This window comes from Micromonospora sp. NPDC005291 (assembly GCF_040607415.1).
Taxonomy (GTDB): domain Bacteria; phylum Actinomycetota; class Actinomycetes; order Mycobacteriales; family Micromonosporaceae; genus Micromonospora.
Window position 1 is genome coordinate 1 of the sequence record NZ_JBEXGR010000020.1, and the last position, 115,343, is coordinate 115,343.

At 69.2% G+C, this 115,343-nt stretch carries 101 protein-coding genes, 1 tRNA gene, 1 rRNA gene and 10 pseudogenes; 62 read left to right on the forward strand and 51 right to left on the reverse strand.

What is annotated here, in order from left to right:
- The 4 genes from rrf to ABZT18_RS23870 form a co-directional block, all read left to right on the forward strand.
- Window positions 1-92, forward strand: a 5S ribosomal RNA gene (gene rrf, locus ABZT18_RS23855); the annotation flags it as partial.
- 318 nt (window positions 93-410) lie between these two features.
- Window positions 411-2,228: a hypothetical protein gene (locus ABZT18_RS23860; protein WP_355252513.1), complete on the forward strand. Its 1,818-nt coding sequence runs from the start codon at window positions 411-413 to the stop codon at window positions 2,226-2,228.
- A gap of 20 nt (window positions 2,229-2,248) precedes the next feature.
- Entirely contained in the window at window positions 2,249-3,283 is a 1,035-nt protein-coding gene (locus tag ABZT18_RS23865; RefSeq protein ID WP_354997692.1) for a hypothetical protein, read from the forward strand.
- Window positions 3,280-4,311 carry an HAD-IIA family hydrolase gene (locus ABZT18_RS23870; protein WP_354997657.1) on the forward strand — a complete coding sequence of 344 codons (1,032 nt, stop codon included), beginning with the start codon at window positions 3,280-3,282 and terminating at the stop codon, window positions 4,309-4,311. The genes ABZT18_RS23865 and ABZT18_RS23870 overlap by 4 nt, the downstream gene beginning before the upstream one ends.
- Window positions 4,312-4,335: 24 nt before the next feature.
- Here ABZT18_RS23870 and ABZT18_RS23875 read toward each other — a convergent pair whose 3' ends face one another.
- Window positions 4,336-4,674: an SCP2 sterol-binding domain-containing protein gene (locus ABZT18_RS23875; RefSeq protein ID WP_354997658.1), complete on the reverse strand. Its 339-nt coding sequence runs from the start codon at window positions 4,672-4,674 to the stop codon at window positions 4,336-4,338.
- Between the two features lie 111 nt (window positions 4,675-4,785).
- Here ABZT18_RS23875 and ABZT18_RS23880 point away from each other — a divergent pair, with 111 nt between their 5' ends.
- The 5 genes from ABZT18_RS23880 to ABZT18_RS23900 all read left to right on the forward strand — a co-directional run bounded on the left by ABZT18_RS23880 (window position 4,786) and on the right by ABZT18_RS23900 (window position 11,448).
- Entirely contained in the window at window positions 4,786-5,370 is a 585-nt protein-coding gene (locus ABZT18_RS23880) for a hypothetical protein (RefSeq protein WP_354997659.1), read from the forward strand.
- 28 nt (window positions 5,371-5,398) lie between these two features.
- The gene (locus ABZT18_RS23885; RefSeq protein WP_354997660.1) at window positions 5,399-5,671 is read left to right on the forward strand and encodes a hypothetical protein; all 273 of its coding nucleotides are present in this window, start codon (window positions 5,399-5,401) and stop codon (window positions 5,669-5,671) included.
- Window positions 5,672-5,709: 38 nt separating this feature from the next.
- On the forward strand, window positions 5,710-6,573 hold the full coding sequence (locus tag ABZT18_RS23890; RefSeq protein ID WP_354997661.1) for a TlyA family RNA methyltransferase: 864 nt from the start codon (window positions 5,710-5,712) through the stop codon (window positions 6,571-6,573).
- A gap of 109 nt (window positions 6,574-6,682) precedes the next feature.
- Window positions 6,683-7,567: an NAD kinase gene (locus ABZT18_RS23895; protein ID WP_354997662.1), complete on the forward strand. Its 885-nt coding sequence runs from the start codon at window positions 6,683-6,685 to the stop codon at window positions 7,565-7,567.
- Between the two features lie 158 nt (window positions 7,568-7,725).
- On the forward strand, window positions 7,726-11,448 hold the full coding sequence (locus ABZT18_RS23900) for a S8 family serine peptidase (RefSeq protein WP_354997663.1): 3,723 nt from the start codon (window positions 7,726-7,728) through the stop codon (window positions 11,446-11,448).
- A 79-nt stretch (window positions 11,449-11,527) separates the two neighbouring features.
- Here ABZT18_RS23900 and ABZT18_RS23905 read toward each other — a convergent pair whose 3' ends face one another.
- On the reverse strand, window positions 11,528-12,547 hold the full coding sequence (locus tag ABZT18_RS23905; RefSeq protein WP_354997664.1) for a helix-turn-helix domain-containing protein: 1,020 nt from the start codon (window positions 12,545-12,547) through the stop codon (window positions 11,528-11,530).
- Window positions 12,548-12,636: 89 nt separating this feature from the next.
- Here ABZT18_RS23905 and recN point away from each other — a divergent pair, with 89 nt between their 5' ends.
- The 9 genes from recN (at window position 12,637) to ABZT18_RS23950 (ending at window position 25,361) form a co-directional block, all read left to right on the forward strand.
- Complete coding sequence (recN, locus tag ABZT18_RS23910) at window positions 12,637-14,394, forward strand: DNA repair protein RecN (protein WP_354997665.1); 1,758 nt, start codon at window positions 12,637-12,639, stop codon at window positions 14,392-14,394.
- A 119-nt stretch (window positions 14,395-14,513) separates the two neighbouring features.
- Window positions 14,514-15,692, forward strand: a complete 1,179-nt coding sequence (gene steA, locus ABZT18_RS23915) for a putative cytokinetic ring protein SteA (protein ID WP_354997666.1) — start codon at window positions 14,514-14,516, stop codon at window positions 15,690-15,692.
- 27 nt (window positions 15,693-15,719) lie between these two features.
- Entirely contained in the window at window positions 15,720-16,664 is a 945-nt protein-coding gene (locus tag ABZT18_RS23920; RefSeq protein WP_354997667.1) for a copper transporter, read from the forward strand.
- 43 nt (window positions 16,665-16,707) lie between these two features.
- Window positions 16,708-17,574: a hypothetical protein gene (locus tag ABZT18_RS23925; RefSeq protein WP_354997668.1), complete on the forward strand. Its 867-nt coding sequence runs from the start codon at window positions 16,708-16,710 to the stop codon at window positions 17,572-17,574.
- Window position 17,575: 1 nt separating this feature from the next.
- Window positions 17,576-19,270, forward strand: coding sequence for a lipid II flippase MurJ (locus tag ABZT18_RS23930; protein WP_355252516.1), 1,695 nt, complete (start codon window positions 17,576-17,578; stop codon window positions 19,268-19,270).
- Window positions 19,267-20,433: a glycosyltransferase family 4 protein gene (locus tag ABZT18_RS23935; RefSeq protein WP_355252519.1), complete on the forward strand. Its 1,167-nt coding sequence runs from the start codon at window positions 19,267-19,269 to the stop codon at window positions 20,431-20,433. The genes ABZT18_RS23930 and ABZT18_RS23935 overlap by 4 nt, the downstream gene beginning before the upstream one ends.
- Window positions 20,433-22,844 carry a hypothetical protein gene (locus ABZT18_RS23940; RefSeq protein ID WP_355252536.1) on the forward strand — a complete coding sequence of 804 codons (2,412 nt, stop codon included), beginning with the start codon at window positions 20,433-20,435 and terminating at the stop codon, window positions 22,842-22,844. Before ABZT18_RS23935 ends, ABZT18_RS23940 begins: the two co-directional genes overlap by 1 nt.
- 163 nt (window positions 22,845-23,007) lie before the next feature.
- Window positions 23,008-24,759 (forward strand): CTP synthase, encoded by a 1,752-nt coding sequence (locus tag ABZT18_RS23945; RefSeq protein WP_354997672.1) that lies wholly within the window; start codon window positions 23,008-23,010, stop codon window positions 24,757-24,759.
- On the forward strand, window positions 24,756-25,361 hold the full coding sequence (locus tag ABZT18_RS23950) for an NUDIX hydrolase (protein ID WP_354997673.1): 606 nt from the start codon (window positions 24,756-24,758) through the stop codon (window positions 25,359-25,361). The genes ABZT18_RS23945 and ABZT18_RS23950 overlap by 4 nt, the downstream gene beginning before the upstream one ends.
- A gap of 80 nt (window positions 25,362-25,441) precedes the next feature.
- On the opposite strand, the gene ABZT18_RS23955 is transcribed toward ABZT18_RS23950, so the two are convergent.
- Window positions 25,442-25,699: a TM2 domain-containing protein gene (locus tag ABZT18_RS23955; protein ID WP_354997674.1), complete on the reverse strand. Its 258-nt coding sequence runs from the start codon at window positions 25,697-25,699 to the stop codon at window positions 25,442-25,444.
- A gap of 292 nt (window positions 25,700-25,991) precedes the next feature.
- On the opposite strand from ABZT18_RS23955, the gene ald reads away from it, so the two are divergent.
- The 10 genes and pseudogenes from ald (at window position 25,992) to ABZT18_RS24005 (ending at window position 35,645) form a co-directional block, all read left to right on the forward strand.
- The gene (gene ald / locus ABZT18_RS23960; RefSeq protein ID WP_355252522.1) at window positions 25,992-27,107 is read left to right on the forward strand and encodes an alanine dehydrogenase; all 1,116 of its coding nucleotides are present in this window, start codon (window positions 25,992-25,994) and stop codon (window positions 27,105-27,107) included.
- 38 nt (window positions 27,108-27,145) lie between these two features.
- Entirely contained in the window at window positions 27,146-28,111 is a 966-nt protein-coding gene (locus ABZT18_RS23965) for a site-specific tyrosine recombinase XerD (RefSeq protein ID WP_354997676.1), read from the forward strand.
- Window positions 28,112-28,290: 179 nt separating this feature from the next.
- The gene (locus tag ABZT18_RS23970; protein ID WP_354997677.1) at window positions 28,291-29,214 is read left to right on the forward strand and encodes a ParA family protein; all 924 of its coding nucleotides are present in this window, start codon (window positions 28,291-28,293) and stop codon (window positions 29,212-29,214) included.
- Between the two features lie 41 nt (window positions 29,215-29,255).
- The gene (locus tag ABZT18_RS23975) at window positions 29,256-30,194 is read left to right on the forward strand and encodes a segregation/condensation protein A (protein WP_354997678.1); all 939 of its coding nucleotides are present in this window, start codon (window positions 29,256-29,258) and stop codon (window positions 30,192-30,194) included.
- Window positions 30,187-31,080: an SMC-Scp complex subunit ScpB gene (scpB, locus tag ABZT18_RS23980; RefSeq protein ID WP_354997679.1), complete on the forward strand. Its 894-nt coding sequence runs from the start codon at window positions 30,187-30,189 to the stop codon at window positions 31,078-31,080. Before ABZT18_RS23975 ends, scpB begins: the two co-directional genes overlap by 8 nt.
- On the forward strand, window positions 31,067-31,837 hold the full coding sequence (locus ABZT18_RS23985; RefSeq protein WP_354997680.1) for a pseudouridine synthase: 771 nt from the start codon (window positions 31,067-31,069) through the stop codon (window positions 31,835-31,837). The genes scpB and ABZT18_RS23985 overlap by 14 nt, the downstream gene beginning before the upstream one ends.
- 195 nt (window positions 31,838-32,032) lie before the next feature.
- Window positions 32,033-32,713 carry a (d)CMP kinase gene (gene cmk, locus ABZT18_RS23990; protein WP_354997681.1) on the forward strand — a complete coding sequence of 227 codons (681 nt, stop codon included), beginning with the start codon at window positions 32,033-32,035 and terminating at the stop codon, window positions 32,711-32,713.
- Entirely contained in the window at window positions 32,710-34,116 is a 1,407-nt protein-coding gene (gene der / locus ABZT18_RS23995; RefSeq protein ID WP_354997682.1) for a ribosome biogenesis GTPase Der, read from the forward strand. The genes cmk and der overlap by 4 nt, the downstream gene beginning before the upstream one ends.
- Before the next feature lie 191 nt (window positions 34,117-34,307).
- Window positions 34,308-34,381 (forward strand) — tRNA-Pro (locus ABZT18_RS24000).
- 567 nt (window positions 34,382-34,948) lie between these two features.
- Window positions 34,949-35,645 (forward strand): annotated as a pseudogene (locus tag ABZT18_RS24005) (IS6 family transposase).
- On the opposite strand, the gene ABZT18_RS24010 reads toward ABZT18_RS24005, so the two are convergent.
- The 3 genes from ABZT18_RS24010 to ABZT18_RS24020 all read right to left on the reverse strand — a co-directional run bounded on the left by ABZT18_RS24010 (window position 35,620) and on the right by ABZT18_RS24020 (window position 39,232).
- Entirely contained in the window at window positions 35,620-35,928 is a 309-nt protein-coding gene (locus tag ABZT18_RS24010; protein WP_354997683.1) for a thioesterase domain-containing protein, read from the reverse strand. The pseudogene ABZT18_RS24005 and the gene ABZT18_RS24010 overlap by 26 nt on opposite strands.
- A 155-nt stretch (window positions 35,929-36,083) precedes the next feature.
- Complete coding sequence (locus ABZT18_RS24015; protein ID WP_355252539.1) at window positions 36,084-38,468, reverse strand: ABC transporter permease; 2,385 nt, start codon at window positions 38,466-38,468, stop codon at window positions 36,084-36,086.
- The gene (locus ABZT18_RS24020; protein WP_354997694.1) at window positions 38,468-39,232 is read right to left on the reverse strand and encodes an ABC transporter ATP-binding protein; all 765 of its coding nucleotides are present in this window, start codon (window positions 39,230-39,232) and stop codon (window positions 38,468-38,470) included. The genes ABZT18_RS24015 and ABZT18_RS24020 overlap by 1 nt, the downstream gene beginning before the upstream one ends.
- 110 nt (window positions 39,233-39,342) lie before the next feature.
- Here ABZT18_RS24020 and ABZT18_RS24025 point away from each other — a divergent pair, with 110 nt between their 5' ends.
- The gene (locus tag ABZT18_RS24025) at window positions 39,343-40,587 is read left to right on the forward strand and encodes a sensor domain-containing protein (RefSeq protein ID WP_354997684.1); all 1,245 of its coding nucleotides are present in this window, start codon (window positions 39,343-39,345) and stop codon (window positions 40,585-40,587) included.
- The gene (locus tag ABZT18_RS24030; RefSeq protein ID WP_354997695.1) at window positions 40,584-41,219 is read left to right on the forward strand and encodes a response regulator transcription factor; all 636 of its coding nucleotides are present in this window, start codon (window positions 40,584-40,586) and stop codon (window positions 41,217-41,219) included. The genes ABZT18_RS24025 and ABZT18_RS24030 overlap by 4 nt, the downstream gene beginning before the upstream one ends.
- Window positions 41,220-42,611: 1,392 nt before the next feature.
- On the opposite strand, the pseudogene ABZT18_RS24035 reads toward ABZT18_RS24030, so the two are convergent.
- Window positions 42,612-43,552 (reverse strand): annotated as a pseudogene (locus ABZT18_RS24035) (IS30 family transposase); the annotation flags it as partial.
- Between the two features lie 649 nt (window positions 43,553-44,201).
- On the opposite strand from ABZT18_RS24035, the gene ABZT18_RS24040 reads away from it, so the two are divergent.
- Window positions 44,202-44,405 (forward strand): hypothetical protein, encoded by a 204-nt coding sequence (locus ABZT18_RS24040; protein ID WP_354997685.1) that lies wholly within the window; start codon window positions 44,202-44,204, stop codon window positions 44,403-44,405.
- Window positions 44,406-44,497: 92 nt separating this feature from the next.
- Here the strand turns inward: ABZT18_RS24040 and ABZT18_RS24045 are convergent.
- Window positions 44,498-44,803 (reverse strand): annotated as a pseudogene (locus tag ABZT18_RS24045) (site-specific integrase); the annotation flags it as partial.
- Between the two features lie 41 nt (window positions 44,804-44,844).
- Complete coding sequence (locus tag ABZT18_RS24050) at window positions 44,845-45,888, reverse strand: BTAD domain-containing putative transcriptional regulator (protein WP_354997686.1); 1,044 nt, start codon at window positions 45,886-45,888, stop codon at window positions 44,845-44,847.
- Between the two features lie 181 nt (window positions 45,889-46,069).
- On the opposite strand from ABZT18_RS24050, the gene ABZT18_RS24055 reads away from it, so the two are divergent.
- A complete protein-coding gene (locus ABZT18_RS24055) occupies window positions 46,070-51,238 on the forward strand; it encodes a fibronectin type III domain-containing protein (protein WP_355252525.1) in 5,169 nt (1,722 codons plus the stop codon).
- Window positions 51,239-51,501: 263 nt separating this feature from the next.
- On the opposite strand, the gene ABZT18_RS24060 is transcribed toward ABZT18_RS24055, so the two are convergent.
- The 3 genes from ABZT18_RS24060 to ABZT18_RS24070 all read right to left on the reverse strand — a co-directional run bounded on the left by ABZT18_RS24060 (window position 51,502) and on the right by ABZT18_RS24070 (window position 53,376).
- A complete protein-coding gene (locus ABZT18_RS24060) occupies window positions 51,502-51,654 on the reverse strand; it encodes a hypothetical protein (protein ID WP_354997688.1) in 153 nt (50 codons plus the stop codon).
- Between the two features lie 234 nt (window positions 51,655-51,888).
- Window positions 51,889-53,136 (reverse strand): tyrosine-type recombinase/integrase, encoded by a 1,248-nt coding sequence (locus ABZT18_RS24065; RefSeq protein WP_354997696.1) that lies wholly within the window; start codon window positions 53,134-53,136, stop codon window positions 51,889-51,891.
- A 33-nt stretch (window positions 53,137-53,169) separates the two neighbouring features.
- Window positions 53,170-53,376, reverse strand: coding sequence for a helix-turn-helix domain-containing protein (locus ABZT18_RS24070; RefSeq protein ID WP_354997689.1), 207 nt, complete (start codon window positions 53,374-53,376; stop codon window positions 53,170-53,172).
- A gap of 134 nt (window positions 53,377-53,510) precedes the next feature.
- Between ABZT18_RS24070 and ABZT18_RS24075 the strand changes: the two genes are divergently transcribed.
- On the forward strand, window positions 53,511-53,852 hold the full coding sequence (locus ABZT18_RS24075; RefSeq protein ID WP_354997690.1) for a hypothetical protein: 342 nt from the start codon (window positions 53,511-53,513) through the stop codon (window positions 53,850-53,852).
- Window positions 53,853-53,930: 78 nt separating this feature from the next.
- Here the strand turns inward: ABZT18_RS24075 and ABZT18_RS24080 are convergent, their stop codons facing one another.
- Window positions 53,931-55,079, reverse strand: a complete 1,149-nt coding sequence (locus ABZT18_RS24080) for a replication initiator (protein ID WP_354997691.1) — start codon at window positions 55,077-55,079, stop codon at window positions 53,931-53,933.
- A 2-nt stretch (window positions 55,080-55,081) separates the two neighbouring features.
- Here ABZT18_RS24080 and ABZT18_RS24085 point away from each other — a divergent pair.
- Window positions 55,082-55,273, forward strand: a pseudogene (locus ABZT18_RS24085) (integrase core domain-containing protein); the annotation flags it as partial.
- Window positions 55,274-55,542: 269 nt separating this feature from the next.
- On the opposite strand, the gene ABZT18_RS24090 reads toward ABZT18_RS24085, so the two are convergent.
- The 5 genes and pseudogenes from ABZT18_RS24090 to ABZT18_RS24110 all read right to left on the reverse strand — a co-directional run bounded on the left by ABZT18_RS24090 (window position 55,543) and on the right by ABZT18_RS24110 (window position 60,285).
- Complete coding sequence (locus ABZT18_RS24090) at window positions 55,543-55,938, reverse strand: hypothetical protein (RefSeq protein WP_354997506.1); 396 nt, start codon at window positions 55,936-55,938, stop codon at window positions 55,543-55,545.
- Between the two features lie 31 nt (window positions 55,939-55,969).
- Window positions 55,970-57,979, reverse strand: a complete 2,010-nt coding sequence (locus tag ABZT18_RS24095; RefSeq protein ID WP_354997507.1) for a hypothetical protein — start codon at window positions 57,977-57,979, stop codon at window positions 55,970-55,972.
- A 415-nt stretch (window positions 57,980-58,394) separates the two neighbouring features.
- Window positions 58,395-58,676, reverse strand: a complete 282-nt coding sequence (locus ABZT18_RS24100) for a hypothetical protein (RefSeq protein WP_354997508.1) — start codon at window positions 58,674-58,676, stop codon at window positions 58,395-58,397.
- Window positions 58,677-59,173: 497 nt separating this feature from the next.
- Window positions 59,174-59,615: pseudogene (locus ABZT18_RS24105) on the reverse strand (transposase family protein); the annotation flags it as partial.
- A 211-nt stretch (window positions 59,616-59,826) separates the two neighbouring features.
- The gene (locus ABZT18_RS24110; protein ID WP_354997509.1) at window positions 59,827-60,285 is read right to left on the reverse strand and encodes a hypothetical protein; all 459 of its coding nucleotides are present in this window, start codon (window positions 60,283-60,285) and stop codon (window positions 59,827-59,829) included.
- 221 nt (window positions 60,286-60,506) lie between these two features.
- On the opposite strand from ABZT18_RS24110, the gene ABZT18_RS24115 reads away from it, so the two are divergent.
- Entirely contained in the window at window positions 60,507-61,136 is a 630-nt protein-coding gene (locus ABZT18_RS24115; RefSeq protein WP_354997510.1) for a VOC family protein, read from the forward strand.
- A gap of 43 nt (window positions 61,137-61,179) precedes the next feature.
- On the opposite strand, the gene ABZT18_RS24120 is transcribed toward ABZT18_RS24115, so the two are convergent.
- On the reverse strand, window positions 61,180-61,530 hold the full coding sequence (locus ABZT18_RS24120) for a hypothetical protein (RefSeq protein WP_354997511.1): 351 nt from the start codon (window positions 61,528-61,530) through the stop codon (window positions 61,180-61,182).
- A 374-nt stretch (window positions 61,531-61,904) separates the two neighbouring features.
- On the opposite strand from ABZT18_RS24120, the gene ABZT18_RS24125 reads away from it, so the two are divergent.
- Window positions 61,905-62,144, forward strand: coding sequence for a hypothetical protein (locus ABZT18_RS24125; RefSeq protein WP_354997512.1), 240 nt, complete (start codon window positions 61,905-61,907; stop codon window positions 62,142-62,144).
- A 219-nt stretch (window positions 62,145-62,363) separates the two neighbouring features.
- On the opposite strand, the gene ABZT18_RS24130 is transcribed toward ABZT18_RS24125, so the two are convergent.
- The 5 genes and pseudogenes from ABZT18_RS24130 to ABZT18_RS24150 form a co-directional block, all read right to left on the reverse strand.
- Window positions 62,364-62,750 (reverse strand): hypothetical protein, encoded by a 387-nt coding sequence (locus ABZT18_RS24130; RefSeq protein ID WP_354997513.1) that lies wholly within the window; start codon window positions 62,748-62,750, stop codon window positions 62,364-62,366.
- A gap of 75 nt (window positions 62,751-62,825) precedes the next feature.
- Window positions 62,826-63,107 (reverse strand): hypothetical protein, encoded by a 282-nt coding sequence (locus ABZT18_RS24135; RefSeq protein ID WP_354997514.1) that lies wholly within the window; start codon window positions 63,105-63,107, stop codon window positions 62,826-62,828.
- Between the two features lie 79 nt (window positions 63,108-63,186).
- Window positions 63,187-63,567, reverse strand: a pseudogene (locus ABZT18_RS24140) (alpha/beta hydrolase); the annotation flags it as partial.
- Window positions 63,568-63,660: 93 nt separating this feature from the next.
- Entirely contained in the window at window positions 63,661-64,317 is a 657-nt protein-coding gene (locus tag ABZT18_RS24145) for a response regulator transcription factor (protein ID WP_354997515.1), read from the reverse strand.
- Between the two features lie 4 nt (window positions 64,318-64,321).
- Window positions 64,322-65,341, reverse strand: coding sequence for a sensor histidine kinase (locus ABZT18_RS24150; RefSeq protein ID WP_354997516.1), 1,020 nt, complete (start codon window positions 65,339-65,341; stop codon window positions 64,322-64,324).
- 254 nt (window positions 65,342-65,595) lie between these two features.
- Between ABZT18_RS24150 and ABZT18_RS24155 the strand changes: the two genes are divergently transcribed.
- The 3 genes from ABZT18_RS24155 to ABZT18_RS24165 all read left to right on the forward strand — a co-directional run bounded on the left by ABZT18_RS24155 (window position 65,596) and on the right by ABZT18_RS24165 (window position 68,214).
- Entirely contained in the window at window positions 65,596-65,868 is a 273-nt protein-coding gene (locus tag ABZT18_RS24155; protein WP_354997517.1) for a hypothetical protein, read from the forward strand.
- 144 nt (window positions 65,869-66,012) lie between these two features.
- On the forward strand, window positions 66,013-66,471 hold the full coding sequence (locus ABZT18_RS24160) for a CBS domain-containing protein (RefSeq protein ID WP_354997518.1): 459 nt from the start codon (window positions 66,013-66,015) through the stop codon (window positions 66,469-66,471).
- Between the two features lie 456 nt (window positions 66,472-66,927).
- Window positions 66,928-68,214, forward strand: coding sequence for an ArsB/NhaD family transporter (locus tag ABZT18_RS24165; protein ID WP_354997519.1), 1,287 nt, complete (start codon window positions 66,928-66,930; stop codon window positions 68,212-68,214).
- A gap of 157 nt (window positions 68,215-68,371) precedes the next feature.
- Here the strand turns inward: ABZT18_RS24165 and ABZT18_RS24170 are convergent, their stop codons facing one another.
- Window positions 68,372-68,839 carry a DUF6745 domain-containing protein gene (locus tag ABZT18_RS24170; RefSeq protein ID WP_354997520.1) on the reverse strand — a complete coding sequence of 156 codons (468 nt, stop codon included), beginning with the start codon at window positions 68,837-68,839 and terminating at the stop codon, window positions 68,372-68,374.
- 305 nt (window positions 68,840-69,144) lie between these two features.
- Here ABZT18_RS24170 and ABZT18_RS24175 point away from each other — a divergent pair, with 305 nt between their 5' ends.
- From ABZT18_RS24175 to ABZT18_RS24185, 3 genes are all read left to right on the forward strand, one after another.
- Window positions 69,145-69,366 (forward strand): hypothetical protein, encoded by a 222-nt coding sequence (locus ABZT18_RS24175; protein ID WP_354997521.1) that lies wholly within the window; start codon window positions 69,145-69,147, stop codon window positions 69,364-69,366.
- Between the two features lie 43 nt (window positions 69,367-69,409).
- Complete coding sequence (locus ABZT18_RS24180; protein WP_354997522.1) at window positions 69,410-69,613, forward strand: cold-shock protein; 204 nt, start codon at window positions 69,410-69,412, stop codon at window positions 69,611-69,613.
- Between the two features lie 1,134 nt (window positions 69,614-70,747).
- Window positions 70,748-71,209, forward strand: a complete 462-nt coding sequence (locus ABZT18_RS24185) for an SMI1/KNR4 family protein (protein WP_354997577.1) — start codon at window positions 70,748-70,750, stop codon at window positions 71,207-71,209.
- A gap of 331 nt (window positions 71,210-71,540) precedes the next feature.
- Here the strand turns inward: ABZT18_RS24185 and ABZT18_RS24190 are convergent, their stop codons facing one another.
- Window positions 71,541-71,768 carry a hypothetical protein gene (locus ABZT18_RS24190; protein WP_354997523.1) on the reverse strand — a complete coding sequence of 76 codons (228 nt, stop codon included), beginning with the start codon at window positions 71,766-71,768 and terminating at the stop codon, window positions 71,541-71,543.
- 129 nt (window positions 71,769-71,897) lie between these two features.
- Between ABZT18_RS24190 and ABZT18_RS24195 the strand changes: the two genes are divergently transcribed.
- Both ABZT18_RS24195 and ABZT18_RS24200 read left to right on the forward strand, forming a co-directional pair.
- Window positions 71,898-73,091 carry a histidine kinase gene (locus tag ABZT18_RS24195; protein ID WP_354997524.1) on the forward strand — a complete coding sequence of 398 codons (1,194 nt, stop codon included), beginning with the start codon at window positions 71,898-71,900 and terminating at the stop codon, window positions 73,089-73,091.
- Window positions 73,079-73,738: a response regulator transcription factor gene (locus ABZT18_RS24200; RefSeq protein WP_354997525.1), complete on the forward strand. Its 660-nt coding sequence runs from the start codon at window positions 73,079-73,081 to the stop codon at window positions 73,736-73,738. Before ABZT18_RS24195 ends, ABZT18_RS24200 begins: the two co-directional genes overlap by 13 nt.
- A 104-nt stretch (window positions 73,739-73,842) precedes the next feature.
- Here ABZT18_RS24200 and ABZT18_RS24205 read toward each other — a convergent pair whose 3' ends face one another.
- From ABZT18_RS24205 to ABZT18_RS24215, 3 genes are all read right to left on the reverse strand, one after another.
- Complete coding sequence (locus tag ABZT18_RS24205) at window positions 73,843-76,413, reverse strand: FtsX-like permease family protein (protein ID WP_354997526.1); 2,571 nt, start codon at window positions 76,411-76,413, stop codon at window positions 73,843-73,845.
- Between the two features lie 35 nt (window positions 76,414-76,448).
- Entirely contained in the window at window positions 76,449-77,195 is a 747-nt protein-coding gene (locus tag ABZT18_RS24210; protein WP_354997527.1) for an ABC transporter ATP-binding protein, read from the reverse strand.
- Between the two features lie 368 nt (window positions 77,196-77,563).
- Window positions 77,564-77,779 (reverse strand): hypothetical protein, encoded by a 216-nt coding sequence (locus tag ABZT18_RS24215; RefSeq protein WP_354997528.1) that lies wholly within the window; start codon window positions 77,777-77,779, stop codon window positions 77,564-77,566.
- A gap of 16 nt (window positions 77,780-77,795) precedes the next feature.
- On the opposite strand from ABZT18_RS24215, the gene ABZT18_RS24220 reads away from it, so the two are divergent.
- Together ABZT18_RS24220 and ABZT18_RS24225 are read left to right on the forward strand one after the other, a co-directional pair.
- Window positions 77,796-77,996, forward strand: a complete 201-nt coding sequence (locus ABZT18_RS24220) for a hypothetical protein (protein WP_354997529.1) — start codon at window positions 77,796-77,798, stop codon at window positions 77,994-77,996.
- 750 nt (window positions 77,997-78,746) lie between these two features.
- Entirely contained in the window at window positions 78,747-79,151 is a 405-nt protein-coding gene (locus ABZT18_RS24225) for a DUF3224 domain-containing protein (protein ID WP_354997530.1), read from the forward strand.
- 61 nt (window positions 79,152-79,212) lie between these two features.
- Here ABZT18_RS24225 and ABZT18_RS24230 read toward each other — a convergent pair.
- Window positions 79,213-79,395, reverse strand: a pseudogene (locus ABZT18_RS24230) (IS5/IS1182 family transposase); the annotation flags it as partial.
- 365 nt (window positions 79,396-79,760) lie between these two features.
- On the opposite strand from ABZT18_RS24230, the gene ABZT18_RS24235 reads away from it, so the two are divergent.
- Window positions 79,761-80,645, forward strand: coding sequence for an aminoglycoside phosphotransferase family protein (locus tag ABZT18_RS24235; protein ID WP_354997531.1), 885 nt, complete (start codon window positions 79,761-79,763; stop codon window positions 80,643-80,645).
- A 36-nt stretch (window positions 80,646-80,681) separates the two neighbouring features.
- A pseudogene (locus ABZT18_RS24240) lies at window positions 80,682-80,833 on the forward strand (IS5/IS1182 family transposase); the annotation flags it as partial.
- A gap of 45 nt (window positions 80,834-80,878) precedes the next feature.
- Here the strand turns inward: ABZT18_RS24240 and ABZT18_RS24245 are convergent.
- Window positions 80,879-81,820 (reverse strand): LysR substrate-binding domain-containing protein, encoded by a 942-nt coding sequence (locus ABZT18_RS24245; protein WP_354997532.1) that lies wholly within the window; start codon window positions 81,818-81,820, stop codon window positions 80,879-80,881.
- Between the two features lie 219 nt (window positions 81,821-82,039).
- On the opposite strand from ABZT18_RS24245, the gene ABZT18_RS24250 reads away from it, so the two are divergent.
- A complete protein-coding gene (locus ABZT18_RS24250; protein WP_354997533.1) occupies window positions 82,040-83,254 on the forward strand; it encodes an MFS transporter in 1,215 nt (404 codons plus the stop codon).
- A 270-nt stretch (window positions 83,255-83,524) separates the two neighbouring features.
- Here ABZT18_RS24250 and ABZT18_RS24255 read toward each other — a convergent pair whose 3' ends face one another.
- The 6 genes from ABZT18_RS24255 to ABZT18_RS24280 all read right to left on the reverse strand — a co-directional run bounded on the left by ABZT18_RS24255 (window position 83,525) and on the right by ABZT18_RS24280 (window position 89,164).
- On the reverse strand, window positions 83,525-84,787 hold the full coding sequence (locus ABZT18_RS24255; protein ID WP_354997534.1) for an ABC transporter ATP-binding protein: 1,263 nt from the start codon (window positions 84,785-84,787) through the stop codon (window positions 83,525-83,527).
- Complete coding sequence (locus ABZT18_RS24260; RefSeq protein ID WP_354997535.1) at window positions 84,784-86,415, reverse strand: ABC transporter ATP-binding protein; 1,632 nt, start codon at window positions 86,413-86,415, stop codon at window positions 84,784-84,786. Before ABZT18_RS24260 ends, ABZT18_RS24255 begins: the two co-directional genes overlap by 4 nt.
- A 170-nt stretch (window positions 86,416-86,585) precedes the next feature.
- Window positions 86,586-87,215 (reverse strand): VC0807 family protein, encoded by a 630-nt coding sequence (locus ABZT18_RS24265; RefSeq protein ID WP_354997536.1) that lies wholly within the window; start codon window positions 87,213-87,215, stop codon window positions 86,586-86,588.
- The gene (locus ABZT18_RS24270; RefSeq protein WP_355252529.1) at window positions 87,212-87,748 is read right to left on the reverse strand and encodes a TetR/AcrR family transcriptional regulator; all 537 of its coding nucleotides are present in this window, start codon (window positions 87,746-87,748) and stop codon (window positions 87,212-87,214) included. The genes ABZT18_RS24265 and ABZT18_RS24270 overlap by 4 nt, the downstream gene beginning before the upstream one ends.
- Window positions 87,749-87,879: 131 nt before the next feature.
- Window positions 87,880-88,227, reverse strand: coding sequence for a DUF1330 domain-containing protein (locus tag ABZT18_RS24275; RefSeq protein WP_354997538.1), 348 nt, complete (start codon window positions 88,225-88,227; stop codon window positions 87,880-87,882).
- A 109-nt stretch (window positions 88,228-88,336) separates the two neighbouring features.
- Window positions 88,337-89,164, reverse strand: coding sequence for a dienelactone hydrolase family protein (locus tag ABZT18_RS24280; protein WP_354997539.1), 828 nt, complete (start codon window positions 89,162-89,164; stop codon window positions 88,337-88,339).
- Window positions 89,165-89,293: 129 nt separating this feature from the next.
- On the opposite strand from ABZT18_RS24280, the gene ABZT18_RS24285 reads away from it, so the two are divergent.
- A complete protein-coding gene (locus tag ABZT18_RS24285; protein ID WP_354997540.1) occupies window positions 89,294-90,232 on the forward strand; it encodes a helix-turn-helix domain-containing protein in 939 nt (312 codons plus the stop codon).
- 357 nt (window positions 90,233-90,589) lie between these two features.
- On the opposite strand, the gene ABZT18_RS24290 is transcribed toward ABZT18_RS24285, so the two are convergent.
- A complete protein-coding gene (locus tag ABZT18_RS24290; RefSeq protein ID WP_354997541.1) occupies window positions 90,590-90,934 on the reverse strand; it encodes a hypothetical protein in 345 nt (114 codons plus the stop codon).
- Between the two features lie 298 nt (window positions 90,935-91,232).
- Window positions 91,233-91,877 carry a TetR/AcrR family transcriptional regulator gene (locus ABZT18_RS24295; RefSeq protein ID WP_354997542.1) on the reverse strand — a complete coding sequence of 215 codons (645 nt, stop codon included), beginning with the start codon at window positions 91,875-91,877 and terminating at the stop codon, window positions 91,233-91,235.
- 56 nt (window positions 91,878-91,933) lie between these two features.
- Here ABZT18_RS24295 and ABZT18_RS24300 point away from each other — a divergent pair, with 56 nt between their 5' ends.
- The 3 genes from ABZT18_RS24300 to ABZT18_RS24310 are packed head-to-tail and all read left to right on the forward strand — an operon-like array spanning window position 91,934 to window position 93,563.
- On the forward strand, window positions 91,934-92,227 hold the full coding sequence (locus ABZT18_RS24300; RefSeq protein ID WP_354997543.1) for a hypothetical protein: 294 nt from the start codon (window positions 91,934-91,936) through the stop codon (window positions 92,225-92,227).
- Window positions 92,227-93,159: a methyltransferase domain-containing protein gene (locus tag ABZT18_RS24305; RefSeq protein WP_354997544.1), complete on the forward strand. Its 933-nt coding sequence runs from the start codon at window positions 92,227-92,229 to the stop codon at window positions 93,157-93,159. Before ABZT18_RS24300 ends, ABZT18_RS24305 begins: the two co-directional genes overlap by 1 nt.
- Before the next feature lie 14 nt (window positions 93,160-93,173).
- Window positions 93,174-93,563, forward strand: coding sequence for a hypothetical protein (locus ABZT18_RS24310; RefSeq protein WP_354997545.1), 390 nt, complete (start codon window positions 93,174-93,176; stop codon window positions 93,561-93,563).
- 98 nt (window positions 93,564-93,661) lie between these two features.
- On the opposite strand, the pseudogene ABZT18_RS24315 reads toward ABZT18_RS24310, so the two are convergent.
- Window positions 93,662-93,748, reverse strand: a pseudogene (locus ABZT18_RS24315) (repressor LexA); the annotation flags it as partial.
- A 232-nt stretch (window positions 93,749-93,980) separates the two neighbouring features.
- Between ABZT18_RS24315 and ABZT18_RS24320 the strand changes: the two are divergent.
- Window positions 93,981-94,847, forward strand: coding sequence for an IS110 family transposase (locus ABZT18_RS24320; RefSeq protein ID WP_354997578.1), 867 nt, complete (start codon window positions 93,981-93,983; stop codon window positions 94,845-94,847).
- Window positions 94,848-94,876: 29 nt separating this feature from the next.
- Here the strand turns inward: ABZT18_RS24320 and ABZT18_RS24325 are convergent, their stop codons facing one another.
- From ABZT18_RS24325 to ABZT18_RS24340, 4 genes are read right to left on the reverse strand one after another with little or no spacing between them, the layout of a single operon-like run.
- Window positions 94,877-95,458, reverse strand: a complete 582-nt coding sequence (locus tag ABZT18_RS24325) for a DinB family protein (RefSeq protein WP_354997546.1) — start codon at window positions 95,456-95,458, stop codon at window positions 94,877-94,879.
- On the reverse strand, window positions 95,455-96,417 hold the full coding sequence (locus ABZT18_RS24330; protein ID WP_354997547.1) for a hypothetical protein: 963 nt from the start codon (window positions 96,415-96,417) through the stop codon (window positions 95,455-95,457). The genes ABZT18_RS24325 and ABZT18_RS24330 overlap by 4 nt, the downstream gene beginning before the upstream one ends.
- Window positions 96,414-96,935: a rhodanese-like domain-containing protein gene (locus tag ABZT18_RS24335; RefSeq protein WP_355252532.1), complete on the reverse strand. Its 522-nt coding sequence runs from the start codon at window positions 96,933-96,935 to the stop codon at window positions 96,414-96,416. The genes ABZT18_RS24330 and ABZT18_RS24335 overlap by 4 nt, the downstream gene beginning before the upstream one ends.
- Complete coding sequence (locus tag ABZT18_RS24340) at window positions 96,910-97,035, reverse strand: hypothetical protein (RefSeq protein WP_354997549.1); 126 nt, start codon at window positions 97,033-97,035, stop codon at window positions 96,910-96,912. Before ABZT18_RS24340 ends, ABZT18_RS24335 begins: the two co-directional genes overlap by 26 nt.
- Before the next feature lie 16 nt (window positions 97,036-97,051).
- On the opposite strand from ABZT18_RS24340, the gene ABZT18_RS24345 reads away from it, so the two are divergent.
- Window positions 97,052-98,026: a helix-turn-helix domain-containing protein gene (locus ABZT18_RS24345; RefSeq protein WP_354997550.1), complete on the forward strand. Its 975-nt coding sequence runs from the start codon at window positions 97,052-97,054 to the stop codon at window positions 98,024-98,026.
- Window positions 98,027-98,186: 160 nt separating this feature from the next.
- A complete protein-coding gene (locus ABZT18_RS24350; protein WP_354997579.1) occupies window positions 98,187-98,339 on the forward strand; it encodes a DUF1348 family protein in 153 nt (50 codons plus the stop codon).
- 350 nt (window positions 98,340-98,689) lie between these two features.
- Here the strand turns inward: ABZT18_RS24350 and ABZT18_RS24355 are convergent, their stop codons facing one another.
- The 4 genes from ABZT18_RS24355 to ABZT18_RS24370 form a co-directional block, all read right to left on the reverse strand.
- Complete coding sequence (locus ABZT18_RS24355) at window positions 98,690-99,043, reverse strand: nuclear transport factor 2 family protein (protein WP_354997551.1); 354 nt, start codon at window positions 99,041-99,043, stop codon at window positions 98,690-98,692.
- An 803-nt stretch (window positions 99,044-99,846) separates the two neighbouring features.
- Entirely contained in the window at window positions 99,847-100,692 is an 846-nt protein-coding gene (locus ABZT18_RS24360) for an NAD(P)-binding domain-containing protein (protein ID WP_355252533.1), read from the reverse strand.
- 145 nt (window positions 100,693-100,837) lie between these two features.
- Entirely contained in the window at window positions 100,838-101,479 is a 642-nt protein-coding gene (gene wrbA, locus ABZT18_RS24365; protein ID WP_354997554.1) for an NAD(P)H:quinone oxidoreductase, read from the reverse strand.
- Between the two features lie 49 nt (window positions 101,480-101,528).
- Window positions 101,529-104,801 carry a BTAD domain-containing putative transcriptional regulator gene (locus ABZT18_RS24370; RefSeq protein WP_354997555.1) on the reverse strand — a complete coding sequence of 1,091 codons (3,273 nt, stop codon included), beginning with the start codon at window positions 104,799-104,801 and terminating at the stop codon, window positions 101,529-101,531.
- Between the two features lie 129 nt (window positions 104,802-104,930).
- On the opposite strand from ABZT18_RS24370, the gene ABZT18_RS24375 reads away from it, so the two are divergent.
- A complete protein-coding gene (locus ABZT18_RS24375) occupies window positions 104,931-106,184 on the forward strand; it encodes an MFS transporter (RefSeq protein WP_354997556.1) in 1,254 nt (417 codons plus the stop codon).
- 71 nt (window positions 106,185-106,255) lie between these two features.
- Here ABZT18_RS24375 and ABZT18_RS24380 read toward each other — a convergent pair whose 3' ends face one another.
- Entirely contained in the window at window positions 106,256-107,215 is a 960-nt protein-coding gene (locus tag ABZT18_RS24380; protein ID WP_354997557.1) for a helix-turn-helix domain-containing protein, read from the reverse strand.
- Window positions 107,216-107,286: 71 nt separating this feature from the next.
- On the opposite strand from ABZT18_RS24380, the gene ABZT18_RS24385 reads away from it, so the two are divergent.
- Window positions 107,287-107,610 (forward strand): cupin domain-containing protein, encoded by a 324-nt coding sequence (locus tag ABZT18_RS24385; protein ID WP_354997558.1) that lies wholly within the window; start codon window positions 107,287-107,289, stop codon window positions 107,608-107,610.
- Window positions 107,611-107,712: 102 nt separating this feature from the next.
- Window positions 107,713-110,673: a hypothetical protein gene (locus ABZT18_RS24390; RefSeq protein WP_354997559.1), complete on the forward strand. Its 2,961-nt coding sequence runs from the start codon at window positions 107,713-107,715 to the stop codon at window positions 110,671-110,673.
- A gap of 1,084 nt (window positions 110,674-111,757) precedes the next feature.
- Here the strand turns inward: ABZT18_RS24390 and ABZT18_RS24395 are convergent.
- Window positions 111,758-112,165: a carboxymuconolactone decarboxylase family protein gene (locus ABZT18_RS24395; RefSeq protein ID WP_354997560.1), complete on the reverse strand. Its 408-nt coding sequence runs from the start codon at window positions 112,163-112,165 to the stop codon at window positions 111,758-111,760.
- A gap of 92 nt (window positions 112,166-112,257) precedes the next feature.
- A pseudogene (locus ABZT18_RS24400) lies at window positions 112,258-112,404 on the reverse strand (ABC transporter ATP-binding protein); the annotation flags it as partial.
- 17 nt (window positions 112,405-112,421) lie between these two features.
- Between ABZT18_RS24400 and ABZT18_RS24405 the strand changes: the two are divergent.
- The 3 genes from ABZT18_RS24405 to ABZT18_RS24415 all read left to right on the forward strand — a co-directional run bounded on the left by ABZT18_RS24405 (window position 112,422) and on the right by ABZT18_RS24415 (window position 115,052).
- Window positions 112,422-112,790: a hypothetical protein gene (locus tag ABZT18_RS24405; protein WP_354997561.1), complete on the forward strand. Its 369-nt coding sequence runs from the start codon at window positions 112,422-112,424 to the stop codon at window positions 112,788-112,790.
- Window positions 112,791-113,256: 466 nt separating this feature from the next.
- Window positions 113,257-114,048: a hypothetical protein gene (locus ABZT18_RS24410; protein WP_354997562.1), complete on the forward strand. Its 792-nt coding sequence runs from the start codon at window positions 113,257-113,259 to the stop codon at window positions 114,046-114,048.
- 203 nt (window positions 114,049-114,251) lie between these two features.
- Complete coding sequence (locus ABZT18_RS24415) at window positions 114,252-115,052, forward strand: leucine-rich repeat domain-containing protein (RefSeq protein WP_354997563.1); 801 nt, start codon at window positions 114,252-114,254, stop codon at window positions 115,050-115,052.
- The last annotated feature ends 291 nt before the right edge of the window (window positions 115,053-115,343 follow it).

Sequence of the window (115,343 nt, forward strand, 5' to 3'; positions counted from 1 at the left end):
CGCCCGGTCACATTCCGAACCCGGAAGCTAAGCCCTCCAGCGCCGATGGTACTGCACTCGTGAGGGTGTGGGAGAGTAGGACACCGCCGGACAATCTTCCAGTCGAGGGCCGCCCATTTGGGTCGGCCCTCGACTGCGTAGCGCCATTGGTGGCGCAATCAGGAAGGATGTACCTGTGAGTTCAGGACCGCAGGACGGAGACCGTCCCCGTCGCAACGAAGACCGTACTGACGGCCCAAGTGGGCGCGACCGCGGCCCGCGTCGCGACGACCGCGACCGTCCCCCGTACCGGGGAGACCGGGACAGCGGTGGCGGCGCCCGAGGCGGATACGCCGGCGGCCGCGACTCTGGTTCCCGTGGTGGTGACCGGGACAGCTCGCGGTCCAGCGCTCCGCGCGAGGGTGGTTTCCGTGGCGGCGACCGTGATGGTTCGCGCTCGGGTGCCCCGCGTGAGGGCGGCTTCCGTGGCGGCGACCGCCGTGAGGGCGGCTTCCGCGGTGGCGACCGTGATGGTTCGCGCTCAGGTGCTCCGCGTGAAGGTGGTTTCCGCGGTGGCGACCGTGATGGTTCGCGCTCAGGTGCTCCGCGCGAGGGTGGTTTCCGTGGTGGTGACCGTGATGGTTCGCGCTCGGGTGCCCCGGGTGAGGGTGGCTTCCGCGGTGGCGACCGCGAGGGTGGTTTCCGTGGCGGGGATCGTCGTGAGGGCGGCTACCAGGGTGGCGACCGCACCCGCTCCGGCCCATCCCGCGAGGGCGGCTTCCGTGGCGGTGACCGCGAAGGCGGCTTCCGTGGCGGGGATCGTCGCGAGGGTGGTTTCCGCAGCAGCGACCGCGGTGACTCGCGTCCGGGTGCACCCCGCGAGGGTGGTTTCCGTGGTGGTGACCGTGATGGTTCGCGCTCGGGTGCCCCGCGTGAAGGTGGCTTCCGCGGTGGCGACCGCGAGGGTGGTTTCCGTGGTGGTGACCGCGAGGGTGGTTTCCGTGGTGGTGACCGCCGTGAGGGTGGTTTCCGTGGGGGCGACCGTGACGGCTCCCGGCCGAGTGGCCCGCGTGAGGGTGGTTTCCGTGGCGGTGACCGCGAGGGCGGTTTCCGTGGCGGCGATCGTCGTGAGGGCGGCGCGCCCCGTGAGGGTGGCTTCCGTGGCGGCGACCGTGATGGTTCGCGCTCGGGTCCTCCGCGCGAAGGTGGTTTCCGCGGTGGTGACCGCCGTGAGGGCGGTTTCCGTGGCGGTGACCGCGAGGGCGGCTTCCGTGGCGGGGACCGCCGTGAGGGTGGTGCGCCCCGTGAGGGCGGCTTCCGTGGCGGCGATCGTCGCGAGGGTGGTGCGCCTCGTGAGGGTGGCTTCCGTGGCGGTGACCGCCGTGAGGGTGGTTTCCGTGGGGGCGACCGTGACGGCTCCCGGCCGAGTGCCCCGCGTGAGGGTGGTTTCCGTGGCGGTGACCGCGAGGGCGGCTTCCGTGGCGGGGATCGTCGCGAGGGCGGCGCGCCCCGTGAGGGCGGTTTCCGTGGCGGCGATCGTCGTGAGGGTGGTTTCCGTGGGGGCGACCGTGACGGCTCCCGGCCGAGTGCCCCGCGTGAGGGTGGTTTCCGTGGCGGTGACCGCGAGGGCGGCTTCCGTGGTGGTGACCGCCGTGAGGGTGGTGCTCCCCGTGAAGGTGGCTTCCGTGGCGGCGACCGTCGCGAAGGTGGTTTCCGTGGGGGCGACCGTGACGGCTCCCGGCCGAGTGCCCCGCGTGAGGGTGGTTTCCGTGGCGGTGACCGCGAAGGTGGTTTCCGTGGCGGTGACCGTGAGGGTGGTTTCCGTGGCGGCGATCGTCGCGAGGGTGGTGCTCCCCGTGAGGGCGGCTTCCGTGGCGGTGACCGTGAGGGTGGTTTCCGTGGCGGCGATCGTCGCGAGGGTGGCGCGCCCCGTGAAGGCGGTTTCCGCGGTGGTGACCGTCGTGAGGGTGGTTTCCGTGGGGGCGACCGTGACAGCTCCCGGCCGAGTGGCCCGCGTGAGGGCGGCGGCTTCCGTGGCGGTGACCGCGAGGGCGGCTACCGCGGCGGTGACCGCGACGGTGGTTCCCGGGCCGACGAGCGGCCGCGTCGCGAGGGAGAGTTCCGCCGTGACGACCGCGCTGGCGGCTCCGAGTCGTTCGAGGGCGGGCGTAGCTCGGCCCCGGCGTTGCCGGACGACATCGTGGCGACCGACCTCGACAAGGACGTTCGCGCTGAGCTGCTCTCGCTGAACAAGCCGGTCGCCGAGACGGTGGCCCGGCACCTGGTTGCGACCGGTCAGCTGATCGACGAGGACCCGGCCGAGGCGTTGGCGCACGCGCTTGCCGCCCGGCGGCTCGCTTCGCGTATCTCCGCGGTGCGTGAGGCGGTCGGCCTGGCCGCGTACCACGCGGGGGAGTGGCAGACGGCGATCGCCGAGCTGCGCACGTACCACCGGATGAGCGGGCTGCAGAGCCACCTGGCCGTGCTCGCGGACTGTGAGCGGGCTCTGGGTCGGCCGGAGCGGGCCATCGACCTGTTCCGCGGCGCTGACCAGGAGAAGCTGAACCAGGCTGTGGCTATCGAGCTGCTGATCGTCGCCGCCGGCGCCCGGGGTGACCTCGGGCAGAAGGACGCCGCAGTGGCGATGCTCCAGGTCCCGGACCTGACCAGCGAGGCGACAGTGCCGTGGACGCCGCGGCTGCGTTACGCCTACGCCGACGCGCTGCTCGCCGTGGGCCGGCGCGAGGAGGCCCGCGAGTGGTTCTCCCGTGCTGCCGACGTGGACACCGAGGGCGAGACCGACGCCGCCGAGCGGCTGCTGGAACTCGACGGCGTGGTCATCGAGGGTGACGACGAGGACGAGGCCGCCGAGGAGATGGCCGCAGGTCCGGGTGCTCCCGGCGCGGTGCCGGCCCAACCTGACGCCGACCTGGTCAGCGACGACGACGATGAAGACGACGAAGACGAAGACGAAGACGAAGACGACGACGACGACGACGACGAAGACGACGACGATGAAGACGACGACGACGACGAAGACGACGACGATGAAGACGACGACGATGAAGACGACGACGACGATGAAGACCGCGAGGACTTCGACGACGACGAGGAGGGCGGCACTGCCGGCCGTCCTGCCGACGACGAAGGCTTCGACGCCGAGGACGAGGACAGTCACCCGGCCGAGGGCGGCAACACCGTCGCGGACACCGCTGCTGACAGCAGCGTGACGTCCGGCGACGCGGTGACCGCCGACGGGACCGCTCCGGCCCGGGACGACGAGTCGGGGTCGACGCAGCGGTGAGCGCGGGCGCGGGGGATCGGCTGGTCGACGGGTACACCCTGGTCGTCTTCGACCTGGACGGGGTGATCTACCTGATCGACCGACCGATCCCCGGCGCCGTCGAGGCGGTGGCCCGGCTGCACGCCGAGGGACGGGCGGTGGCGTACGCCACCAACAACGCGTCCCGCCGGTCCAGCGAGGTCGCCGACCTGCTGACCGGAATGGGCGTGCCGGCCCGGCCGGAGGAAGTGCTCACCTCCGCCGCCGCTTCGGCCGAGCTGCTCCGTGACCGACTGCCCGCCGGCGCGCCGGTGCTGGTGGTCGGCGCGGAGGCGCTGCGTGCTGAGCTGCGCGCGGTCGGCCTGACCCCGGTCACTCAAGCCGACGAGAAACCGGCCGCGGTGGTGCAGGGGTACGGCCCGCAGGTCGGCTGGGCCGAGCTGGCCGAAGCGTCGGTCGCGGTGCGGGCCGGTGCGCTCTGGATCGCCACGAACACCGACCGGACGCTGCCCAGTGGGCGGGGACCATTGCCGGGCAACGGTTCGCTGGTCGCTGTGCTGCGTACGGCGCTGGAGCGGGACCCCGACGTGGTGGTCGGCAAGCCGGAGTCGGCATTGTTCGAGACCGCCGCCCGGCGCAGTGGCGGTGGCCGGAGCCTGGTGGTCGGCGACCGGCTGGACACTGACATCGAGGGCGCCCGCCGTGCCGGGCTGGACAGCCTGCTCGTGCTCACGGGCGTCAGCGGCGTACCGGATCTGCTGGCCGCTGAGCCGCAACGGCGTCCCACGTATGTCGCGGGGGACCTGGCAGGGCTCTTCGACCCGGCTGCCGCCGTGCGGGTTCCGGGCCCGGTGGACGCTGGCGGCTGGTCCGTGACCGACCGCGACGGCACGTTGGAGCTGGCCGGGTCAGGTCGGCCGTTGGACGCGCTGGCCGCGTTGTGCGCGGCGGCCTGGTCGGCACCGGTGTCGGCGCTGCCGAAGATCCGTCCGATCGGCGCGGACGCGGCACACGCGTTGGAGAGCTTCGGTCTTTCCGCTGCGGCGTAACCCGGTTCAACTGACCGGCGCTCGTCAGAGCAGCTTGCGCAACTTCAGCAGGTCGAACGGGTTGGCCTTGATCGAGACCCGGCGGGAGGCCACCGCGCCGGTGACGTCCAGATCGCCGCGGACCAGGGCGAGCAGGTCGTCGCTGGACGTGCTCAGCGCGATCTTGGCCTGGGGGTCGTCGCCGTCGGTCAGCTCGACCAGACGGCCGCCGGTGATCCGGCCGTGGAACGCGGTGTCCAGGTCGGTGATTCGGCACGCCAGGGTCCGGTCCAGGTCGATTCGTTCGCGCACCGTCTCGGCGTTGCGATCCAGCCGGGCAGCCAGCTCCTGTAACGCCTGCCGGCACTCGTCCACGCTGGCCACGTCTCCCCCTCGTTGATCGCCACGCCGTCCTCGGCACCGTACCGCACGGGACAGTCCGGGGTGCCCGGTAGCGTGACACCTGCACACCCCGCCCCGTGGAAGGATTCAGGCATGCAGGACGCGTGGCGCGCCTACCTCGAGCTGGCCCTGGGCCTTGCGGAGGCGCCCCGGAAGAAGGCCCAGGACGTGGCACGTCGTCTCGTCGGGTCCGGTGGCGCGACCGCCGCCCAACTTCAGGCCCTGGGCGAGGAGTTGATCACCACCGGCGCCGCCAACCGGGAGGCGCTGACCAAGCTGGTTCGCTTCGAGGTCGATCGGGCCCTCGGCGCGGTCGGCCTGGCCACCTCCGACGAGGTGGCCGAGCTGACCCGACGGGTGCACGACCTGGAACGGCAGCTGCGCGAGGCGCGTGCCGCCGAGCCGGCCATCGCGCCGACCGCCGGCCCCGCGGAGCAACCCGACCCGACCCTCGCCGCGAAGCCCGGCACCGGTCTCGTGCCGTCGGATGCCTCGGCGGGTGCCCCGGTCTCCGCGTCGGTGGCCAAGAAGGCTGTCGCGAAGAAGGCGATCGCCAAGAAGGCGGTCGTGAAGAAGGCGCCCGCGACGATCAGCCGGACCGACGACGACGTCCCGACTCCGGCGGTCATGCCCGCCAAGAAGGCGGTCCGCAAGCAGCCGCCGGACGGCGCCGAATGAGCGCCGTCGCCACCGGCCGGAGCCCTCGGTGACCGGCGACTGGCGTCCCGGTCCGCCGCCCGCCGCCCGTCCCGGCCCGCTGGCCGGTGGGTCGTTCGTCGCTCGGCCTGGCCCTCCGGTGGGCGCCCGCCCCGGGCCGCTGCCGGACGTCGGGGACGACGTGGCGCGGCACCCGGCGGTGGACGCCGCCGTGCAGGCCATGGCCAACGCGGCGACGCTTGCCCCGGCCGACCAGATCGCGCAGTACGAGGCGGCCTACGAGACGCTGCGGGAAACCCTCGCCACCATCGACCAGACCTGAGCGGCACGACCAGGCCTGAGCAGACCGGAGAACCACCCATGGCACGTCGCAACCGGCTGGACGCCGAACTGGTCCGCCGCAGTTTGGCCCGCTCCCGGGAGCAGGCCGCCGCGTTGGTGGAGGCCGGCCGGGTCCAGCTGCGCGGGGTGGTCGCGCGCAAGGCCGCCGCGATGGTCGACCCCGCCGATCCACTGCTGGTCACCGGCGAGGACCCGACCGAGGAGTACGTCTCCCGGGGCGGGCACAAGCTCGCGGGCGCGTTGGCCGTGTTCGGCCCCGGTGGGCTGCGTGTCGCCGGGCGGCGCTGCCTGGACGCCGGCGCCTCGACCGGTGGCTTCACCGACGTGCTGCTGCGCGCCGACGCCGCCGAGGTGGTGGCCGTGGACGTCGGTTACGGGCAGCTCGCCTGGTCGCTGCGCACCGACGAGCGGGTCCGCGTTCTCGAACGCACCAATGTCCGTACCCTCGATCCGGACGCGATCGGCGGCCCGGTCGATCTCACGGTGGCCGACCTGTCGTTCATCTCGTTGCGGCTGGTGCTGCCGGCGTTGGCCGGCTGCACCCGCGACGACGGTGACCTGGCGTTGATGGTCAAGCCGCAGTTCGAGGTCGGCAAGGATCGGGTCGGCGCGGGCGGCGTGGTCCGCGATCCGGAGCTGCGGGCCGAAGCGGTGCTGGACGTGGCCGCGGCGGCCGCGAAGCTCGGCCTCGGGCTGGCCGACGTGGCGGCCAGCCCGCTGCCCGGGCCGAGCGGCAACGTGGAGTTCTTCGTATGGTTGCGCCGGGGCGCACCACCGGCCGATCCGCAGCGGGTGCGGGCCGTGGTGGCGGCCGGGCCGGATGGCCCGACGACGGCCGGCGACGTGCCGGACGTGGCGGCGGCGGAGGAGATCGCAGGGTGAACGCGCGCAGCGAGGGCACCGGAACGGCCCGCGGGACGACACGCGGCCGCGCCGGGGCAACGGCGACGGTGGCGCGACGCCGTCCGGTCCCGGATGGGCGGGTGGCCCGATGAGCCGGACCGCGCTGCTGGTGACCCACACCGGCCGTCGGCGCAGCACGGAGCACGCCCGGTCGGTCGCCGCCGACCTGATCGCCGCGGGTTTCGAGGTGCGGGTGGTGGCCGAGGAGGCCGAAGACCTCGACCTGCCCGGCGTGGTGCCGGTTGCTGGCCCGCTGGCCGCCGAGGGCGCCGAGATCGTCTTCGCGCTCGGTGGGGACGGCACCTTCCTGCGCGCCGCCGAGCTGGCCCGTCCGGCGAAGGCGCCGTTGCTCGGCATCAACCTCGGCAAGGTGGGCTTTCTGGCCGAGGCGGAGATCGACGACCTGGACACCGCGGTCCGTGACGTCGTCGGGCGCAACTACACCGTCGACGAGCGGCTCACGCTGGACGTCACCGCCGAGTTCGACGGTGGCCCGACCATCGAGTCCTGGGCGCTCAACGAGATCAGCGTCGAGAAGGGCGAGCGGGCACAGATGCTTGAGCTGCTCGTCGACGTGGACGGGCGGCCGCTGTCCCGCTACGGGTGCGACGGTGTCGTCTGTGCCACCCCGACCGGCTCCACCGCGTACGCGTTCTCCGGCGGCGGGCCGGTGGTCTGGCCGGAGGTGGAGGCGCTGCTGCTGGTGCCGATCAGCGCGCACGCGTTGTTCAGCCGCCCGCTGGTCACGGCCCCGACGTCCACCTTCGTGATCACCGTCGACCCGTTCACCACCCTTGCCGTGCTCTGTTGCGACGGGCGGCGCGTCTACGACCTGCCGCCCGGCGCGCGGGTGACGGTGCGGCGGGGCGCCCTGCCGGTGCGCATCGTGCGGCTGCGGGCCCGCCCGTTCACCGACCGGCTGGTCGCCAAGTTCGGCCTTCCCGTGCACGGGTGGCGCGGCAGCCGCCGGTGATCGCCGCGCACACCCTCGGTGGACGTCAGCTGTCCACCTGACGACATGTCGCCGCTGCGGCGGTCGACGACTAGTGACCTGGCGACAGGCTCCGTCGCAGACTCCGATCGGCCCTCATCCACGGATGGCGGGCCTGGAGGAGTAGAGGAGCACATCGCATGCACTGGTCCCCACGCTGGCTCGCCGTCGGCGCGGTCGGCGCGTTGGTGGTCGGCCTCGCCGCACCGGCGTCCGCCGACCCGCCCGCCCGGCCCACCGGCCCGAACTCGGGCACGCCCGCTCCGGGCGTCGCGCCCGTTCGCATCACCCTGATCACCGGCGACCAGGTCGACCTGGTGCAGGCGGCGCCCGGCCGGGTCACCGCCACCGTCCGCCCCGGCCCTGGCCGGAACCGGATCACCTTCCAGACCGTCGAGGTCGACGGCGGGCTGCGGGTGCTGCCGAGCGACGTCGTGCCGTACCTCTCCGCGGGGGTGCTCGATCCCGACCTGTTCGACGTGCAGGAGTTGGCCGCCGACGGGTACGGCGACGGCGCGCAGGGCGCGTTGCCGCTGATCGTCCGCTATCAGGAGCCGGCCGCCGGACGGGTCAGGGCGCTCGCCGGCGCCACCGACACCCGACCGTTGGAGAGCATCAACGGCGCCGCGCTACGGGTCGGCAAGGGTGACCTCGGTGGCCTGTGGACGTCGCTGCGGGGCACGCCTGGGCAGCGTGCCGCCGCCGGCTCGTCGGCCACGCTCGGCGCCGGTGTCGCGCGGATCTGGCTGGACGGGAAGGTCCGCCCGACGCTGGAGCACAGCGTGCCGCAGATCGGCGCCCCGATCGCCTGGGCGGCCGGTCGGGACGGTACCGGCGTGAAGGTCGCGGTGCTCGACACCGGCGTCGACGCCACGCACCCCGACCTGGCCGGCCGGATCGCCGAGGCGCAGGACTTCTCCAGCAGCGGCAGCGCCCGCGACGGGCATGGCCACGGCACCCACGTGGCGGCGACCATCGCCGGCAGCGGCGCCGCGTCCGACGGGTTGCGTAAGGGAGTCGCCCCGGGCGCGCAGTTGCTGATCGGCAAGGTGCTCGACGACGGTGGCTCCGGCTACAGCTCGTCCATCATCGAGGGCATGGAGTGGGCCGCCCGCTCCGGTGCGAAGGTGGTCAGCATGAGCCTCGGTGGCTCCGCGACCGACGGCACCGACCCGATGAGCCTGGCGGTCAACGACCTGACCGCCGAGACCGGCACCCTCTTCGTGGTCGCCGCCGGCAACGAGGGCGCGGCGCGTACCGTCGGCGCTCCGGGCGCGGCCGCCGCCGCGCTCACCGTCGGCGCCGTGGACCGCAACGACAACCTGGCGGAGTTCTCCAGCCGGGGCCCGCGGCTCGGCGACAACGGCCTGAAGCCGGAGATCACCGCGCCGGGCGTCGGCATCATCGCCGCGCGAGCCGCCGGCACCACCATGGGCACGCCGGTGGGCGACGCCTACACGACCGCGTCCGGGACCTCGATGGCCACCCCGCACGTGGCCGGCGCGGCGGCGATCCTCGCCCAGGAACACCCGGACTGGGCCGCCGGGAAGCTCAAGGACGCGCTGGTCAGCACCACGAAGGCGAACCCGGCCCTGACCGTGTTCGAGCAGGGCGCAGGCCGGGTCGACGTGGCCCGGGCACTTGGCCAGCGGGTGTACGGGTCGGGCACCGCCGACTTCGGCCGGCTCAGCACCGGTGCGGCGACGGCCGAGCGGACGGTCACGTACACCAACGGCACGGCGGCCTCGCAGACCCTGCGGCTGGCCCTGGAGTTGCGCAACCTGGACACCCGCACGGCCGAGACCGACGGGGTCTCGGTGGGCGGCGCGGAGGTGAGCGTGCCGGCCGGCGGCAGCGTCGCCGTTGCGCTACGTGCGGATCCGGCGAAGTTGGACCGTGGCCTGCACAGCGGGTGGTTGGTGGCCACCGGCGCGGACGGTGTCGCGGTGCGCACCGCGGTCGCGCTCACCCTCAGCGGCCCGCTGCACACCGTGACCGTGCGGGCGCTGGACATGCAGGGGCAGCCGGGTGTCGCGTCGGTGCTCACCCTCTTCGGCGAGCAGCCCGAGTCCGACTGGCTCGGCTGGGTCGCCGGCGAGGTTCACGTGCAGGTCGAGGAGGGCCCGTACCTGGTCCAGGCGTTGATCGAGCACGGCGCTCCGCTGGACGAGCAGATCACCCTGGTCACCGACCCGGAGCTGATGGTCGACCGGGACGTCACCGTGGTGCTCGACCCGCGCACGGGCACCCCGGTGCGGATCGAGACGCCGAAGCCCTCCGAGCAGCGGTCGACGATCAGCTTCTACGAGCACCGGGTCTTCGGAAACGGTCGACAGGTCGACCACGGTGTGATGACCTACAGCACTGTTCAGCAGGTCAACGTCACGCCGACCCGTCCGGTGCGCCAGGGCGAGTTCGAGTTCGCCTCGCGCTGGCAGCTCGTCGCGCCCATGGTGGACGCGAAGATCAGTGGGGTGTCCGGTCCGCTGGACATCAACCTGGTGGGAATGTCTCCGGCGCCGACCGGCCGGCGGAAGCTGCCGTTGGTCTGGGCCGGCATGGGTACCCCCGCCGATCTGACCCGGGTTCGGGGCGCCGCGGCGCTGCTCACCGCCGACCCCGACCGGTCGGAGGAGGAGCAGATCGCCGCCGCCTCGGCCGCCGGTGCCGCCGCGGTGCTGATCGTCCGTGCGGCGGACTTCAGCGCGTGGACGGTGTGGCGTCCGACCGGGGATCGGCTGCCGATCCCGTCGATGGTGGTGGCGTACGACGACGGGCAGCGGCTGATCGCTGCGGCCAGGAAGGGCCGGGCGACGCTGGATCTGACGCTGACCGTGGACAGTCCTTACCTCTACGACGTGTGGCAGGTGTCGAAGGGTCGGGTGCCGGAGCGGATCGTGCACACCGTGACCGCGAAGAACACCGCCGAGGTGACCGTGAGCTACGGCGACACGGGCGCGGGGTGGGCCACCGAGCAGCGGTTCGGTTGGCGTCCGTGGCAGGAGTACTCCTGGAACGACGACCAGCGTCTGGTCCGCAACGGCACCACCCGTCAGGAGTTCGTCAGCGCCGGGGACAACTGGTGGCAGCACCGGGTGCTGCACAAGTCGATGTTCATGCAGTGGGGGCAGCTGACCGGCGGGCTGACCGAGGAGCCCCGGCGTTACGCCGCCGACGACCGGGAGACCGAGACCTGGCACGCGCCGGTGGTCCGTCCGGCCGTACCGGCCAGCGGGGCGCCGGTGCCCACGCGCACCGGTGACAGCCTCAACCTGCGGGTGCCCGAGTTCGTCGACGCCGACGGCCACTACAGCGTGGCCGGCGACAGCGAGGAGTCGGACACCGTCGAGGCCCGGGTCAGCCGCGACGGGCAGCAGATCGCCGACCTGTCTAGCGGGTGGGCGCCGGTGCCCACCACGGCCGGGTCGGCCCGTTACCGGCTGGACCTGACCACGCGGCGGTCCTCGGCCGACTGGCGTTACGCCACCCGGACCGACACGGCCTGGGAGTTCACCTCGGCCCGACCGGCGGGCGACGCCGCCAAACCGTTGTCGCTGCTGCAGGTGGACTACCGGGTGCCGGCCGACCTGCTCGGCACGGTACGCGGCAACCGGCCGCACCAGGTGGGGCTGACCCTGCGCCAGCCGGCCGGAGTGCCCGCGCCCAGCGGCACCACGGTGCGGGTGCAGGTCTCCTTCGACGGGGGCCGCACCTGGCGGAACGCGCAAACCTCGGGGTCGGGCACCCGGTACACCGCGACCGTGCCGGCTGGGCGCGGAACGGTGTCGCTGCGGGTGCACGCCACGGACCGGGCCGGCAACACCGTCGACCAGACGGTGCTCCAGGCGTACGGGCTGCGCTGACCTGGGCAGGGTGGGGCGGCCAGCCGCCCCACCCGCACGGGTAGGGGTCCGCCGTCGACCGACGGCGGGCCCTTCGGCGTCAGAGCCAGCCGCGCCGGGCGACCTGGAACGCCAGCCCGGGCCGGGTGTCCACGCCGGCGGCGGCCATCAGGTCGGCGATCCGCCGTTGCACGGTGCGCCGGCTCACCCCGAGCTGGGAGGCGATGGACTTGTCCGGTACGCCGGCCACGAACAGCGACAGCAGCCGCGCCTCGTCGGCGTCGGGCTGGTAGCCGTCGCCCGGATGGTCGTCGGGGTCCGGTCGTCGGCTCTCGGTGGCCGGAACGGCGAGGGGGTCGTCGAGCCGCAGTCGGGTGGCCACCCGCCAGTGACTCTCGAAGAGGGCGAGCAGCGCGTCGAGCAGTTGACTGCGGCCGATCACGGCGGCGCTCGGTTCGCCGCCGTCGCGGTCCGGCACCAACGGGCAGATGGCGGTGCGGGCGTCCACGATGGCCAGTCGGACTGGCAGCCGGTCCAGGACCCGGGCCTGCTCGCCGGCGGTGACCCCCTTGGCCAGGTCGGCCAGCGCGCCCGGTTCCAGCAGCATGTCACGCTCGTAGATGGCCCGGTAGCTCACCCCGCGGGCCAGCGCGTCGAACTCCTCGACGTTCTCCGGGCCGGCCATGGCCAGGGGGTTGGCCCGGCAGAACCAGAGCACCTCGGTACGCGCCGCATTCTGCACATCGCGCAGACGGTCCCGGAGCACCCGGGCGCCGGTGATCACCTCGACGAGGTGGTCGACGTGGTGCCGCCGCAGCCCGGACCGGTACTCCTCGGCCAGTTGGGTGACCCGTCGGCGGGCCGCCTCCAGGTCCTCCTGGCGACGCAGCAGCGTGGCGCCGAGGGCGACGTCCGGGGCGGTCGGGCGCAGTGGGGCGTCCGGGTCGTTGTCGGTGGCCTGCACAAGGCCCTTGTTGCGCAGTGCCTCGACCTGGGCGACGACCTGCTCGCGCGGCCGGTGCAGACGGCGGACCAACTCGTCGACGCGGGCCGTGGTGAGCTGGAGCAGGCAGCGGTAGAGCTCCTCCTCAGCCGCGGTCAGGCCGATCACGTCCAGCACGGGGCAGAACTGTACGTCGGCCGGGTGCCGGTCGCACCCGGGCCCGTCGGCTGGTCAACTGTCGGGCCTCGCGTCTACTGTCGGTGGCTGTGCTGGAAGAGCTGCGTATCACCGGACTGGGCGTCATCGACGACACCACGCTGCCGTTGACCGGCGGGATGAACGTCATCACCGGCGAGACCGGTGCGGGCAAGACGATGGTGGTCACCGGCCTCGGCCTGCTCTTCGGGGGCAGGGCCGACGCCGGGCGGGTCCGCGCCCAACCCGGCCGGGCCGTGGTGGAGGGGCGGTTGCGCCTGGAAGGGCGGGTCGCCGACGCGGTGCACGCGCGGATCATCGAGGCCGGTGGTGAGCCCGACGAGGACGGCTCGGTGCTGCTGAGCCGCACGGTGACGGTGGAGGGGCGCTCCCGCGCCCATGTCGCCGGCCGGAGCATGCCGGTGTCGATGCTCGGTGAGGTCGGCGAGCAGGCGGTGGCCGTGCACGGCCAGTCCGACCAGCTGCGACTGCTGCGACCGGCCGAGCAGCGGGCCGCACTGGACCGGTTCGCCGGCCCGGCGCACGAGAAGCTGCTCGACGCGTTGCGCGAGGCGTACACCGGGTGGCGGCGGGTGGTCGACGACCTGGCCGACCGGCGGCGCAACGCCCGCGAGCGCAGCCAGGAGGCCGACCTGCTGCGGCTCGGTCTCGACGAGATCACCCGGGTCGATCCCCAGCCCGGTGAGGATGACGAGCTGAAGACCGAGGCGCAGCGGCTGGAGCACGCCGAGGGGCTGCGGACGGCGGCGCAGATCGCCCAGCAGTGCGTGGCGGGCGGTGCGGACGCCGCCGACGAGGCCCCCGACGCGGCGGTGCTGCTCGGCACCGCCCGGCGGACGCTGGAGGCGCAGGCCGGCACCGACCCGGCGCTGGGTGAGCTGGCGGCCCGCCTGGAGGAGGCGGCCACGCTGGTCACCGACGTGTCGGCGGAGCTGTCTGCCTACCTGGCGACGCTCGACGCGGACCCGGCCCGGTTGCAGCACGTCTACGAGCGGCGGGCGGCGCTGCGCGCGCTGACCCGCAAGTACGCCGACGACGTCGACGGGGTGATCGCCTGGGCCGATCGGGCTCGCACCCGACTGTCCGACCTGGAGACGTCCGACGATCTGCTCGACGAGTTGGAGCGGGAGGGTCAGCGGCTCGCCGTCGAGGTGGCCGACCTGGCCGGGCGGGTGTCCGCCTCCCGGCAGGAGGCGGCGATCCGTTTCGCCGACCAGGTCACCGTCGAGCTGGCCGGTCTGGCCATGCCACACGCGCGGATCGAGGTGGCGGTGCTGCCCCGCCCGGCCGGGCGCGCCGAGCCGACGCTGTCGGTCAACGGCGTCGAGGTGGGTGTCACCCCGGACGGTGGTGACGAGGTGGAGTTGCGGTTGCTGGCCCACCCGGGCGCGCCGTCGTTGCCGTTGCAGCGTGGCGCCTCCGGCGGTGAGTTGTCCCGGGTGATGCTCGCCATCGAGGTGGTCTTCGCCGGCTCGGGCGGCCCGCCCACGTTGGTCTTCGACGAGGTCGACGCGGGGGTCGGCGGTCAGGCGGCGGTGGAGATCGGCCGGCGGTTGGCCCGGCTGGCCCGCAGCCACCAGGTGCTGGTCGTCACACACCTGCCGCAGGTGGCCGCGTTCGCCGACCGGCACCTGGTGGTGGCGAAGGACACCGGCGGCGCGGTGACCACCAGCGGGGTGCGGGTCGTGGAGGACACCGAGCGGGCCCGGGAGTTGGCCCGGATGCTCGCCGGTTTGCCGGATTCGGATCTGGGTATCGCCCACGCCGAGGAGCTTCTGGCAGTGGCGGCGAAGGAAAGAAGGTTGTGACGCCGCGTATTGTGAGCGCAAGCACATCGGCCTGTGCCGGCGTGTGCTTCCCTGGGTAGGCGGCCCTGCTCAGGCATGTCGCGACAGAAAAGCCTGCCCCACATGCCAGGATGGTCACGATGCGTCTACCCACGTTGCGCCGGAACCGGAACTCCGAACCGGGCAGAGTCCTCGGCACCGCGCGCCTTGATCGCCGGACCAAACGCCTGGTCGGTCGGCTGCGCCCCGGTGACATCGCGATCATCGACCACGTCGACCTGGACCGGGTGGCGGCCGATTCCCTGGTAGCTGTCGGGGTCGCCGCGGTGCTCAACGCGAAGCCGTCGGTCTCCGGCCGTTACCCGAATCTCGGCCCGGAGGTGTTGGTCGCCGCCGGCATTCCGCTCCTGGACGACCTGGGGGAGGGCGTCTTCGAGCAGATCCGCGAGGGCGACCAGGTGCGCATCGAGGGCAACACGGTCTTCGCCGGTGACGAGCCGGTGGCGCACGGCAGCCTGCAGGACACCGAGTCGGTCGCCAAGGCGATGGCTGATGCCCGGGAGGGTCTGTCGGTGCAGTTGGAGGCGTTCGCCGCCAACACGATGGACTACCTCCGCCAGGAGCGCGACCTGCTGCTCGACGGTGTGGGCGTACCGGACATCGAGACCCAGATGCAGGGTCGGCACTGCCTGATCGTGGTGCGCGGCTACGACTACAAGGCCGACCTGGACGTGCTGCGCCCGTACATCCGGGAGTTCAAGCCGGTGCTCATCGGCGTCGACGGCGGCGCGGACGCGCTGGTCGAGGCCGGGTACACCCCCGACATGATCATCGGCGACATGGATTCGGTCACCGACGACGTGCTGCGCTGCGGCGCCGAGGTGATCGTGCACGCGTACCCGGACGGGCGGGCGCCCGGCCTGCCCCGGGTCAACGGCCTCGGCGTGCCGGCGGTTCTCTTCCCGGCCGCGGCGACCAGCGAGGATCTGGCCATGCTGCTCGCCGACGAGAAGGGTGCCTCGCTGCTGGTCGCGGTCGGCACCCACGCCACCCTTGTCGAATTTCTCGACAAGGGTCGCGGCGGGATGGCCTCGACGTTCCTGACCCGGCTGAAGGTCGGTGGCAAGCTGGTCGACGCCAAGGGTGTGAGCCGGCTCTACCGGCAGAGCATCTCGGGTTCGTCGCTGCTGTTGCTGGTGCTGTCGGCGATCGCGGCGATGGCCTCCGCGGTGGCCGTCTCGACCGTCGGGAAGGCGTACCTGGGCGTGGTCGCCGAGTGGTGGGACAATTTCGTGTTCCAGCTGTACCGGCTTTTCTAGTTCCCGACCGATCAAGAGGCTGCAAGCGTGATCAACTTCCGCTACCACGTGGTGTCCCTCACCGCGGTCTTCCTGGCTCTGGCGATCGGCCTGGTGGTCGGCACAGCCGCCCTCAACGGCCCGGTCGCCGACTCGCTCAAGGAGCAGGTCACCGGGCTGCGCAAGGACAACCAGCAGTGGCGTCAGCAGGTCAACAGCATGGAGAAGCAGCTCGCGCTGGAGGAGGATTTCGCCGAGCAGCTGTCCCAGGTCGTCCTCCCGGGCACCCTCACCGGGCGCCGGGTGGTGGTGCTCAGCCTGCCCAACGGCCGCGACCACACCGAGGGCGTGCTCAAGAAGATCCAGCAATCCGGCGCCACCGTCACCGGCCGCGTCGACCTGCAGGACAAGTTCATCAACCCCGACAACAATTCCAACCTTCTGGAGTTGGCCGTCACCGCCGCCCGACCGACCGCGCAGACGACCGGCCTGCCGGGCAACGGGCACGGTGTGGAGACCTCCAGCGCGCTGCTGGCCAGCGTCCTGCTGGACCGGTCCCAGGGCACCGCGCCGGTCAGCGACGCCGACCGGCGCGCGGTGCTCGCCGCGTACAACAACGCCGGCTACCTGACCACCGACAACAACAAGGTCACCGGCTCGGCGGAGGCGGTCGTCGTGGTCAGCGGCCAGCCGTACGTCGACAAGGACTCCGACAAGCGGGACGAGTCGGTCGTCAAGATCGCTGAGCAGTTCGACCGGACCGGGTCGATCGTGGTGGCCGGCAACGGCTCCGTCGGCGGCAACCTGGTGTCCGTGGTTCGCGGTGATCCGGTGCTCGCCCAGACCATCTCCACGGTCGACAACGCCAACACCGTGCAGGGCCAGTTCGTCAGCAGCCTTGCCCTGGCGCAGCAGCTCACCGAGAAGAAGGCCGGCCAGTATGGCGTCGGTGACAACGCCGCCTCCGGCCTGTTGCCTAGACTGCCCCAGTGAGCGAACGACGTACCCCCGTGTCCGGATCCGACGAGGCGGCGGCGTGAGAGCGCTGGGCCGGCTCCTGATCGCCGGCGCCGGTGCCGCGGCGGCCCGCTACGCGCTGCGCGAGGTGCGTACCTCCCCGGCCGAGCCCTCGTTGCAACGCACCAACTTTCGCGGCCGGACGGTGACCCTGGCCGCCGGGCCGGCGCTGGCCGCCGGTGCGGCCGCCGCCGCAGCGTTCGGTGCCACCAGCGGAGCCTCCGGCGGGGCCGCCCTGGTCGCCGGCCTCGGTGCCGGTGGCGTCGGGCTGTACGACGACGTGGTCGGCACGCGGCCGGAGCAGAAGACGGCCAAGGGCTTCGCCGGTCACCTCGCCGCGCTGCGCGAAGGACGGGTCACCGCTGGCCTGGTCAAGGTCGTCGGGGTGGGCGCCGCCGGGCTGGGCGCCGCCGCGCTGCTCGCCGCCGACCCCCGGGTCGCCGCGCACCCCCGCCGACAGCGCCACGGAGCGTTCGGCCGGGGCGTCGACGTGCTGCTCGGCGCCGGCGTGATCGCCGGCACGGCCAACCTGCTCAACCTGCTCGACCTGCGGCCCGGCCGTGCCCTCAAGTCCGGGCTGCTGCTCGCCGCGCCGCTGACCGGTGGCCCGCACGGCGGGATCGCCGCGGGCGCCGCGGGCGCCGCCGCCGGCCTGCTCCACGACGACCTGGCTGAGGACGTGATGCTCGGCGACAGCGGCGCGAACGCGCTTGGGGCGCTGCTCGGCGTCGCGCTCGCCGCCCGTACCGGCCCGCTCGGCCGGGCCGGTCTGCTCGCCGTGCTCGCCGGCCTCACCGCCGCCAGCGAGAAGGTCAGCTTCACGTCCGTGATCCAGCGGACCCCGGGGCTGCGCGAGCTCGACGCACTGGGCCGACGCGCCGACTGACGTGACCAGACCGGCACCCCTCGCCGGCGCCGGCCGGCTGGCCGGGGCAGCCGCGCTCATCGCCGTCCTCACCGTGTTCAGCCGGCTCGCCGGCTTCGGCCGTACCGCCGTGTTCACCTTGGGCCTGGGACACACTGACCTCGGTGGCACCTACGTGGTGGCCAACGCGGTGCCGAACTTCATCTTCGAGATCGTCGCCGGGGGAGCGCTGGCCAGCCTGGTCGTACCGCTGCTGGCCGGTGCGGTCGCGGCCGGCGATCGGACGGCTGTCGCCCGGACCACCGGCGCGCTGCTGACCTGGACGCTGGCTCTGCTGGTCCCGCTCGCGCTGCTCGTGGTGTTCGCCGCCGGGCCGGTGATCGGGCTGCTCGGCGACGGGTTGACCGCCGCCCAGCAGCAGAGCGGCGTCCGGATGCTGCGGGTCTTCGCACCGCAACTGCCGCTGTACGGGATCGGCATCGTGCTCGCCGGCGTGCTCCAGGCACACCGCCGCTTCGCCTGGCCGGTCCTCGCTCCGTTGCTGTCCAGTCTCACCGTCATCGTCGTCTACCTGGTGTTCGCCGCGACACAGGGCCGTTACGCCACCGTCGGCGGGGTGAGCCCTGGTGGCGAGTTGCTGCTCTCCGCTGGCACCACCCTCGGCGTGGTGGTGCTGTCGTTGTCCCTGCTGATCCCGGTCCGCCAGCTACACCTGGGGTTGCGGCCCGGGTTCGGGTTCCCCGCCGACGCGCGGGCCCGGGTCGGCGGGTTGGCGGTGGCCGGCGCGGTCACCGTCACTACCCAGCAGATCGCCCTGATCGTCAGTCTGAACCAGGTCACGTACGGCGCCGCGACCAATCCCGGCGTCTACAACCTGGCGCAGACCGTCTACCTGCTGCCGTGGGCGGTGCTGGCGGTGCCACTGGCCATCGCGGCCTACCCGACTCTGGCGGCTGCGCGGGCCGCCGGTGACGAGGACACCTACCGGGCGACTCTGGCACCGGCCGTTCGCGGGGTGCTCCTGTTCAGTTGCCTCGGCACGGCCGCGTTGATCGGGACCGCTGGACCGGTCGGGCACTTCTTCTTCCCCGAGTCCACCGCCTCGACCGCCGCTGCCGCGATCATCGGGTACGCCCCGGGCCTGGTCGGCTACGGCCTCTTCGCGGTACTCACCCGGGCGCTCTACGCCAGGGGGGAGACCCGGGCGGCGACGGTCGCCACCGCCGTCGGCTTTTTGGCGGTGCCACCCGTCGCCCTGCTGTTCGGTGTGCTGCTGCCGTTGCGGGATCGGGTGCTCGCGGTGACGTCGGCCAACTCGGTGGGGATGCTGGTGCTCGGAGCGTTGCTGCTCCTGGCGGTGCTGCGCAGCGCCGGCCGTCCCGCACTGGCCGGCGCGGCACGGGCCGGGGCGGCCGGTGGCCTCGCCGGTGTGCTCGCCGCGCTCGCCGGGTTGGGCCTCACCCAATGGCTCGACACGCCGGGCGGCGGCACCCCGACGATGGCGGCGGCACTCGGTCAGGGCATGCTGTCCGGGGTTCTTGTCGGGGTTGTGTTCCTCGCCGTGGTCTGGTTCGTCGACCGGCGGGACGTACAGCCACTGCTCGCCGGAGTGCTGCGGCGTCTGGGCCGGCGGGGGCCACGGGGCCGGGGCGACGGGCCGACGCCGGGCGCGTCGACGTCGGAGCGGGGCGACGGGAAGGGGACGGCAACCCGATGAGTGAGCCAGCTCTGCCTGCCGGCTGGTCGGGCACCGTCGCGTTGGTGCTCGCGTCGAGCACCGGCGGGGTCGGTCAGCACGTCCGCTCGGTGGCACGTGGCCTCGTCGCGGGCGGCGCCACCGTCCTGGTCTGCGGGCCCGCGGCGACCCAGGAGCAGTTCGACTTCACCGGTGTCGGTGCGCGTTTCGAGCCGGTGGAGATCCCGGCCAGCCCGACTCCGGCCGACGCCCGGGCGGTGCTTGCCCTGCGTCGGGTGCTCACCGCCGCCCGGGTCGATGTGGTGCACGCCCACGGCCTGCGTGCCGGGTTGGTCGCCGTGCTGGCCCGTCCCGCCGCCCCACTGATCGTCACCTGGCACAACGCGGTGCTCGCGGGCGGGTTGCGCGGCGGGGTGTCCCGACTCGTCGAACGGGTGGTGGCCCGGGGTGCCCGGATGGCCCTCGGCGCCTCCACGGACCTGGTGCAACGGGCCGCCGCGCTGGGCGCCGCCGACGCCCGGCTCGCCCCGGTCGCCGCGCCGACGCTGCCCGCGCCACGTCGACGCCCGGCGGCGGTACGCGCCGAGTTCGGGGTCCGCCCGGAGCAGCCGTTGATCGTCTCGGTTGGTCGGCTGCACCCGCAGAAGCGGTACGACGTGCTGATCGACGCGGCGGCCCGCTGGCGTACGCGTACCCCGCCGCCGGTCGTGGTGATCGCCGGCAGCGGGCCGGCCTACCTGCCGCTGGCCGCCCGGACCTCCGCGGCTCGCGCTCCGGTGACCCTGCTGGGGCATCGCACCGACGTGGCCGACCTGCTCGCCGGCGCCGACCTGGCGGTGGTGACCAGCGACTGGGAGGCCAGGCAGCTCTTCGCTCAGGAGGCGCTGCGGGCCGGCGTACCGCTGGTCGCGACCGCGGTCGGCGGGCTGCCGGAGCTGGTCGGCGACGCCGCCACGCTGGTGCCGGCCGGCGACGTGGACGCGGTCGACGCGGCGGTGCGCGCGCTGCTGGACGACCCGGTGGCCCGGGCCGAGCTGGGCCGGCGCGGCGTCGAACGGGCGGCGACGTGGCCGACCGAGACCGACACCGTCGCCGCGCTGGCCGCCCTCTACGCCGAGTTGTCCGCGGACCCCACCGGTCCGGTGGCCCCGGACTCCGACGCCCCGAGAACGGGACACCGGTGATGCTGCGCCGAATCGCCCCCGCCCTGTTGACCGTGCTCGTGGTGTCGCTGGGCGTCGCCGCGCTGGCCGCCCGTCCACCGCAGAGTGCCCCGCACCGCACCGCCGACTTCGTGGTGCTGGCTGGGGTCGCCGGGTTGCGCTGGGAGGACGTGGATCCGCAGAGCACCCCGACGTTGTGGCGGATGGCCGAGGAGGGGTCGATCGGTTCGCTGTCGGTGCGCTCCGCGCACCGACCCACCTGCCCGGTGGACGGCTGGCTGACCCTGGGCGCGGGCAGTTTCGCGGCGTGGAACGGCAGCCGGTCGGCCGGCGGCTGCCCTGCGGCAGGGGTGGCCGTCGAACAACCGGACGGCATCGGTGCGAACCTGCCCGACCAGGAGAGCGTGGTCCAGTACAACCAGCAGCGGCTGCCCTGGGGCGCCGTGCCCGGATCGCTGTCGGAGTCGGTGCGCTGTTCCGTCGCCGTGGGCCCGGGTGCGGCGGTGGCCGCCGCCCGCCCGTTCGGCCGCGTCGACCGGTACGCCTCGGCGCTACCGGCCGATCCCCGGGTGCTGCTCGGTTCGTGCGTGCTGAGCATCGTCGACCTCGGCACGATCAAGGGGACCGACCCGGCGACCCGTGCCGAGGAGGCCCGAGCGGCGGACGCCCAACTGGCCCGGGTGCTGGCCGCCCGGCCACCGCGGTCGTTGGTGCTGGTCGCGGGGGTCTCCGACACCGCCCAGCCGTCGCGGCTGCACGTGGCGGTCGCCGACGGGCCGGGCTGGGAGCGGGGATGGCTCACCTCGGCCAGCACCGGCCGGGACGGTTACCTGCAACTGGTCGACCTCGCGCCGACCGCCCTCGCGGCGCTGGGCCGGCCGATGCCGGAGCAACTGTTCCTCGGCCGTCCGGCGATGCGCACCGGTGGCCGTCCGGCCGACCTGGCCGACGCGATCAACGCCCCGGCGGACGCCGACCGGGAGGCGGCCGCCCAGCGGGGCGTCTCCGGCGGGTTCTTCACGTTCCTCGCCGGTGTGCAGGTGCTGCTGGCGCTCGCGGTGCTGCCGCTGCTGCGCAGGGCACGCCGGCAGGCCGGGCCGAGCGGGCCGACGCCGGTGTCCGCGCGGGTCGTGTCGGTGGTGGAGTTGGTGCTGGTGGCGGCGGCGTTGACCGTGCCGGCCGCGTTGCTGGCCGACGCGGTGCCCTGGTGGCGGAGCGAGCACCCCGGCTGGATCTTCGCCGGTGTCACCGCGCTGCTGGTGGCCGCCGGCACCGCGGCGGTCCGGTTCGCCCCCGGGTACGCGGGCACCCTCGGCCCGGTCGGCGCGGTGGCCGGCCTCACCACACTTGTCGTCGGGTTGGACGTGCTCACGGGGGCCCGCCTCCAGCTCAACGGCGTGGTCGGCTACTCGGCGTTGCAGGGTGGCCGGTACGCCGGGCTGAGCACGGTGGGCCTGGGGGTGTTCCTCGCCGGCGCGTTGCTCAGCGGGGGGTGGCTCGCCCAACGGGTGCAGCGCGGCTGGCGGCCGGCGGTGATGGTGGCCGTGGGTGGCCTCGCCGTGGTGGTGGTCGGCAGCCCGTACCTGGGTGCCGACCCGGTCGGTGCGATCGCGCTCACCGCCGGGGTCAGCGTCGCCGCCGTGATCAGCGCCGGTGGCTGGCTGACGGTCAGCCGGCTGGCCTGGGCCACCATGGCCGCCCTGGCGGTCGGCATCGGGTTCGCCGTGGTGGACCTGCGCCGTCCGGCGGCGGAGCGGGGCAGTCTGGGTCGGTTCCTCTCCGCGCTCGGCGACGGCACGGGTGGGTTCACCGTGCACCGGTCGAGCACGGAGAATTTCGAGACGTTGGTCAACAGCCCGCTGACCGTGGTGGCGCTGGCTGGTGGGTTGCTGGTGTGGTTCGGCCTGTTGCAGCCGTGGGGCGGGCTGATGCGGCTGTTCGGCATCTACCCGGCGGTTCGGGCCGCGTTGGCGGGCACCGTGGTCGCCGCGATGCTCGGCGGTGTGCTCGACGGCGCGGCGCTGGACGTGGCGGGCGCTGCCGCCGCGCTGGTGGTGCCGATGGCGGCTCTGGCGTCGCTGCGGGTGCTCCGGCATGCCGCCGACCGCACCCGGCCGGTCCCGGGCCGTTCCCGTGGGGACGGCGCTGACGACGATTCGGGATCCGGCGGGGTCGGCCCGGCCGGTGGGGGTGACGGCCCGACCGGCGGTGGTGGGCCGCTGGGCGCGGTCCATCCCCGCCCGATCAGCGCCCCGAGCGCGAGCGCGCTCGGGGCTGTCGCGCCGCCCCCGCCTGCTCCGGCCGACGGCTGCGCTGACGCCGAGGACCCGGGGGAGCCGACCGCTGGTGGGTCGACGCCGGACGCCGCGCCGACGGTGGCCGTACCGCCCCGGCAGGTCACCCGGTCATCGACTGAGGTTGCCGCTTCCTGAGCGCCGGGCGTCGTCGGGATGGCCCGGTGGTGTCGCACCTGGGGTGCGGCCTGCGGGTACCCGCCCGGGAGGTGTTACCGTCAAATCCCGTGGATCGCGTGATCACTCTGCTGATCAAGCACGGCGGTCTGCATGACCGCGACAGACGACACGGGAGCAGGCCTTGGCCCCATCAGCACGGACGACCAGGCACATTTTCGTCACCGGGGGCGTCGCCTCCTCGCTGGGTAAGGGCCTCACCGCCTCCAGCCTCGGCAACCTGCTGACCGCGCGCGGGCTGCGTGTGGTGATGCAGAAGCTCGACCCCTACCTGAATGTCGACCCGGGGACGATGAACCCGTTCCAGCACGGTGAGGTCTTCGTCACCGAGGACGGCGCCGAGACCGACCTCGACGTCGGGCACTACGAGCGCTTCCTGGACCGGGCGCTCTCCGGTAAGGCGAACGTCACCACCGGCCAGATCTACTCCGATGTGATCGCCAAGGAGCGGCGCGGCGAGTATCTGGGTGACACCGTCCAGGTCATCCCGCACATCACCAACGAGATCAAGTCGCGGATCCTGGCGATGGCCGACCCGGACGAGGACGGCCAGGTCCCCGACGTGGTGATCACCGAGGTCGGTGGCACGGTCGGCGACATCGAGTCGCTGCCGTTCCTGGAGGCGATCCGTCAGGTCCGCCACGACCTGGGCCGGGACAACTGCTTCTACCTGCACGTCTCGCTGGTGCCGTACCTGGCGCCGTCGGGTGAGCTGAAGACCAAGCCGACGCAGCACTCGGTGGCGCAGCTGCGCAACATCGGTATCCAGCCGGACGCGATCGTGCTGCGCTGCGACCGGGAGATCCCGGTGAAGCTCAAGGAGAAGCTGTCGCTCTACTGCGACGTGGACACCGAGGCGGTCGTCGCCGCTCCGGACGCCCCGAGCATCTACGACATTCCGAAGGTGCTGCACCGGGAAGGGCTCGACGCGTACGTGGTGCGCCGGCTCGGCCTCTCCTTCCGGGACGTGGACTGGACCAGCTGGGACGACCTGCTGGAGCGGGTGCACCGGCCCCGGCACACGGTCACCGTCGCGGTGGTCGGCAAGTACGTCGACCTGCCCGACGCGTACCTGTCGGTGAGCGAGGCGATCCGGGCAGCCGGCTTCGGCCACCGGGCCCGCGTCCAGTTGCGCTGGGTGCCCAGCGACGAGTGCGTCACCCCGGCCGGTGCCGCCGCTGCCCTGGCCGGCGTGGACGGCATCCTCATCCCCGGCGGATTCGGGGTACGCGGCATCGAGGGCAAGATCGGCACCGCCCGGTACGCCCGCGAGAACGGCATTCCGCTGCTCGGCCTCTGCCTCGGTCTGCAGTGCATGACCATCGAGGTGGCCCGCAACCTGGCCGGCCTGGACGGGGCCAACTCGTTGGAGTTCGACGAGCAGGCCGCGCACCCGGTCATCGCCACGATGGCCGACCAGGAGGACATCGTCGCCGGCAAGGGCGATCTGGGTGGCACCATGCGGCTGGGGGCGTACCCGGCGACGCTGACGGAGGGCTCGATCGTCGCCCAGGCGTACGGCAGCACCGAGATCAGCGAGCGGCACCGGCACCGTTACGAGGTGAACAACGCCTACCGGGACGCGTTGACCAAGGCTGGCCTGCACATCTCCGGTACCTCGCCGGACGGTCGGCTGGTCGAGTTCATCGAGCTGGACCAGAGCCTGCACCCGTTCTTCGTGGCCACCCAGGCGCACCCGGAGCTGAAGAGCCGCCCCACCCGCCCGCATCCGCTGTTCGCCTCGTTCGTGAAGGCTGCGGTGGCGTACTCGCAGGCCGACCAGTTGCCGGTCGACCTGGACGCGGCGACGGAGGCCCCGACGGCGCGTAAGGCCGCCCGTAACGGTGCCGCGACGAAGGCGGCGTCCGCGTCGTGAGCGATCGTGAACACCGCTTCGAGGTGCGTTCCCGCGAGGAGCGTTACCGGGGGCGGATCTTCGACGTGGTCACCGAGGAGGTGACCATGCCGGGTGGCGGGACCGGGCTGCGCGACCTCGTCCGGCACGTCGGGGCGGTGGCCGTGGTGGCGCTCGACGACGCCGGCCAGGTGGTGCTGATCCGGCAGTACCGGCATCCGGTCGGGCGGCACCTGTGGGAGCTGCCGGCCGGGCTGATGGACGTTTCCGGTGAGGAGTTGCCGGCCGCCGCGTTGCGGGAGCTGGCCGAGGAGGCCGACCTCACCGCCGAGCGGATCGACGTGCTGGTCGACCTGCACAGCTCACCCGGGTTCACCAACGAGCTGGTCCGGATCTACCTCGCCCGGGACCTCGCCGAGGTGCCGGCCGATGAGCGCCACGAGCGCCACGACGAGGAGGCCGATCTGCAGGTCGTCCGGATCGACCTGGACGAGGCGGTCGGCATGGTCCTGGCCGGCGAGATCACCAACGCCTCCGCGGTGGCCGGTCTGCTGGCCGCGGCCCGCTCCCGGGACACCGACTGGTCGACGCTGCGCCGCGCGGACGCGCCGCTGCCGCGCTGAGCCACAACCCCTTCGAAGGGGTACGTGCGAAGGGGCCCCGCGGCGTGCCGCGGGGCCCCTTGGTCGTTCGGTGCGGTGGGTCAGTCGCGCAGCGGCCGGCCCTGCGCGTCCGTGCCGCCGTTGACCAGGATCAGAATGCCGTCGATGAGGCCCCAGAGGGCGCCGACGCCGCAGGTCACGAGGCTGACCACGAGCTGGAGAACAGCGATCTTGGTGTGTCCGGTGTAGAACCGACCGGCACCGAAGGTGCCGAGCAGGATGCCGAGGATGCCCGCGACGACCTTGCTCTTGTCGGACTGACCCGGGGCGTACCCGGGCTGATATTGAGGAGTGGTCATGGGCGGACACAGTAGTGATCCACTCGGCCGCAGTCAGCATGAGGGCCCGCCAGATGGGACGATAGTGGCGAACACTGTCCTGACGGCTGAGGTGGGGTCCCACTGCCGGCCCCGGTCGGTGCCCTGACACTCCGTCAGGACACCCGGGCACCGGATGCCACTGTGCTGGCTCGCGGCGCGTTCGGACGCGCCTAGACTGCCGCCGGCGGGACCGGTGAACCGCGGTGGCAATGGGGCCATTGCGGCACCGAGCAGTCGGGGGAGAGCAGCCCCGAAGAGAGGTGTCTGCATCGTGAAGGTCGGAATCCCACGCGAGGTCAAGAACCACGAGTACCGCGTGGCGATCACGCCAGCGGGCGTCAACGAGTTCACCCGCAGCGGTCACCAGGTCTTCGTCGAGTCCGGCGCCGGTGTCGGCTCCAGCATCACCGACGAGGAGTTCGCCGCCGCCGGCGCGAAGATCCTCGCCACCGCCGACGAGGTGTGGGAGACCGCCGAGCTGGTCCTCAAGGTCAAGGAGCCGGTCGCCGAGGAGTACCACCGGATGCGCGAGGGGCAGGTGCTCTTCACCTACCTGCACCTGGCCGCCTCCAAGGAGTGCACCGACGCGCTCATCGACCGCAAGGTCACCGGTATCGCGTACGAGACCGTCGAGCTGCCCGACCGCTCGTTGCCGCTGCTCGCCCCGATGTCTGAGGTCGCCGGCCGGCTCGCCCCGCAGGTGGGCGCCTTCTACATGATGCGTACCGGCGGCGGGCGCGGCGTGCTGCCCGGCGGCGTCTCCGGGGTGTACGCGGCCAAGACGGTCGTCATCGGCGCCGGCGTCTCCGGCATGAACGCCGCCGCCATCGCGCTGGGCCTGCAGTCCGAGGTGCTGCTGCTGGACAAGAACGTCGCCCGGCTGCGTTCGGCCGACGCCATCTACCGCGGCCACCTGCAGACCGTCGCCTCCAACGCGTACGAGGTCGAACGGGCCGTGCTCGACGCCGACCTGGTCATCGGCGCGGTGCTGGTGCCCGGCGCCAAGGCGCCGACCCTGATCTCCAACGAGCTGGTCTCCCGGATGAAGCCGGGCAGCGTGCTGGTCGACATCGCCATCGACCAGGGTGGATGCTTCGAGGACTCGCACCCCACCACCCACGCCGACCCGGTCTACAAGGTGCACGAGTCGACCTTCTACTGCGTCGCGAACATGCCGGGCGCGGTGCCGAACACCAGCACCTACGCGCTGACCAACGTCACCCTGCCGTACGCACTGGAGCTGGCCAACCAGGGCTGGCGCGAGGCGCTGCGCCGCGACCCGGCACTGGCGTTGGGCCTGAACACCCACGCCGGCCAGGTCACCTACGGTCCGGTCGCCGAGGCGCACGGCATGGACGTGCTCCCGCTGACCGACGCGCTGGCCTGAGCGGTAGCAGGCTGACCGGCAGCACGGACTCGGCCGGCGTGGGCAAACAGCCCACGCCGGCCCTGCGCCGTGCCGTCCGCGGCTATCTCGACCACCTCACCGTCGAACGTGGCCTGTCGGCGAACACGCTCACCTCGTACCGCCGCGATCTGGACCGCTACCTCGCGACCCTGGCCGAGGCCGGCGTCGCCGACCTCGCGTCGGTCGGCGCCGGCCTCGTCGAGTCGCACCTGGCGCGGCTGCGCGCCGGCGACGACGTACACCCGCCGCTGGCGGTCTCGTCGGCCGCCCGCGCGGCCAGCGCCGTACGCGGCCTGCACCGCTTCGCGCTGCGCGAAGGACTGGCCGGCGCCGACCCCAGCCGCGACGTCCGCCCACCCACCCCGCCACGCCGGCTGCCCCGGGCGCTACCGGTCGACGACGTGATCCGGCTGCTGGAGACCGCCGGCCCGATCACCGCGACCGGCGACGACGCGCCCCTCGCGCTACGCGACCGGGCGCTGTTGGAGTTTCTGTACGGCACCGGCGCGCGGATCTCCGAAGCGGTCGGCGCCGCCGTGGACGACCTCGACACCGACGAGGGCACCGTGCTGCTGCGCGGCAAGGGCGGCCGGGTGCGGCTGGTGCCGATCGGCGGGTACGCCGTCGACGCGGTGCGGGCCTACCTGGTCCGGGCCCGTCCCGGGCTGGCCGCCGCCGGCCGCGGCACACCGGCGGTCTTCCTCAACGCCCGCGGCGGCGCGCTGTCGCGCCAAGGCGCCTGGGGCATCCTGCGCGGCGCCGCCGGCCGGGCGGGGCTGCCCGTCAGCGGAACCGCCGCCGTCTCCCCGCACACCCTGCGCCACTCGTACGCCACCCACCTGCTCGATGGCGGCGCCGACGTGCGGGTGGTCCAGGAGTTACTCGGCCACGCATCGGTGACCACCACCCAGGTGTACACGTTGGTCACCGTCGAGCGGCTGCGCGAGGTGTACGCCACCGCCCACCCGCGCGCCCGGGGCTGAACCGGTCACGGTCGGCTCCGACACGCCGGGCCGGTGCCGAACCCCCTGCTGGTCGGTGGCGTACAGTCGGCATCGGCGCGGACCTCCTGGGGCGACACGACCGGGGTGCGCAGCGGCGCCGCGAAGGACGTCGGACGGCTCCGACGCCGGGTGGGTCGTCGGGAGGGGGCAACGAGCACATGGCTGGCAACGGTGACCGTGCCGAGACCTGGACGTCGGAGCTCCGCGAGCAGCAGGCCACGCTCGGCGCGGACCTGGGTCCTGCGGACCCGGCTGCCTACACGATGCGCAAGCCCATTCCCGAGCCGATGCCCACCGATCGGCACGGCCCGGCGCGCATCATCGCGATGGCCAACCAGAAGGGTGGCGTCGGCAAGACCACCACCACCATCAACCTGGGCGCGGCGCTCGCTGAGTACGGCCGCAAGGTGCTGCTGGTCGACTTCGACCCGCAGGGCGCGCTCTCGGTGGGGCTGGGGGTCAACCCGCACAACCTCGACCTGTCCATCTACAACCTGCTCATGCAGGACGACATCGCCGCCGAAGACGTCGTCATCAAGACGGACGTGGCGGGGCTGCACCTACTGCCGGCCAACATCGACCTCTCCGCCGCCGAGATCCAGCTCGTCAACGAGGTGGCCCGGGAGATGGCCCTGGCCCGGGTGCTGCGCACGGTCCGCAAGGAGTACGACTACATCCTGATCGACTGCCAGCCCTCACTCGGCCTGCTGGCGATCAACGCGTTGACCGTCGCGCACGGCGTGCTCATCCCACTCGAATGCGAGTTCTTCAGCCTGCGCGGTGTCGCGCTGCTGCTGGACACCATCGACAAGGTGCGCGAGCGGCTCAACTTCGACCTGGAGCTCGAGGGCATCCTCGCCACCATGTACGACAGCCGCACCACACACTGCCGGCAGGTGCTCCAGCGGGTGGTGGAGGCGTTCGGCGACAAGGTCTACCAGACGGTCATCACCAAGACGGTGAAGTTCCCCGAGTCCACGGTGGCCGGTGCCCCCATCACGACGATGGACCCGGCGTCCTCCGGGGCGCGCAACTACCGTCAGCTGGCCCGCGAGGTGATCGCCGCCCAGTCGGAGCGGTAGCCGGAACGCCCCGTGCCCGCCTCGTGGACTACGGTCGTGCGGTGACCGCGCCACCCCTCGACTCGCCGGCCCTGCCGCACGACGCCGCCACCCCGGCGGTCGACGGTGTGCAGCCCGCCGGTTTCACGGTGCGCCTGGCCAACTTCACCGGCCCGTTCGACCTGCTGCTGCAACTGATCGGCAAGCACAAGCTCGACGTGACCGAGGTGGCCCTGCACACGGTCACCGACGAGTTCATCGCCTACATCCGGGCCATGGGCGACAACTGGGACCTGGACGAGGCCAGCGAGTTCCTGGTCATCGCCGCGACCCTGCTCGATTTGAAGGCAGCCCGGCTGCTACCCGCCGCCGAGGTGGAGGACGAGGCGGACCTCGCCCTGCTGGAGGCACGGGACCTGCTCTTCGCCCGGCTGTTGCAGTACAAGGCGTACAAGGAGGCGGCGGCCCACATCGCCGAGCTGGAGGCCGTCGGCGGCCGGCGGTATCCGCGGGCGGTCAGCCTGGAGGCCCGATACGCCGAGGCGCTGCCCGACCTGGTGCTCGGCATCGGCCCGCAGCGGCTGCTGAAGCTGGCCGTGAAGGCGATGACCCCGAAGCCGGTGCCGGAGGTCTCCATCGCCCACGTGCACATGGTCCGGGTCAGTGTCCGAGAGCACGCGGCAATCCTCAGCGCCCGGCTGCGCCGGGTCGGCACGGCCACGTTCTCGCTGCTCTGCGCCGACTGCGAGGCGACCCTGGAGGTGGTGGCGCGGTTCCTCGCGCTACTGGAGCTGTACCGGGAGGGTCTGGTGTCCTTCGTGCAGGAGGAGGCCCTGGAGGAGCTGACCGTGCGTTGGACCGGCCCCGCCGACGGTGACACCGAGGTGCACGTCGACGAGTACGCCGGCACCCCGGCCGACCTCGAGTCGACCATCGCGGCGGCGGGGGAGCCCGGGGGACCGGACGGGACGGAAACGACGGAGGCTGAGCGGGATGAGTGACGAGGAACGCGGAGACTCCCTGGCCGACCAGGCTGCCGCCTGGGTCCCCCCGTGGGAGCGCCCCCGCCCGTCCGCCCCCGCCTCCGACGAGACCTCCGACGAGACCGACGAAGACCCCAACGGCGAACCGCCCTCGGACACGTCCGCAGGTGAGCCCGCGCCAGGTGACCCTGCGCTGGGTGAGCCCGCGCTGGGTGAGCCCGCGCTGAGTGAGCCCGAGCCGGGTGAGCCCGCGTTGGGTCAGCCCAGCGAGCCGACTGCCGCCGCTGGGGACGTACCCCATCGGTTGGCGGCGGGGCGACGGCGGGCGCCGGCCGTGCCGGAGCCGGCGCCGGAGTTGTCCGACGCGGAGTTGCGCGGCGCGCTGGAGGCGATCCTGCTGGTGGTCGACGAGCCGGTCAGCGAGCTGGTCCTGGCCCAGGTGCTGGAGCAGCCGGCCGAACGGGTCGGGCCGATGCTCGACGAGATCGCCGCCGGCTACACCGCAACCGGGCACGGGTTCGAGCTGCGTCGGGCGGCGGGCGGGTGGCGGCTGTACACCCGGCCGGAATACGCTACGTACGTTGAGCGGTTCGTGTTGGACGGGCAGTCCGTACGGCTGACCCAGGCGGCGTTGGAGACGCTCGCCGTGGTCGCCTACAAGCAGCCGGTGACCCGTTCGCGAATCTCAGCCATCCGGGGTGTGAACTGCGACGGGGTCATCCGTACGCTGGTGACCCGCGGCCTCGTCGAGGAGTGCGGCACCGAACAGGACAGCGGGGCGTTTCTGTACCGGACCACCACGCTGTTCCTGGAGAAGCTCGGGCTGAACACCGTAGACGAGCTGCCGCCCCTCGCACCTTTCCTGCCCGACGACGTAGAAGAGCTTGCTGATGCGACCCGATAACCGTTCCCCCAAACCCGACGCCCCTGTCTTCGAGGGGGCTGAGCGCCTGCAGAAGGTGCTCGCCGCCGCTGGCGTGGGTTCCCGGCGTGCCTGCGAGGACCTGATCTTCCGCCGCCGGGTGACCGTGGACGGGCGCGTCGCCAAGCTCGGCGACAAGGTCGACCCGGCCACCGCAGTGATCCACGTGGACGGCGAGCGCCTCCAGGTCGACGTTCGCCTGGTCTACGTGGCGATGAACAAGCCGCGCGGGGTGGTCACCACCATGGCGGACGAAAAGGGACGCAACGAGCTGTCCGACTTCATCGGAGCCCGGCTGGAGCAGCGGGTCTATCACGTCGGGCGGCTCGACGCGGACAGCGAGGGCCTGCTGCTGCTCACCAACGACGGCACCCTCGCGCACAAGCTCATGCACCCCTCGTACCAAGTGCTGAAGACCTACCTCGCCGAGGTGGTCGGGCCGATCCCGCGCAACCTGAGCAAGCGGCTGCTGGCCGGCATCGAGCTGGAGGACGGACCGGTCAAGGTCGACTCGTTCAAGGTGGTGGACACTCTGGGCAAATCCGCCCAGGTCGAGCTCAGCCTGCACGAGGGCCGCAAGCACATCGTCCGGCGGCTGATGGAGGAGGTCGGACACCCGGTCACCCGGCTGGTGCGTACCTCGATCGGGCCTATCCGACTGGGTGACCTGCGCACCGGGCGGATCCGTCGGTTGACCAACGCGGAGGTCGCCGCCCTGTTCAACGCGGTGGGTGACTGACCCCCGGGTTCCGGGGTACGGCAGCCGGTAGGCTCCGCAACGGCCGAAACGCGGCCGCCGGGGGTGGCGTGGGTCGCCTCCGGCGGCGTCGCGCGTGGGTCCGCCGGCGGACCCGGCATGATTGATGACGATGGACAACCGCTTGCGGCGCCAGATCACCGGGCGATCCGTGAGGTACGGGCTGAGGAGGACACGGTGGAGGAAAACGTACGGACCGGGCGATGTGTGGTCGCTGTGGACGGGCCGTCCGGTTCGGGTAAGTCCACCGTGTCACGGCGGCTCGCCGTTGGCATCGGTGCGCGCTACCTGGACACCGGGGCGATGTACCGGGCGATCACGTGGGCCGTGCTGCGCTCCGGCGTGGATCTCACCGACGCCGCGTCGGTGGCCAAGGTCGCCGGCGAGGTCAACCTGCGCATCGGCACCCACCCGCAGGGGTACGCCGTGACGATCGACGGGGTCGGCGTGGACGCCGATATCCGGGGCCCGGAGGTGACCGGGGCGGTCTCCGCCGTCGCCGCGGTGCCGGCCGTCCGCGAGCTGCTCGTCGCCCGACAGCGCGAGATGATCGTCAACGCGGGCCGGATGGTGGTCGAGGGCCGTGACATCGGCTCCGTCGTGGCACCGGACGCTGACCTCAAGGTCTTCCTGACCGCCTCCGAGGCAGCCCGCGCGGCCCGACGCAGCGCCGAGGACGCCGCCGACGTGGCGGCCACCGCCGCCGACCTGGCGCGGCGGGACCGTCTCGACTCGACCCGCAAGGTCAACCCACTGGCGCAGGCGCCGGACGCGGTGGTGCTGGACACCACCGAGCTGGGCATCGACGAGGTCGTGGCTCGGCTGCGCGACCTGCTCACTGAACGGGGTGTCGCATGAGTAGCGAGGGTGCGGGGTGGGTCGAGCTGCGTGAGCCCGACGTCGCCGTCGAGGAGCAGGCCGGCCCGCAGCCGGTGGTGGCCGTGGTCGGCCGTCCCAACGTGGGCAAGTCCACACTGGTCAACCGGATCATCGGCCGCCGGCAGGCGGTCGTCGAGGACGTGCCCGGTGTGACCCGGGACCGGGTGCCGTACGACGCGCAGTGGAACGGCCGGGCGTTCACCGTGGTGGACACCGGCGGCTGGGAACCGGACGCCAAGGACCGGGCCGCGGCCATCGCGGCGCAGGCCGAGACGGCGGTCGTCACCGCCGACGTGGTTCTCTTCGTGGTCGACGCGATGGTGGGCTCCACCGACGTTGACGAAGCCGCGGTGAAGATGCTGCGCCGCAGCGCCAAGCCGGTGATCCTGGTGGCGAACAAGGCCGACAACACCTCCATCGAGATGGAGGCGACCTCACTCTGGTCGCTCGGCCTCGGTGAACCGTTCCCGGTCTCCGCGCTGCACGGGCGAGGCTCCGGGGACCTGCTGGACGCCATCCTCGCCGCGCTACCGGAAGCACCGGCGATCGTGGAGAACCGGCCGCGCGGACCGCGCCGGGTGGCGCTGGTCGGGCGACCGAACGTCGGCAAGTCCAGCCTGCTCAACCGGTTCTCCGGTGAGGAGCGGGCGGTCGTCGACTCGGTCGCAGGCACCACTGTGGACCCGGTGGACAGCCTGGTCGACATCGGCGGTCAGACCTGGCAACTGGTGGACACGGCCGGGCTGCGCAAGCGGGTCGGTAAGGCCAGCGGCACCGAGTACTACGCCAGCCTGCGCACCGCCGGTGCGATCGAGGCCGCCGAGGTGGCCGTGGTCCTGCTGGATTCCAGCGAGCCGATCAGCGAGCAGGACCAGCGGATCCTGTCGATGGTGACCGACGCCGGCCGGGCAATGGTCATCGCGTTCAACAAGTGGGACCTGGTCGACGCCGACCGTCGGTACTACCTGGACAAGGAGATCGACCGGGAGCTGCGCCGCATCCCCTGGGCGATCCGCCTGAACCTGTCGGCCATGACCGGCCGGGCAGTGGACAAGCTGGCCCCGGCCCTGAACAAGGCCCTTGCCAGCTGGGAAACCCGCGTGCCGACCGCACACCTCAACCAGTGGCTGACCGCACTGGTGCAGGCCACCCCTCACCCCGTACGGGGTGGACGCGCGCCGCGGATCCTGTTCGCGACGCAGGCCGGGGTGGCACCGCCACGGTTCGTGCTCTTCACCACCGGCCCGCTCGACGCCGGCTACCAGCGCTTCATCGAGCGCAAGCTCCGCGAGGAATTCGGGTACGAGGGCAGTCCGATCGAGATCTCGGTCCGCCCGCGTAAGAAGCTCGGCCCCGGTGGCCGCGGCAAGGCGCACGGCTAACGCTGATTCGTACACCGAAAATGCCGGATGGGCCCCGCGCCCATCCGGCATTTCCCCACCCCACCCTCCTAGGACGCTGTAGGGGTTGTGAGGTGGTTCGGCCACCTCGGGGTGCGGGTGGGGCCTGTGCGGGTGACCCGGGGCCGCTGCGCTAAGCTGTACCGGTTGTCGCGGGGGAAACCACGCGGGAACGGGACGTGGCGCAGCTTGGTAGCGCACTTGACTGGGGGTCAAGGGGTCGTCGGTTCGAATCCGGCCGTCCCGACAGTGAGAGGGTTTCCGCAGGTCAGTGACTTGCGGAAACCCTCAATTTATAGTTCTGGCTCGATGAAGTGACGTGTGAGGCGCTGCTTGAACCCTTAACCCGGGTGGTTTTGCGAGCCGGTCTTGGTTGCCTCCGCCGTGAATTGCCTGGTAGGCGTACTGCCTTGGCGTCGTTGTGGTCGCTGCTGGACCTCTTAACGGCAGGCGATTTCGGGCAGACAGGACATGTTTACCCCTGTGCCGCTATCGGCTCTTCTGGCCGCACTTCCTGATGCCGACCGCCGACGGCGAGCCGCTGACTGACCGGTCGAACTCGGTTGCGAGGTCCCGCCGCAGCTCGTCGAGCTTCAATAGCTTTTCCGGCGCCCCGTCCGCCTGTTCCGTGACCCGTCGCCCTGCCCTGCATTGTTCTGGTTGGTCATCATGTTGGGGCAGTCCGATAGATCGCGACCGCGTCGGTGCGTCCGGCGTATTCAAGCATCCAGTCCAAGCGGCACTGTTGCGTTGAGCGTTGGCAAGATTGAGGCAGGCTTGAGCAGTGAAGTCATCAACCCGGCCTGACCCGTGGCTGCTTCCGGAGTCGACGTTCGTCGGGTTCCGGTTCCCGCCGGAGGTGTTCCTGGTCGCGGTGCGCTGGTATCTGCGGTTCAACCTGTCCTATCGCGACGTTGAGGAGTTGCTGGTCGAGCGCGGCGTGGAGGTCGACCACGTCACGGTCTACCCCTGGGTGCAGCGGTTCACCCCGCTGTTGGCCGACGCCGCCCGATTCTGCCGCCACCGACCGGGTGACAGGTGACAGGTGGCGTGTCGACGAGACGTACGTCAGGGTCAAGGGGGTGTGGCGGTACGTGTACCGGGCAGTTGACCAGTACGGGCAGGTCATCGACGCGCTCGTTTCAGCCCGCCGTGATGCCGACGCGGCCCGGCGGTTCTTCCGACGGGCGCTGTCGACGTTGAAGGCGACACCCGCAGAGGTGGTAACCGACGCCGCCGCGATCTACCCCGGCGTCCTCGACGAGCTGATCCCGTCCGCGTGGCACCACGTCGAGCAGTACGCCAACAATCCGATCGAGGCTGATCACAGCCAGCTCACACACCGGTTAAAACCGATGTGCGGGCTACGAACGGACAAGACAGCACAGGTAATCATCGCTGGACACGCCTTCACACAGAACCTGCGCCGCGGACACTACGAGCTCGCCGTCGACGCCCCGCCCGCTCTACGGGTAGCCGCAGCGTTCACCGAACTCGCCCAGCCGACCTGACCTCGGACCGAGGAGGGTTCAACACGTCCGTCGATCCCTCAACGCAACGGCGCCCGGCCAACTGCTCGATCGAGGTCGCCGGTGGTTCCCGGAGCCGGTCCTGTCGGCCGGGATACTGCACCGCGTAGACGCCGGTGTCGCCTGGCACGCCGTCCTGCCAGGTGCGGTAGGCCTGGGCTGTCCCGCCTGCGTGCGGCAGACAAACCAGGCGACGCGCAGGAACCGCCGGGCCGGGCGACGACCGCAGCCATCGGTCGGAAGATCGCGATCTGCCGGTGATCATATTTTCGCCTCCCCGTGTCTGGGCGAGGCCGAGTAGACCGGTGGTTGCTACATCGTTTCTATAGGTTGCCCGGGTCGAGAGGCGGTTGCGCACGGAGGAGCCCGAGGGCGGCGACGGGGGTACGCCTCCCTCGGGCTCCAACAGAAGGGCCTCGCTTACCTATTGCGCGGGCGCATCACGTTCCAGGTCACGAAGGCGCTCGCGGCCGTCGCCATAACCAGGCTGCCGAGGACGGCCCAGGTAAGGGTGCCCCCGTTGAGGTGCACAGTTACCTGGGTCCCTGTCTCAGCGCTCAGGCCCGAGGCGACGCCGGCCAGCGCTGGCAGGGTGGCGAGCAGACCCAGCACCGAGCCGATGAGCACCAGCAGCCCGGTCTCGCTGACGGCGAAGTCGAGCAGCTGCCGCCGGGTGCCGCCGGCTGACTTCATCACGGCGAAGTCGGTGCGTCGCCCGTATCCCGCCATAGCCATGCTGTTGGCTACTGCCAGGCCGCTGTAGCCGATCGCGACCACCGTGAGCATCATGGCCAGGTTGTCCGTCAGTTTCGCGTCGGTGTTGTACTCCTCCAGCGCGAACTGCTCGGCGTTCTGCAACCGGGCTCCCGCGCTGAGGTGAGCCGGCGCCTGGTCGGCGGCCATGAAGATGTTGTCGGTCAGGGCCGTAGGGTCATGCTCACGTACCGTGTCCCGGGAGAGTACGAACGAACCACGAGCCTGGTCGGGCGGCAGCACCTGAGCGACCCGCAACGGGGTGATGAGGCCGTCGGCGAACCGTACGGTGACCGTCGCGCCGGCCTGGAGCTTCAGGAACTTCGCCATGGTTGTGTCCAGGACCGCTTCGCCCGGCCGCGACCAGCGAGGATCTCGCGATCCGACCCCGTCAATCACGGTGTCGCCAGCGTCCGGCCGGGCTACGAACAGGCGGGTCGGCAGGGCGGCCCGGCCGACCGGGTTCTGCGTGACTGCCGCGTCACTCAAACCGGGCGCGTTGCCGGGGTCGATGAGCACCTGCCCGGCCAGTTGCTTGGTGGTCTCGGCGGGGTAGGCCATCCGCATGGTGTCGACCAGCCCGCTTATCAGGACGGCGAAGCCGACCGCGACGATGACCGGGGCGGCCGTGGAGGCGGCTCGCCGGGTCGCGTTGAGCAGCTCGGCCCGGACAAGCATCGCGCCCGCGCCGGACGACCGGCGGGCGAACGGCGCCGTCGCCAGGCGTACCACCGGCCTGATGACGATCGGCGCCAGCAGCGCTGCGACGGCGATCAGACACACCGATGTCCCAATCGCCAGGTTGAGGCGGCCGTCCGCATCACCGACCGCGGTCATGAAGGCCAGCACCACACCAAGTCCGAGGATGGCCAGCCCGGCGATCCAGCGGCCCCTGCGCATCGGACGCTGCTCCGTCGCGGCGTCGAGCAGTGCCTCGATCGGTGCCACCCGGGCGGCCGAGCGGCTGGCCACCCATGCGCCCAGCACAGCCACCCCGGTGCCGACCGCGGTGGAGGCCAGCAACGGCCACGCCGAGATGATGATCCGGGAGTCGGGCGGCGTGACGTCGAGCCGATCGAGTGACGTCAGCATGGCGGGCGCGGCGAATATGCCGGCGAGGCAGCCGACCACCGAGCCGAGCAGACCGACGATGGCCGCCTCACCTAGCACCATGCGGCGGATCTGGCGCGGGTCGGCGCCGATCGTGCGCAGCAGCCCGATCTCGCGGCGGCGCTGCGTCGTGGCGAGGGCCAGGGTGGCGGCGACCACGAAGATCGTGGTGAACAGGGCCATGACCGCCATCGCGCCGATCAACTGAGCACCCAGGAACCGTTTGTGCGTGATGTAGCCAGGCTCCACGACACCTCGGGCGTCACCGGTCAGCGCGGAGCCGGCGTCGCCGACAATGCTGCCGGCCCGGTCGGCGATGTCTGAGACGGGGGATCCTCGCGACACCAGCAGCCCGGTCGTGGTTACCCCGGTGTCCCGTCGGGCGGCCTCGGCGTCGGTGAAGTAGAAGCCGTGGCCATCGGTCGTCCCGCTCACCGTGTAGGTGTGCATGCCGTCCGTGAGGCCGATCGGGAGAGCAGATCCGGCGGGCACTCCGAGATCAGTGCCGACCACCACCTCGTTGTCTGCCTGCGGCGCTCGGCCAGCGGTCAGCCGGTACGTCGCCAGCCGGGCGCTGGACCAGCCGTGTCCGGCCTCCATCGCGGCCTCGTCGGCCACCGGCTCGTCGTTGGCGAAGGCCTGCGCATAGAAGTTGCGGTCGATGATCGTCGCCTCGACGCCGTCGATCCCGTCGAGCTGCCGGACCAGGTCAGCGGCTTCGCTCTCGCTCCACGGCACGCGGTCCCGGACAGCACCGGTCTGGTCCACCGCCTGGTTCGACACCACCAGAACCGGGGCGTCGGCCACTCGGGGCTGGGGCCGCGGCCGGCCCGAGTCGTAGAGGATGAAGGTGACGGCGATCAGGCCGACGCCGACGACGACGGCGAGGAAGGTGGCGAGGAAAGCCCTCCAGTGTTCGCGAATGTTGGCTGCGGCCAGCATCATGCCTCCAGCCGAGCCATCTGGGCGGCGATCCGGCTGGGCTTCGACCCGTCGGTCGGATCGAGCTCCAGGCGGTCGGCGATCCGGCCGTCCTTGAGGAAGATAACCACGTCGGCGTACGAAGCGGCGACGGGATCGTGGGTGACCATGAGGGTGGTCTGCGACTGCCGGTCGACCAGCAGTCGCAGCAGCGACAACACCTCGCGCGAGGTCTTGGTGTCGAGCGCGCCGGTCGGCTCATCGGCGAACAGCACGTCGGGCCGGGTGATCAGCGCGCGGGCCAGTGCGACCCGCTGCTGCTGACCGCCGGAGAGCTCGCTCGGCCGGTGCCCGGTGCGTTCGCCGAGGCCGACCGCGGACAGGGCCCGTGTCACTTCGGCACGGTCGGGGCGGCGGCCGGCGAAGCGCAGCGGCAGCTCCACGTTCTGCGCCGCGGTCAGAGACGCGACCAGGTTGAAGGCCTGGAACACAAAGCCGATCCGGTCCCGCCGTAGTGCTGTTCTCTGACGCTCGTCCATCCCGCTGATGTCCTCCCCGGCGACGAAGATCTGCCCCGCGCTGGGCTCGTCCAAGCCGGCAGCACACTGCAGGAGCGTGGACTTACCGGAGCCGGAGGGGCCCATGATCGCGGTGAAGGTGCCCGTCGGGAAGCCGATGGACACGCCGTCCAGCGCCTGAACCTCCTGGGTACCTCGCTGATAGACCTTGTGCACGGCACGAAGCTCGACCGCCGTCGTCACAGACGAATGTTTTGTCGCAGTCATGCCTTGATTCGATCGTGTGGACTGTGTGGCATGCACTGATCCTGGAAATAGTCTTTTTGGTAGAGCCCGCACCACCGCGCCAGGATCGGTCATTGGCCTACCGTGGCGGGGTGCGAAGAGGTGGCGAGATGCGAAGCCGGACCGCCTGGCAGGCGATGGCCCTGCATCCAGTCGGATTCCTTGCCTCGGCCTGGCCCTGGCGAGCCCTGCTCTACCTGCTCTCGGGCGTACTCGCCGGCGCCCTCACGATGTGCCTGTTCGTCGCGGTGGTCACCGTCGGCATTCTCACCGTCGTCGTGGTCGTCGGGGTCGTGCTGTTGTTGGCCGCCGCGCTGATGGGACTGCCCTTCGCGCGCCTGGAGCGGCTGCGGCTGCGGCTGGTGGACCTGGACGGAATCCAGGATCCGCACCGGCCACCGGAGGAGTCGGGGCTGCGCGCATGGTTGCGTACCCGGCTGAAGGAGTCGGCGACCTGGCGCGAACTGATCCTGATGGTGATCTCGCTGACCGCGCTCTGGTGGGTCGACGTCGCCGTGCTCGGCTTGGCCTTTGTGGTGCCGGCGCTGTGCATCGGCGCGCCGATCGACGATCCGTACGCCTGGCCCTGGGCTGTGCTGGGCGTACTGCTGCTGCTCGCCGCACCCTATTCGTTGACCGCCTGGGCGGGTGCCCGCGCGACGCTGTGCCGGATTGTCCTCGCGCCTCGGGACGACGAAGTCGACCCGAACCTGAAAGAGATCAGCGAGTCACGAGTGCGGCTGCTCGACGCGTTCGAGGCCGAGCGGGCGCGCATCGAGCGCGACCTGCACGACGGCGCTCAGCAGCGGCTCGTCTCGCTCAGCGTGATGCTGGGCCTGATGACCCTGGACGTGCCCGAGAACTCCTCGCTCCACCGCGAGATCGGGTCGGCGCAGGAGCAGCTCGCCCTGGCGTTGGCCGACCTGCGCCACCTGGTCCGCGGGCTGAACCCGCAGGTGCTCGCCGACAACGGGCTGGTCGCCGCGCTCGAGGAGGTGGCCAGCCGGTTCTCGGTGCCGGTCTCGCTCGACCTCCGGCTCACCGGACGGCTGCCGCAGCCTGTCGAAACCGCTGCTTACTATGCCGTCACCGAGGCGCTGGCCAATGTGGCCAAGCACAGCCGGGCCGATCGGGTCGAGCTGATCGGGCGGCACCACGCCGACATTCTGGTCCTGGAGGTCAGGGACAATGGTGTGGGCGGCGCGGATGCCTCCGCCGGGACCGGGCTGACTGGGCTCGCGGACCGCCTGGCCGTGCTGGATGGGCGCATGCGGGTGTCCAGCCCGCCGGGCGGTCCGACTCTCGTACTGATGGAGATTCCATGCCCCTTCGGGTGACCCTTGCCGAGGACTCCGCTCTCTTTCGGGAGGGCCTGGTGAGCATCCTCGGCCGATTTGGGCACGAGGTTATCGACGCGGTGGCGGACGCCGAAGCGCTGGCCGACGCCGTCCAGGCCCGGCGCCCGGACATCATCATCACCGACGTCCGGATGCCGCCGGGCAACGCCAACGACGGGCTGCGAGCCGCCGTACGGCTCCGTCGGTCCAACCCCGGCCTGCCCGTGTTGGTCCTCAGCCAGTACGTAGACCAGTCGTACGCGGCGCAGTTGCTGGATTCCGACAACGGCGAGGGCGTCGGCTACCTCCTGAAGGACCGGGTCGGCGCGGTCGTGGAGTTCAACGCTGCGGTCGAACAGGTCTCGGCCGGGGAGACGGTCGTCGATCCCGAGGTGGTCCGCCAACTGATCAGTCGGCGGCCGGATCCGAGGCAGCGGCTGACCGCCCGCGAGCTCGAGGTCCTCGCGCTGATGGCGGAGGGCCGCTCCAACGACACCATCGGCAAGCGGCTGCACGTCACGGACGCGGCGGTCAACAAGCACATCGGCAACATCTTCAGCAAACTCGACCTGCCGGCCACGACGGACGGCCACCGGCGGGTGCTCGCGGTGCTGGCCTACCTGCGGAGCTGAGCCGCAGGGTCACCGACTCGGCCTGGCTGCCCAGCCGCGAGATCGCAGAACCCGCCGTCAGAGAACCTCCAGCTCGTCGCCCTCGTGCCACATCTCCCTGCCGACGTCCGAGCACCATCGTCGATGGCTTGGCCCCGCGCAGTGGAGATGCCGGCCTGAATCGCCGACTGACGGGGGTGGTATCACTCGAAACGCGAGCCACCGGCGGCCAGGGAACGGCGAGCCACCTGACCGTAGCAGTGGCGCCGCGCGCCGTAGGCGGCACCGGACGGACGGGTTGGCTAACATGGATTCGGTACGTCGTGCGTGGCCTGGGTCGGGCGTGTCCGTTCGAGTCGGCTTGACCGCGATCTGTGTGGCGATGTGTGGAACTCTTACGCAGTCACTCCTGGGACAACCGGATGAGTTCAGGTCTCGAAGGTCAGGGAAGTGCACCGGGAGGAGGCGGGGACGCATGGCTCGTGTTGTGCAAGTTGTTCGGGGTTTTGCCGAGAGCAAATCTGGGCCGCGAACATGGTGGCCCACCGAAAGTTCACCCGCATTACCTGGTCCATCCGCGCGCTAGTGGTTGGCGCCGTGGCCGTCGTGGCCGTACCTCTTACATGAGACGTCTTGCTGTTTAGGAAGCCGATCTCGTTGACGACCTGTGCATTGTCCGAAAGCCACGCAGGTCATCGCGGACAGCGTCCGCGTGCCAGTTGGCCGTATTCAGCAGCCGTTGTATCCGGCCCGAGGGAGTGGTGCGATGACTCCTTTACTCGGCTGGTTTACACTTCACGCGACCTGGGAGAACGTGCCTGAGCACGTCGCTGGGACCTTCAACTACTGGGGGTCAAGGGGTCGTCGGTTCGAATCCGGCCGTCCCGACAGCGAGAGGGTTTCCGCAGGTCAGAGCCTGTGGAAACCCTCTCTTTGCTGCTGGGTTGGTCAAGGTGTCTGAGTGCTTGGTGCTCGTGGATTCCTTGACTCGGCAGATCCCTTGACCTGCATCCGACCTTCCCGGCCCGCATCCGACCCGCCAGTGATTTCGGAGGCTTTGCCTGTTGGCGAGCGTCATCGACGTCGTCTTCAACGAAATCGACGACGAGGAGCGACTGCTTGGAACAGTTGTGGATGTCGATACATTGCGGACGGTTGCTCGTAAAAGTTGTTCCTGTTGCCAACCCGTCCTGGTATCAACTGGATGCGCCGTAGGTGAACTCGCTGCCGTGCGATCGGCTTTCGGTCGACCCGCTACGGCACCAAGCCTGTCAGGCTGGCTGGCATTGGTCGACTGAACTATCGACGCACGTAGACGGGTAATCTGGTCGGCCGATAGGCCGAGTCAAGAGTCATACCGCTGGCGCCTGGATTCCTTGGTCGGTAGGGCGAATCTGAGGTTCCCCCAGGGTCGCGGTCCCAGGTCAGGGATCGCAGCAGTTCCTCGGGCATGGCGGTCATCGTCGATTGGAGCGCGCCCTTCATCGCGGTGGCGCCGAAGCCGCCGAGGGCGGGTCCGTTCTTGACCGGCGGGACGGTTCCGTAGCCTTCGAGGCGGGGAAGGTGGACCAGGAGCGTGTAACGGCTGGTGCGCTCGACGACGGTGCCGATGGCGGAGCGATTCAGTCCGATCATGAGGTCGCCTCCCAATGACCGGGGACCGCTCGGTCCTCGACCTCGGCGGGTCGTTCGCTCAAGACGACATCGGCGGTGACGTGCCCTTGCGACCTGTTCCGCGAGCGTTCACGGGGCTTGCGCAGCGCCCAACCGGTTCGCAGGCAGGCCACCAGCTCACGCTTGAGCGCGCCGCGTCCTTGGATGTAGAGCGCCTGGTAAATCGCCTCGTGGCTGATGCGCATGTCCTCATGGTCGGGGAAGTCGACGACCAACCGTCGACTGATCTGCTCCGGGCTCCAGGCCGTCGCCCAGCGGTGGTCTGCACGGTGTGGCTTGTTCAGCCCTTTCCAGGTCGTCGGGGGCCGGCGGCAACTGTCCCGTCGGGACGGCGCAGTTGTCCGCTCAGCCGTGTCTGCACGTACTCGCGAAACCACGGGTTGCTCGCCAGCTTCGCCGGCTTGGGTCGCCGCGCGGTGACCTGCGCCTTCCACTGCGCCACGGTGGCCCGGTACTCGCGCTTGCCGCTGCGGGTCGCGGCGTTGCGCCGCAGCTCGCGCGAGATCGTGCCCGGGTCCCGCTTGAGTTCCCGGGCGATCGCGCGGACACCCTGCCCTGCGCCTTGAGCAGAGCAACTCCTCGCGCTTGGGAAACGGCAGGTAGTGGCCGGAGGGCTCGGCCAGGCTCAACGGCGGCATGCCACCAGCGTGACGAAACTAATGCACCGCAACCGGCCTTGAACTGCGCCCTGAACGACCGCCGAGGCCGCGACCGCTTCTTCCCCACGTTCTCCATGATGCTGGACATCCTCCCGGAGACCCCAGGTCCCCTGATCTCGGATGTCCGTCAAAACGGGGCAGGCCCAGAGACCCTGCGCCTCGCCGAGTTGCTCGACGCGCGGCATAGGGTAGTCCCACTCCTCGGCCGCGACCAGGAGCAGCGGTCACTGCGGGAGTGGCTGACCGTCACGTGCGACCGGCCGGACCGCACGGTGCAGCATGGCCGGGGTGCCACCTGTGCGGTCGGGCAGCCCGGTGATACGCCGTTGTTGAGGGGAGTCTAGGCGTCAGCGGACGGGGCGGCGCGGCGGCTGCGTGAGCGGCAGAACGGGCCGCTTGATCCGCGTCGATGCGGCGGGCGAGGACTGGATTGGGTCGGCCATCGACGCCTGCACTCCCTGCAGAAGCTTCATGAAACGGCATGCGTCAACCTGAGGCGGCTGGCTGTCCCCGCGGTCTACGAGGTGGGCGTGAGGCGCGCTGTGGCTTGCCGCGTTCAGCGCGCTGCCGGCCCCGGCGCAGGCGGCCGGGGGAGACCCGGTCACCAGCCGGGTGAGCGTGTCCAGCAACGGAAAGTAGGCCGACAGCGGAAGCTTCAGCTTCGCCGTCAGTGACGACGTCGGCGATGGCGGGCAGCGGCACGTCGGTGAGCGCGGACGGACGCTACATCGCCTTCGCGTCTCCGGGCACCGCGACGGTGCTGGGCGAGACCAACCCCTGGGACCAGATCTTTGTACGCGACGTTGTGCTGGGCAGCACCACGCTGGTCAGCGCGACCTCGGCCGGCGTGCCGGGCAACGACCACAGCTTTTAGACCGGTCATCACGCCGGGCGGGCGCTACGTCGCCTTCCACTCGCTCGCGGCTCACCTGGTACCAGGTGACGGCAACGGCCAGTCCGCGTGCCCCTGAGGATCGCCATCGCGATCCGGGGATGCACGTCCAGGTCGACCAGCAGGCAACCGCAGGTGCGCCGCGCGTCGTGAACGGTGATCTTCGGAACGCCGGCGCTGGCGATCCGGCTGTCGTAGGAGCGGTTGAATTTCCGCGGCTCAACCGGCAGCCCATAGCGGGTCGTGAAGACCATCCCGGTGTCGTGCCATGCCTCGCCGGCCTTTTCCCTGGCCGCCTCCTGTTGGCGGTAGCGGTGCCGCAGTGCGGTCACGCAGATGGCCGGCAGCGGCAGGGGAGCGTGGGACTCCTCGGTCTTGGTGGTGGGCGGTCCGACAAGACGGAACTGCCCACAGCTACGGATCAGAAGGCCGGGTATACGGGCGGGGCTATCGCTGCCCCATCGCTCACACGCCTGGGTGCCGATAATCCGCCCGTTCTGCCTTCTCCGGCACCACGGCGAACTGTCCGAGAGATTGCCTCGGCTGCACGCTGTGCCGCCGCCTCGTCGTTGATTTCGCGAGCTCTGACGCGAGCTGCATAGAGGAGCGCAAGCGCCTGGTCCAAGTCACCAGCACTGGCGTGTTGTTCACCCCTAGTGATTAATCCGGTGAGGCTGTATCCCGGGAGGTATGGCCACTCGGAGGACTGTTCCATGTCTATGACGTGCGTTCCATCAATGATGCGTCCGCGCAGTGTCCATGCTCGCGGGCCTGGCCCAGTGCCGGCTTCGTTCAGCAGTTGGAGTCGCAGCCGTTGAAACACCCGCAGGGCCTCCGCCGGTCGGCCCTCGCGGTCAAGAGCGGTCATCAGTAGCTCTGCTGTGCGTTCGCGGGTGGGATGCTGAGCCACGTGGGCGGTGAGGGACCCCAGCACGGCTGTCGGCCCAGCGAGTCGCAGCTGTACGGCGAAATAGTCGTCAAGGGCGGCGAGTCGCTCCTCCGTCACGCTCGGCGCGACCCACTCGTGGAGCCCGTTCCCGGCGGCGTCGGCGAATGCCGGGCCGCGCCAAAGATCCAGCGCCGCCCGGAGCAGGGCCAACCGAACACGATCGTCCGGAGCCTGGCGGGCCTCGGACAGCAGCCGACGGAACCGGTGCAGGTCTATCGACTCAGCTGGGCAGACCAAGCGGTAACCGTCACCGTGCGTGGTCAACTGCACACCTGGCAGGGACGCGATCGTCCGGCGCAGACGTGACACGTACACGTGTAGAGCCTTGCGAGTCGATGCCGGCTGATGGTCGCCCCAGACCAGCTCGATGAGCCGTTGGCTGGTGACAACGTGTTGGTTGTGGAGGACGAGGGCAGCGAGTACCGCCCGCCGTTTCGGTTCCCTGATGACTAGCTCGTCTCCGGCGCTCCGAACCATGAGCGGCCCGAGCACGCCGAAGACAACCCCGTTTGCCATGCCGACCATTGAAGTCGCAGTCGGACCGGACGGGAAGGCCGTCTCCCCCCGGAGTTCGTTTACCGGTTCTTAAGAGGCTGTCGGGACACTGCCGATCATGATGAGAACCGGGGGTCGGCGTTGGTCGCGCCGAAGGGCAGCTACTTCCGCATTCCTGACACTTGTACTGGCGGTGGGTTCGATGGTGGTGTCCCGTCCGGCCGCCGGAAGTCTGCCGGCCGGCGGCATGTCGGCCGCCGCGATGAACAGCATGTTCACGGCGTACGGCAACGCAGGCGGGCACTGGACCGGCGGGGACGGCACCGCTTCGGTTGTCCTGCCGGACGGCCGGGTGGTTTGGCTATTCGCCGACTCCTTCCTAGGAACCGTCAACGCCGATGGCAGCCGGCCAACCAACTCGCCCATGGTCAACAACGTCATGGTCGTGCAAGACAGCACGTCGCTCACCACCACACTGCACGGCGGGACCACACAGTGGCCGTCCGCACTGGTCAAGCCGGAAGAGTCCGGTGAGTTCCTTTGGAGTGGCGACGGTACGGTCGAGGGCAACACGCTCAAGGTGATCTACAACCGGCTGCGCAGCACCGGGAGTGGGGCGCTGGACTTCCAGCAGACCGGCGTGGAGTTGGCGACGTTCTCCCTGCCCGACCTGACCATGACCTCGCTGGTTGATCTCCCGCTCGGCCCGAAGATCAGCTGGGGCGCGGGGATCTTCCCGGACGGCGAGTGGACCTACATCTACGGCCTCTCGAGCGCACCGGGTCGGATGAAGTTCGCCCATTTGGCGCGGGTGCCTGCTGGTGGGCTTAGCGGCACATGGGAGTTCTGGACCGGCACCACCTGGTCAACGGATCTCAACCAGGTGGGGCGAGTGATCAGCGGCGTCGATGGTGGCGGGGTGCAGAAGGTCGGCTCGCAGTACGTCTGGGTCAGCCACGAGAACAACCTCCTATTCGACCCGCAGTTCGTGGCGTACACGTCGACTTCGCCGACCGGACCGTTTAGCGGCCCGATCCAGCTGTTCACGGCGCCGGAGCCGCAGACCCAGGGGTTGTTCGTCTACAACGCACGGGTGCATCCCGAGCTGGCCCGGGATGGCAAGCTTTTGGTCTCGTACGACGTCAACGACTTCACCCCGGGGGGGACGTACGGCAATGTTACGCATGGCCGGCCCCGCTTTGTCGAGGTCTACTGGCCGCGGCCGGCCCCTGGGACCGGTGTGCCTCCGACTCCCGCGGCACCCACCCTTGTCGGGCAGGGCGACCGGGTCCAGGTCTCGTGGCCGGCGGTGAGCGGAGCGACCTCCTACCGGGTCTACCAGCGGACCGTCTCCGGCGGGCAGACCCACTTCGCCCGCCTGCCGGAGGCCGCCACGAGCACCAGCAAGGAGGCCGGTTTTCTGATCCCCGGCCACACGTACGAGTTCAAAGTGAGCGCGGTCAACGCGAACGGTGAGGGACCAGCATCTTCGGTCCGGACCGTCGTTCTGCACAACACGAAACCGGTCAGCGAGGCCATCGGCGGCACGGACCTGCCCTCCGCAGTCGCCGGCAGCTACATCGTGCAGCTCAGGGAAACGACGCCGGAGTACGCGGTGGCCGACTACGCACGAGAGCTCGCCACCCAGTACGGTGGCCAGTCGGGGAGGGTCTTCCCGAGGCTGCTGCGCGGCTTTTCCGCGACCCTCACTCAGGGGCAGGCGCACGACCTGGCCGGGCACCCCGATGTGGCCCGGGTCGAGCAGAATCAGACCGGTCGGGCCCTCGGCGTACAGCCCAACCCGCCGTCCTGGGGCCTGGACAGAATCGACCAGCGGGACAACAGCCGCGACCAGCGGTACGAGTATCCAAATGACGGGTCAGTCGACGTCTACGTCCTTGATAGTGGCGTCCGGGTCGATCACGACACGTTCGGTGGGCGGGCCGAGCATGGCTATAACGCGTTCGCCGACGAGGGGATCCCGGCGGACGACTGCGGTGTCGGCCACGGCACCCACGTGGCCGGGACGGTCGGTGGCGCGGGCCACGGCGTGGCCAAGGGAGCCTCGATCACCTCGGTGAAAGTGCTGCACTGCACCGGACCGGAGGGTTGGCCGGAGGGTGACGTTGACGACGTCATCAGCGGTCTGGAATGGGTGATTAGCCAAGCCCAAGGCCCCGCGGTGGTCAACATGAGTATCGGTTTTTGGCGGCTGCCGTTCAACTCGCCGCTGGACACCACCGTGCAGCGGGCCGTCGATGCCGGTCTAACCGTCGTGGCGGCGGCCGGCAACACAGACGAGGAGGCGGACCTTTGGTCACCCGCTCGGGTGGACGCAGCCATCACGGTCGGTGCCACCACCCAGTCCGACGCACGGTGGGGCAGAAGCAACTACGGGCCGGACTTGGACCTCTTCGCTCCCGGTGACGCGATCACCTCGGCCGGCATCGGCTCAACCAGCGCCACCGAGGCATACTCTGGCTCCTCAATGGCAGCGGCGCATGTCTCCGGAGCCGCCGCGATGATCCTCGACGCACACCCGGGCTACGGACCCGAGCAGGTGCAGCGCCTAATGATTAACGCGGCAACGACCGGGGTGGTGAGCAACGCCGGGACCGGCTCACCCAACCGACTGCTCTACATCGAGCGCCTACCCACTCAGGCGCCGACAAACCTGGCCGCCACCGGCCGCCCGGACGGCACCATTAGCCTGGATTGGGACCCGATTCCCGACCAAGGCGCGCACTACGTGGTCTACTACCGGGACACCACCGCAGGCCAACCGGAACCAGTCGAGTGGGACCAACGAATCTTCGACGGCAACGAGGCAGTGTTCGGCCTCGGCGTGGAAGGGCACACCTTCGAGTTCCAAGTTGCCGCAGCCAACGGCGCGGGTATCGGTCCGAAATCCCCGGTGGCCACGGCCACGGTGGACAAGAACCCCCCTGCCGCGCCGACCGGACTAACCGCGAGCCCTCAGCCTGACGGAACGATCAAGCTCACCTGGACCTCGACGCCGGGCCTTTGGCACTATGTCTACCTCCGCGACCTCAACGCCGAGGGCGGACCGGAGGAGTTCCACCGGCTGGAGTGGCCGGTCAGCGACGGCCCGCAAATGACTCTTGGGGGACTCAAACACAACCACCAGTACGAGGCATACGTCACCACCTTCGATGATGCCGGAGAATCACAGCCGTCCAACATCGCCGGGGCGACGGCGAAGTTTCCGCTGCCACCAGCGCCAACTAACCTGGTTGCCACCGCCGGCGATCGGCAGGTCACTCTGAGATGGGCCACCGCGGGTGAAGGCGTCTGGTACCGCATACACATGCGGAATGTGACTGCGGGTGAAACGCAATTCACCGCACTGGCTTGGCCGGTGAACACATGCTGCTCGTTCCTGAGCGATGGACTTACCAACGGCAGTACCTATGAGTACAGGGTCACTGCGATTGGGGCCGACGGTGCGCCGGACAGTCTGTCGACCAACACAGTGCGAGTCACTCCGATCGGGCTACCGGCCGAGCCGCCATCGAACCTAGTCGCTACCCCTGGCAACGCCCAAGTGAGCCTGACCTGGACGCCGAGCAGTCAACCCGACGCCTGGTACTGGATCGAGATGCGGCCCGCGGGCGGAACCTGGCAGCGGCTGGAATTGCCAGTCACAAGCTGTTGTGAGTTCGCCAGCATCGGCCTGACCAACGGGACCACCTACGAGTATCGAGTCCGCACCATCGGCGCCAATGGCAACCCGGATAGCGTCCCGACCAACGTTGCGTCGGCACGCCCTGCAGCACCGCCAACGGGTGCTCCGTCCAACCTAATCGCCAGGGCCGGCAATGCCCGGGTGGATTTGACCTGGACAGCCAGCTCAACGGCGGGGGCGTGGTACTGGATCGAGATGCGGCCTGCGGGCGGAACCTGGCAGCGGCTAGGGCTGCCTGTCACCACGTGCTGCACATTCGCCAGTACGGCGCTGACTAACGGGCAGACGTACGAGTATCGGGTAGTGACTGTCGGAGCCGCCGGAGCCCCGGACAGCGCCCCGTCCAACATCGCCTCGGCGCGGCCGGTGGCCCCGACCCCGGCCCCACCGACGAACCTGCGGGCCACCGCCGGCAATGCCCGGGTGGATCTGACCTGGACGGCCAGCTCGACGCCGGGGGCGTGGTACTGGATTGAGATGCGTAACGTCTCGGCCGGACAGTCCTCCTGGCAACGGCTAGAGCTACCTGTCTCGACGTGCTGCTCGTTCGCCAGCACCCAGCTAACCAACGGCGACCGATACGAATACCGGATCCGTGCAGTCGGTGGCGGCGGCGCCCCGGACAGCGCAGCATCCAACACAGTTTCGGCCCGACCGGTGGCCCCGCAGCCAGCACCCCCGACTAACCTGACGGCCACCGCCGGCAACGGCAAGGTGACGCTGAAATGGGCAGCCAGCTCGACGCCAGGCGTCTGGTACTGGGTCTACTACCGGGATGCAACTGCTCAACAATCCTGGCGCAAGTACGACCTGCCGGTCTCCACCTGCTGTTCGTTCGTCGCCGGTTACCTAACCAATGGCCAAACCTACGAATACCGAGTCGCGGCGATCGGCACCGGTGGAGCTCCCGACAGTTCACTGTCCAACATCGCCTCGGCTCGGCCAATGCCGCCATTCCCGCAACCGCCGACGCAGCTAACCAGCCTCGGCGGGGACAACGAGGCGTACTTGAGCTGGAAGGCGAGCCCGACGGCCGGCGTCGTGTACAACGTCTATATGCGCACCCGCTACCACAACAGCTACGGAAGCTGGATCAAGCTCAAGCTGCCAGCGACGAGCACATCGATGACCGCGGGCTACCTGCAATACGGATACACCTACGAGTTTAAAGTGGCCGCGACGAACATTTCCGGAGAGAGCGTTCCTTCCAACACTACGACTGTGCTAATCGTACCGGAATCACAAGCAAATCAGTGTGTCTCGGCCAATACCACAGTCCAGAATCTCCCTTACAATGTTCCGCCGGTTCAATACTTCAATGACATCGTCGTGAAGCTCTGCGGCCAGCGGTCAAACTTCACCTTCGCATTACATAAATCGTGGCGCGTGGCTGACAATGTTCGGCTGGAGACGTCGACGCTCTGGTATCAACTGTTCGACTGTAATACCGGCGTTGAGGTCACTCGGGATATACACAACTATCCCAGTGGGAGCAGTTCTGGATCTTGGTCCGCAAGTTCCTATCACGGCCTCTGGCTCGGACACCTGTATCGAGTGAGGGTATCGGGGTATGGCCACGTTCGAAAGTGGGGTATACAAATGAAATTCAGTGCAAATCGCGTGGATGGGCTCATACCGTTCGAAGCGACCTCTCGGTGTTTCTGAGGGTTCAACTAGGTCACTTCTAGGGCCAAGTATGATCTGCGGCCTGCGTTTCCTCTGACGTCTCGTCTAGATGCTTAGGAACTTTCTAGGGCGGGCATGATCCTGTCTGAAGATCATCCAATTCCCAAACGCCTTGATGATCTTCCGGGTCATGCCCGCCTACCCAAACTAATTGCTCCCGTCGTTGCCGAGCACCCACATTGCCGGTCTGCTCGTTCGCGCCGCGCATGCAAGGCCCTGCAACAGCAGCGTCACCTCCTACCTCACTGCTGCTGAACCAACGAGCCCGCACTGGCGATCTGCAGCCTCTGAACCTCGCCATCGAGCCCGCACTCGCCGAACTCCTCAGCGCCGTCGACCTGGTCGAGCTGACCGGCGAGCAGTACGTCGACGAACCGGAAAAACCCCTGAAACAACGTGAGGAAATCGATGGTTGGAGCGGGGGCGTGGTGCGATGACTCCTTTACTCGGCTGGTTTACACTTCACGCGACCTGGGAGAACATGCTTGAGCACGTCGCTGGGACCTTCAACTACTGGGGTCAAGGGGTCGTCGGTTCGAATCCGGCCGTCCCGACGCAGGTCAGAGGCCATTCGGATTCGTCCGGGTGGCCATTTCTGATCTTGTATAGCAGTGAAGTACAGCAACGGCTCATTGGTCGAGGCTTTCGCCGAGCCTCCGCAGAGCTTCACGGGTGGTCTTCGACGAGACCTGGCTGTAGATCTCCATCGTGATCGAGAAGTCCGCGTGCCTCAGGATCGCCATCGCGACCCGGGGATGCACGTCCAGGTCGACCAGCAGCGAACCGCAGGTGCGTCGGGCGTCGTGAACGGTGATCTTTCGGATGCCTGCGCGGGCGATGCGGCTGTCGTAGGAGCGGTTGAAGTTGCGGGGTTCGACCGGCAGTCCGTAGCGGGTCGTGAAGATCATGCCGGTGTCATGCCAAGCGTCGCCGGCTTTCTCTCGTGCGGCCTGCTGTTGTTGGTAGCGGTGCCGCAGTGCGGCGATGCAGATCGCCGGTAGCGGTAGGGGAGCGTCGGACTCTTCGGTCTTGGTGGCCCGGTGCAGCAGCTGGCCGCGTACCCGCTGGAGCTGCTTGTCGATGACGAGGCTGATGTCGTGGTTGTCGCGGCAGTGCTCGCAAAACTTCTCGCCGTGGGTGCTGCACGGCTTCTGCCAGGCGTCCCAGTTGATGTGCTCCCAGGTGAGGCCGAGGACTTCTCCCGTGCGTAAGCCGAGCACGAGGACCAGGACGTAGGCGGCGTACAGGTAATCGTCGTCGTCGCGGGAGGCTTCCAGGAACGCCCGAGCCTCCTCGCTGCTCCACGATCTGCCCTTGCGGCTGCGTATCGGTGGGAGCTTCACCAAGGCTGCGACGTTCTTTGCGACCAGTTCCTCCACTTCGGCCTGGGAGAGCGCCGAGCGGAGGACGGCGCGCATTCCCTTGACGGTGCGAGCCGCGGGAAGGTCCTGGCAGCATCGGCCAACCGCGCAGCACTTGCGGCTCTTCGGTGGCCGGCGTTCGTCTTTTCCCTGCGCGCAGCACTGGCAGGTCTTCGCGACCTTGTTGAGCCAGGTCTGGTCCCGTACCGACAACCGCCCGTCGAGTCGCTTGGCGCCGATGCCGGGAACGATGTAGAGGCGGCTCAGCGTCTCGTACGTGGCGTAGGTCAGCGGGGCTAGGTTCGGCTCTACGATCTCGGCGAGCCAGTACGTCATATAGCTCGCCACAGTGGGGACGTTGGTGGCGACAGGGCCGGCCTTGGCTTGCTGGTGCAGCCTCACCCACTTGTCGTGGACCTCGTCGCGGGTCTTCCCGTAGACGTACTTGCGGTCCCGATTGCCATCGGGCTTGGTGACCCAGACGTAGGCGGCGAACCCGTTGCGGTACGGGAAGATGGAGCCTTCGCCGTTCGCCCGTTTTACCGGACATCAGGCCGCGTCCTGCCGATCGATCTGGGCTTGGATGTATTCATCGATCCACTCGGGCAGAACGCGGCGGTACTTGCCGTCCTTGACGGAACGCAGCTCCCCGGTGGCGATCTTCACCTTCACCTTGGACAGGCCGTAGCCGAGGATGGCGGCAACCTCGGCCGGGGAATGCCATTTCGGAACAATCTGAACCTGGTATCTATCCATGTGGTGCCTCCTTATGGGTGATGGTGATGTAGACGCGGTTCTCGGCGACGCCTTGGCTAATAGGGGGTGCGGCGTCGGAAGGCGGCTCGACCGCAGCTGGAGGGGCCGGTGGAGTCGCGCGTAAGGTGCGTCGCGTGACCACGGATGAAGATCGAGCCCACATCGCCGAGCAACTCGTGGCGTTACCGGTGCACGAGCTCGTTGATGTCTTACGCCGTGTCCTGCCGCAGTACACCGAGGACCAATACGGCATTCGAACGGCGTTGGTCCTGGCTGAAGCGACCGACTATGAGGACGAGCCAGGTCTTGAGGTGGAGTTGGTCGCCTGGCCTGACCGCGACTACTACAACGGTGGCCTTGGAATTGACCAAGGCTTGTGGGAACACGGTCACTGTGCGAAGTGCGATTCCGGGATTGTTTCGAACGCAAAACGTGCGTACTGCCCGTATTGCGGCTCCAGATGTGGCCTGACCTGACTCAACCGGCCCCGGACCCGTGGTTGGTGCGCTGTGGAGTTGTCAAGGAACGGCTTCACGGGCGTTGACACGTACGTGTCAAGCGGCCAGGGGTTGGACCGCGCGAGCGGCGGTGAGTTCGTCGGCCAGGGCGTCGATGCCGGCGAGGTGTTGTGCGCGGGCCATGGCGGCGGCGGTGTTGGCGAGTAGGGCGTCGCCGGTGGTGATCCAGCCGGTGGCTTGGTAGCCGAGTTCGTAGATGACGCGCTCGGTTTGCTCGTCGTCCCAGGTGTGGGGGTGGCCTTCGGTGCGCCGCCAGATGGTGCGCTGAATGCGGAGGAAGCCGAGGGTGACGGAGACGGCGCGGCTCTTGGTGGCGATGTGTCCGCCGTAGCCGAACTGGTGCGCCCAGCGGCGAAGCCTCGCGTAGTCGGGGTGCTCCCCGATGTCCCAGCACGCGCGGATGAGCCGGCCGAGGTGTGTTGCCGGGTCGCCGTGGATCTGGACGGAGAGGTCGTCGACGCGGCGCAGGCTCAGGCCGGTCACTTCGGTGCTCTTGGTGACGTACTTGGCGATGTAGCCGGTGATCTGGGCGAGGTTGACCTCGTGACCGGGTGCGTTGACGTGCTTGAGGTCCAGGCCCTTGTCGCCCCACGCGATGTGCCAGCCCTGCCCGCCGTTGGCCGGGTGCGAGGCCGACGTGTAGGCGGTCTTGACGAACGCGGCCCGGACGGCTTGCTCGAACATGTCCCGGGTTACCACCGGGGGCGGCGGGACGATCGCCTCAGGGCAGTCGGGGTTGTAGCCGTCGAGGCGGATAAGGGCGTGGTAGTGAATGACGCCGCGTACCTGGAATTCGTAGACCTTGATGTAGCGGCGGCGCAGGTCCACGCCGTGGGTGCGGCCAAGGCGGCGTAGCTCCCGGTCGGCTTGTTGGATGGTGCGGCGCCACAGTTCGGGTGCTTCGTGGTTCCAGATGACTTGGCCGGTGTGGTCGTAGCAGTCCAGGCACAGCGGCTGTCCGAGGTTCGGCTCTGCGGTCTTGTGGCGTTGGCCGCAGCGCAGCTCGACACCGTGGGGGCAGGTGCGGCCGAAGGGGTGGCAGACGGAGGCCCGGCAGGTGCAGCCGTCTTCTTGTGGCAGTCCGCGGAGTGCACCTTCACGACCCGGTGGTGCACCGGCCCGAACGATGGCGCGGTGGCGGTGAGGAAGATGGCGATGTGCTCGTTGAGCGGCGGTAGTCCCCACCGGGCAAGGTCGAACGCTTCCACCGCACCATGACCGACGGCTGGGCGAAACGACGTTTCTACAGCTCAGAACACGCTCGCCGAGCAGCCCTACCCGCCTGGCTCCACCACTACAACCACCACCGACCCCACACCGCCACCAAAGGCCAACCACCCATCACCAGGTTGACCAACGTCCCTGGGCAGTACAGCTAGCTCGGCAAGAACGAGCTCCCACGTCCATCTCCGCCCTCTAGCTGGTGGAGCGCTCGCTCTGCACTGTCCTCATCTGCCGCTGTCGCGCGTTGGTAGCGCCTGGCGCCGTGCGCTGTCATGCCGATGAGAGGGCGTCGCGGTCGCTGTTGTACCGATGTGAGTTCGCCGAGAAGTGGCCGTGAGCGCCGGCCTGGCCGCACAGGTCTTGCATGGCGACCGTACTTCTCGGCGATGTGCGGGCCCGCTGGCAGACACTGATTGTCGGCGGGCTACAGGTTGTTGATTCGGGCCAGTAGGTCTGCCTCGGTCAGGTTTTCCAGGACCGCGTCCTGCTTGCGGCCCAGGACCGCCAGCAGCTTCTCCTTTTCCAGCTTCTTGGCCGCCGCCGCCTTCGCCGCCTGGTCCTCCGTGAGGCGGACGGCGATGACGTGTTTGACGACCTCCAGCTTGGTCTCCAAGGTTGCCTTAGCCGGATTGGCCTCGGTGGCCACGAACGACTCGGTGTCGACGGCCTTGAGCTCGGCGTTGACCGCCTTGGCCACATCATCAAGGCTGAAGCCGGACATGGCGGTCAGCGGAAGCTCCCACAGCTGTTCCGTGGTCAGCAGTCCCTTGGCCGACGGATAGCGGAACTTCTCCCGTGTGGCCTTTTCGAAAATGGTCACGGTAGCCTCTCTGGAATATCTGGGTAGGCAATCAGAACTGGATGCTGATGAGGCGGCGCCGGCCGCCGGTCATGGTCACCTTGGCGACCACAGAGCTGCGGACCGTGGAGCTGAAGCCGAGGCCGGAAAGCTGATCCGGAGACGGCTCGCACTTGGTGCGGTCGCCGAGAACCTCGAACACCTTGCGGTGCGGTTGCAGGTCGCTGCGGAGGAACTCGTTGTAGATCCCCCGCGTCGGCTGGTCGTTCACGCACCCCTTCAGGATGAAGAAGTAGTGCCGGTTGCCGACCTCATTGTCGTCAAAGTAGTTCGGCGAGTACATGATGGTGGACACCGGTACGAACTGTTCGGTGGTGATGCCCCACAACTCCTTGCCCGCACTGCCCGGCTGCACGTCCTTACCCGGCCGGAAAGCGGTGATCACCCCGCCGGCAACCGTCATCCGGCCCACCTCGACGGTCTCCTTGTGGCCGACCGCGCGCTCGTGGCTGTAATGCTCGATCTTCCCGTTGCTCTCGGTCTCGATCATAAAGCCGACCTGGGTGCTGTCCCGCTTGCGGTACTGGTTCACCTCGATCCGGTACTCACCGTCGGGGACACGGTCGGTCCAGGTGACGTTCTCCACCGGCTCGCGGGAGAGCGTCCCGCTGGCGTTCATGTCGACGTCCAGCTTGTTACGCTTCTCCTGGTACCAGATGTGGTCGCCGTTGGGTTCGTACACGTGCAGGTCTAGGTCGTCGTGGTTGAACCAGGACAGGCTTACCCGCAGCTTGCCGGTGACGTTGCCGCCGGCCCGCTTGACCTTCTCCCTGATCGAGTCGGTCACGTTGCCGCCGTACGACCAGCCGAAATCGTTGTCCCACTTGAACAACCCCGGAGCAGCCGGACGCCGGCCGGTGGTGAGGCTGACGAGGTGCGGCTCGTAGGTGTTGGCGACCCACAGGTCGATGGTGGCGGCGCCGGGCAGGATGTCCTTCATGAAGGAGACCACGGGAATCTCCTCCGGCTTGGCGTCGCGAAGGAGCGCACCTGACGACCGGGTGGTGGCCGCCTGCATGAGCAGCCCTTCGATGCCGTCCCTCATCCGTGCCTGGGTGTCGTTGTCGACCCACAGCACGTTGGTGACCGACACGTCGGACAACCGGGCGAACCGTCGCTGCAACGACTCCTCGATACCCAGCTCGGCAATGGTCCTCATGGCGGCCTTGACCATGCCCGGGGTGATCAACGCCGTCGGGCGCTGGTAATTCTGCGGCGCCATCTTCGCCTCGAACGACCGGACCGCCTGCTCCAGGTCGACGCCCGCGGAGAGATCCTGCACGAGGGTGCCGATCACCGTGTTGCGGAACCTGGCCGCCGGGTTCATGGCGTTGGCAAAGACGAAGGCACGTCGGTCGGTCGCCTGGGCCCACCGGTTCTGCAGCGAGCGGAACTCGGTCACCGCCCGGCGATGCTCCGCGCCGCGGTAGAGGGCGTTGTCGTCGACGAGGTCGACGACGGTGTCCAGAGCGTGCCGGGCCAGCTCGGCCAGGCCACGCTGGAAGACCTGCACCGCGGCGTCAAAGTTGCCCTGTGCCGCGCCGACGTCCTCGATGCGATGCCGCTCCTCCACCCGGCCGTGCAGGTGGTGCCACACCTCGACCTGGCCGTCGCGCAGCGTTCGGGTGGTCTTCGTCCCGTACTGCGCCTGAGTGGACCGGAAGATGGTGGACAACGGCAGCGAAAGAACGAACTCGTCCAGAGCGGCGGCGACGACGGAGAAGACCGGGTCGGAGGCCGACACCCCGGACCAGACGGTACGGACCCGCCCGTCGTGGATCTCGACGACGTTGCCGAAGTGCTTGATGAATCCACGGCAGGTCGAGCAGTCGTACTCGGATCGCTCACGGAACCGCAGATTGGTGCCGGCGGGGAAGGAATCGAGAAAGGTGAGCCAGAGTGAGTCCCGGTCGAGACCGTCGCCGACGGCGTACAACTCACCCCTGGACATCGTGGACAGACGCGAAAGCACATCCGTCACGAACTGCTGGAAATCACCCACCGTTTCATCCCCCTTGATCGCCGGAGATTCTACGGAGCGAACGCCAATCGGAGAAACGCGTTTCCGGCTGTCCGCACGGTCACAGACGGGCGCCGGTGGCCGGCGGTCAGTCGACCGGAGCACGTACGGCGGTGGGGTGCCGGGCCTGCGGTCAGCACTTTCCGACAGTTGGCCGGTGGCGCCGTTGAGTACATCCCGGCTCACGCTGTGGTCGCCTTCCCGGGCACCCGCAGGCCTGGGTGGTCGAACAACTTCTCAGGCACGCCAGGCTCACACCGAGGGACCGAGGGACCGAGGGACCGAGGGACCGAGGGAACGCTCGCTCGATCAGGTGCTCGCTCATGCCGCGAAGCGCTCGTCCTCGCGGGTGGCCTCGGTACCGGCCGCTCGCGTCTGGCTTTGGATATGGCCGGTATTAGGAGCAGGCCCGGCCCATCTCGACGTCGATGCGCCGTCGCTCAGTGTCGCGTAGCTTGTGGTAGTGCTCCGCCCGGGTCTGGTCAACAATCTTGTCGGCGGCTTCCGCGACGGCCTGCAGAACAACCAGGGGCAAGCCGGGAAGGTGGAGCGCCTGCCTGTCCGCCTCGGTGAACACCACCTTGGCCAACTCGCCGTCGGCGGCGCCGGCCAAGAGGAACAGCTCCGGAGCGGCACGGTCGAGTTCCGTGACGATCTCCCGCCAGGCTCCGCGCGTCATCTGCTCGGCAAGCGCTGTCACCTGCTCGGCTGGCGTCGGGTACGGCTCGCCGTTCTCAGGCCCCGCGGGCGGCGACGGGGCGGCAAGCCAGTCCGCGACGTCGACGCGGGCGAGGTCGGTCGTGATCTCCTGGTTGCCGCGGGTCTGCTCCAGGCGCCGCGGACGATGCTCTGTCCAGGCCAGTTTGCTCTCGAACGCTCTCGTCCCCCGTGACGGATCAGATCGTCCTGGTCGACCTGGTCGAGCCAACCCTGCACGCCATGTTGGCTGCCGCCGCACTGCGTGCAGAGGCAGCGGTGTCCTCGGGCTGCCTCGCAACCAGGATTGTGTCTGCCGGTTTCCATGTCGCGGCCATCTCGCTCATCCGGTTGACCCGGTTGCGGTGCTAGCGATAGTTGACTAAATGGAAACCTGTCGATACTCTACGTCACCGACTGATCTATGCCAATGCCGGTCGACCGAGCCTGTCGGGTTGCGGGCAGAACACCGCTGGTCGCTATGTCGTGGACGGCGCCGGGCAGGGCCGGTGAGGCCCAGACCCAGGCGTCCGGCGGGGTCGGCGATGACCTGCACGTTGACGCCGTGCCGCTTATGTTTTCCGGAGTAGTACGGCTTCTGATCGGCGACGCGGTCGATCGGGACCACGGTGCCGTCGAGGATCGCGTAGGCCAGCCGACGGATCCGGGTCATGGCCGTAGTCAGGTCATCGGCTGCGGCGGTGAGCAGGGCGATCGCTTCGCGGACGTAGCGCCAGGCGGTCGCGGTGCCGACGCCGAACCCGGCGGCCAGCCGGGTGAACGGGTCACCGTTGCGCAGATGCGCCAACGCGAGGAGCGCTTGTTGGCCGGGGTTGAGGCGACGCCAGTGCGAACGGCGCTGGCGGCGGTGGGTGCGGATCAGGTCGGCGAGGTGGTTAAGGGCGCGGTTGGACAGGGCGATCGAAGAGGGGAAGACAGCAACGAGGCTCCCGGTGGGGGCATCTTTCTTGGTCGATTGCTTGTCTTACCGGGAGCCTCGCCTCACCCAGCCACCGGCACCCTTGCCTGCTCTCCACCAGCGCAAACCCAGTTGGAAATGGTCGCGGGACCTATGTAGTCGCCCTGGTCTCTTGCTCGGCGGGCGTCGCGGATGCTGGCGACTTCGGCTGGTGTTAGGGGGTTGGCAGGCTGCGCAGGAGGATGCCGTCGGCGGTGATCTGCACGAGGCTGCGGTCGAGTCGGACGGTAACGCGCCTGCCCGCGAAGTGGTAGCCGACGGGGTGTTGCCGTCCGGCGAGGCTGATCAGGCCAGTGGCGTTGACGAGCCGTTCGACCTCGATCGGGGCGCCGGCTTGGACGGCACTGGTGGTAATCGGTGGCGGTCCGGCGGGTAGGCCGTCGTCGGCGAGGAGCTGCCGCAGGTGGGCGGGGGTGAGCCGAGACGGCACGGTCTTGAGTCGGACGCCGCCGATGAGCAGGTGAACGACTGTGGTGTCGGCCCACAGGGTGACCGGGAGCCCGGAGCGGGTGGGGCTCAGCCAGAACTGTTGCCAGCAGACGGTGAGGTTGCCCGAGGCAGGAACGAGGCGGGTGACCTCCACGGCCAAGCCGACGTCGTCGCCGGTTGCCAATGGTGCTGCTGCGACGGTGCCCGTCGGGCCGGCGGCTGACGGAGGTGCCGGCGCAAGCAGCGGCTTTCGGGGTGCGGGGATGGCGGTGTTCAGCGTTGGCGGCAACCGCAGCGGGATCTGCTCCTCGACGGGCTGGGCGGTGAACCGGTCGGCTGGGGTTTGCTGTTCCGACGTTCGCTCGCTTGGGCGTCCGTCGCGCCGTCGATGTTAGGTTCGCTGGCATGACTGTGCGGACCACGGCCAAGCAGTTCCACGCGGCTGACGGTGTCGAGGACTGGCGCTCCCTCTACCACGTGGTCTCGGCCCATTTCCGGACCGGTTCGCTGGCCAAGGGCGCCGCGCTCGTCAATGAGATTGGCCGGCTCGCCGACGGAGCCGAGCAGCAGTACCTCAACATCGACCTGCGCTATGCCGGCGTCACGGTGTCACTGTCGCGGCGAGACATCGGGCTGGCCCAGCGGATCTCGGCTGCTGCGAAGGAATTGGACACCCCCGCCGATCCGACCGCTGTGCAACTCATCAACGTCACTCTCGACGCACTCGTCGGCGCGGAGGTGCTGCCGTTCTGGCGGGCACTGCTCGGCTACGACCAGATTGGCGATGACTATCTGGCCGACCCGGCGCGCCGCGGCCCGGGCTTCGGGTTGCAGCAGATGAACACGGCGCGCCCAGGACGCAACCGCATGCACCTCGATGTCGCCGTCCCGCACGATCAAGCCGAAGCCCGCATCGCTGCTGCCCTGGCCGCAGGGGGTCGATTGGTCTCCGACGCGCACGCGCCGATGTGGTGGGTCCTGGCCGACGTCGAGGGCAATGAGGCCTGCGTCGCCACGTGGGCTGGCCGGGAGTAGGCCGGCCAGCTTGAGGAAGCAGCCAACCGGGGACGCTGGTTGCTTAGGGCGTAGGCCCGATGTTGCCGTCCTCGTTGGATAGGCCAGCATGGTCATAGCCGCAGGTGGCTGCCTTGGCAGCCCGCTTGGTTGCCGTCGAGCGCGACAGCTTCCATGACCAGCATGTGTACGTCATCGTGGAATGCAACTGCGCTGGGAGCCCGAACACGGACTCCAGATCGTTTTGCGAGCCGACCGAGCGGCGACCAAGGTCGATCCATACGACGGCCACCTCACCAACGCAGCCGCCTTCAACCGCGACGACCTCGAAGGCATCGTCTACCACCGGCTGAGGTAGCGCCACCGGCTGTGGCCGTCCGGCATCGGCCGCCATCGATCGGTGAACGGCAATCACCCGGTCGTCACCAGACCGAGAGCGACGCGGTTAAAAGCGCCAAGAAGGACGCGTCCAGCCAAGCGCCACGTGGCTGACGCACAAAGCACTGCCGGGCGGTGGACTGCACGAAGAGTCGGATCCGCCAATTCTTCGACGGCGACTTTACGCCACGCGTCATTCACCAGCGCAACCCACCAGACTGGATGCGCGCTGGAACCGATGGTCCGGGGGTCTATTCTTTTACAACCAGGTCTGGCGGGGCACCTATGGCAGTTTGTGCGGATGCGGGCCGTGGTCACATTCTTCTAGACTGACCCGGGCTTGCAGGTGAGGCCGGCGCCGGCACGCCGTGCCGGCGCCGGCCTCACGGCGACATTTGGAGATGACCGCGTATGACCACTCCCGAGACCGATGACGGCCAGGCCCAGCTATGGCGGATTACCATTCCCGTGATCGCTTCGGCCAGCGAGGTCGATGCCTTGACCGACCGTCTGGTCGAGACGCTCTGCCCGGACAGCGTCCACGAGGGCCCTTGCCCGACTCCGTGGGCGCTGCATGTCACCGACGGCAATTCGCTGAGCAAGGCCGAGCAGCGCCGCCTCCGCGAAGAGATAGCTGACACCAACGGTTGAGCACCTGAAGGATTCGCCCCAACCGGTCCTGCGGCAAAAACTTCACGCCAGCGCGGTGCATTGTGGGCCTGGAGGCTGATGCTGCCGGCGCAAGTGGCGCCTGCAGCGGGTGACCTTCCTGCCGCGAACGGCTACTTCAACGGACAGCGACATCCGTGATGCCCGTGTCGCGGTCCTGCCTGTCGAAGACGCGTAGCTCTGCGTTCGGATGTGCCGAGATCAGTGCGGGGGCGTCGGGCTACCAGTGCCGTGGCTCGCTGCGGACGGGGTCGACAAGGCCGCCAGCCAGGTGTGTCCTGGATGTATTCGCGTCAACAGCCTGGACAGCGTCTCGCGCTGGGTACGGGTCAGCAGCGGGAGAACGCCGTCGAAGTCGGCCTGGTCCTTGGGGCGCACGTGCTTGGCCTTGAAGAGAAGAACGAGCTCGGGTATTAAGTAGGGGATCCGGTCCACGGTGTGCCGGATGATCTCGGCGTAGGGCAGCCTGATCGTCTCGTCTCTTCGGCAGATCCACATGTCGCCGTCGTGCGGCTCACGGAAGACATCAAGCAGGTAGCGTCCGGTCGCCGGATCGCGCAGCCACGTTTGCCGAGTGGCAATCAGCACCTGCGGCGTCGCCGCTTCCCAAATCCGGGCGTCGCCGACCGCATCGCAGGTGAACCCGGCGAAGCGCTCGCGAATTTACGGGAACCGCCCGGCGGGTACGGCAATCTCTATGTCGTGGTGGTCGCGGGTCTGCTCACCGCGGAACAGGTCCAGCGCCCAGCCCGCCGCCACGTACCAAGGCACGGAGATGCCGGCCAGGCGTTGTCCGACTTCGTGCGGCGTCCAGCATCCCGTCCAGCGGGCTTCGAGTGCCGGAAGGTCGCCCGACGATACCTGGATACCACCGCTCGGTAACCGGTCACTCATCGCACGAACATATCCGGGATCAAATTCTGCCTCGCCGTAGGCATCGCACATGCCGCCGAGTGGTCGCTATTGTGCGACCATCTTCGTCCTTCTGAGGTGCCCGAAGGTTCGGTCCGTGGTGGTCCCGATTTCAGGGCAGCTGGTACGCGGTTAGCCGGTCGGCGAGTTGCTTCGGGTGGCTGAGCGCCACCGAGTGGCCGCCGTCTATCTCGTCCGGGGCGACGCCGAGTCGGTCGGCGGGCACCCGGCGCTGGAACTCCGCCGGGAAGAACCGGTCCTCGCGTGCGATGAGCACCGTCGTCGGCACGTCTGGCCAGGCGTCCAGGGGCCACGGCTCGTTTCCTTCCGCGCTGACCTGGTCCCGGCAATGTGCCGCTGCCTCCGCGACGGTCTCGGCCGGCACACCGTTGTAGAACTGCTGCTCCTCGCTGAGCCCTTCCGCGCCGCGGTAACCGATGTTGGCCCACCACTTCCCGGGTTCACGTTCAGCCACCCTGTCGCGTGCCCGTCGATCTCCCGTTCGCTGAGGGGCAAGCGTCGATGACGGCCAGCACGGACATCGCCGGGTCGATCCGGCGCCTGGCGGTGCACACCACCGCCCTGCTCACGGTTCGACCAGGCCGGCCCGGATCGCGTACCGGGTGAGGTCGAGCCGGTCGCGCATGCCGAGCTTCTGCAGGATGTTGGCCCGGTGTCGATCGACCGTCTTTGTGCTGATGAACAGCGCCTCGGCGATCTCCTTCGCGGAGTTGCCTTCGGCGATCAGCTTGACGATCTCCTCCTCGCGTGGGGTCAGGATGCTTTCCGGGATCCGCTCTCCCTGCCGGTCGCGGTGCAGGTAGTCCCGGATGAGCGCGGTGATCGCGCCCGGGTAGAGGAAGGGCTCGCCGCGCATCGCCGCCCGACAGGCCTCCAGCAGGTCCCGGTCGGCGACCGACTTGAGCACGTAGCCGGAGGCGCCGGCCCGGAGCGACTCGAAGAAGTACTGCTCGTTGTCGTGCATCGACAGGATCAGGATCCGGATGCCCGGTGCCCGCCGGGAGATCTCGCGGGCCGCCTGGAGCCCGGTCATCCGGGGCATCGCGATGTCGAGGATGGCCAGGTCGACCTCTGACTCCTTGGCGGCCTCCACCGCTTCGGCGCCGTCGGCCGCCTCGGCGACCACGGTCAGGTCCGGTTCGGCGTCGAGGATCAGGCGCAGCCCTCGACGGACCAACGCATGATCATCTGCCAGCAGAATCCTCGTTGTGGAAACGGTCACCGCTTCAACCCCCCTCGGCCATCATAGGAACGATCAGGCGTACTTCGGTGCCGCCACGGGGAAGCGTGGAGAGGGTGAGACGCGCGCCGATGAGCAACGCCCGCTCCCGCATGCCGCGCATCCCGGCGCCCTCGTGGCGTATGTCGCCGGTCCCGTTGTCCGCGACCCTGAGCACCACGGTGTCGTCCTCGGCCCGCAGCGACAGGTCCACCTTCGTGGCGTGCGCGTGGCGTGCGACGTTCGTCAGGCTCTCCTGGGCGATCCGGTAGATCACCAGTTCCACCTCGGCGCTCAGGGCTGGTAGGTCCGGATCCGACTTTCTCATCACAGGTACTCCGTTGACCTGGGAAAACTCTGTGGCAAGGGCGTTCAGAGCGCTGTGCAGCCCGAGGTCCTCCAGGACGTCGGGTCGCAGGCGGCGGGCGACCTGCCCCACCTCGTCGAGGCTGGATCGGACGGTCTCCTGTACGGCCTGCAACTCCTCGCGTAGCTCCTTCGGGGCTCGGTCCATTGCCCGCTTCAGGCCGAGCAGCACGACCGTCAGGCTCTGCCCGATCTCGTCGTGCAGCTCCCGCGCGATCCGCTGCCGCTCACCTTCCTGAGCGGCGAGCGCGTGGGCGCTGCTCGCGCTGCGTTCGGCCTCCAGTCGGTCGAGCATCGCGTTGAAGGTCTCGATCAGATTGGTGAGGTCGCCGTTGCTGCTGTCGGGCAGTCGGTCATCGAAGTGCAGCAGATCCACCCGCTGCATCAGCGCGGTGAGCACGCCGAGTGGCGCCAGGCTGGTCCGCAGCAGCAGCGCGTTCACGGCGAGGATGAGCGTGAGCCCGATGATCAGCACGGGTACCTCGGTGAGCAGCACCGGCGAGGAGACCGTGGCGGGGGAGAGCGCGAGGACGAGCGTGCCGACGGTGAAGACCAGGCCGTTGAGCGCGAACAGCCGGCGGAACAGGGCATGTGTCGGCGGTCGGCCGCGCGGAAGGTGGCCGCGCGGCGGGCGCCCTCGCCGGACGGCGGTGTTGGTCATGTGGCCAGCGTCGACGTGACACGACGGTCTTGTCCATCCGGCGCGCCACTCATCAGGTCTCGAACATCTGCTCCCGCACCAGCGGTTCCTACACGTTCCACCCGGGTGGAGATGGGTGCTGGACCCAATGGTGGCGGGTCTGCCCTGCCCGGAGGCTTGGAACCGGGACGTCGAGCGGACGCGGCCGGGTAGCCGGCTCCCGTCCGGCCGACGTTCTTTCCCGACCGACGGCCGCCTACACGAGCGGAGGCACAGTGCAGATCACCCACACCACGGTCCCCGGCATCGGCGTAGTGCACCACTTCCGGACCAGGGGCGGGCAGCGATTCGGCATGCTCGTGGACAACGTCGATCAGCGGGTGTTGTTGATCTACGGTCCCGACGACCCGGACGTACCGGTCGACCGCATCGCGATGGAACACGACGAGGCCGATCAGCTCGCCGAGATCCTGCACAGCCGCTCGGTCGCCGACCGGCTGGCCACCATCGAGCGGCGCTTGTCCGAGCTGGCCGGCGATTCCACATGATCTTGCGACGCGAGGATGGTCGGCTCAGCGACGGTTTCCGTGGTTCGCTGGTACCCGAGTCGGCGGAACACCTGAGCACGGCCCGCCGGTGGCCGGATCCGAGAGCGTTGCCCGAGGCTGGGCCATGTCCCAAGGAATGGTGTTATGCAAGCACGAGAGATCGCCGTGACAGTTCCGACGGTGACCGTCCGGGACTCCGTGGCGAAAGCCGTGCGCCTGATGGCGCTCAACAGGCTGCCTGGACTGATCGTCGTCGACGACCGGGGGCGGCCCCGGGCGGTGCTGCCCGGAACCCAGGTGCTCCGCCTGGCGGTTCCCCGGACGTACCAGGAGGATTCGGCGCTTGCCCGGGCCATCGACGAGGCCCACGCCGATCTGTTCTGGGAGGAACTGGGCGTCCTCACTGTCGGCGACTGCCTGGTCCACGACGCGGCTCGGCCGATCATCGTGGGCCTGGATGGGACCCTGCTCGAGGTGGCGGCCCTGATGGCCCGCCAGCGCAGCCCGCTGGTGGCAGTGGTCGACCGAGGTGGCGTACTCGTCGGGGCGATCACTCTGGACCGCCTGCTCGCCCGGCTGGCCGTTCCGGACCCGGACGCCTGATCCGGAGCACCCGCCTGACGGGTGCCCGCTACCTCTACCACCATGACCGCGTGGCCGGTGCGCTGTGTGGCGCCCCGCGCGCCACCGGGCGCGCCGCCGCGCGCGTGGCAACCCGCGCTGCCCTGCGCGCCGCACGTCCGTCGCGCGTCGCGCGCCTGACGCCACCCGGCGGGCCCACTGCGGTGGCCGCCGCCGACAAGCCCTCGGCACCGCGCTAGGCCCGGGAGCCCTGCGCCACCCGCGCGCCCCGCGTTGCGGCGTGCGCGCACGGCTGACCTCGTATCCGCCCGGCGTACCGCGCCGCGGAACGCCATCGTCCGGAGGTACCTTCATGTTCCACGGTCCTGCGGTGACGCCTGCCCGGCGATCGCCCCACACGGACGTCATCCCGTTCTGTAGAAACATCGCCGATCGGGCCGTGGCCGGCGTCGGTTCCGGACCGCCGGGGTCCGCCCGATGAGCGCCATCATCGCGCTCGTCATCTTCGTGGTGGCGTTCTTCTTCATCGCCACCGAGAAGGTGGACAAGGTCAAGGTTGTGCTGATCGCCGCCGCGGCGATGGCCGTCTTCGGGTTGATCCCGGGTGCCGAGGTCTTCTTCTCCGAGCACGAGGGCATCGACTGGCGCGTCATCTTCCTGCTGCTCGGGATGATGATCATTGTCGGGGTCATCAAGCAGACCGGACTCTTCGACTACCTCGCGATCTGGGCGGCGAAGAAGTCGCGTGGCAAGCCGTACCGGCTGATGGTGCTGCTGATGCTGATCACGGCCGTCGCCTCACCGTTCCTGGACAACGTCACCACGATCATGCTGGTCGCCCCGGTCACCGTGGTGGTCTGCAACCGGCTGCACATCCCGGCGCAGCCGTACCTCATCGCCGAGGTGCTGGCCTCCAACATCGGCGGTGCCGCCACACTGATCGGCGACCCGCCCAACATCATTATCGGCAGCCGGGCCGGGCTGACGTTCGTCGACTTCCTCGTCCACATGGCACCGATCGTCGTCGTGATCTTCGCCGTGTTCGTCCTGTTCACCCGGGTGCTGTTCCGCAAGTCCTTCCGTTACAACCCGGAACGCGTCGAGTCGGTGATGGCGCTGCAGGAGCGGCGGGCCATCACCGACGTACGCCTGCTGGTGCGCTGCCTGATCGTCCTCGGCTTCGTCGTGCTCGGCTTCGGACTGCACTCCGTGCTGCACATCGACCCTTCGGTGGTCGCCCTGATCGGCGCCGGGGTGATGGTGCTGGTCTCGAAAATGAACATCTCCGAGGTGCTGGAGGAGGTGGAGTGGCCGACGCTGGTCTTCTTCATGGGCCTGTTCGTGATGGTCGCGGGGCTGGTGCACACCGGCGTCATCGACACGATCGGCGAGTGGGCGATCGACGCGGTGGGTGACAACTTCTTCGCCGCGGCAACGTCCCTGCTCTTCGGCTCCGCGGTGCTCGGCGCCTTCTTCGACAACATCCCGTACGTGGCCACGATGGCGCCAGTGGTGGAGGGTCTGGTCGCCGAAGCACCAGATCCGCAGACCGGTCAGGCGCTCTGGTGGGCCTTCGCCCTCGGCGCGGACTTCGGCGGCAACGGCACCGCGGTGGCGGCCAGTGCCAACGTGGTGGCCATCGGTATCGCCGCGCGGAACGGGCACCGGATCTCGTTCTGGCAGTTCACCAAGTACGGCATCGTGGTCACGATCCTGAGCACGCTGATCGCCTGGCTGTACGTCTGGCTCCGCTACTTCACCTAACGACGAGGCGGGTCGCAGGCCTCCGCCCCGGGTTCTCCCCGGGGCGGAGGCCTCTGCTTCTGCACCGATCTCCGCGACAGTGCGCCGGTCGCAGTGGTGAACGGCGGTGCCGGCCGGGCCTGAGGGAAGCATCGACCCGGCCGGCTATCGCCTCAGCTCACAGTTTCAGCAGGGATTGCCAGCCGTTGCGGTAGTGCACACCGCGAGGTCGCAATCGGACCGGCTCGTGCACCGTCGCGGGGACCGGCTCGGTTCGGATCTCCTGGGGCCGGTCCACCACGACGCAGACGTCCTCGCCCGGCCACCACCAGCCGCAGGAACGGGCCAGGGTGGCCCACGCGTTGAGGTGTTCGGCTTCGTCCGGCCCGTACCCGGCAAGGCCAAGTCGATGCAGCGTGTCGTAGTAGGCGACCCATGACGCGTCCTGCTGGCCGTACCGGCAAACGGGGACCGGACCGCTGCCGGCCAGTGCGCCACGCACGGGTAGGTAGTACCCGTGCGCGAGTCTGCGGTGCAGTGCCGTGCGTACGCCTTGGTGCAACACGACACCGAGCGGAACGCCGCTATCGAGCGCGTGCAGCGGCGCCAGCTCGGGCCATGGTTCTTTGGTCTTACCCGCGTGCATCGGTGACAGCTCCGGGTCGGTGTGAGTGACGCTCGCGCTCAGCGCGGCACGGAGCTGGGAGGGTGACCATGGCGAGATCGCTCGCCAGTGGTGGTGGTGTTCCGCGTGGGCGAGTGGAGCGCCTCTCGTGGCGCTGACGAAGTGGCGTTGTCGTCGGCCACCGCTGCGCGGGTGACCGCGCTGCGTCACGCGGTCGCCGCAGGAGCCGTTCGGCGGGTCTGGTTGGCCACGGGCTGGAGGACTTCGTGGTGGTGGTGCACGAATTGGTCAAGGGAAGGTGAGGCGCGACCTTCAGCCTGCCGATCGTGAACCTGGTCAACGTGCCGTCTGTCCAACGTGGCGAGCAGGCGAGTGGCCAGGCCCACGCACTGCCATGGGATCGCCGACGGATCATGTGCTACGGTAACCGAGTTGCAGTTTTGATTTCCGTAGACGTTATCTGGCGCCTGATGGGTTATCTGAAACCCATCAAGGCGCTTTTCGTTTTTCGTGTCGTTTCGACGCGGGTGATCAACGCGGCGGCGTAGGGGTCCGCACAGTGCGGTCTCTGACAGCCTGCGAGGAGCAGACATGACTACAGGTACCGTGAAGTGGTTCAACGCCGACAAGGGCTTCGGCTTCATCAGCCCGGACGACGGCGGCGCCGACGTCTTCGCCCACTTCTCCGCGATCTCGGCGAGCGGCTTCCGCAGCCTCGACGAGAATCAGAAGGTGGAGTTCGACGTCACCCAGGGCCAGAAGGGCCCGCAGGCGGAGAACATCCGCCCGATCTGATCCACATTCTGTGAGCGGCGGCCCGACTGGTTCAGCGGGCCGCCGTTTGGCGTCTAATGCGCTTACCACGGCATCGCAAAAATCGTCTCATCGGCACCAGGCCGGCCATCTCGGTGTGGAGCCAGCTCAGCATTGCCCCGTGTTCTCTCCTCGGGATCGATTCGACCTCGGGCGCTAGCCTGCCAAGGCCGACTGTCGGCTCGCCCAAGGCGCGCCTCTGGCCCACGGACCAGACAGACACAGGCATCGACCCGCACCCCTAAGAGCGCGTTGGGATTGTCGCCCACGGCTGCCAGCCCGAACCGACGGCACTGGCCGGCAGTTCACGATCGGTCGGCGGTCCGGTATAGGGGGGAGCAGGCTGGCAGCAGCGTGTGCCCTGAACGGCCTGAACTGTGTCCAACGGCAACGAACTGCGCTCAACTGCACCCACCCCTGCCTGTCGCTCCACGTTTCCGCAGATCAGAGTCGGTGCGGCGTCCTGTTTTCCGCGGAGTGTTCCCCGGTTCTGCAGAGCAGTCGGCGATGCTCTATGTCGCCTGCCGGGGTTGTGTGCGCAGGTTAAAGCGGTAAGGAGCCGTTGGCTGGCCCGGCCTTGCAATTGGGAGCAGATTGGGTGCAGGTTGGCGAAGAGGTCACGGCGCCCGAAGTGCTCACCGGGGCGGGACGGAGACGAGGGCTCTGCGTGCGGTGATGCGGTCGAGCGATGCGGCGTGACCTCCTAGTAGCGGTCGAAGTGGTCAGGGCTCGCTGCTCCCAGCATGGCTTGTGTATCCGGGATTGCGGGTCGTCGGTCGTCACAGGGCCAGGTCTGCTCTACATCGATGTCGGTCGCGAATTTCCGCCGTGCCGGACCGGTAGCTGTTCTCATCGGCTGAGACACTGATCCCACCCGCGAAGCGGTGACCAACGCATCCCCTGTGGTGACCTCTTCGGCGGACCCGAAGGCGTCAGCGATGGTCCCCCGGTTGTCAGTCGGGCGATGTCCGCTCACGCCGATGTGCGTGCGTTCGCTATCCGACGCGTCGCCGGCCTGACGAATGGGCCATCTACTCTTCGCCAGTGACAGCAGTGACGAAGGCATGGGTTCGGATTGAAGGCTGGTTGCGACGACACGCGCCAGCGAGCATCGATGTGCTGGCCCGACCAGCGGCCGAGGAATCCATCACCGCTGCCGAAGCTGAACTCGGCCTGCTGTTTCCCGCGGAACTGGCTGAGTCGCTGCGCCGACACGACGGCCTCACAGAGTGGGCGAACATCCTCCCTGAAGCGACTCCGCTCTCCGTGAAGGGCATCGTCGAGCATCGCCAGATGCGTATGGACATCGCACCCGACGTCGATGGTTTCGCTCAGCACGGTGCCGAGACGGAGCCGTGGTGGCATGAACGTTGGCTTCCATTCGGGGACGGCGACTGCGGTCTTCAAGTCATCGACTTGCGACCCGGGCCCGGGTTCGCCAGCGTGGGCTGGGCGCCTACCAGCAGCCCCGCGGACTTCTCGGACGCCTGGCCGTCGCGAGGCATACCTGACGACGGTCGCCGACGCCCTCGAGACTGGTGGCGGGGTAGGCGTCTGGCATCCGCACCTGACCGTTGATGGCCTGCTCTGGTGGAGCCTGGGCGGCGAAACCGAGCTCAATGGTGAGCCCTTGCGCCCTGCTCCTCCGGGCTGAATCACGTTAGCCACCCTTGCTGCAGGGCTTTTCGGCCGCCGAACAGCGGTCGCCATGCGCTCATGCCGCTGACAACGCGCGTTCAGCGACGGGCGACTCGTCACTATGAGTGAACGGAAGTCCTGTTGACCGACACGGCACGCCCTCGGAACCGACGGCGACGCCGCTCCACACAACATAGAGGTCGGCAAGATCTCGCTGGCCGCGGAACTCAGTGGCAAAGCCAGCGGTCAAACGGTCAACCGCAAACCCTAACTACAACACGCCCTCGATGCCGGCCGCGACGGTCCAGTTCGCCAGCCAGTCCGAGACCTGCGGCGTGTCGGTCGTCTGCGGGGTCAGAGTGAGCTGCGTCGGCGCGTCGACAAGCAACCGCTCCAGCCGGGCCCGCCGCTCCGACAGCGGCAGGCCCAGGATTACCTCGCCGCCGGCGCCGGCCAGCGGTGGATGATGCCGAACTGGTCGAGCTGCAATCGTCGTCACGTCGCTCACCGATCTGCTACGTCGCTGACCGAAAGCTGTCTGTAGTGGCGTGGGCGGCGGCCCGCCGGGCAGACTCGACGCCGTGTCGGAAACGCGAGCTTCCCCGGGCATACAGGGAAAGGGCATCCGGTGACGTCGGGGCGACGGTGGGTGCAGGCGCGGCGGGGTGGGGTCTACCTGCTGGGCTCATTGGTCTCCGGGGTCGCCACGGTGCTCACGCTGCCGCTGCTGTGTGTCCCGCGGCTCGCCCGGCTCTGGGCGAGCTGGCACCGTGACCGCGCTGCCCGGCTGCTCGGTACGCCGTTGGCGGCTCCTGCCATGCGCGCGACGAGACGCCGGGCATGGGCCGATCCGGCCACGGGCCGCACTTCCCGCGCCCTGCTCTGGCTGCCGGTGAACGCCATGACCGGGGTGGCGCTCGGCCTGCCCGCGCTGCTGTGCGTGGGCAACATCGTGCTCGCCGTGATCGCCACACCACTATGGTGGGCGTTCGGGCTGGAGAACCGGCCACGGCTGTTCATCGACGTTGTGGTGACCGGCTGGCTGACAGCCCTCACCCTCGGTCCACTGCAGATCCTCTCGCTCACCGCGCTGGCGTACGTGGGCTTCCCGCTGATCGCTCGCGCACACGCCCGGATCTGCCTGGTGGTGCTGTCGCACTCGACGGACGAACAGCTCGCCGAACGGGTCGCCGTGTTGACCCGCACCCGGGCGGACGTGCTCGACGCACACGGCGCGGAGCTGCGCCGGATCGAACGTGACCTGCACGACGGCACCCAGGCCCGGCTCGTGGCCATCGCGATGCGGCTGGCCGTGGCCCGGCAGGCGTTTTCCGACAATCCGCGGGACGGGCAGTTCGTGGAAGGACTTCTTCGGGACGCACACGAAGGAGCCGAAGAGGCGATGACCGAACTGCGGGAGGTGATCCGAAGCGTCTATCCGCCGATTCTCGCCGACCGGGGCCTCGACGGTGCCCTGACCGCCGTGACCACCCGCTGCGGCGTGCCGACCCGGTTGGACATCGGCGACCTCGAACGGGTCCCGGCGGCCGTGGAGGCCGTCGTCTACTTCGCCGTCGCGGAGGCACTCACCAACGTCACCAAACACAGCCAGGCGACCGTGGCCGGCGTACGGGTCAGCCGCACGGCAGACTGGTTGTCGGTGGTGATCACCGACAACGGCACCGGCGGCGCCGACGATCGGCGGGGCACCGGCATTGCCGGGATCCGTCGCCGGGTGCTCGCACTCGACGGCGTTGTCGATGTCGACAGCCCGGCCGGCGGGCCGACGGCCATCACCGTGGAGCTGCCGTGCGAGTGGTGATCGCCGAAGACAACGTGCTGCTGTCCACCGGACTGGAACTGCTGCTGGGCCGCGTGGGCTTCCAGATCGCGGCCATCGCCGAGGATGCGGCGGGTTTCCTCACCGCCGTGCGGGAGCACCGACCCGACGTCACGATCGTCGATGTCCGGCTGCCGCCGTCGTTTCGCGACGAAGGGATCCGAGCAGCTCTGCAGGCCCGCCGGGAGCACCCCGGCCTGCCGGTCCTGGTGCTGTCGCAATACGTGGAGCAGCAGTACGCCGCCGAACTGCTCTCCACCGCAGGCGGCGGGGTCGGCTATCTCCTCAAGGACCGGGTGAGCCGGGTGGACGGGTTCGTCGACGCGCTGCGTCGCGTCGCCGCCGGTGGTACCGCCATGGACCCGGAGGTCATCGCGCAGCTCGTCCAACGCGCCGGCGACCCGATCGCCGCCCTCACCCCTCGCGAACGCGAGGTCCTCGCGTTGATGGCGCAGGGACACGACAACAACGCCATCGCTGCGCAGCTTGTTATCACCGACAACGCCGTCCACAAGCACATTGGCAACATCTTCGCCAAGCTCGGTCTCGCCGTGACCGACAGCGGCCACCGTCGTGTCCTCGCCGTCCTCACCTATCTCAACGCGGCGGGCCGGATCAGCGACCGCTGATCGTGCCCCGTCTCCGTCGTTTGTCACCCGCGAACGCCGATCGCGTCGACCGGCTGCGACCGCCTGGCGATTGGGGTCGAGGTCATGATGGCGGCCGGGGTGTCTCACTCGTGCCCGCCGATCGCGTCGATCGGCGCGGGTCGCATCGCGTACCGGGTGGCCATCGTGATCGCACCCCAGGAGAGCGCGATGGCGAGCGCCACGATCGCGATGAGGCCGATGAGGGAAATGCTGGGAGTGGGCGACTTCGTCAACCCGAGGCTGAAGCCGATCAGCGGCGGGATCGTCGCCAGCAGACCGAACAGCAGCGCCGCGAAGACCACAATCCGGGCCTCGCCGTTCATCATCGCGCGGACCTGGTTCCGGCTGGCACCGATGAGTTGCAGTATCGCGAACTCGCGTACCCGCGCCGCCGTCGCCATCACCAGGGTGTTCACCACGGCGATGGCGATGTAGCCCAGCAGCACCGTCTGGAACAGCAGGTTCAACGCCCAGTCACCCGAGCCGCCGGCCCCGGGCGCGGCCAGGAACGCCCCCCTGTCGCCGACCTGGACCGTCGGGTAGCGCCCGACGGCGCCGCGCAGCGCGGCGGCGAGCGCCTTCGCGTCGGTCCCGTCCGCGGACCTGATCAGGACCGCGGTGTCGACCTGCGCGGCGGTGTGGGCGACGACGAGGTCGTTAGGCAGGGTGACGTCCCCGAAACCCAGGCCGTTCTCGTAGATCGCCACCACCCGCGGCTTGATCACCGTGCCGTCGCCGAGGTGGAGCTCGGTCGTCCCGCCGACTCTCGCATGGACGGTCTCCGCGACGACCCGGCTCAGCGCCACCGCCTCGCCCCGCAAGTCCGCACTATCGCCCTGGACCACCGCGAGGTCCATGGTTTCGGAGAGCCGTTCGGGTGCGACACCCTGGGCGGCGAAGACCTTGGTCGCGGTGCTGTCCTCAGACGGGAACGTCAGCAGCACCTGCATCCGCGCCACCGGCGTCGCCACGGCCACGCCGGGCACGTCGCGCACAGTGTCCACGACCTCGGGGGACACCCCGGCGCCGGACGACGCGGTCAGCACGTGGTCGGCCCGCAGTCCGTCCTCGAGTTGGTCCTGCGCCCTCGCGAGCGTCGTGGAGGCGCCGAACACCTGCATGGCGGCCAAGGCCACGCCCATGGCCAGCGGTGTGGTGGCCGAACTGAGCCGCCGCCAGCCGGCCCGGGCGTTGGACTGGGCGAGGAAGCCGGCGGCCGTGGACCGCCGGTTCAGGATCCGGCCGAACAGCACGAGGGCGCCCCTGAGCAGCAGGGGTCCGAGACACCCGAGCGCCACGACGAACAAGAGGACCGCGCTCCCCGCGGTGTCGGCGGCCGAGTCTCCCGGCGACGCCACATTGCCCAAGGCCAGCAGCAGCCCGAGCAGGATGAGCAAGACGCCGATGGTCAACCGGACCCCGCCGAGCTTCTTGGGCTCGACCGCGGCGTCCCCGAGCGCCTCAACCGGGCTGACCTTGGCCACCCGACGGGCGACCAGCCGGCCGGCGAGTCGGGCGCTGGTCATGCACAACGCCAGCGAGGCGAGGACGGGCAACAACCCCACCCGCATCTGGAAGTCCGGGGGCATCGCGCCCGCGAGGACGAACACGTCACGCATCACGAACGCCAGCACCACGCCGGGGATCGCGCCAACCACGGCGCCCACCGACGACACCAGGGTCATCTCAGCGTCGATCATCCAGCGGATCTGCCTGGGCGTCGCACCGATGGCACGCAGCAGGGCCAGTTCGCGCCTGCGCTGCCGCACCGACAACGCGAGGGTGCTCGCCACTACGAACACCACGATCAGCACCATGGTGCCGCCGAACGACGCCGCCGTCTCCACCACCAGGCTGCGGGCGTCGCCCACGTCCAAGAACTCCACGTCTCCGCGTCCCGCGCCGGTGTGGGCCACCACGCCCGGCACGGCAGCCGTGATCCGCTCGGCCAACTGCTCCGGGGCGACGCCGGCCGCGGCGAGCACACCGATAGCGTCCACCCGGTCCGGACGGCCGGACAGCCTGGTCGCCTGGTCGTCGGTGACGAACACGGCGGACTGCCGGCCCAACCCGTCCCCCGGCGCGGTGGCGATGCCCACCACGCGGTAGGACGACGGGATCGAGCCGACCACGAGCCGCACTGTCGCGTCGAGCGACACGTCGCCGCGCGCGGCGAGGCCGGCGTCGAGCACGACTTCGTCGGGCGCGGAGGGGGCGCGGCCCTCGCGCACCTGGAATGGCCCGAGCGCCGCGGCGGACCAGCCGTGCCCGAGCACCGGGAAGCCGTCCGGGCCGGCCACCGCGTCGCCGTCCGAGGTCAGCATGCTGACCTCGACGTTGACGTCGCCGACGGCCGACTGGACGCCGGACACCGCGGCGACGGTGGCGACCTTGTCGACGGGCAGCTTGACACGCTCGCTGTAGCGGACCTCAGAGCTCTCGTCCAGCCAGAACGACTGCTCCGCGCCGAGGACCACCGCCGCGCCCGAGTACCGCTCGGGGGTCACGCCGGTACCGAGCCCGGACACCAGCAGAATCCCGCAGGCGGTGATCACCGCCGACCCCGCGGCGATCGCGATGAAGGAACCGACGAAACCGCCCTTGCGCCCCTTGATCGTGCTCCACGCCAGCGACAGGTCCGTGGGAAACGGCACCCCCACAATGCGGACCAGCCGCCGGATACGGCGGATCACCACTCACCCAGGTGCGTCATGCGCGCGGCGACCTGCTCCGGAGTGGGCCGGGGCAGCTCACCCGCGAGCCTGCCGTCGGACAGGAACACCACCGAGTCGGCGTACGAGGCAGCGACCGGGTCGTGGGTGACCATCACCACCGTCTGCCCCATGTCGTCCACGACGTGTCGCAGCAACTCCAGAATCTGCCTGCTGGACCGGGTATCCAGCGCACCGGTCGGCTCGTCCGCGACCACCACGTCCGGGCGAGTGATCAGCGCCCGGGCGACCGCGACCCGCTGCTGCTGACCACCGGAGAGTTCACCCGGCCGCCGCTTGCCGTACTCGCCGAGGCCGACCGCGGTGAGCACCTGACGCAGCAACGTCTTGTCGGTCTTCCGGTCCGCCAGCCGCAGCGGCAGCGTGATGTTCTCCTCCACGGTCAGCGCGCCCAGCAGGTTGTACGCCTGGAAGATGAAGCCGATCCGCTCACGTCGCAGCTCGGTCAACTCGGTCTCCGACCGGCTGGACAAGTCCGTGTCACCCAGCACGACCTGGCCCGATGTCGGCCGGTCCAGACCTGCCGTGCAGTTGAGGAGGGTGCTCTTGCCGGAACCGGACGGGCCCATGACGGCGGTGAACGTACCGCGCGGGAATCCGGCTGTCACCGCGTCGAGAGCGCGTACCGTGTTCTTCCCCGACCCGTACTCCTTCGACACCGAATCCACGCGCACCGCATAGCGCGATGTCCCGAATATCGGCATTGTGCGAGTGTATGGCGAGTCGGTTGCGGTGGTCTCAGCCTGCGGGACGCGCCGTCTCGACGGATCCCTCTTTGATCTCATGCCGTCCGACGTTAGGTTCGGCGGCGGCCTGGACCGATACCCCGTACCACCGGACATGAGGTACAGCTAGCTGTAGTGCCGGTGAAGCAGTACGACGCTCACGACGGCGCCTCGGTTGTCGCAGGTGGTGCCGCTCGGGGGCGTTTGATAGTCCCGTTAGAGCCATTCGTGGAGCGCCTGGACCGGTGAGGTGTGGTGACGTGGTCCGGCCGGTACGCCGTCGCCGGTGTCGTTGTCATCGGCGGTGTAGGTGCGGTGGTGGCGGCCCGAGGGGCTTCGCGGTCCTCTCAGCCGCCCGTCCGGTCCGTGAGGCGGCGCAGCGCTGTTCCTGGCTGGGGGAAGGCGAGCCGCAGGGTGTGTGCGGTGAGTCGGATGCCCCACCAGGTGAGGGCGGCGAGGTAGCCGACGATGAGGGCGCTGGTGGTGTCGATGGTGAATACAAGGGCGTAGCCGATGGCGAGGCCGGGTGCGGTGACGGTGCGGATCGTCCGGCTGCGGCTCATGGTGAGGGCGGTGGCTATGCAGGCCATCGGACTCGACCGCTACAACGAAGCCCTCTACACCACAGCAATGCACGCCCGACACGCCCTCGGCGACACCGACGGCATCCGCACCCTCCTGCGCGCCCTGACCAAAGCCCTCGCCGACCTCGACGCCGAACCGCGCGAAGACACCATCGCGCTCGCCACCCAACTGCGTAACAGTCAGGACGAGAAGTGACCCTCTCCGCCAGGTCGCCGCGCACACGTTTGCTACGCCTGCCGGCGCTCGTGCCGACCCTCCGCTGCGCCATTGCGGGCCAAGGAGCGCCGGACAGCGAGCAATGGCGAGCCGCATAGTCATACCGGCAACCCCTCTGGGTCAACGCCATCCGTCCGTGAGTTCGCTGTACGACGTGCGGCCTGCTCCTCGGCCCGCCCCCGTTAACCGGTCGAAACCGCCACCGCGTTGGCCGCCGTCGCCCTCCCGCTGTCCGGCCGACCAACGGCATACTGGCCGCCCTCGCGTGGCAGGCAGCCGGAGTGATCCTGCTCGCCTTCATTGACCTGGCCGTCATGCGACTATCACCGCGATCGGCCTCGGCCTCCGCTGCATGGGTCGCCGGGCGGCCGGAGCCGTCCTGCCGCTCGGATCGTTTCCTGGTTGCCGACACTGCGGTCGCCCTCCTAACTCCTTGACCAGCGCCTCGAAAAAGTGGGGAGGGAACGCACGTGACCCTTCATGACAGGAGGCAGGGTCACCAGCATCCGCTTCTGTCGATGAGCGGATGTTCGCGGCTAGTGTTTATGCGACGGGGCGGCCATCCACGCGGCGACGACATAGACGTGGCGCAGGGCGGACCCGTCATGGCGGCAGCGGATGTTCAGGCCGCGGCCTTGAAACCTGCCCGCGCCGGTCACCATGATCAGCCACACAAGCGCTCGACAATCCTGACGGAAACTGTCAGTTGAGGGCCGTACGATCCGAGGCATGCGAGCGACCGGAACATTCGACGTAGCCGACTTTACTGCGGCCTCCGTGCCGATCTCCGAGATCAAGACCGGCTTACCGGTCGGCTTTGCCACCATGCGTAAGACGTTCACCGGCGAGATCGACGGCCGATCCGAAACACTCTTCACGGCCGCCTTCGACGCCTCGACCGGCACAGGCACGTACGTCGCGATGGAGTCCTTCGAGGGCGGCATCGCCGGCCACGCGGGCACCTTCAACTTCGTGCACTCCGCCACCACCACGGGTGAGAACCGGCAGGCCGAGTTCCTGGCGATCGTCCCCACAAGCGGCACCGGCGACCTGACCGGTATCCGCGGCTCAGGAGGCATGACAGTCGACGACGATGGCACCCACCGCATCTGGTTCGACTTCGAATTGTCCTGACACCCGCCTCCCGGATGGCCGACCGATCCGAGGTAACGGCGGTAGCGCCGCAGCCGTTACCGCCGGCGGCGAGCCGGGTATAAGTGTCGCCGTTGCGCAGGTGGGCCAGGGCGAGTAACGCCTGTCGGCCCGGATCGAGGCGCCGTCACCGGGATCGATGCTGCTTAGGGTGCGCTCGGATGAGGTCAGCCAGGTGGTTCAGGGTTCGGCTGGACAGCGGGATCGTGGAGGGGTAAGACAGCACAGGCGAGGCTCCCGGTCGAGGCATCGGATTCTCTTAACTGCAGCCTGACTTTCATCGATCTCCGGGCTCGCCGTATCCGCCTGATCTACAAGATCAGCTTGAAGAGAGCTCATTCTCGCCCGTCACTCACGGGGCCATGCCTCGTGGCCAACCGGCATCCCGACCGTCCTTGTTCAGCGCCGCTCCATCGTGTCGGTCTGACGGCGAGGCAGCCGAGGTGTTCGCCGGTCGGATGCACACCGACGGCAGACCCGGCCGGGTCGCCGCCGAAGCCGAGGCCGCGGTACAAGTGGTTGATCCGGTGAACGGTTCGGCGGGCCCGAATTCGATTGCCGGATGATCGAGTGGAATCTATGGTCGCGTCGATGCGCCCCGGAGAGATCGTCGTCACTGTCGAGCAGGTACGCGCTCTGATCGATGAGCAGTTCCCCGATTGGTCGGACCTACCGATCGTGGCACAGCCGTTGAACGGCACCGACAATGCGCTGTTCCGGCTGGGTGGTTCTCTGACGGCGCGGTTGCCGAGGGCGCACTGGGCGGTCGACCAGGTGGCGACCGACGCGACCTGGCTGCCGCGGTTGGCGCCGCATCTGCCGGTGCCGGTGCCGGTGCCGATCGCGGTCGGCAAGCCGGTCGGGGACTACCCGTGGCCGTGGACGATCGTCCCGTGGCTGGAGGGGCGCAATCCGGAAGTCGGGCAGGACCTCGCCGACCTCGCTGTCGACCTCGCCGGTTTCGTGCGCGCGATGATCGCGATCGACCCGATGGGCGGGCCGGTCAAGAAGGGGATTCAGCGCGGCGTGCCACTGGCGCAGCGGGACGAGCTGACTCGCCGGTCGATCGTGGCGCTGGGCGACCGGATCTCCGGGCGGGCCGTGACCGCAGCGTGGGACGAGGCGATGGCGGCAGACGAGTGGCCCGGACCGCCGGTATGGCTGCACGGTGATCTCCTGGAAGGCAACCTGCTGGCCGACCGGGGCAGGCTCACCGGGGTGATCGACTTCGGCGGTCTCGGCCGCGGCGATCCGGCGGTCGAGGTGCGGCCGGGCTGGAGCCTGTTCGATGCCCGCGCGCGGGCCGCCTACCGGGAGGCGCTCGGGTTCGACGAGGCGACGTGGATACGCGGATGGGCCTGGATGCTGTCCGGCTCGCTCTACTGGCTGGCCGACCTGTGGGATTCGATCAGCAAGAACGACCGCGAGGACACAATCCGCTACATCGACTATATCGTGCGTCACCGCCACGACTGACCTGTGGTGCCGCTGCCTGCCACGCTCGGCGCATGACTCACCGCCGCCCGCCTCCACACCATCATCGACGCGCTGAACAGCGCGGACGTGGTGACCTTCGCCGACAAGGGCTACCAAACACTCGGGGAAGCGTGCGCACGCCCTTCAAGCGGCGCCGCTTCCGACCGACACTGTCGCGCCGGCAGAGGCGGTCAACCGGGCGCGCGCGAATCCGCAGGCCAGGGCGCTCGGCTTTAATGCGCTGGGGCTGTCGGTTCGTCTAGCCGTTTGGGTCGATGAACTTCCTCATGGCTTCCAGCGTCATTGGCGTGGATGTCGAGGAGGGCGAGGAAGGCCTTCGCCGCGGGCGTGCACTCGGCTCGGCTCCAGATGACGTATTCGACGCGGGCCGGCGCGTCCGTGACCTGGATGGTGGTCACGCCGGTGAGTTGCGGCGCGTAGGCGGACGGGAGCATGGCCACGGCAAGTCCCTGTTCGACCAGCCGGGAGGTGAGGTAGGCGGTGGTCACCTCGAAGGCGACGTCGCGGCTGAGACCGGCGGCCGCGAATGCCTGATCGGACTGGATTCGCCCGGCGGTCTTGGCCGGCAGGTCGACGAACACCTCGGTGGAGAGCCGACGCAGGCTGACCGCTGACTCTGCGGCGAGGGGATGATCCGGGGCGACCACGGCGACGAGCCGGTCGCGGGCGAGTTCTCGGGCGTTGACGCCTTCGGGACGCGCGGTGGTGGGCAGGCCGAGGAAGGCCGCCTCGATGGCACCCTGCTTGACCTGCTCGATGAGTTCTTCGCTCGCACCCGCGCGGAGGTTGATGCGTACGGACGGGTACCGCTGACGGAAGTCTCGCAGGACGCCGGGAAGGTCGACTGCGGCGACGGTAGGGATCAGGCCGATCACAAGCCGTCCGCGTACCTCACCGGCGGCCGCCGCGACCTCGGCGGAAGCGCGCTCTGCGGCGTCCAGGCACTGACGGGCGGCGGGCAGGAACGCGGCGCCGGCCGGGGTCAACCGGACGCGTCGGCTGGTGCGCTCGAAGAGCTTTGCGCCCAGTTCCCGTTCAAGGCGTGCGATTTGGTGACTGAGCGCGGACTGCACCACCAGGCAGCGCTCGGCGGCCCGAGTGAAGCTGTTCGTCTCGGCGACCGCGATGACGTAGCGCATCTGCTGTAGCTCCACCGATCCATCTTCTTTCACGATCGATGAGGTGACAAGCATGTGTTGGACTCCTTGATCGATTCGGTTGAGGCTTCTCAGAAGACCGGCACGGCACGGCTGTTGTCCGGCCGGAACCCCCAGTACCCCGGACCAACTTCGCCGCCGCCAGCGGTCAGCGGGAACCGGCCGATGACACACGCGCCATCGCCGACCGCAGGCCCTCACGACAAGAAAGAAGACATGGTCACAACCGATGAGCACCCGTACTCGCCCCTGAGGTCATGGCTGGGTGTTGCCGTCATCACCGCCAGCCTGTTCACCTTCGTCACCACCGAACTAATGCCCGTCGGCCTGCTCACCCCGGTGAGCGTGAACTTGGATGTGTCCGCGGGCGTCGCCGGATTGATGGTCACGCTGTACGGCATCTCCGCAGGCCTCGGCGTGCCGTTCATCGTCGCGTGGACCAGGCGCATCAACCGGCGCATCCTGCTATCCGTACTCCTGGCGATCCTGGCCCTGGGTAACCTGCTCACCGCTGCCTCACCGAACTTCACACTGGTCCTCACGACCCGGCTCGTCATGGGATTCGCCAACGGCGTCTTCTGGGCGATCGGCGTGAGCATGGCGATGCGCCTCGTACCCGGACGTCTCGCCCCCCGAGCCTCGGCGGTCGCGCTGTCCGGCATCTCGATCGCCGCGGTGGTAGGCATCCCACTCGGCACGTTCCTGGAAAGCCTCACCAACTGGCGCGCCACATTCCTCATCTGGGCCGGCCTCAGCACGCTGATGTTCCTCGCGGTCACCGTGATCATTCCCTCGCTGCCCTCGCAGAACGCCGTCCCGGTCCGGGATGTCTTCCGACTCCCGATCCAGCACCCGCAACTGCGCCTGGTGATGGTCGCCGTGACGCTGTACGTGCTCGGCCACTTCGGCGCGTACACCTACATCCGGCCCTTCGCGGAGGAGCAGGCGTCGGCCTCGGTCGCCTTCATCACCGTGTTGCTCGTGATCTACGGCGTCGGCGGCACGGCCGGCAACTTCATCGCCGGCCACACGGTGACCAAGAACCTCTGGGTCAGCTTCGTCCTCGCCTGCGCAGGGCTCGTGATGGCGATGCTGCTGCTGCTCACAATCGGGCACACACGGCCCGGACTGATCCTCGCCGTTGCCCTCTGGGGAACGTCCTTCGGCGCCGCGAACCTGTGCCAGATCAACCTGATGCTCGGCGCCGCACCCGGAAAGTTCGAGGCAGCCATGTCCATCAACACCATGGGCTACAACACGTCCATCGCGCTGGGCGCGCTGTTCGGTGGATGGTTCGCCGACAGTCTCGGAGTCGACAGCGCCCTCTGGTTCGGTGTGGCGCTGACGGGCGCCGCGTTGCTCGTCACCGTCGCCATACGCCGGACGACCACCGCGGCGGTCTCCGAGGATGAGCTGGCCACCACCAGGTGACACGTTGACCGGGCCGGACGCAAACCATGCGGAATGCGCCCAGCGGACATCCGGGCTGCCGGCTCATGATCGTCGGCGTCGCCTGGGCGCGACGTCGCGGGATCAGCGCGGCAGCGTGCCTGTAGGAGTCGAGGTCGAATGCCATACCTGTTCCTCGACACGGGCCGGTACGCGGACTGGTCAAGACCGGGGCAGATGAGTTGCTCGCCGCCCGGGCCGGAAAAGAATCCGTTCCAGCACCAATCCGGCGGGCGGCGGGCGACGAATCCCTCACGACAGCACCTGAGCATCGACGCCGTAGCGGCGGAGACGGAGATCTGTTGTGAGACTGTCCCGAGCCCTGTTGGCCGTGCCCGTGGCGGCGCTGGTTTTCGTGTTTCCCGGCGTCGCGCACGCCGACGAGAGCGTGCAGGTCCAGTTGCAGGACCTCAACGAAACCGGTGCCACCGGCACCGCGACGTTGACCGCGACGAGCGGCGGTGACCTGAAGGTCATGATCCGGTCCAAGGGGATGACCCCGAACTCGGTCCCGCCGGTGGGTCGCGGCGGTTCCGCTGAGGAGGCGAGGCCCTCGATCCTGGCGAACGAGGCGGCGCTGCTCTGCAAGGTCTCCACCCAGATCAGGATCGTGTCGATCGGGGTGGAGAGCTGGCGCAGGTAGAAAACGGCCGCAACGACGATGCCGAGGCTGAGCTGGTGGTCGAGGTACAGCAGCCCACCCACTCCGAAAGTGGCGCCGACGGCAAGGGCGGTGGAGGCGTCGATGGTCGGGAAGAACACGCTCCGCAGCCGAAGGGTGCGCAGCTGGGCGACGGTCGCGGCAGCGATCGCGGACGAGCAGTCGGCTGCCCGCCGCTCCTGCAGGCCGAGCGCCTCCACCGTCCGAGCGCCGGCGGCGGTGCCGGCCAGGACGTCGGCGACCTCGGCATTCGCGGCCGCCTGGGCCAGGTAAGCCGACCGGGCGCGGCGCAGGTACCAGCGCAGGACCACGGGGATGGCGACGAGTGCGACCAGCCCGACGACGCCCAGCACGGGGGAGAGAAGGATGACGGCGACGATGATGATCAGCGCCTGGGCCAGGGCGAACACCATCTCCGGGGCGGCGTCGCGGAGAGCGAACGAGACCAGTCCGGCGTCGGTGGTGGCACGTGAGGTGAGGTCGCCGGTCCCGGCCTCTTCGACACCTCCTGCGGGGATCCGCATGAGCCGGTCGGCCAGCTGCTCGCGCAGGCGGGCCGCAGTCCGTTCGCCGAATCGGTAGCCAAGGCGGCGGGCCTGATACGCGATCAGGAGCTGCGCGGCCGCGGCAAGCACCACGAGGAGGCCCCAGCGGTCGATGGTCGCGACCCCGGCCCCGACCTGCACCTCATTGACGATCTGCCCGAGCAGCCACGGCCCGACCAGACCGGCGCCCGCCGCCGCGCAGTTGGTGAGCAGCACGACGATGAACGCTGCCCGGTCGGAGCGAATGAGCCGCCAAGCAGCGCGGCGGACCTCGCCGGGCTCTGCCACCGGCAACGGCTGCGCGCTCATGCTTGGATTTCGGGGTCGTGGGCGCTGGCGGCCGGTGCTCCGCGGTGGACCAGGGCAGCGTAGGCGGGGTTGGCCAGCAAGGTGGTGTGGGTGCCGCTTGCGACCACCCGACCATCCACGAGCAGGTGCACCTCGTCGGCTCCTTGCAGCACGAGCGCGGACGTCGAGGTGACCAGCGTGGTCTTGCCGCGACGGCGGTGGGTGAGGCGGTCGACGATGGTGGCCTCCGTGGCGGCGTCAAGCGCCGAGGTGGGGTCCACCGCCAGCAGGACGGTCGGGTCGGCGATCATCGCTCGGGCGAGCCGGACGCGTTGGCGTTGACCGCCTGAGAGGTTCCGTCCTCCCGAGTCGATCCTCGAACCCAGGCCTTCGGGCAGGCCCCGCACCACGTCGTCGGCGGCGGCCGTGTGCAGCGCGTCCAGCATCGCCGCCTCACCGAGGTCGTCGACGTCGAGGCGACCGGCCACCACCTGTGCCAGGGAACCGGCGAACAGGGCGGCTTCGTTGTCGGCCACCAGCACCTGCTCGTGCAGCTGTGCGGGATCGAGCTCGGAGGTCGGCTGCCCGGCCCAGGTCGCACCGGTGCGGAAGCCTCCGAGTCGGTCGACCAGCGCCACGGCATCGGAGTGCCGGGCGGTTGCGACCGCAGCGAACGTCCCCGGCGGGATCCGCAACCCGGAGACTTCGTCGACCAGGACTCCCCGACCCGGGGCGACCGCCGTTCCGGTGCTGTCGGGGAGCACGCCCAGGAAGTCGGTCACCCGCCGTGCGGCGACGAGAGCCTGACTGAGATCGAGCGCGCCCTCGATGAAGGAAGCCACCGGCACCGCCAGCACCGCGGCGTAGCCGTAGACCGCGACCAGCTCGCCCACCGTGATGCTGCCCTCGACCGCAAGCCGGGCGGCCAGCCACACCACCACAGCGGAGAACAGCGTCGGCAGCCCCAGACCGACTGCCTGGATCACGCTCGTGACACGGCCGACCCGGTAGCCGTGCTGCAGTAGCCGCTGCGACTCGGCGCGGAAACGGTCGGCGTAGACCGCTTTGCCGCCCAACCCGTTCAGGACGCCCAACCCCGCGACGATGTCCACGATCCGACCCGTCACCCGAGCCTGCTGGTCGCGGTACGGCGTACCGACCGTCCGGAGCCGTCCCGTCGCCGGACCCACGACCAGGGCCAGGACCGGGATTCCTGCCAGCACGACCAGCGCCAGTGGCACCGAGATCCGCAGCAACAGCACCGCGATCACCACGTACGCCAACACCGCGCCGACCCCGGGCCCGGTCGCGGTGAGGCTCCGCCCGATCGTCCACGCATCCCCACCTCCGATGGTCACGACCTCTCCGGTGAGCGCGCGCCGCGCCATCGTGCCTCCCAGACGAATGCCGTGCGCGTTCACCTCGGACACCGTCCGCAGCGCCGCGTCCATGCGCACACGGGTCATGGTGCGATGCCGCCAGATGCTCAGGCCGGCCAGGACGCCACCCACCAGCAGCAGGACAGCCGTCCACCCCAGCACCACGTCCCGCTGACCCTCCCCGAGGCTGTCGATCGCACGGGAAAGCACGTACGGCGGCAGGGCGAGCCCCACCATCCAGGCGCTGCCGAGCACCGCTCCGAGCGTCACCCGGCCGCGCTGTCGAGACACGAGCCATGCCAGGTACGACCACGGGCCACGGGTGGAGGGGCGTGAAGGCGACACGGTGCTCGGACCCATGCCGCTCTCGACCACACGTCGAGCTCGCGGTCGCCCCTGGAGGGCCCGGCCGGCCGGCCCTCCCGCTGATCGACGCACCATCAGCCCGGCACTTCCGTGACCTGGCGCATACGCCAGCGTCCCCATACCCTGCCCGTCTGGACGACGACGACCAGCATCACGGCCAGAAGCGCGGTGGAGGCCGCCGGGACGTGGTCCAGAGGCAGCGTGTAGCTCATCACGACCCGGGCGGCGGCGTCGATGAGGAAGGCCAATCCGAAGCCCCACGTCATGCCCCGCATCGCCCGGCGAAACGTCCCACTGGTCTCCCAGGACCGGTGCCACACCTCGGCCGCCGTCGGGGGCATGAAGCCGACGGTTGCAGTGAACCCGAGTGGCCGTGGCAGCAACAGCGAGAGCAGGATCCAGACACCGACGAAGCCGGTCAGGTAGCTCTCGCGGGCCATCAGCAGCCGCGAGTCGGCGGTCATGAGGCCGATCGCAGTCCCGACAGTGATGAGCTCGAGGGTGAACAGGCTGGCCCCGGGGACGCGCCGCCGGAGGACCAGGCTGGCGCTCAGGCGGAGCATCGGCAGCGCGGCCCCGGCGAGGAGTGCGGTCCAGACGGATGCGCCCCGTGCGCGGAGCAGGTAGTAGGACGCGAGCGGCACGACGAGGTCGAGGAGCAGGAAGCCGGCGAATGGGGCCGGACGGCTCCTGGTCATGCTCATCGGAGCTCCTTAGCCTGCATCGCGCGTCGCACGATGGTGACGAGGTGCTCGGCGTGGCCACGTGGATCAGCCGTCGGGTCGCAGGTGGCACGGGCCGCTGCGGTGTCGATCGAGGCCCGGATTGTCAGGGCGAGCACCCCGGCGTCCACATCAGCGACCTCACCCGTCGCCTGCCCGCGCTCGAACAGCTCCCGCAGGTGGGCGCTCAAGGGATCCTCGCCTCCCGGTGTCGCGTCTGCAGGTCGCATGTTCGCCGCCACCTCCATGACTGCGCGCACGTGTCTGGGATGGTGGGCGACGAAGGCAAGGTTGCTCCTGATGTAGGTCGCGAGCTCGCCGATGACCGAGTCGCCGTCTCCCGTCGCCTCGGTGATCTTGGTCCCGGCGTCGCGGTAGAGAGAGGTCACCTCCTCACCCGACAGGTCCTCCTTGGTCGGGAAGTTGCAGTTCACCACGCCCTTGCTGACGCCGGCGCGGCGCGCAACCTCGGCGACGGACGTGCCTGCGAACCCCCGCTCGACCAGCACGTCCACCGCGCAGGCGACCAGCTGGGCCCGCCGGGCCAAGCCGCCGAGCGATGGGTTCGACGAAGGTGTCGTACACACGTACGGAATTAGCACGATCATACGATCCAATGTCGGTGTGGCCCTCAGGTCCGCCGACCTCAGGGCGATGCCGGGGCGTCTCGGATGGCCTGCGCGGTGGCCCTCGGGTCGTAATCCTGGGGAACGCCGGCGACGAGGATGATGTCGCCCTGGATGTGCCGGGAACGAAGGGGTGCGATCTCCCGGTAGGCCGAGGAGTCCCACCAGTCCCTGGCCTCGTCGATCCCGGGAAAGCCGATCACCACGACGTGTCCGGCCCAGGTGCCCTCCTTCACCTCCGGCGGCGTGCCGTGCACGAGGAAACGGCCGCCGAAGGGCTCGAACGTGCTGGTGATCCGCTCCATGTACTCGGCGACGTCCGGGTGCGGATCGGCGTCGTGCAGGTGGGCGATGGCGTAAGCGTTCACTCGAGGTTCCGATCTGTCGAGGGGTTCGGTGCGGGTGGGCGTCAGTCGGGTTGTCACTGCGGGACCCGGTCCCTCACACGATGGGATTGCAGTTTTCGTCTGTGCCGGGTCATGAGTTGATGCGGCTGATGCCGAGGCCGTGGAGCCGGTCGTGGAGGAAGTCGAGGATCTCGTCGCGCGCGGCGGTGGTCGGTTCGTCCTCGCCATCGATGAGGTGAACGGTGACGACGCTGTGGGGATAGGGGACGTGGGCAGCGAAGAACGGCGGTGCCTCCGGATTCGCGGCGGTGTCGGGGAGCTCGCGGCTCAGGAAGGAGTCACCCAGTGTCTGCGCGTAGGCATCGAAGCGTGCCCGGGTGCAGACGACGTCCCCCTCGAACCGGTAGGCCAGGACGGTGAGACCGTCGCGGTCGAGACGTTCCTTCACCGCGGCGAGCTCGGCGTCGCTGATCTCCAGGGCGCCCGGCTCGTCGACCGGCAGGGCCGGCTGGCAGGCGACCGGGGCGACGACGGCGCTCTCGAGCATCATGGTGATGGCGAAGTTGCCGGTGAAGCACATGCCGACCGCGCCCACACCGGGCCCCCCGCACTCCCGGTGCACCAGGCGGGCGAGGGCCATCAACCACGCAGTGACGGGGCTCGACTCGCCGCCGCCGAGTGCGCGGAACTCCTTCGCGACGCACAGGCGACGAAACACCTGTGCCCCGCTGTCGGCGTCGCCGAGGGCGCCGTCGGTGCCGAAGATTGAAGGCAGGTAGACCGTCATGCCGCGATCGCGGACCCATCGGGCGAACCGCGCGACGTGAGGGCTGATCCCGGGCATCTCGGGCATCACGATGACGCCGGGACCGTCGCCACTGACATGCACGTGACGCACCTCACCGAGGAGCGAGACGGACCGGACGGTGAAGTCGGCCAGGTTGTCGTCCCGGGTCACGTCGTGATCCGTCATGGAGGTCCCCCTGCGATGGATCGTCGCCGAGTGCGGCCGATCTGGTGACTACGATGGATCAACGATGAAGTCCTTGGGAGAGCAAGACCGGCCACAGTTCGGGCGGTTCGAGACATGACCTCGGTCCGCGTCCTGGATCTCGAGGGTGCGATGGCCACCTCCGTGGCCATCACCGTCGATGTCCTCGACACCGCGAACCGGCTGGCCCTCCGATCGGGACATGCCGATCCGTTCGACGTCCAGCACTGGGTCGATGACGGCCAGGCAGACGCCACGGATCCGGTGGATCTCGTCGTGGTCCCCGGCCTCGGGATGAGGAACACCCACGAGGTTCGCAGCCGACTCGCGATGCCCGACGCCAGGGCGGCGGCGCACTACGTGGAGGAGGCCGCCGCAGCGGGGAGCGAGATCGCAGCCTCGTGCGCCGGGGTGTTCCTCCTCGCCGAGGCCGGCATCCTCGACCAGCGACGTGCGACGACCACCTGGTGGCTGGCACCGCTGTTCGCCAGGAGGTACCCCGCAGTTCGACTGACACCTGCTGACCTCGTCGTCACCGACGGCCCGGTGACAACTGCAGGGGCAGCCATGGCCCACCTGGACCTGATGCTGACGCTCGTGGGTCGCCACGGTGGGGAGGCACTCGCCCGGCAGTGCGCCAGGTACCTCGCCGTGGATCGTCGCCAGTCACAGTCTCCCTACGTCATGTCCGAGACGATGAAGGGCGCCGATAACGAGGTCGCCATCGCGCGGTCGTGGGCGCTCCAGCACCTCGACACACGCATAGGAGTGAGCGACCTGGCCGCCGCCGCACACGTCAGTCCGCGCACGTTCACCCGCCGCGTCAGCGAAGCCACGGGTATGCCACCTGCTCGATTCCTACGACGCCTGCGTGTCGAGCGAGCTGTCGAGCTTCTCCAAAACACCGACCTCGCCGTCACCGGAGTCGCCCACGCGGTCGGGTACAGCGACCCCACGGCACTTCGACGGGCCATGAGCCAGGAACTCGGCATGAGCCCCCGGACAGTCCGCGGACAGCGCACCCCCGCCCACTGAGTCACACCAGAGACCGGCCCGGGCCCACCACACATCTTGCGCCAAAGCGTCCGAAGGCCGTCGGCACTCACCTCGGGCCGAGCTTCGGCAGACGACGTGACAGGAGGGCGTCAACCATCAGAGCAGGATCGGCACGCGGAGCGTGGCCAGTGCGGGATCCTTGGCGGACGGCGGAGACTCACGTTCGCTATCCGGCTAACGCACCTGGGCGTACAGCAGATGGCCAACGCAGCGGTCGGCGTGCATAGCCAGAGCTGGCCGTTGTCCGGCGGGGATCGGGTCCTGGGACGTGGCTCGGGCCAACTCCGTGGCAGTGCGAACCGGACCAGGTCTGACGCATGTCAACGGCTGGCCAAGTTACGACGTGTCGTCCCCGAGCGCGAGTATCGCAGCGGATGCCGCCTCGATCACCTTGGGGGGCCATTCCGGTATCTCGGCCCAGACATAGGTGCGAAGCATGCCGTACGGGCTGTCGATCGCGGCGACCTTCACCAGGGTGAGGTGTCGCGTCGTGTCGTTGCCGAAGCGCGCGACGGTCAGTTCCCTCAGTCGTTGGTGGATGACCTCGTTGACTGTCTCGATCTCACGCCGACAGTTGGTCGGTGCAGTCTCGGCAAGTCGTGATTGCCGAAACAGTGTCATCGCAGCCGCCTCGGGTTGATGGTCGCGTGTGAATGTGGCGACGCAGCGGGCCATCGCCAACAGTGAGACCTGTGGATCACCGTGATCCCCGGCCGCGAGGTGGGCCTCATGAAACGATGGACGCTCCTCAGCCTCAGCCGGGTCAGCAACTCTTGGCGAGACGCGAAGGGGTCTGCTGCAGCGACAGGTGACATGTGAAATGGCTTGCTGCCAGTGGCTTCGTCGAGCTGACGTCGAGGACGGCGTCAAGCCAGGTGCGACCAGTAGTGAGCCGGCTGAGCTGCGCGAGGCCCGTAAGCGGATCAATCCGACGCTCGGTGCCACAGGTCGTGCTGCGGCCAGTCGCTGAGCCTGTCCGCTATTCGGCGCCGGCGATTGTGGCGCCGATGACCGTGTCCACATACCACCGCTGGTACTGCTCCAGCGACCATCCGCGTTGCCGGACGAGCCAGTCGAAGTTGCGGACGTCCTGAGCCAACCAGAGGATGTCGGCCACCTGTTCGACGTCGAGGTCAGGGCGTAGGCCCCCCGTGCCGACGAGTTCCGCAGCGAACATGGCCATGCCGCGGCGGCGCTCGTCGATGTTCTTGCGCCAGATCTCGGCGGCGTCCGCATCGGCGGTGGCCGCTGCGGCCAGCGCGAGCATTACCTGGGCCTGCCGGGCGTTGACCTCGACCAGGTGGCGGGCGTAGCGGGCGAGCTTGGCGCGGGGGTCGGCGAGCGCGCGGATCTCGGCGACGAAGGGCCGGTCGGGCAGGGCCACCGGTTCGTCGTCGCCAGCCAGGGTGACGTCGACCAACTGGGAGAGCAGTTGTCGCTTGCTGCCGAACACCGCGTACAGCGTCTGGACGGCGACGCCGGCTTCTGCGGCGACGGCGGTCAGGGGCGTGGCCGCGTAGCCGGGGTCGACGAACAGCCGGCCAGCCGCTTCGAGGATTGCCTGCCGGGTCTGTCGGGCCTGCTCCTGTCGGCGAGAGGAGTCATAGCGTCTCTTGACAATCACTGGTCGAGTGTAGTGCTCTATTGGATAGAGACTAACTCTATCGAGAGGCGGCGGCTATGCCGTTCGGTGTGTTGCAGGAGATGCCCGGCGTCAGCGAGGCGGAATACCGGCAGGTGGAACGACACCTCGGACCGGATCGGCCGCCGGGACTCGTCGCCCATGTCGCGGGGCCGACCGAGGACGGCTGGCGAATCATCAATATCTGGCAGGACGAAGCGGCGTTCCGTCGGTTCCAGTCCGAACGGCTGGTCCGTGCTGCGGGATTGGCGGCGCAGGAGGACGGCTTCGACCCGACGAAGGCGGCCCACTTTCGATCGGTGATCGTCGACGGCACCGAGATGCCCTTCTGATGGCCGACGCCGCCACCCTGCGGTCCCGTAACGCCGATTTCTGGACGGGAGCGGCAGCTGGCTGGATTCGCCACGCCGATCGGCAGGACGAGATCGGTCGACCGCTGGGCGCGCCGGCAATGGATCAACTGGCCCCGCGGCCCGCCGAACGGATCCTTGATGTCGGCTGCGGCTGTGGCGGCACCACGGCCGAACTCGCCGCGGCGGTCGGCGGGACCGGCGCGGCGGTCGGTGTCGACATCGCCGAGGCGATGGTGACCGCCGCCCGGCAACGGTTCCCCACCGACCGGTACCCGGGCATCCAGTTCCACCTCGCCGACATCGAGACTCTCGATGTCGTGCCGGGAGCACCGTTCGACGCGGCTTTCTCGCGAATGACCCTGATGCTGTTGGCCGATCCGGTCGCCGGCTGCACCACGATCCGGCGATCACTACGCCCGGGAGGGCGCCTCGCCGCGACCGTCTTCCGCGATGGCAGCGTCAACCCGTGGCTGTTCGCGGCGATGCTCGGCGCAGCGCCGTACCTCGGGCCGTTGCCACGTCTACCAGTGGATGAAGAGCCCGGTCCGTTCTCCTTCGCCGATCCGGCGCGGCTCACCCGGGTCCTCACCGTCGCCGGCTTGACCGCAGTCACGATCACACCCTGCGACGTCACCATGAACGCTCCGGACGACGCCGACGTGGTGGCCGAATGGCTTATCGAGGTCGGTCCCGCCGGTGCCGCGTACCGGGCGGCTCCTCTTGCTGGGCAGGCTTCGGCCCGGGCGGGGGCGGCCCGGCTGCTCGATCGGTTTCGTGAGCCTGGCGTCGGCTACCGACTGCCCGCCGGCCTCTGGCTCGTCGCCGCGATCGCAGCCGCGGCTGAAGCGCCGTCCGCCACGGCCGGCCCACCGGCCATCCGCCACCGACACCCACGTCAGGACGAGAACTGATGAGAACGATCCGAATGCTCGCGCCGACCGTCTGTCTTGTGCTCACCCTGACGGCATGTGCCGACGCCAACGAGCCCGAGCCCTCCGGCGCAGCGTCGCCGGGCAATCCGGCAGCTGCCGACGCCGCGTCCAGCGCCGTCGGATCCGGTCCGGCCGGTGGCTCGACGCCGGTGTCGGCGGAGAAGGTGTGTGCCTACCTGGACGAGCAGTTGCCGACGCTGAGGGAAATCGGGTCCGAAACGGGCGTGATGGCCAACCTCACCGTGAACCTCTATTCCTGGTACGAGAAGCAGGGTGCTGTCCCGACCGGCCGTCAGATTGACGACCAGACCCGGCAGGAATGCCCGACGACCCGGACCGAGGTCCTCGAACTCGCCGGCATGGAGAGCTTCGAACGGCTGTAGCCGCGACAGTTAGGTGCCGCCGGTACCCCCACCGGCCAAGGTCGTGCACAGGATGCCGAGGGTGCAGGTGGCCGTGCGGTCCGCGGGAGGGCTCGAGCGCCGATCTCCCGCACCGTCGGTGGATACCCATGGCGCTCGACCCACTGCCGTATCGCGGCCCGGATCTGTTGTTGACGATGACTCAAGCCTGGCTGTCCCGTCCGGCTTGAAGTGGCACCTGGTGGCGAGTGCTGAGCTGCGGTCGTTCCAGGTGCGCCCGGACGAGATCGAGGTTGGTTGTCCGGATCTAGGTGGCACTTTCGGCGATGGGCTTGGCTGCCGTTGCTCGACCTGATCCCGGCTGGGTCAGGGGCGAATACGTAGGTAGGCCCGGTCATCGAAGCTGACCTGTCCGGGCAAGATCCGGCACTGATCGTCATCGACGGCGCCGGTTCCTACGGCGCCGTCTTCACCAAGCAGCTCATCGCAGCCGGCCTGGTCGTCGCCGAAGCACCCGACGTCGCGGCCATCAGCCGGCGCGGCCGCGGCAAGAGCGATGCGCTGGACGCCGTCGCGATGGCCCAAGCAGCACGTGGCCTGGACGTCAACCAGTTGCGCTGGCCCCGCACGAACGGTGCCAACTCCATCTTGCGGGTCTTGACCGTCGCCCGGGAACAGATGAGCGGTGAACGCACCCGCGCGGTCAACGCGCTGACCGCGCTGCTACGCACCGTCGACCTCGACGTCGACGCCCGCCGCGCCCTGACCACGACGACCATCACCACCATCGCGGCTTGGCGTACCCGCGGCGAAGATCCGACCCTGACCGTCTGCCGAACCGAGGCCATCCGCCTGGCCCGGCGCATCCGCGCCCTCGACACTGAACTCGCTGCCAACCACGCCGCCCTGCAAGCAGCTGTCTCTCAGCAGGCGCCGCAGCTACTTGACCTACCCGGCGTCGGCCCAGTCGTCGCCGCGACGGTCCTGCTGGCCTGGTCGCATCCCGGACGCATCCGCTCGGAAGCCGCGTTCGCCGCCCTTGCCGGCGCATCACCGCTACCGGCGTCATCCGGCAACACCACACGACACCGACTCAACCGCAGCGGCGACCGACGCCTCAACCGAGCCCTCTACACCGTCGCACTGGTCCGTATGGGCCACGACTCCCGCACCCGCGACTACGTCGCCCGCCGCACCGCCGAAGGCCGCACCAAACGCGAGGTCATGCGCAACCTCAAGCGCTACATCAGCAGGCAACTCTTCCGAACCCTCAACAGCGCCCAACCAGCTACCAGCACCACTTGACAGCTATAGAAGCATCTCACTGTCTGGGCTCAGGGTGTCCGGTCCGCAGGTGGAACCTCACAGGCTGTCATCCCGTGGGCGACAGCGACGGTTCTGGCGAGCTGGTTGAGATGGGCGAGATCGTGGCCGGCGATCTTGTCGACCATGAGATCGAACTGTTCGTCGCCCTGCTCACCATGGGTGCCCCAGCGCTGACCTTCGGCGGCCGGGATGCCGCGGAGCAGGGCTGCGTTCGCGGCACGGATCCCGGACCACGCGGCCAGCAGCCCGGTGACGTCCGGTCGGGGCAGCTGCGACCAGCGCTTCTCGTTGTACCCGGGGTACGTCGGCTTGTCCTCGGTGAGCACCAGCCGCCAGCGGAACCCGTAGACGATGTCGACGTCGAACAGGTGCCCGATGATCTGAGCGGCCGACCACTCGCCGTCGGCGAGCGGAACATGCCATTGAGCATCGGGTAACCCGTCGCAGACCCCCGCGGCGATGGTCGGGGTGGCCGCGTACACCTCGATCGGATCCCGGTCGCCCAGGGTGGCGATCAAGGCTTGTACGTACGCGGCCGGTTCGCGGGTGGCGTCCGGAATCTCGATCGGGACGATGGTGTGCATGCTCATGCGTGTGCTCCCAGTGGTGCTCTCGTGCCGAATGTCGGTGCCGGCCCGGCCGTTTGGTGGCAGGCGTGCCGGCGTATCGCTGTCGTCAGTTCGTCGAGTGTCCGGTGGTCATGCCGGAGATAGAGAACCGGCTCGACCAGCTCCAGCTCCCCGAGCAGCAGCCGGTCGGCGTCGTCCCGGAGCAGGTCGACCCGGGCGTACAGCGGCTGTTCCGGCAACAGGCCGACAATCCGCTCGGCGAGGGACCGTTCCTCGGGGGTGAGTTCGTGTGGGCTTCCTTGCCGGGTGGCCTCGATACCCCCGGTCAGGGCCGACTGCCGCCGGACCCCATGGCGGACCGCCCCGTCGATGACGATGACGGAAACCTCCCCGTCCCGGTCGACGCTTGCCAGGTACGGCTGCAGCATCGCGTCGCAATGCCCCAGGATCTGCCCGAGCAGCCGCTGCCCCTCGGCGCCACCGCACCCGACCTTGCCGGTCAGCCAGGCCGAGGCGGACACTGCGGGTTTGAGCAGAGCCGTTTCCCAACCCATGTCGTCGAGCAGTTGGCGCACGTCGGCATTGCTGCCCGGTGTGATCCAGACGGTCTCGACGGTGGGGATGCCCGCCGCGGCGAGCCCGATCAGGTACCGCTTGTGCAGATTCCAAGTCACCAGGCGCGGCGGGTTCAGCACGGTGGTTACCTTGCTGGCCTGGTCCAGCCAGCGGATGAACCGTTCCGGATGCAGATGGTAGTCCCAGACCGAGCGGATGACGCACGCGGTGGCGCTGTGCCAGGCCACGTCGGGATCGGTCCAGACGGCCACCGTGACCGGTACGCCGACGGCGAGCAATGCCTGGTGCAGTAACTGGTCATCGGCACCGAGTTCGGGCTGGTCGGCGCTGGTGACCAGATATACGGGGCCGGGGTCCGAGCCACCCCGCGACCGTTCGTCGCCGGTGGATGCCAGCGGATTCATACGATCAAGCCCCAGTCCAACGGCTTCTCCTCGCCGCGTACGACTGGTCGCCGCCCCTCGGTCGGGTGGCCCTCCCTGACCCAGTACTCGAGGCCACCGATCATCTCCTTGACCTGCCGCCCGTAGCGGCTCAGCCGCTCGGCGCCCTTGGTCGCCGCGTTGCAGGACGGGCCCCAGCAGTAGGTGACTAACAGGCCGGGCGGCAGCCCGGCGGCCGTCTCCTCGGTGATGTCCGCCCAGGGCAGGCTGACCGCACCAGGAAGGTGGGTCTTGGCGTAGTTGCCGGTGGGGCGGCAGTCGACGATGGTGAAGTCCATGGTGCCGGCGCTGATCGCGTTAGCGACGTCGGCCGGGTCCGCCTCGAAGGACAGCTTTCCACGGAAATGGGTGTTGGCCTCCTGCGGTTCCGCTGCTGGCGTGGCGGTGACCTGGCTCAGGGGTGCGGGGCGGTCTGGTTCTGGGTCATCGACGTTCCTTTCGGGTGTGGGCCTGTCAATCGCCCTTCGACGCGGCGACAAGGAAATTGGATGCGGTGAGAATGACGTCGGCGCGGATGAACACCAACGACAACTGTGCCGGGCGGCACCGGAGCGGGGTGAGTGCCGTGAACGACAGCACCCGCTAGATTTTCGTCATGCGATCAGAGGTCCATCACGTCGTCATGGTGGTGTCGGCGGGAATGCCGATCTTCGAGGCGGCGGTGCCGTGTGAGGTGTTCGGCATCGACCGGTCCGACCTCGTCTCACCGTGGTACCGGTTCTCCGTCGTAGGTATCGGTGCTGGTCCGGTCGCCCTCGCGGCGGGGTTCACCCTGACCGGAAGCGACACCTATGACGTCCTGGACCGGGCGGACACGCTCATCGTCCCGGCCTGCACGAACATCCACGAACAGCCGCCGCCCGACCAGGTCGCCGTCGTACGCGCCGCATACGAGCGCGGTACCCGGATCCTGTCGATCTGCTCCGGCGCGTTCCTGCTCGCCGCGGCCGGCGTGTTGGACGGCAGGCGCGCCACCACCCACTGGATGCATGCCGACGAGCTGGCCCGCCGCTATCCCGCCGTGCGCGTGGACCCCTCCGTGCTGTACGTCGACGACCACAACGTCGTCACCTCGGCCGGCACCGCCGCCGGCATCGACGCCTGCCTGCACCTGGTTCGCACTGACCACGGCGCCGCCGTCGCCGCCGAACTCGCCCGCCGCCTGGTCATCCCGCCGCACCGCGACGGCGGGCAGGCCCAGTACCACCGGCTCCCGCCGGCCAAGGTCAGCGACGACTGGCTCGGCAAGTTGCTCGACTGGGCCACCAACAACCTGCACGAACCGCTCACCACCACCGACCTCGCCACCCGGGCCCAGGTCAGCGTGCGCACCCTCGAACGACGGTTCGCCACCACCCTGAACACCTCACCCCTGCGGTGGCTGCTGGAGCAACGCATCCGGCAGGCGCAACAACTACTGGAAACCAGCGACCTACCCGTCGACCGGATCTCCAGCCGGTGCGGCTTCGGCACACCGGCCAGTCTGCGCGCCCATTTCGCCAGGACCGTCGGCGTACCACCGACCGCCTACCGGCGGACCTTTCGCACCCCGGCGGGGCTGTCCCGCTAACTTGACAGACCCGGCCGAGCTGACAGTCCGCTGCCTGGACGACCTGGTTGGTGAGGAAGGCGTCGTCCGCGAGCTGCTACCCGGTGCGGACGGGCCGGTCCCGGCGATCTACCTGGTGCCGTTGAAGCAGCTCTGGGCCTGGACCGACGACAGAATCGCGGTGCGGTTCGAGTACGAAAGCCGCGACGCAGACGGACAGTGGTGGCGCAGCCACGGCAACGAGCTGTGGCAGTTCGCCCCGGACGGGCTGATGGCGGTCCGCGAGGCAAGCATCAACGACTGCCAGATCGAGCCGCCGGAGCGGCGCCTCTGATTCGCGGATTTCCCACCTGCGGCCGGTGACAAACAGCAAATCTGCAAACCAAGATCGCCGGGGGCACCGTAGCGAGCGGCGCGCTGCAGACACTCAGCCGCAAGGAGTCGGGCGTCAACCCGACCCACCTCGCCGAGCTGTTCATCGAGCCGACGACGGGCCGATCGCCGGACCCGACACTGCGCGAGACCTTCCCGAACAACGGAGCCGCCTAGCACCTCTTCTTCTGGTGCCCGGACGGGACTGCCTCGGTGTCACTGACGGTCGGCGCCCCTTCATGAGGCGGTACACCACGGTGATGACCAGGAAGAGGGCGCCAACGAGCACGACGGTGATCGCGGCACTGACCGCTAGACCGGGACGAAGGTGGCGGCCAACACCCGCCAGTTGCCGTCCTCACGCACCCAAAGTCGGGTGTAGCGCAACCGCGCGGACACAGCGGCACCGCCCTGAACGGCATCCACCGCAGCGACCATGCAAGTCACCCCAGTCTGACCGTCTTCCTGGACGTCGAGTGACTCCTCCACCAGGCTGGTGATTCGCAGTGCACCGGAGCGGTAGCTCTCCACGTCGTCTTCCTTCGTAAAGACCGTGCCGTCCGGTCCGGCACCCACGACCTGCGGGTGCAGTAACGCGTCGAGGGACTCGACGTCGGCGGCGCGCTGGGCGGCTTGGAGTTGCCGTTCCGCGGTGAGGAGATCCATCCACCGATCCTCCGCAGCGCGCCGCAACAAGACAAGCGGGTTCGCTCGCGGCAGAACGGCGACGTCAGCCCGGTAGGGCGGTCACGGCACAACCGAACCTCGGCACGACCCTGGTCGGCCCAACTGAGAGGGTCTTCTGCCTTACTCCGCGGCGCGCAATCATCGGTCCTGTCGAACCTGGACATATGTCGGTGCCACGGGCGGCAGCTCCAGCGCGAGCCTGCGCGCGTTGTCCGCGGCAGTGGAAACCGCCAAGGTCCTACCGGAGCCTCCCCTCATGTCGACCCCCTGTCCTGCCTCGCTCGTATGTCTCTCCTGACCAGCACCACCGGGATGGAAAGGGCTCAGTGTCAGAGCCTCCGCCGGCCAAACGGCGCCCGATCCACTGTGCCCGACACCAGAGGCCGTGCCATCGCCACGGTGAACGAGACCGGCCTCATCAACTGGCACTACGACTGGGCCTGCCGCACGGTTGCCCTCAAGCCAGGCCAGGCAGACCTGGTTGGACCCGGGGGCCGAGGTCCGTCGGGAGGTTCGGCAGGTCTCGCCCCGCCAGCACCGCGTCCGGGTCCTGGAGCACGGGCGCGGTGCAGCGCACCGCCAAGATCCGCACACCTTCAAGGATGTAGGGGCATCCGTCGCGTGTGAGGCCCCTACATCCCTGAATTTGCTGCCACGGCGGACTGGCGCGGCGCGCCCCGTTCTCGACACCCGCTTGTCACATCTTCATCGGAAGCCACGTGCGGCGGTTCGGGTCTCGTGGTGGGATCCTGCGCTGCTGTCGGCTTACCGGGCAACCGCGATCATGACTTCGCCAACAGCTCGAACAAGCTCGAGAATCCCTGAGCGCCGAAACCGTCAGCGATCCTGCGATCCATCAGATCCTTGACCTCTCGCATCCGCACAACGTCCACGCCGATGGATTCCCGGTGGCTGATCAGGTCGTCCATCAGCGCGGCCTGGACATTGAGCGCACCGAGATCCGGTGGATAGTCGCCGGTCCTGACCGCGTTGCCGATTGAGGTCAACAGCGGTGACAGCGAGGCCACGGAACTTGCGGCACGCTCGGCGAAATCCGCCACGTCGGCGCCCTCCGCCTGGACCAGCCTGAGCGTGTGCAGGAACCCGATAAGAATCTCGTAGCCCATCGCGACCTGCGCCATGAACTCCACGGCGGCCGAACCGGCGTCTTCCCCGTGGTAGACGACAGTGCCCAACTCCCGCAGCATCGGCCCGTGCGCCTCGAATGCGCTGCGGGAACCGCTGAACGGGAACATGACGTTTGGCGTACCGACGTACGGCGGGTCTCCCATGATTTTGCCATCGAGGTACGCGGCGCCGCGCTCATTCGCCCAGCGCTCATTCGCGCGTGCCTGCTGAGGAGAGCCGCTGGTCAGGTTCACCAGCACCGTGCCTGCGGCTGCGGCGTCCACGGCACCGAGCACCTCGTCGACCGCCGTGCTATCGAGCAGGCACACCACGACGAGCCGGCTCGCGGCCACCGCCTCAGCGGCCGTCGGGGCCGCCGTAGCGCCACTGTCGACCAACGGCAGGGCCTTGCTCGCGGTCCGGTTCCAGACCGTCGTGCGATATCCGCGGCTGATGAACGTCCTGGCGATCGCCGATCCCATGTCGCCGAGACCGAGCACGGTGACCTGGCTGGCCCGGTCAGTCAGACCATCGGTTGTCGTTGTCAGCATGATGTCCTTTCGTCATTCACTTGGGGTGGTCCAGGTGGGTCAGGTGGCGAAGATCGGGCCCGAGCGCACCAGTGCCGCTCCCGGCACCGCGTTGCTACCCGCGCTGGCTGTCCGCACGGGCGGCGGCGACAGCGGCTGCCACGCGGGTGAGGCGCGCGCCCTGAAAGCAGGCCGTCCGGAGAACGGCTTTGGCGTACTCGGGATCCCGGCTGGCGCGGCTCTCCACCTGGCTGACGCCGTACGGGTTTCCGCCAGCGGCGTGGGCGGTGTCGTAGTTCAGGTAGCCCGTGGGCAGGGTGATCGCCCCCCAGTGGTGGAAGGTCTGGTAGAGGCTGAGCAAGGTCGCCTCCTGGCCGCCGTGTTCCTCGTACGTGGCGGTGAAGCCGGTCGCCGGCTTATCCGCCAACTCCTCCGCCTGCCACGGGGCACTCGTGGTGTCGAGGAACTGGCGCAGCTGGGCGCAGACGTTCCCGAAACGGGTCGGCGTGCCGAAGGCGTACCCGTTGGCCCACCGAAGGTCGTCCAGGGTGGCGAGCGGGATGTCGGCCGTGGCGTCGAGGTGGGCTCGCCACCGCGGTTTGGCATCGACCACCTGCTCCGGCGCCAGCTCTGCCACCCGGCGCAGGCGGACCTCCGCCCCGGCGTCGGCGGCTCCGTCGACGAATGCCTGCGCGAGCCGGTGCACGGTGCCGGTGGCGGAGTAGTAGATGACGGCGATCCTGGCGTCGGTCTGCACGGTTACCCCCTGGGTCGGCTCGGTTCTCGGTCAACCGTGCCGAGCGGGCTTACCGTTCGCTGACCATCTCCTGACCGACGCCGCTGAGCGCCTGTCCGTCGAGGTCGAGCGGTGCGGTGCGGCTCATCTCGACAGCGAGTTCCTCGCTGCCCAGCGCCTCTCGCAGGCGGGAGGTGACGCGCTGGACGTCATGCTGCTCGCCGGGAGGCAGCGGCGCTCCGGCGGCCTCACGCAGCGTCCGAGCCGCGTTGAGCAGGCGCGCGGCGCAGCGATGGTCACCGCCGAGGCTGGTGGCCCCGGCCAGGCCCTCCAGGGCCAGTGCGACCGCCCGGGGATCTCCGGTGGCACGCGCCGCGTCGAGGGATTCACTGTGGCGGCGCTCGGCGAGGGCAGCATCACCACGGTGCTCCGCGATGAACCCCAACTCGGCCAGCGCGAGCGCGCAGCCTGGCAGGTAGCCGGCGCGGCGGTTCCAGTCGAGCAGGTCATGCAGCTGGGTCTCGGCGGCGTCGAGGTCGCCCCGCCGTCGCGCGATCATCGCCAGGCCCGTGCCGGCGAAGGCGGCGGCGGAGCGGCTCGACTGTTCCCGCGCCACCTGAAGCGCGCGGTCGTGATTGACGGTGGCCTCATCGAGGTCGCCGCTCAATATGGCGAGCCGGCCGATGCTTGCCAACTGCCGGGGCACCGACGTCCACAGCCGCAGGTGTTCGGCGATGCGCAGCGCCTCCCGGTAGTGCGCGGCGGCCCGATCGTAGTCGCCGTGAATCTCGGCCAGGGTTCCCAACAGGCTCGTCGGATGCACCTGTCCCCAGCGGTCGCCCAGTTGTCCGAACAGCGACCGGCTGGTCTCGCAGTCACGCTGCGCGGCGGGCAGGTCGCTGCGGAGGACGAGCGCGAGGTCCGCTCGGGTGGCGCAGGCGGCAGCGATGCCCCACCGGTCCCCGTTGGCGCGGAACGCCGCCAGCGCCGCGTCGACCAGGACGGCGGCCTCGCCCGGATCGCCGGAGCCGAGCATCATGAAGGCGAACAACCACTGCGCGAACGCCTTCTCCGGCCCGTCGGCGTCCTGGTAGCTCTCCAGGATCCGCTGCCGGGGAGCGGTCGGGTCACCGTCCCGGGTGGCGAGGGCGGTCAGCCACATGTCCGCATGTCGCCGCAGGGCGCCCGGTGCGACGTCGTCCTCGCTCCTCGCGACGATATCCAGCGCCGTTCGCAGTGACCGGCGCAGCTCTCCGAACCGACCCCGGAGCAGCCGGTACCAGGACAACGAGGTGGCGAGCGCCAGGCCCACGCGGGCCTGGCCGTCGGTGGCGGCGACGTCGAGCGCCGCCCGGAGGTTCGCGTTCTCGGCGTCGAGTTCACCGAGCGCGCGACTCTGATCATGACCGCGTAGCCGCCCGGCGGCCTGCTCGGCGAGACGGGCGAAACACGCGGTGTACCGGCGACGCGTCGCGGGCAGTTCGCCGGCGCTGTCGAGCTGTTCGAGACCGTAGGCAGCCACCGTCTCCGACAGCCGATAGCGTCGCGGGCTCTCACCGTGCCGCACCATGACCAGCGATCGGTCGATCAGGCGTGCCAGCACATCGAGGACCGCATCCGGTTCCACCTGCCCACCCGGGCATACCTGCTCGGCGGCGGCCAGGGTGGCACCGTCGGCGAAGACCGCCAGCCTGCGCAGCACTGCGCGTTCGGGAGGCGACAGCAACTCCCAGCTCCAGTCGACCATCGCGCGGAGCCCCTGCTGACGCGGCGGCGCGGTGCGCCGGCCGGAGGACAACAGTCGGAAGCGGTCGTCGAGCCGCGCCGCCAGCTCGCTCGGGTCGAGAACGGGCAGACGGGACGCGGCCAGTTCCAGCGCCAGCGGTACGCCGTCCAGACGCCGACAGATGGTGGCGATCGTGTCCGTGTTCCCCTCATCGATGGTGAACCCCGGATCGGTGGCGCGGGCACGAGCCACGAAGAGCCGCACCGCCGAGGTCTCGGCGATCTGCTCCGCGGTGTCCCCGGGCTCCGGCAGGGCCAGCGGCGGCACCGGATGGACGACCTCGCCGGGGATCCCGAGCGGTTCGCGGCTCGTCGCCAGGATGCGCAGGTTGGCCGCGGCGCCGAGAAGTTTCTCGGTCAGTTGGGCGATCGGCGCCACCACGTGTTCGCAGTTGTCGAGCAGCAACAGCATCCGACGATCCCGTAGCGCGGCGACCAGCCGGTCCATCGGCTCGCGTGGTCGCTCACCGGGCAGGCCGGGCGGACTGTCGTCCCGGATCTCCAGAGTCGCCGCCACCATGTCGACGACCTCGGTGCAGGTCGCCTCGTCGTCGCACTGCGGCAGGCCAGCCAGCTCGACGAGCCACACTCCCGCGGGGAACGTGTCGGCCAGCACGCGAGCGGCCTCGAGCGCCAACCTGCTTTTCCCCACCCCACCCAGACCCGTGAGGGTCACCAGCCGCTCGGTGGTCAGCCGCTCCCGTACCGCCGCAACGGCCGCGTCGCGCCCGATCAATCCGCCGTACGGGCCGGGTGACAGCGGTGCCGGTAGGTTGCTTCGGCCCGGAGTCGACGGCGGTGCCGGCGGTTGCAGGGCGGGGTCCTGTCGCAGGATCGAGCGGTGCAGCTCGGCCAACTCCTGGCCCGGATCGATACCAAGTTCGTCGCGTACCCGCCGGCGGAACCGCTCGTAGGCGGACAGTGCCTCATGCTGGCGTCCCGAGCCGTACAGGGCGCGCAGGTGCGCGGCCCGGAGTCGTTCACGCCACGGGTGGCGGGCGACCAGGTCACCCAGCTCACCGGCGAGCAGGTGGTGCTCACCAAGCTCAAGCCGGGCCTCGGCCAACTCCTCCAGCGCGGCCAGGCGCTGGTCGTTGAGCCGCTCGGCCGCCTGGCGCACGAACCGCTCGTCACCGAAGTCGGCGTACGGGGAACCGCGCCACAGCGACAGGGCCTCGGTCAGCGCGGCCGCCCGCCCGGCTGGCTCCCGGTGCGTGCCCGCTCGTACCACCAGGGCGGCGAAGCGACCGGCGTCGACCGATTCCGGCGACGTCCGCAGCCGGTAGCCGGCGTCACCGGACTCCACCAGCGCACGGCCACCCGCTTCAACCGTCCCCAGCGCACGGCGCAGCTGCGACACCTTGGTCTGCAGTGCCCCGAGCGCGTTGCCCGGCGCCTCCGCACCCCAGAGATCCTCGATCAGCCGGTCGGCGGTCACCGGGCGCCCCTCGTGAACCAGCAGGTCAGCCAGCAGACCACGGACCTTCAGGCCGGGCACGGTGACAGGTTCGCCGTCCGACGTCCACACGGCGATCTCGCCCAGCACCCCGAACCTCACCGCTTCACACTAGCCAGTCAGCTGTCCCCGCCCCACGAACGTGCTCAGCGGAACGCGGCGCCAGTCGGCCGTCAGTTGACGGTAAGTAACCCCGGCCAGGCTGAACCGAGCCGACACCGGAGGAATGACATGGATCGTCCACAGCCGCGCCGAGCTGCCCACGGCCACCGGCAGGTCGCCCCAGGGCGGGTGGCCACACCCTGGCTCGCCCTGCTGGCCGGCCCGCTGTCGTACGGGATTGCCGCACCGGCCCTGCTCCTCGACGACCTGGCGCACACACTGGGTACCGGGGAAAAGGGCGCGGCCGCTGGCGTCACCGCCTTCGGCTGGGGGATCGCGTTGGGAACGCCGCTGTTGGCGGCGCTGCTGGCCCGTCGCGGCGTACGAGCGGTCCTGACCGTCTCGGCCGCGCTGTTGGTCACGGGGACGCTCGTCCTCGTGCTGGTGCCGAGCATGCCGGCGATGATGGCAGGCGCGGCGGTGCAGGCACTGGGGTCCGCTGGCCTCACCGTGACGGCGATGAAACTGGCCGACTCGGCCCGACAGATGGGGGTGGTCGCCGCATCGCTGGCGGTCGTCGGGGCCACCGGCCCGCTGACCGGCGCACTGGTTGCCGACATCTCCTCGTGGCAGGCGGCGCTGGCGTTGCCGCTGCTGGCGGTGCTCGCCGTGCCGGCGGCACGCCGCGGCACCACCGCGCCGGACGCGGTGCCGGCATCGTTCGATCCCATCGGCATGGCTCTCCTGGCCATGCTGGTCACCGCAGCCGTCCTCATTCCACACCGACCGCTGGTAGCCGCCCCGGCCACCGCCGCGCTGCTGCTCCTACTGGTGACCTGGATCAACGCCCGTCCGGACGGCTTCCTGCCTGCGGCGGTGGCACGCAACGGCCGCTTCCTCGCGGCGTCCGCGCTGGCCTTCGCCCTGGGAGTGCTGAACTTCGCCCTGCTCTACGCCGCGCCGACCCTGCTGCGACAACACGCGGGATGGGACAGCACCCGCAGCGGGATCGTGCTGCTGGCGCCGTACCTGCTCGGCGGCTTCTGCTCCGCGTTCCTGGTCGCGGCGTCCGTGCGGGTGTCACGCCGCGTCGCGGTCGCCGCGTTGCTCGCCACCGGCGCCGCCGCGCCGCTGTTAGCGGCGACCACCACCGCCGCCGTGCCGCTGCTAGCGGCGACCACCGCCGTACCGCTGCTGCTAGCGGCGATGACGCTCGCCTCCCTGTCCGCCTCGACCGGCCAAGGCGTACTCGCACTGCATGCGACCGGCGTCGTATCCGCCTCCCACCGGGCCGAAGCCCTGGGTCTGTTCAACCTCGCCTACCTGCTCAGCGTCGCGTTCGGACCAGCGATTGCCCTGATGCTCTCGCACCCAACCGCCTGATCGCCGGTGATGGGCCGCCCGCTGCGGAGTTGCCAGCGAGGCGGCTCTGGCTCGGAGTCGTGGCGTGCGGTCTACGTGCTCGCGCCGCGGCCGAAGGAGCGGCGGTAGGCGGTTGGTGTGGTGTTCACCGTGGTGCGGAAACGGCGGCGCAGGTTGGTGGCCGTGGACAGGCCGACTCTGGTCGCGATTGTCTCGACCGGCAGATCGGTCTCCTCCAACAGCGCTCGCGCGGCCGTGATGCGGTGCTGGAGCAGCCACTGTCCTGGGCTGATACCCAGTTGCGCGGTGAATCTGCGGGCGAGTGTGCGCGGGGACATTCTGGCCTGTGCGGCGAGGTCGTTGACGGTGAGCGGCTCGTGCAGTCTCTCTGCGGCCCAATCGAGGACGGGGGCCAAGGACACCGGAGTGTGCGCGGTCAGGGATGCTGCGGCGTACTGCAGCTGCCCGCCCTCGCGGTGCGGCGGCATGACCATGTGCCGGGCGATCTGGTTGGCGTGAGCGGCGCCGTGGTCATTGCGGACCAGGTGCAGGCACAGGTCGATGCCGGCCGCGGTGCCTGCGCTTGTCGCGACGTCGCCGAGGTCGATGTACAGACTGTCGGCTTCGACGTGCACGCCCTGAAACCGGGCGGCGAACTCGGCGGCCATTCGCCAGTGAGTGGTCGCCCTGCGCTGATCGAGCAGCCCGGTGTGGGCGAGCAGAAAGGCGCCGGAGCAGATGGCGACGATGCGGGCGCCGCGCCTGTGGGCGCGCCGCAGCGCATCGATCACGGCGGACGGCGCGGGCTGCTCGCGGCGTTGCCAACCCGGAATCACCACAGTGTCCGCGGTCTCGAGCGCGTGCAACCCACTGGTGACCGCCATGTCGTAACCGGCCATGGTGGGCACGATGCCCGGTTGCTCGGCACACACGTCGAACCGGTAGTTGACCGGTAGACCGGGGCGCCGCACCCCGAACACCTCAGCGACACAGGCGAGTTCGAAGGTGGACTGCGGCGGCAGGACCAGGGCGACCACCCGATGAATGATCATGGCAGGAATGTACCTGACAACGTCATTGCAGACACTGGCCGGTGCGGCGCGAACACGACGATCATGACTGCATGACGAATGCATCCGATGATGTGCAGATCCTGCAGGTCGATGAGGTAGAACCCGTCGAGGTCGTCCCCGGCATCGTCCGGCGACGCCTGCCGGCGACCGAGCGGGCCCGTGGCTGGATGTACGACTTCGCTCCGGGAACGGAGTGGCCAGAGGTGGACGTGCACGAGGGCGAGGAGCGCTACTACGTGGTGTCGGGTGAGTTCATCGATCGTGGCCACCGCCTGGGGCCGGGCAGTTACGTGGTGTTTGCTCCGGGCAGCACGCACCGCCCGCGTACCGAGACCGGCGCACGCATGATCGGCATCAGCATCGTCGCGATGTAGCCGGCAATCCCGAACACGCCGTCGGAGATCGGGCTCGTGATCTGCCGGCGAATCTGCACGTGCGACCCGATACGTCCAACAATCTCCAGCTAGGGGCGGTAGATGAGGAAGATTCTGGCTCTGGTCACAGCGACGGTAGTTCTGGCCGGGGCAGTGTCTACCAGTGGCGCTGCGCAGGCGGCCCCCGACCCAGACACCGCGCGAGCCGCCAGCCGTGCCATTGGCACCGCTCCAGCGCCGCACACCCCCGAGCCGGACCTGAATACCCCGCCGGTTCCGAGGCCGAAGCCGTTCGCGGAGGCCCCGCCCAGCATCGCGCCGCACAAGGCAGTCACTCCGCCCGACTTCGGACCGGACGAACGGATCCTCTCGGCGTACCACCGGGGCAAGCTCTCCCGGGACGACGCGGTGCGGTACGGACTCACCGCGCTTCGCTCGCCCCGGGCAGTACCCGCCCACCTACGGCAGACCGGTGCCATCCGCGACCCGCAGCGGTACCTGACCTACCTCTCGATGCTGGCGGCGAGCGTTGAGCCCGAGGCGGCGAGGATGATCGCGCCGGACGTCGCCGCGCCGGCTGCCGCCCCTGCGGCGGCCGGCTACGACGACTGCGCCGCCGAGCCGTTCGACTATCTCGGTGTCACCTACCGCTGCCGGGCATCCGCCGGCGAGTTCCTCATCCTGTTCAACATCGCCGGAGCAGGCCGACCGGGCATTCCGGCGGACTACCATTCCAACGGCCGGGCCAAGGCCGTCCAGCACCTACTGAACTCGCTCGCGATCGCTGTCGACGAGTATCGCGAGATGGGTTACCCGCTGCCGGTGCGCGACGGCAAGCCGTGGGTGTTGGTCTACGGCGTTGACGAGATCCCTGTCGTCGGCGGTGTCGGGTTGGAGATTGACGCGCCTTTCGTGTTGCCGTTCGGGCTCAATCAGCAGGCCACCATCCTGGTGCCGAACGGGCAGACCGACTGGGACTACCTGCCCCGGCATGAGCTGTTCCACGTCATGCAGTACCAGTACTGGGACAAGTCTGACGTCAGTCTCGATTTCCTCGCCAGCTGGGTGCGCGGTAAGGAGTTCGGTTCGATGAACTGGTGGATGGAGGCCACCGCGGAGTGGGCCGCCCACCAGACCTACGTCCGGGAGCCGTACCTGCCCATCCCCGGCGAGGAAAAGCTATATGCGCGCAACGTCTACGACGTGCTCAGCATGCCGGGCTCAGCGCTCAACTCGTGGGGTGGCCTGGGAGGCGGCCCGCAGTACGGCGCGTTCCTGCTGCCCACCTATCTCACTGAGCAGATCGACCCGGTCTTCGTGCGGCGGACCTGGGAAAGCATCCGGGACCACGATCATCTGCCGATCGAGGCGATCCGGCACGCCGCGCAGGGCTATGGCCTGAACTTCAAGGACATGCTGCTGGGCTACCACATCGCCAACTATCGGCTGGCCAAGGCGAACGCCGCCCCCGCCCCGACGGTGGACGCGTGGCGCAGCTACGGCTACACGGATATCGACACGAAATTGTGGCGTGACAACATCTCCGCCCTGAGTGGGACGAGCGGCGACGTTCTTGGCGGCGCGAGGCCGGCCCGCAAGAGTCACTCCACCGCCGCTGGCACGCACGTGGAGTACCAAGACATTCTGCGCAAGGGCGGCGCCGTCTACCACGACTTCCGGGCCGTCCAGAATTCCGGCGACCCGGGCTGCGGGTACTGCTCGACACTGTTGATCGACACGAGCAAGGACGCCAACCGCAGCTCAGCAGTGGTCATCTGGTCGCCGGCTGGCAGCGCTGGCACGCAGGTGAAGTACCCGAGCATCAAGACGATGCGCTACCCCGACGCCGGTGGCCTGATCACCGTGCCGGACTTCGCCTACCCCATGGTCGCCACCCTGGTGACGACCTGGACCGAGTTGGGCATCCACTCCGCCGACGCGGACAGCAGCCCGAAGACGTTCAGCACCTACGTGGAGACCACGCTGCCGCTCACCGGCCGCTCGTGCGTCCTGCGGCCGCTGTCGGTGCGCAGCGTGGAGACCACCGTCGAACCGGAGGGCACATTCAACCGGTACGCCGCCAGCACGCGGGACGGCTGGACCGGCGGTGACTCCACGTACTCGGTGAAGCTGCCCGACGGTCGGATCGTCTGGCTGTTCTCCGACACCTGGATGGGACCGCTCAACGGCGACGGCACCCGACCAGTCAGCGCACCACTGGTCAACAACACATTCGTGGTGCAAAGCGGCGGGACCCTGACCACCTACCAGGGCGGCACCGCCGGGGCTCCGCGAGCGTTGATGCCGCCCTCCGGACCAGGTAAGTGGTACTGGGTCGGTGATGGTCACCTCTCCGGCGGGCAACTCCAGGTGGTGTACCAGGAATACGAGCGCTTCGGCTCCGGCGCCTGGGACTGGCGGTTCAACCGCAACGTGGTGGCGAACTTCGCCCTGTCCAACCTACGAACCCCGGTCAGCGTCCGACAGCTACCCTCGGCCAGCGGCGTCGCCTGGGGCTCGGCGCTCCTGCCGGCCAGCCGCAGCGGCGACGGCTACACCTACGTCTACGGCGTGGACGACTCCCCGATCAACAAACAGATGCGCATCGCACGCGTGTACGGCAGCGACCTCGCCACCGGCACCTGGCAATACCACACGCCGTGGGGCTGGACGTTCCGCGAGCAGAACTCCCGCAACCTGCTGACCGGGATCGCCAACGAATACAGCGTCACGCCCTGGGGCGGACAGTTCCTGCTGCTCAGCCAGGACAGTACCCAGGCGTTCAGCGGCCAGATCAACGCCTGGACGTCCTGCTCACCGTACGGTCCGTTCACCCAGAAGACCCCTGTTTACCGGATGCCCGAACCCGGACCATATGGCAGCTACTGGAACCCGAACGTCATCTCGTACAACGCCCACGTGCACGCGGCGTTCAGCTCCGGCGACACGTTCATCGCGTCGTACAACGTCAACAGCATGGACACCCGCGTCTCGCCCGACGGCGACCACTACCGTGACCCGAGCATCTACCGCCCTCGCTTCTTCCGCTTCACCCTCGGATAGGCCCTTCCGGTGTCGGCACCGACCCGTGTCCGCCACCGGATCCCGTGAAGAAGCCGTCATTTCGTCCTTGTGGACGCCGACCTGGCCTACGCCTAACAGGCGGCAGCGGCTCCAGCGCCGCCCACACTGCGTCGGTCAGGTCGTGCGACCTCGCTACATCTCGAACACCGACACGCGAAGATCCTCACCCAACAGCCCACCGCCCGGTGCGAGCCCGATCTAGGGGGAGCAGGTCGGGAGCAGCGGGGTGCCCCGAACGGCCGTGAACTGCGTCCAAGGCATCGAACGTTCCTCAACTGCACCCAGCCCTGCCTGCGGCTCCACGTTCCAGCAGGTCAGAGTCGGTGCGGCGTCCTGTTTCACACCGGAGTGCTCTGCGGTTCTGGGTTGCGATCGGCGGTTCTCTATGTCGCCTGGCAGGGGAGTGTGCGCAGGTCAAGGAGGTAAGGAGCTGTTGGTTGGCCTGGCCTTGCAACTGGGAGCAGATTGGGTGCAGGTTGGCGAAGTGGTCATCGCGTCCGAAGTGCTCACCGACGCCGGGCATAGACGAGGGCTCTGACTTGCGGTGATGCGGTCGAGCAGTGCGCCGTGACCTCCCGGTAGAGGTCGAAGTGGTCAGGCGTCCTGCTGCCGGGGATGGCCGGCGCCGGCAGGCGTCTCGGGCCGCCTAACGCCACGCCTGTAGGTGTGCTGTAGGTCGATGTGAAGCGTTGTGGAGGGCTTGCTGGGGTCGGCCGCGGTTCCGTCATTTGAGACTCCGATCCCACGGGCAACGCCCTGACCAGGCGCTTCGGGGTGAAGACCTCTTCGGCGGGCCCGAAGGTGTCAGCCTTGACGTTGCCCGATTGCCAGTCGGGCGGTGTCCGCTCATGGCCGATGAGTGCTCAGCCGATCTTGCCGGCATTCAATGACTGATCCCGATGGCGAGATATCAGACGAATGCCCTTCGCCGCTCGCATGGCTCTGCGGAGAGCGCCGCAGGCCCAAACACGGAAATCGACACACGAAGCAACACCTTGTCGCACGTCGAACCAGGAGGGTGGAGGTGACGGCAGGTGTGTCCGACAGGGCGACGACGGCCGGGTCATCCGGCCGGGGTGGGGCGGACGGGTAGTAAGTTGCGCTCTGCGAAGACCTTCTTGGCGACGAGCGTGGCGTTGACGGCCCGCGGCACGCCGCAGTAGACCACCGCCTGCAGCAGCGCCTCGACTATCTCCGACGGCGTCAGGCCCGCGTTGAGTGCCCCGTTGACGTGCACCTCTAGCTGGGCCTCGGCGTCACCGAGGCCGGTCAGGATGCCGAGGGTGAGCAGCTCCCGGTCCCGGCGCGCGAGCTGGGGCCGGAGGTAGAGATCCCCGTAGGACCAGGCGACGGAGCGACGGCTGAGGTCGGGTGAGACGTCGGCGAGGGCTTCCAGGAGTCTCTGCCCGGCGCCGCCGTCGGCCTGCCGCAGCGCCTCAAGACCGCGCTCGTACTGTTCGTCTTCCGCCATGGTCACGCCCTACCTTTGCCCAATCGTCCTGTCGGCTGGACCGGCGGGTACCCGTGACCGTGCCGGACAAACGACTCGCCTCCCGCGCGTCCGTCGATAAGGGCGCGGCCTGTGGAATTAAGGAAGACGTCCTCCAAGCTGCTGCGCCGAACCAGGACGCCGCCCGGGACGAGGCCGAACGCGCTCACCTCGGCCAGCGCGGCGTCGCAGATGGCACGTCGAAGCAGGAGGCGGTCCGGCCCAAGGGCGGCAAGCATTGATCAAGTTGATTTATGCCGGTACGGCACAAATGCCGCGACGCCGCACCCGGCTATCGACGCCACGCACGCCTCGAACTACCGAAACCCGCCTCGACGCCGGAAAAGGGTGGTGCGCCACGCGGCCAATCGATGACCTTCCGCCTGGGTTTAACTACGCCCAGGAGTTCATCCGGGTCATCGAGCTTGGACTCACTGACCTCGAACCGTGGCTCATCCTGGATGGTGATCGGCTGCGCGAGCGTCATCGTGGTCTTCGCGGGCGGTATCCGAACAGGGTACTTGTGCCGTTCGCGCGCCGTATCGACAACGATAACGTGGCCTCGCCCGAAGTGCTCACCGACGCCGGACAGAGACGAGGGCGTTGACCTGTGCTCTTGCGGTCGAGCGGTGCGGCGTGACCTCCCAGTAGAGGTCGAAGTGGTCAGGCGTGTTGTTCCGGGATGGCTGGCGCCGGCCGGTGTCTCGGGTCGCCGAACGCCACGCCTGTAGGTCTGCTCTAGATCGATGTGAAGCATTGCGCGAGAGCCTGCTGGAGTCCGTCACGGATCCGTCATCTGAGACGCCGATCCCACGGGCAGCGCCGTGACCAGGCCCTTCAATCTGGAGACCTCTTCGGCGGCTCCGAAGGCGTCAGCGCTGGCCCCGGCAGAGGCGGTGGAGCGCGTCCGCTCATGGCGAGAAGCGGATGGTGCCGGGTTGGTCAGGTGGCAGTCGGGGGTGTGAGCCACCTCGCGCGAATAACCCCTCTCTTGGGTTTCACCGTCTGCCGGGGTGTCGGTTTGATCGGCCCCGACATGCCGAGGCCGGAACCTGCCTGGAACCATCGGAGCCGTGACGACCTTCCGCCTCATGCGGCAGACGGATCGCTCCTCGCGATTCGTCCAGGTCACCGTCGAGGTCGTAGCATCGAGCCGGTTCGACGTAGAGGTGACCGCCGTTGCGGTCGACGAACACCGGCGGGAAGCTGAGCTGGGCGCTCGGTGGGCTCTGCGTGGACTCCCCGCGGCGGCGAGGGTGGCCGTCACCAATCTTGTCGTCACCGAGGTCGACACCAGTGTGGGCGACGTCTACGAGGCCACTGCCCGCGCTGTATGGCAGGCGTTGCGCGTCGAGTACCCGGTGCCGTACGTGGGCTTCAGCGATCCTGGGATGGTCGCGTCGTGGCTGAAGAGCATGGTGGGCCGGCGGCTCGAGGCCGTGACGGAGGCCCGTTACTGGTGTGAGGGACGGCGTGAACCGGACGCCGAGAGCCTGCTGCACGCGTGGCTGTTCTTCGGAAACGCGATGCCGGTCGGTCTGCACGGTCGCGGCGACCAACTCCTGCTTGCGAAGGAGAATCCGTACCGTTCCTACGACATGGACGAGTACGGAGAGACCAGGGTCGGCCCTGCACAGCGCCCGGACGTGCTGTCCGGGTTCATCGGCGCCCGGCTCACTGACGGCGCGGTGATCGTCGGCCAGGACGGCGACGCGGTCTGCGCCGGTCTCCTGCTGCGGTTCGAGAACGGCGACCTCGTTATCGGCACACTCGGCGATGAGTGGGTTCTCGCCGTCGGCTCGGTGCCGGCGGCCGCCGCTCGTTACTGGGTTGTGCAGCCCTTCGTGCACGGCGGTTGCAGGTAGCGGCTACTTCTTCATCTCCCAGCGGATCAGGCTGCGCAGATCATGACCGTGTCACTGCGGGCGCCAGCTCGGTACTGGCAGGCTGCTCGACCTGGTGGTTCGCACCCGACTGCATGAGCTTCCCAGCCACGAGCGCGTCGCGCTTTCTGTAGTAGCCGATGACAGCGCGCAAGCGGCCGATGGGTGCCGGTAGGGTCCTCGGCGTGGACGCGAACGAAGTCACGCCGCATCTGTTTCCCAATCGCTTTGCGGATGCGGTCGGACCCAATGAAGGCGGTCCGGCCCGCGACCACTGCCGCTGCGTCGGCCACTCGGTCGCGACCCGGCCGAACAACGTCGTCTTCCACGCAGACCGTCAGGACACCGAGGCGGCGGGTTGGCGGCACATGCTGGCGCTGATCGACGAGGCCGCAGCGGATGAGCGGACGGTGTTCAAGCCGTTCGTGGAGCTGACTGCGCCTGAGCGGCGGCAGATCGTCACGCTACCGGCGACGATCGCGAAGCTGACCGCCGTCAAACATCTGGTGCTCTACGGCACGAATCTGGTTCGCATCCCGCCCGAGATTGGGTCAATGACCAACCTTGAGGTCTTCGATCCGTACACCTCCCACCGGCTGCATTGGTACCCGTATGAGCTGACCAGATGCACGAAGCTAGCCGACAGCACGGTGAGCACGCGCGTCCTCTATGGCAACTTCAAGTTCCGTCCGCCGTTTCCGCGCCTGCGGGCAGTGACCCGGGTGGTAGAGGCGGACTTCACCGCGCTCGACCCAGACGTGTGGGGCTGCGACGCGGTGCGAACCTGCAGCGTCTGCGATGGGCCAGTTGACGGTGAGCTTCGCCAAGTCTGGGTCTCTGGCCTGGTTGCCACCGACGTGTTGCCGTTGCTGGTAAACGCATGCTCCGCGGCCTGCGTGGCGGCACTGCCGCAGCCCTACCCCGGCTACCTCCCGACGCCGCACACCGGCGGCCCGGACATCGTTCAGCCGGCCGCCAGGAGATGACGCTGCTACCACGAGACCGCCCGCATCTGTCAACAAGCGGATGTTCGCGGTGGCCGCGATGATCAAAGATGCTGGCCACGAGCACCGCACCTTTCACAACCCTCCGTCGGCAACGCCCGCCGATGTGAGGAGGGCGCTCGACCGCAACGACATCGTCGGGGCCACGGATGCCATGGTCGGATGCGCGTTGTACGGCGACGGCGACTGGAGGGTGTCGCAGGAGCTCTACCTAACCCTGCTCGATCACCCTGACCACCAGGTACAGGCGCTTGCAGCCACTTGCCTCGGGCA

Coding starts and splice junctions, on each gene's coding strand:
- ABZT18_RS23880 (WP_354997659.1), top strand. CDS start 4,786: ATGCAGGACGCGTGGCGCGCCTACCTCGAGCTGGCCCTGGGCCTTGCG.
- ABZT18_RS23890 (WP_354997661.1), top strand. CDS start 5,710: ATGGCACGTCGCAACCGGCTGGACGCCGAACTGGTCCGCCGCAGTTTG.
- ABZT18_RS23895 (WP_354997662.1), top strand. CDS start 6,683: ATGAGCCGGACCGCGCTGCTGGTGACCCACACCGGCCGTCGGCGCAGC.
- ABZT18_RS23900 (WP_354997663.1), top strand. CDS start 7,726: ATGCACTGGTCCCCACGCTGGCTCGCCGTCGGCGCGGTCGGCGCGTTG.
- steA (WP_354997666.1), top strand. CDS start 14,514: ATGCGTCTACCCACGTTGCGCCGGAACCGGAACTCCGAACCGGGCAGA.
- ABZT18_RS23935 (WP_355252519.1), top strand. CDS start 19,267: ATGAGTGAGCCAGCTCTGCCTGCCGGCTGGTCGGGCACCGTCGCGTTG.
- ABZT18_RS23940 (WP_355252536.1), top strand. CDS start 20,433: ATGCTGCGCCGAATCGCCCCCGCCCTGTTGACCGTGCTCGTGGTGTCG.
- ABZT18_RS23955 (WP_354997674.1), bottom strand. CDS start 25,699: ATGACCACTCCTCAATATCAGCCCGGGTACGCCCCGGGTCAGTCCGAC.
- ABZT18_RS23970 (WP_354997677.1), top strand. CDS start 28,291: ATGGCTGGCAACGGTGACCGTGCCGAGACCTGGACGTCGGAGCTCCGC.
- scpB (WP_354997679.1), top strand. CDS start 30,187: ATGAGTGACGAGGAACGCGGAGACTCCCTGGCCGACCAGGCTGCCGCC.
- ABZT18_RS23985 (WP_354997680.1), top strand. CDS start 31,067: ATGCGACCCGATAACCGTTCCCCCAAACCCGACGCCCCTGTCTTCGAG.
- der (WP_354997682.1), top strand. CDS start 32,710: ATGAGTAGCGAGGGTGCGGGGTGGGTCGAGCTGCGTGAGCCCGACGTC.
- ABZT18_RS24010 (WP_354997683.1), bottom strand. CDS start 35,928: ATGATCACCGGCAGATCGCGATCTTCCGACCGATGGCTGCGGTCGTCG.
- ABZT18_RS24015 (WP_355252539.1), bottom strand. CDS start 38,468: ATGCTGGCCGCAGCCAACATTCGCGAACACTGGAGGGCTTTCCTCGCC.
- ABZT18_RS24020 (WP_354997694.1), bottom strand. CDS start 39,232: ATGACTGCGACAAAACATTCGTCTGTGACGACGGCGGTCGAGCTTCGT.
- ABZT18_RS24050 (WP_354997686.1), bottom strand. CDS start 45,888: ATGGCAAACGGGGTTGTCTTCGGCGTGCTCGGGCCGCTCATGGTTCGG.
- ABZT18_RS24055 (WP_355252525.1), top strand. CDS start 46,070: ATGGTGGTGTCCCGTCCGGCCGCCGGAAGTCTGCCGGCCGGCGGCATG.
- ABZT18_RS24070 (WP_354997689.1), bottom strand. CDS start 53,376: ATGGATAGATACCAGGTTCAGATTGTTCCGAAATGGCATTCCCCGGCC.
- ABZT18_RS24100 (WP_354997508.1), bottom strand. CDS start 58,676: ATGACGCGCGGAGCCTGGCGGGAGATCGTCACGGAACTCGACCGTGCC.
- ABZT18_RS24115 (WP_354997510.1), top strand. CDS start 60,507: ATGACTGTGCGGACCACGGCCAAGCAGTTCCACGCGGCTGACGGTGTC.
- ABZT18_RS24125 (WP_354997512.1), top strand. CDS start 61,905: ATGACCACTCCCGAGACCGATGACGGCCAGGCCCAGCTATGGCGGATT.
- ABZT18_RS24135 (WP_354997514.1), bottom strand. CDS start 63,107: ATGTGCGATGCCTACGGCGAGGCAGAATTTGATCCCGGATATGTTCGT.
- ABZT18_RS24150 (WP_354997516.1), bottom strand. CDS start 65,341: ATGACCAACACCGCCGTCCGGCGAGGGCGCCCGCCGCGCGGCCACCTT.
- ABZT18_RS24160 (WP_354997518.1), top strand. CDS start 66,013: ATGCAAGCACGAGAGATCGCCGTGACAGTTCCGACGGTGACCGTCCGG.
- ABZT18_RS24165 (WP_354997519.1), top strand. CDS start 66,928: ATGAGCGCCATCATCGCGCTCGTCATCTTCGTGGTGGCGTTCTTCTTC.
- ABZT18_RS24170 (WP_354997520.1), bottom strand. CDS start 68,839: ATGCACGCGGGTAAGACCAAAGAACCATGGCCCGAGCTGGCGCCGCTG.
- ABZT18_RS24180 (WP_354997522.1), top strand. CDS start 69,410: ATGACTACAGGTACCGTGAAGTGGTTCAACGCCGACAAGGGCTTCGGC.
- ABZT18_RS24210 (WP_354997527.1), bottom strand. CDS start 77,195: ATGCCGATATTCGGGACATCGCGCTATGCGGTGCGCGTGGATTCGGTG.
- ABZT18_RS24215 (WP_354997528.1), bottom strand. CDS start 77,779: ATGAGCCGCAGCCGGACGATCCGCACCGTCACCGCACCCGGCCTCGCC.
- ABZT18_RS24220 (WP_354997529.1), top strand. CDS start 77,796: ATGCAGGCCATCGGACTCGACCGCTACAACGAAGCCCTCTACACCACA.
- ABZT18_RS24225 (WP_354997530.1), top strand. CDS start 78,747: ATGCGAGCGACCGGAACATTCGACGTAGCCGACTTTACTGCGGCCTCC.
- ABZT18_RS24235 (WP_354997531.1), top strand. CDS start 79,761: ATGCGCCCCGGAGAGATCGTCGTCACTGTCGAGCAGGTACGCGCTCTG.
- ABZT18_RS24250 (WP_354997533.1), top strand. CDS start 82,040: ATGGTCACAACCGATGAGCACCCGTACTCGCCCCTGAGGTCATGGCTG.
- ABZT18_RS24255 (WP_354997534.1), bottom strand. CDS start 84,787: ATGAGCGCGCAGCCGTTGCCGGTGGCAGAGCCCGGCGAGGTCCGCCGC.
- ABZT18_RS24265 (WP_354997536.1), bottom strand. CDS start 87,215: ATGAGCATGACCAGGAGCCGTCCGGCCCCATTCGCCGGCTTCCTGCTC.
- ABZT18_RS24285 (WP_354997540.1), top strand. CDS start 89,294: ATGACCTCGGTCCGCGTCCTGGATCTCGAGGGTGCGATGGCCACCTCC.
- ABZT18_RS24300 (WP_354997543.1), top strand. CDS start 91,934: ATGCCGTTCGGTGTGTTGCAGGAGATGCCCGGCGTCAGCGAGGCGGAA.
- ABZT18_RS24305 (WP_354997544.1), top strand. CDS start 92,227: ATGGCCGACGCCGCCACCCTGCGGTCCCGTAACGCCGATTTCTGGACG.
- ABZT18_RS24310 (WP_354997545.1), top strand. CDS start 93,174: ATGCTCGCGCCGACCGTCTGTCTTGTGCTCACCCTGACGGCATGTGCC.
- ABZT18_RS24325 (WP_354997546.1), bottom strand. CDS start 95,458: ATGAGCATGCACACCATCGTCCCGATCGAGATTCCGGACGCCACCCGC.
- ABZT18_RS24330 (WP_354997547.1), bottom strand. CDS start 96,417: ATGAATCCGCTGGCATCCACCGGCGACGAACGGTCGCGGGGTGGCTCG.
- ABZT18_RS24345 (WP_354997550.1), top strand. CDS start 97,052: ATGCGATCAGAGGTCCATCACGTCGTCATGGTGGTGTCGGCGGGAATG.
- ABZT18_RS24355 (WP_354997551.1), bottom strand. CDS start 99,043: ATGGATCTCCTCACCGCGGAACGGCAACTCCAAGCCGCCCAGCGCGCC.
- ABZT18_RS24375 (WP_354997556.1), top strand. CDS start 104,931: ATGGATCGTCCACAGCCGCGCCGAGCTGCCCACGGCCACCGGCAGGTC.
- ABZT18_RS24380 (WP_354997557.1), bottom strand. CDS start 107,215: ATGATCATTCATCGGGTGGTCGCCCTGGTCCTGCCGCCGCAGTCCACC.
- ABZT18_RS24385 (WP_354997558.1), top strand. CDS start 107,287: ATGACGAATGCATCCGATGATGTGCAGATCCTGCAGGTCGATGAGGTA.
- ABZT18_RS24390 (WP_354997559.1), top strand. CDS start 107,713: ATGAGGAAGATTCTGGCTCTGGTCACAGCGACGGTAGTTCTGGCCGGG.
- ABZT18_RS24395 (WP_354997560.1), bottom strand. CDS start 112,165: ATGGCGGAAGACGAACAGTACGAGCGCGGTCTTGAGGCGCTGCGGCAG.